The organism is Methanocalculus sp. MC3, assembly GCF_054767395.1.
Map to the genome: position 1 here is coordinate 683,434 of NZ_BAABMP010000002.1, position 115,343 is coordinate 798,776.

Consider the following 115,343-nt stretch of genomic DNA (forward strand, 5'->3'; position numbering starts at 1 on the left):
CGTGTTCCGCTCGTTGTCGAAACCGTCAAGCGGATCACCGGCAAGGAGCCGGACAAGGGTATCAATCCTGACGAGTGTGTTGCACTCGGTGCAGCGATCCAGGGTGCAGTCCTCTCCGGAGAAGCAAAGGATGTCGTCCTCCTTGATGTGACACCGCTCACGCTCGGTATTGAGACGCTCGGCAATATCGCCACCCAGCTCATCGAGAGGAACACGACAATCCCGACACGGAAGAGCCAGATCTTCTCAACCGCAGCAGACGGACAGACGAGTGTCGAGATCCATGTCGTCCAGGGAGAACGCCAGTTTGCACGTGACAACTTCTCTCTCGGCAGGTTCCAGCTGACCGGAATCCCACCGGCACCCCGTGGAATTCCGCAGATCGAGGTGACATTCGATATCGATGCAAACGGTATCGTACATGTCTCTGCAAAGGATCTCGGTTCCGGCAATGAGCAGTCGATTACGATCACCGGGAAGAAAGATCTCGCAGATGATGATATCGACAAGATGGTCAAAGATGCCCAGCTTCATGAAGAGGAAGACAAGAAGAAGCGCGAGGAGATCGAGATCAGAAACAATGCCGACATGGCAGCATACTCTGCCGAGAAGCTGATCAAGGAGAGCGGCGACAAGCTTGACGATGAGGATAAGACCTTAATCGAAGAGGCTGTAGCCGCACTCAAGACAACACTTGAGGGCGAAGACACCGTTGCCATCAAGGAGAAGATGGATGCCCTTCAGGAAGCTGTCTTCAAAGTCACCACAAAACTCTACCAGAAGGCAGGTGAGGCGGCACAGGAAGCAGGTGCAGGCCCTGAAGCAGGAAAACCTGATGACGATACCGTCGTCGATGCCGACTACGAAGTCAAGAAAGAGTGAGCTGAATGGTTGCGGAGAGCTACTATGACACTCTTGGCGTTCCGAGGAACGCACCGGAGAAAGATATAAAGAGAGCCTACCGCAACCTCGCCCGGAAATATCATCCGGATGTCTGCAAAGAGGAGGGTGCTGAGGATCGTTTCAAAAAGATCAACGAGGCCTACAGCATCCTCTCCGATGCCGATAAACGCCGCCAGTACGACCAGCTTGGTCATGAGGCATATACCAATGCCTCGAAGGGAAGCTACAGTGGTGCCGGTAGTGCAAACTACGGTTTCTCTTCAGACTTCTCCGGTTTTGGAGATATATTCGACTCTTTCTTTGGAGGAAGAGGTGCGAGGGGCGGACCACAGCGGGGAGCCGATCTCCTGATGAGAGTATCAGTTTCGCTCCGTGATGCTGTCTTTGGAACAGACCGGGATGTCAGGGTGATGCATGCCGAACCCTGCCCTGATTGTGATGGAACCGGGAGTGCCAACAAGCGCCAGACGACCTGTTCCCGGTGCGGCGGAAGCGGGCAGATGCGATCTGTCAGCCAGTCCCTCTTCGGCCAGTTTGTCAGGATGACAACCTGTACCGAATGTAATGGAAAGGGAAAAGTGCCCGAGCAGACCTGCAAATCCTGTAACGGGAGCGGGCACACCCAGGTCCAGAGGACAATCACCGTCCATATCCCCGCAGGTGTTGAGCCGGGCATGCGGCTCCGGATGGAAGGATATGGCGAGGCCGGGGATTATGGCGCCCCGACAGGGGATCTCTATATTGAAGTCCTGGTGGAGCCCGACAAGCGGTTTGACCGGAAAGGCGACAATCTAGAGACCGCAGTCCAGATCACGCCGGCACAGGCTGTCCTTGGATCAGAGGTAGAGATAGAGACAATTGATGACCGCAAAGTCAGTCTCAAAATACCATCAGGCATCCAGTACGGAACCGCCCTCAGGATCCCCGGCGAAGGGGTACGGAGGCGTGGAAGGCCGGGCGACCTGCATGTGCGGGTGCTTATCATAACGCCAAAGAGCCCTGATGCCGAGGTAAAAGAGCTCTATCAGAAGATCCGGGATCTTGAGATGAAGACAGAACAGAGCGGAGAGGGAACATCAGGGAAGAAAGGCTTCTTTGAGAAGGTAATGGGCAGATAACCCTTTAAACTCTCATTTTTGTATCTTTTTTGAATTCAGCCTGCACAGGTATTTCAGCTCATATTGCCAATATATATACGGATGAATCTGCTTTTTGAACTCTCCGGAGAACACCCGGATCTGCCTGCGGCTGAGATTGGATGTGTCGGGAAGGTGCTTGTAACCGCTCCGCAGGTAGCCATTGCGAGCTGCCCGGTTCCGGAAGATACTCTCCGGCTCTCCCAGACTCATGTAGTGATGGAGTATCTTGGCGAATGTTCTGCAGAGAAAGAGGCATTTGCCTCACTTCTCAGGGATCTCGCTCTGGCCCCGGAAGAGCCGTTCTCCTGCCGAATCAAAAGGATTCATCCTGCTGATCTTCCTGCACCAAAGATGGAGCTGGAGAAGATGATGGGCAATTCCATCGATGGTGCCGTCTCACTGAAGAATCCACGTATCGAATACCGTGCCATCTTCTCAGACGGAACCTGCTATCTTGGGCGGGTGCTTCACCATATCGATAGGGGATCATATGCATACCGGAACCCGATGCGGCGCCCCTTCTTCCATCCCGGTGTTATGATGCCGCTCATGGCACGTGCCATGGTCAATCTTACCGGAGTTCAGCCGGGCGGGATCCTCTATGACCCGTTCTGTGGAACGGGAGGAATCCTGCTTGAAGCAGCATGTATCGGCGCTACAATAGCGGGATCAGATATCGATCCGGCAATGATAGAGGGGGCACGGGTAAATCTGCCTCATTCAGTCTGCTTTTTAGCAGATACCAGCAATCTTCCGATAGCAGACCAATCAGTTGACGCTGTCGCAACAGATCTCCCATACGGGCAATCCACAGCGATAAAAGCTGTGAGCCTTGAAGGGCTCTATACCCAATCATTATCAGAGATCCAGCGCATACTTAAGAGAGAGAGTCGTGCGGTGATCGTAACCCACCAGGATATCTCCGGATTGGCAGGAGAATATTTTGAGATCATCCATTCATTCTCTCAGCGGGTACACAAAAGCCTGACACGTCAGATCTTAGTCCTCGCACAATAGAAAGCAATAACAGGAATACCGGTATCAGTTCTGCCAACATCATCCACTGATCCGGGCATTGAAATTGTATACCAGAAGGCGAACACAGATTGAAGCTTCCGGGATGGGATTTCAGATCAGGAAAAAGCTATGGCATTAATTGCACGTGAAGAAAAGATTACTTCCCTGCTGCCGGGAGGAGTCCGGTGGTATTAGATTGGTTACGAGAGAACTGCTCATCATTTGAGCCGAACCGAGCCCTGGCTATCAGAGCCCTCCGCCACATGAAGAAAGGCGACCATATCAAGCTCTTCTCAGAAGAGATTATGGAGATGCGGACGGTTGAGGGATACTGGTATGAAGCGCTTATCTACGAGCTTCTCCTCGAAACAGCCACCAATACTCCTTCTATCAAGAAGATCGTGAAGAAGGGTGCCGATGCGCCAAGACGCCCTGTCCGGATCGCACTTGGCCAGAACGGCATGTACTATGCAGAGAAAGGCGATATCAGGGTGCGGGGAAATGGACAGGATCTTGCAGAGGTTGATCTCCTCTTAATCGATTCCAATAACCAGGTCTCTTTTGCCGAGATCATCACCTCCCCATCAGACTTAAAGGATCTTGAAGCTGAGATCCATTATAAAAAGAAGCTCTTTGGATATCTTTTCCGGCAGGAAACAGTTGAGTTCTCTCTCTTTTCCGCTGTTGATATCTCAAACACCCAGGTGATCAAACGGCTCTGCCGGGAAGAAGAGAACGCATATGTCGGTACCTTCTCCTGCGAGGAGCTGAAAGCCTCAATCCGGTCACTCCGGCTTGCTTCGCTCTCACGGCAGGCAGTGAATAATCCAAAACTGATCAGCGCCCTTTCACTCAGGACACGCCCGTTCGATTACCTTCAGTTCCACGATCAGACACTTGCACGCCTCCTCTATCATGCAAACAATGGAACAAAACAACCACAGGCGTTAGCAGATCCACAGATCTCACCACTTGTCAAGAAGGTGATCTTTGGAGCTATGCATACGGATGCCAGGAAAGCTCTTGTCAATGATCTGGGACTTCGGGTTAAGAGTACCATCCTTGATTTTGAGACGCTCAGCCGTGATTACTCAAAGGTGGTCTTTGCGATGGATCTCCCCGATCCCTCGCCGGTTGTCTATCTCAAGCCCAAGAAGAAGCGGATGTACTATAAGATGGTCCCTGAGAAGACGGGAGGGTTCAAGTACGAACGCCAGACACCGGGAAGGGTTGGATTTTATCTCTGGCTCGAGTCTGCAAAGCCTGTTGTTTCAAGAGAGATGATGTATTCACTCCTCGATTTCAGCAACAGACAATAATCCGGGATTATTCCCGCTCCTTCTCTCTCTTTTTAAAACAATATTTCAATAAGTCCTACAGTATTGGAGTCCCAGGTATTGCATCCGGCATATTGTATCCGGTAATCGGGATACTGTATCAGGAATCATACATGACTGATATCATGAGAACGAAGAAGAAAGAGACGCAGGCGTCTTGTGTATCGTAATCTGAGAAGAGTTGTTATTTCCATAATAGGGGGATGGTATTGGCAGCGTTGAATAGTTCCCGAGGACTCTCGTACCTCAGTACAATATTCGACGCAGGTGGGCTTAACTGCCGGGTTCGGAATGAGTCCGGGTGTATCCCCACCGCTATGGCCGCCATAACCACAAGCCAAGGCCCAGATTTGAACTGGGGTGTAGCTGATCTGCAGTCAGCCGCGTGGCCGCTCCGCCACCTTGGCGCTGTGTAATCTGTGGAGTATTAGTATGTACTCTGCAGATAGTTAAGGTATTGCATCTGGATTTCGTCTGGGTTCAACATTAGCTTAGTGAAAGTTCCTGGATTTGGGCGTTAGTACCCGCCGGACTGAACACGTCGTTGCCTTCGTGCGTACATCCCGGGCCTATTAACCGGGTCTTTTACCCGTGCCCTATAACGGAGTCTCTTTTCAGGCTGAGTTTCAAGCTTAGATGCTTTCAGCTTTTATCTCTTGCCGCGTAGCTGCTCGGCGCTGCCCTGTCGGACAACCGATACACCAGAGGCGACGAAAGAAAGTTCCTCTCGTACTATTTCTTTCTTGCCCTCAGACTCCGAACACTCCTGATAGATAGTAACCGACCTGTCTCACGACGGTCTAAACCCAGCTCACGATCCCCTTTAATAGGCGAACAACCTCACCCTTGGCTGCTGCTGCACAGCCAGGATGGAAAGAACCGACATCGAGGTAGCAAGCCGCCGGGTCGATATGTGCTCTTGCCGGCGACGACTCTATTATCCCCGGGGTAGCTTTTCTGTAGTCAATAGCCCTCATCAACAGGGCGTATTGGTTCGTTAGACCCGAGTTTCCTCTCGCCATGACTTGCTTTGCGTCATAGCGTCAGGCCAACGTATGCTCTTGACACTCTTCTGTGAGTTTCTGACTCACATGAGTTGACCTTAGGGCACCCTTGATATTTTTTCGAGGGTGTGGCGCCCCACCCAAACTGCCCACCTACCGATGTCCTCTTCATTGAAGAAGAGTGAGTAGTACAGCAGAGCAAGGATGGTGTCTCATTGTTGACTCCCCGTTCCCCGGAAGGAACGGATTAACATCTCCCATCTACTCTGCGCATGCAATACCGTACTACAACGACAGGCTGCAGTAAAGCTCCACGGGGTCTTCACTTCCCATCAGGAGTCCCTAGCCTCTGCACTAGGATAAAAGGTTCAACGGACTTGTGGTAGGGACAGTAGAACTCTCATTGTTCCATTCATGCAAGTCGCCAATTAAGCGACAAGGTACTACGCTACCTTAAGAGGGTCATAGTTACCCCCGCCGTTTACGGGTCCTTCGTCCGATTGAACTCGGTGTTCAGATACCCGCACTGGGCAGGATTCACAGACTATACTAGTCCTTACGGAGTTGCAGTCTGCTGTGTTGTTATTAGACAGTTGGAGTTCCCTGGTCACTGCGACCTGCCTGATCACCAGGCAGGCACCCCTTCTCCCGAAGTTACGGGGCCATTTTGCCGAGTTCCCTTACCACAATTAGCTCCGATACGCCTTGGTCTTTTCAACCAGGGGCACCTGTGTCGGTTCTCAGTACGGACATACACTCCCTTTTTCACGGGCTCCAGGAGTCGACCATGTTACCTCATCACGTCTTCTGCGGTTTCTCACCATGACGGTACTCCACCGCTTTGAACGCTTGAACGAAACGACAATTTCGCATGGTATATCCCGAAGCGTCAGGGTCTTGCGACTACGAATGTATGGTACAGGAATATTAACCTGTTTCCCTGTTGACATGCTCGAGTTACGGCACATCTTAGGACCGACTAACCCTCGGCTGACGAACATTGCCGAGGAAACCTAGCCCTTTCGGCGGAACGGATTCTCACCGTTCTATGCTTCTACTACTGCCAGAATTCTCATTTCTGCACGGTCCACAGGACCTTACGCCCCTGCTTCTGTCCATGCAGAACGCCCCTCTACGCGATCACCGGGTTAACCGGTGCGCCGTGGTCTCTGCAGTAGGCTTTAGCCCCGTCCATTTTCTGCGCCCCAAACCTTGACTGGTAAGCTGTTACGCACTTTTTAAAGGGTAGCTGCTTCTAAGCTCACCTTCCAGTTGTCTTCGGCCTGGGACCTCATTCAGTGTTGACACTTAGCCTACATTGGGGGGCATCAACCACGGTCTGGGTTGTCTCCCTTACGGACTACAAGCTTACCCCGTAGTCCGGACTACCCGTCATCTCAGACGTTGGGGAGTTTGGAGTTTGACAGAAGAGCGAGGGATTTCTCCCCCGGGATCCTCAATCAGTGCTCTACCTCACCAACCATCTCCGACGAGGTCATGCTGCGGCATGTTTCGAGGGGAACCAGCTGATTCCCGGTTCGATGAATCTTTCACTCCTATACGCAGGTCACGCGAATGATTTGCATATCAAAACCGCCTGCGGTCCTCCACGCACCTTTCGGCACGCTTCAACCTGCCCACGCATAGATCACCGGGTTTCGGGTCTTACCCTATAGACTCCACGCACGTTGAATACGTCGTTCCATGCATAAATGCTACGAACTTGTTGCTTTCGCTTCGGCTCCCCTTCCGGGTTAACCTCGCCTATAGAATAAACTCTCTGGCCCGTTCTTCAAAACGTACGTTATGACATCGGCAACTGTCGCCCATACTACCGCCTCGCGACGGGTTCTTTCGCGCAGAAGTTCCTTTCATGCCATAACACACTGTCACCGGTTAGTTTCAGGCGCTTTTCACATCCTTTTTAGGGATACTTTTCAGCTTTCGCTCACGCTACTAGTTCGCTATCGGTTTCGAGAAGTATTTAGTTTTGGAGGTTGATGACCCCCGGATTCATGCGAGAATTCCGACCCGCACTACTCAAGACACTCCCAGGAACAGATATCGGTATACGTACGGGTCTTTCACCCTCTCAGGAGCACCATTCCAGGTGACTTCCGTTTGAGATATCTGCACCAGACGGGAGGCTTACAACACCACATCTCCCCAAAGGGATTCGGTTTGAACTGTGTCGATTTCGATCGCCTCTACTCACGACATCTCGGTTGATTTCTTTTCCTGCCCCTACTAAGATGTTTCAATTCGGGGCGTTCCCCATCCTCAACGGATTGATACCGAAGTATCGGGATGTCCTATTCGGGGATCTCCGGATCACAGGCTCCCTGCACCTTCCCGGAGCATATCGCTGCTTGGCACGCCCTTCATCAGCTCTCGAACCGAGCCATCCACTAACCGGCATATAGACCAGGTTCAGATACTAAGTTTTTTGTTGAACCCATTTAACGTCCAGATGCAATACCTATACACAGCATCGTCAGGTTTTTTTGCGAAAACCTTCAGCCCTTCCCCGGTGACTCGCATCTCCGGGTGCATTGGAACCCTCACGTCTCTGGTAAACAGATGTGAGGGTAGTGGACCCAAGGGGATTTGAACCCCTGGCCTCGGCGTTGCAAACGCCGCGCTCTTCCAACTGAGCTATGAGCCCTAATTCCTGTTGGTATTGGCAATTATACGGTTCATTGAACGACCGCTGATGTTTCGAAAAGTGATCATTAGGAGGTGATCCAGCCGCAGATTCCCCTACGGCTACCTTGTTACGACTTAACCCCCCTTGCGGAACCTAGATTCGACAGCAGCATAAACTGCCGCCTCATCCAGACCCCACTCGGGTGGTTTGACGGGCGGTGTGTGCAAGGAGCAGGGACATATTCACCGCGCCATCGTGAGACGCGATTACTACGGATTCCAGCTTCATGCGGGCGAGTTGCAGCCCGCAATCCGAACTACGGGTGGGGTTAGGAGATTACCTTCACCTTTCGGTGTCGAAACCCATTGTCCCATCCATTGTAGCCCGCGTGTAGCCCGGATAATTCGGGGCATGCTGACCTACCGTTGCCCATTCCTTCCTCCCCTTTAGCAGAGGCGGTCCCAACAGTGTCCCCATCAATCCGGAGATCATGCTGGCAACTGTTGGCGTGGGTCTCGCTCGTTGCCTGACTTAACAGGATGCTTCACAGTACGAACTGACGACGGCCATGCACCTCCTCTCAGCTAGTCAAGCAGAGTCTTCAGCCCGGCTATCATTCCGCTGTCGTATCCGGTGAGTTGTCCGGCGTTGAATCCAATTAAACCGCAGGCTCCACCCGTTGTGGTGCTCCCCCGCCAATTCCTTTAAGTTTCAGCCTTGCGACCGTACTTCCCAGGCGGTGCGTTTCACGGTTTCCCTTCGGCACCTCAGCGACTCGTGGTCACTGACACACCTAACGCACATCGTTTACGGCTGGGACTACCCGGGTATCTAATCCGGTTTGCTCCCCCAGCTTTCGTCCCTCACTGTCGAAGCCGTTCTGGTAAGATGCCTTCGCCATCGGTCGTCCCTCGGGGATTACAAGATTTCACTCCTACCCCCGAAGTACGTCTTACCTCTCCCGGTTCCAAGATCGTCAGTTTCCCTGAGACGCCTTTTGGTTGAGCCAAAAGATTTCCCCAGAGACTTAACGACCAAGCTACGAACGCTTTAAGCCCAGTAAAAGTGGCTATCACTCGAGCAGCCGGTATTACCGCGGCGGCTGGCACCGGTCTTGCCCCGCCCTTTCTCCTGGTGTGTGTTAGACACCAGAACAGCCTGCATTGACAGGCACTCAGGGTTTCCTTATCACGATTGCTCGCATTGTAAAGTTTTCGCGCCTGCTGCGCCCCGTAGGGCCTGGATTCATGTCTCAGAATCCATCTCCGGGCTCTTGCTCCCACAACCCGTACCGATCAAAGGCTTGTTGGGCCGTTACCCCAACAACAACCTAATCGGACGCAGACTCATCCTCAGGCGGCGGACCTTTCGGAGACAGAGCATTCCAGCACCCGTCTCCTATGAGGCATTAGCCCCAGTTTCCCGGGATTATTCCTCACCTGAGGGCAGATTATCCACGTGTTACTGAGCAGTATGCCGAGGTCTTTCACCTCTCGACTCGCATGGCTTAGTCAAACCCTGATAGCAATAGCCTCTGGCAGGATCAACCAGAATGTAATTTATAAGCACACTTTGTCTTTCGACTGACTGTAACTTTTCGGAATCAGCGGTCATTCAATGAATGTCCGCATTGCCAATACCAACGTCAGAACCAACACCGGCAAATCCGGGTGCGTTGGTCCTCCACTGAAAGAATCTTGGAGTTACCATATTCGCAGTGTTCCTATTTATACACTGCGGATTGCGTTCACAGACACCGGGTTTGACCCCGAATCTGTGTCTCGTTGCAAGCTACAATCATTGTCTCTGAAGAGTTATATAGGTTCTCATTCAGCGGCAACAACCCCTGCAACCATCCTCTCTGGGACCCGGCATCAGAGATACCGTGCCCCGGGAACTGCTGCCATATCAAGGCAGCTGTCCCCACACGGGCATGTCACCACCAGACCGGTTTCCCGGCAAGGTGGCCGGGTAAAGCGAATCGTTGGGAGAATTGTTCCCGGATTCGTTGCACCCCGTTGCCCTGCGACCTAATTAGATACGCAGAAGTCCCATTTATACCCTCCCTTTTGATCACCAGAAAACAGGCATTCAGACCGATGCCCGACCCCCGGAATACCACAAACCAGGGAGATAGCTCCCGAACATACCAGTCCGGGAGGGGATCGCGCAGAGAATTCCATCAGATACCAGCCGGATCGCGCGGCGGGTACGAATGATTGCGCAGCCAAAGGAGGGCACACCCCGCTTTCGCCCGCATCTGAAAAAAAGCATTATAGAGGATGAAATAAAAAAGACTGCTCTCTAGTGATCGATCAGGGAGAGGCAGAAGATACCATGACAAACAGCCAGAAGCAGGGTAAGACACAGGCAATCTCGCTGCATATCGTTTCCGAGTGGGAAACAGAGGAGATCGTCAACCTTTATCGTGTCGCCGGATGGTGGGAGAAGAACTCGGATAAGGCAAAGATCCCAGCCCTTATCAGGGGAAGCCACCGCTTTGTCGTGGCAGTCGATGAGATCACAGGTACAGCAGTTGGCATGGGAAGAACCATCTCGGATGGTGTCTCGGATGCATATATACAGGATGTCGTTGTCCGGAAAGAGTACAGGAGATGTTATATCGGCTTCCAGATCATCCGTTTTCTCACAGAACTCTGCGCGGAAGACGGGATAACATGGGTAGGACTCATATCAGAGCCGGGCACAATGCCATTTTATAAAAAAATCGGTTTCCAACCGATGGAACAATATGTACCGATGATCTACAGGAAGATGATATCAGATGCTCTCCCTGAATGATTTTTCTCCGATAACACTCGAAAACAAGGACATCATCGAGAAGTTTTTCCGCCGGTATCCACAGGTGCACAGCGATAACACCATCATCACGATGCTCACCTGGAATCACTATGCGCACTACCACTATGCTATACTGAATAACTCCCTCATCATCATGACGATCGTTGACGGCGACCGAACCTTCAGACCCCCAATAGGAGAAGAGGATGACGCACTCCTCTCAGATCTCCTCTGCCTTGCCTGTGAGGAGGGAGGGAGCACCCCGTTCCAGATGCTGGACGAGGCGGGGCGTAACTGGTTTCTACGCCTCCACCCGGATATCCCCCTCTATGAAGAACCTGAATTTGCAGACTACGTCTACCTCTCAACAGACCTTGCAGGCCTCCCCGGCAAAAAATACCTGACCATCCGCGGCCATCTCAATAAATTCAACAAGACAACGGATTTCACTGTTGAAGCAATCCGATCAGAGTCCATTGCGGAGATCTATGAGTTTCTCGAGAAGTGGTGCGAATGGAAACAGTGTGATGAGTATCCATTCCTTGCCTATGAGAAAGATGCTGTCCTCTATGCCGTCCGCCACTATGATGAACTGAACTGCCATGGCATCCTCATTCGAACCGAACAGGGAATCGGCGCAATTGCGATCTGGGGCCATCAGAACGATGATACCATTGTCGTGCATTACGAAAAGGCACTTCCGGGATATGAGGGGATCTACAAGGCGATCAATATGCAGACAGCAAAAGCCGTCCAGTCAAGGTACAGGTTCATCAACCGTGAGTCTGATATGGGCGAACCGGGCCTCCGTGAGGCAAAGAGGCGATATCACCCCCACCACATGGCACCAGTCTGGTCAGTCCGGAGAGCGGATATGGATGCCCGAAGAGAGCGGTTCTGCAGATAAAATATCCAGATAAGACTGGCCAGGATTATGCAGGAATTCAGTACTATTCCGGCATATGCCACTCTGCCTCACAAGTAGATACACAAAGGAATAAAAATCGCGAAGGTGAGTGGTGCGTTTGACTTGAAACAGAACTTCTGGTTTTATCTGATGGCACTCGAAAAATAGTATGACGTGTTCAGGATCACTATTCGAAAGCAAGCTGAAGATAAGCTGAGAACATTCGATAAGGAAATACAGAGACACTTCGCCCAAAAAATCAGAAAGTTGTCGGAAAACCCGGATATACATGGAAAACCTCTCAGAGGCTCTCTTCATGGATTATGGGAACTCTATTTTGAAAGAAGATTCAGGATACTCTATTGTATTGATCTTGAAAGAAAAGAAGTAGTAATAGAAGCGATATGGCACAAGGATGATTTTTAAATACCCAATTCCTCTGCCAATTCCTCAAAATCCCTGGATGTAGTTTCTTTTCTCATTCCATTATTAATTTGATCCATCAGGTCGGCATTAGAGAGAATCTCTATTGTCCGTTTCATGGATTCGTATTCATCAAGAGAGATTGTTATCCACTCTGATGAATGCGTTCCATGCACAGTTTGTGGACTCATTGTCTGAGATATTTATCAATGTATGATAATAATGATTTGGTTCACTGCTACACTCGCATCTCTTTGTGTAGGCGCGAAAGAAAAAAAATGAGGATTATTTGCTCTCGACTTTTGTCATCTCGACGGTGAAGCCCCGGATCGTCCGGTCCTTCATAATCTCGATGATCTCATGGATCCGGTCTGCCGGAACATCCACGTAGGAGAAACGCTCAAAGATCTCGATTGCACCGATGGATCGTCCGGGAAGCCCGGTCTCACCGGCTATTGCACCGACGATATCCTTTGCCCGGATCTGATTGTCACGGCCGATAGAGATCCGTATCCGTGCCATTCCCGGCTCAATTAAACCGCCCTCATTCTCATAGCTCTTGGTTTCGGTATCCCGGCCACCAAGGTGGATCTTCATAAGGGCTGTTGCGATCTCGATACAGGTGATGCCTTCCTCAAGTGCCTGCTCGATATAGGGGATGTAACGCTCACCAAGACCGGTCGCATTCACTTCTTTAACCTTCTCGATAAGGAGGCGTGCCTGCGACTCCTCCACATCCGAGGTGGACGGGATCGGGATTCTGGTGATCTTTACCTTGGCAAACCGCTGAATCTCCCGGAGCTTGTAGATCTCTTTTGGAGCGACAAAGGAGATGGATGTACCCGCCCTTCCTGCACGGGCAGTCCTTCCAATCCGGTGGATATAGTACTCCACATCCTGCGGAACATCATAATTGAAGACGCAGTCAATCTCGCTGATATCAAGCCCACGTGCTGCAACATCGGTTGCCACCAGGATATCGATTGAACCCTTCCTGAACTTTCCCATGACGCGATCGCGCTGGGTCTGCTTCATATCGCCATGGAGCGCGTCGGCAAAGTAGCCCCGTGCCTGAAGGCGCGAAGTGACGTCATCGACTGCACGCTTGGTGTTGCAGAAGACCATCGCCAGATCCGGGTTATAGATATCAACCAGTTTACAGAGGACATCCAGCTTCTCGCGTTCCTTGACCTCAAGATAACACTGTTCAATCTGGGGAACCGTCATCTCACCGTGAACGACCTTGATGAACTTCGGATCCTTCTGGTATCTCTTCGAGAGATCGAGGATTGCCGGGGGCATCGTCGCAGAGAAGAGGAGTGTCTGCCTCTTTCCGGGAGTCATCTTGAGAATCCGGGCGATATCATCCCTGAAGCCCATGTCGAGCATCTGGTCTGCCTCGTCAAGGACTGCAAACCGTACCTTGTCAAGCGAGAGAGTTTTCCGCTCGAGGTGATCCATAATCCGCCCCGGAGTCCCGATGACAATCTGGGCACCTGCGCGGAGGGCGCGGAACTGCCGCTCTATCGGCTGGCCGCCATAGACGGGGACAATAGCGAGACCCTTTTTGAATTTACCAAAGCGTGAGAACTCTTCTGCAATCTGGATTGCCAACTCGCGGGTAGGTGCAAGAACGAGCACCTGGATATCCCGGCTTCCTGCATCGATCATCTCGATGAGTGGGATTCCAAATGCGGCTGTCTTGCCAGTTCCCGTCTGTGCCTGCCCTGTTATGTCATTTCCTTCAAGAATTGCGGGGATCGCCATCTTCTGGATGGGGGTCGCCTCCTCAAAGCCCATATCCGCTACGGCCTTCAGGAGGTCTTCGGATATTGAAAAATCAGAAAATTTTTGTGATTCAACCATTCTCTAGTATGTTGTTCTCTGAGGACTTAGCATCTTGGGTCAGGACCATGAGAGACGAAGAGAAAACACTGGGTTTTGAGGAGAAAATTCAATAAAAAAGTGACAGGGGAAACCTGTCTTGTTTTAGTCCCGGTTCTTTATCGGATGGAGCAGGAAGAAGGCTATCACCACACCGATCAATGCCAGCACCACGATGTAGGGGAAGACACCGATATATCCGCCGGTAGATGCCCTGATGAAACCGGCAAGCTGGGGGCCTGCGATTGCACCGGCACCATATGCCAGGAAGACCAGGCCATAGCACCGCGGATAATCGCAGGTGCCGAAGTACCGTGCGGTTGCCGTTGGCGCTATTGCCAGCCATCCGCCGAGACATCCCCAGAGTACACAGAACGCCACAATATAGGTGATCTGAGAGGGAATCTGCCAGAGCATCAGCGAGGCAGCGGCAATCAGCAGGAACGAGAGAACCGCTGCATTCCTGGGCCTGAGCAGATCGGTCAGCCAGCCAAAGGCAGGCCTGCCACCCCCATTGAAGATCGCAAATACCCCAACGAGCGCTGTTGCAAGTACCGGCGTAATGCCGACAACCTCAACCCCCACCGGCTGGGCGATGGATATTGCCATTAAGCCTGCAAGGCACCCGATGAAGTAGCAGATCCAGAGACCATAGAAGGTCGGTGTCCTGATCATCCTGGAACGGTCACACTCACAGGTTTCTGATGCTGCCGATGCCGGAGGAGTCCAGCCATGCGGTGTCCATCCCGTTTCAGGGAACTTAAGCGGCATCGAGCAGATCAGGATGATGATCAGGAATGCTGCACCGAAGATCCTGAAGGTACCCATAACCCCGACCATGGGGATGAGGAGGCCTGCAATGTTTGCCGATATGAAGGCCGAGAAGCCAAACCCAAGCAGCGCAAGACCAACAGCAAATCCCCTGCGATCAGGGAACCAGCGGGTGGCAAGGGCTACAGGAACACCATAGGCTATACCGACACCCGCACCACCGATCACCCCGTAGACGAGATAGAGCATCTCCACAGAGGTTGCAGCCGATGCAAGCAGCCAGCCAAGGGCGGTGAGCAGGCCGCCAACGATCGTCGTCTTTCTCGGACCCCACTCATCGATATATCTTCCGGTAAGCGGCATCGCTATTGCGAAGGCGGCCAGGAAGATGGAGAAGGGCAGCAGCACTTCACTGGCAGTAACCGTCTTTCCAAGCTCGCTCGCGAAGTACTCTGTAAGGGGCGTCACAAAGACACTCCAGGCATAGATACTCCCAAGACAGATGTTGATGATCAGGCCGAGCAGTACAAAGATCCAGCGCCCTCTTTCAAGAGGAAGCCCGAATATGTGTGTCTCTTTCATGATGAAACCCGGTGTATCCTTAGATAAAGGAGAGGGAAGGATTACTCTTCCAGGGTGGAGATATCACCCGGGTCGATTCCCATCTCCTGTGCTTTCAAGACACGGCGCATGATCTTTCCGCTCCTCGTCTTTGGCAGAGAGGGGACGAAGTCGATCTCAGAGGGCATTGCGATCGGCCCGATGCTCATCCTCACATGGTAGATCAGCTCGTTCTTCAGCTTCTCGCTTGGCTCATACCCAAGCCTGAGGATGACAAATGCCTTGATCGCCTGCCCTTTCATCGCATCAGGTTTGCCGATGACAGCAGATTCCGCGACCGCCTCATGGGAGACGAGGGCGCTCTCAACTTCAGCGGTTCCGATATTGTGCCCTGCAACGATGATGATGTCGTCAGATCGGCCCAGCACCATGATGTAGCCATCCTTGTCCTTCACGGCGAGATCACCTGCCGTATAGAAGGGCTCAATCGTGGACCAGTACTGGCGGTACCGCTCATCATTCTTATGAACCGTCCTCATCATCGAAGGCCACGGTTCCTTGATGACGAGCAGCCCACCGACATTCGGCGGAGTGGGGTTGCCATCCTTGTCGACGACATCCACTTCAACTCCGGGGATCGGCCGCCCGGCAAACCCGGGTTTCATCGGCTCACCGACGAGGGTTGTGATCATGTGCATCCCGGTCTCGGTCTGCCACCAGGTATCCAGGATCGGGCAGACAGATTTGCCGATGACACGGTGGTACCACTCAAACGCCTCGGGGTTGAGCGGCTCTCCGACCGATCCGATGATCCTGAGCGAGTCCAGGTTTGCCTTGTTCGGCCATTCCTCACCGAACTTCATGAACATCCGAATCGCCGTCGGTGCGGTATAGAAGATTGTAACACCGAACTCTTCGATGATCTTCCACCAGACACTCGGATCAGGATAATCCGGCACAGTCTCCGTGATCAGGATGGTTGCACCTGCTGCAAGCGGTCCGTAGACGATGTAGCTGTGCCCGGTGATCCAGCCCGGATCGGCGGTACACCAGTGGACATCATTCGCTTTTAAATCGAAGATGTACTTTGTGGTGTAATAGGTCCCGACCATGTATCCGCCGGTCGTGTGGACGATACCTTTTGGCTGGCCGGTGGTCCCTGAGGTATAGAGGATGAAGAGCGGATCTTCAGCATCCATGACTTCGGGTTCACATTCCCTGCCAGCCCCATTCAGGAGCTCGTAGTAGTCGATCTCCATCTCGGAGATGAGTTCGACCTGGGGCCTCGTCCGCCTGACGACGACGATCTTCTCGACACTCGGGGCATTGACAACCGCATCCCCGACGATCGATTTCAGGGGGACGTGTTTGCCACGGCGATACCCGACATCGGCGGTGATGACGACCTTTGCCGATGCATCGCGGATACGGGTATTCAGGGCTGCTGCCCCAAAGCCTCCATAGACGATACTGTGTACTGCACCGATCCGGGCACAGGCGAGCATCGCAATGATATGCTCGGGGATGAGGGGCATGTAGATACAGACGGTGTCGCCTTTTTTGATGCCCTGGTTCTTCAGGGCATTTGCACACCGCTGCACCTCCCGGTGGAGCTGGCGGTAGGTGAATATCCTCTCCTGCTCCTCTTCCTCACCACGCCAGATCAGCGCAACCTTGTTTCTGAGCTCGCTGTTGACGTGCCTGTCAAGGCAGTTGAATGTGATATTCGTCTTCGCATTGACAAACCATTTTGCATAGGGGTGTTTCCACTCCTTAACGGCATCCCATGGCTTGAACCAGCTGAGTTCTTTTGCAATACCATCCCAGAAGCCATCGGGATCTTTCAGATAGCGATTGTACGCCGTCTCCCAGTCCCCGATATTCGAATTCTCCCTGTAGGAGGAATCGGGCTTATAGGTCTTAGCTTCGAGTTTTACATCGAAAGATTCGGACATAATCTTCTCCTCCATGCAGAATACTGCATGGAACCACAGAACCCAAAAGGCCCTTATGCAGTGCTTTACATACACAAATTGGATCACACCATAGATAAATCTTATATTTGCTGAACACCTATGCACTGCATAAGCAGAGAGATACCATAAAAGGAGATTATGGAGAATGACAGGGCAATCCGGGGAAATGATCCAGATCAAGGAGTTATTGAAGAGAAATCCACGCGGGATGAGCATAACAGAGATCTCTTCTGCACTGCATCTCCACAGAAATACTGCCGCCAAATACCTTGACACGCTCAAGCTGAGGGGGGATGTCGACAGAAAAGAGATCGGGACTGCAAGGAATTACTTTCTCGTACAGAGAATTCCGGTCTCTTCCCTGCTCGCCTACTGGCCAGCCCCGTTGATCATCTGCGATCTTCGCCTGAACACAGTGATGGTAACAGAGGGGATACTCTCACTCCTTGGGTGCTCACTGGATGTGATGTATGGCGTTTTAATCGATGAGATCCCGATCTCATTGTTTAAAGATCCCCGGATACGGGAGATCTGCCATAATGCCGTCTCTGGGGAGACAGAGACACATACGTTCAGGGCAACCATACGAAAGAAGGAGATGCGCATCCGGATCCAGGGGATTCCAGTCGTCTTTGATACCGGACGGGATGGAGCGGCACTCGCCTTCTTTGATGAAACAGGTCACCAGTCCACCTCAAGGGAACTTGATCTGCTGAAACAGCAGTATGCAGCTCTTAAGACCGGACAGAGAGAATACATCGCCCATCTGGACAACAAGCTCCGTATCACCTACATCAATGACCCATTCGCAGCCCGCACCCAGAGGAGCGGGAAACAGGCAGAGGGCCTCCCCTTCACCTCACTCTTCCCGGCACAGATCCTTCATGAAATAGAGGAGCTCCTTCCTGAGATTACAATAGCCAGTCAATCGGCTTCAGCTGATCTGATGATGATCCGAAACGATGGAACCGTTGGCCACGAACAATGGGATCTCCGGGCCATCTTTGATGAGCAGGGGGGGATCGCCGCATACCATGCAACAGGCAGGGATATCACCGAGCTCTACCGGTGCAGGGAGCAGCTTGAGCAGTACCACAAGAATTTTGAGGAGCTCATCGAGGACAGAACCCGATCCCTCCAGGAGGCAAACAGGATGCTTATGGCAACGATACGCGAGAAAGAGGAGCTTGAACGGGAACTGCTCTTCATCCAGTTTGCCTTCGATCACGCCTCGGATTCGATCCTTATCCTTAATGAGGAAGGCCGGATCATCAGGGCAAACCAGACGGCATCCACACTCCTTGGCTACACAACTGAAGAACTCCAGGCACTTCATGTCGAAACAATCAACCCGTCAATCACGAAGAACATCTGGAAGGAGATGTGGGCAGATGGATATCCTGGCAAAAGGATGCGGACCCGCTCCATACACCGGATGCGGAACGGCAGGATCCTGCATGTCGATGTCTCGCGGACCTTTGTCCGGTTCCTTGATCAGATGTACTTCTGTTCGATTGCCCGGCCGCTGGAGGAGAAGGATGGAAATGGGGATCAGACGATCCCATCACATTCATAAAGCCACGGGATGAGACTAACTGGAAAAAGCGGGATATGAGAGATGTTTGAGAAGACACTGATTCCGGTTGCATATGGAGAGAGGCCGGATGAGCTGAGAAAGATCGGTAATTTACTCAAAAGCCTCGGCTCTGAATCGATCTGCCTCTTCCATGTGAGTGACTCCGACTCATTCTTCGGGGGATCGGATCTCTCATGGCTGATGCTTTTAAAGGAGGCACTCGAGGAGATCGGGCTCTCTGTGGATATTCGGACAGGAAGCGATCATATCGCATCATCTATTGCAGAGGCGGCACTTCTGGAAGGTGCAGATGAGATCTACCTGAAGGCAAAACGTCGCTGGCAGCTCCGCTCAATTCTTCTTGGAAGCGTATCACGGGATCTCCTCAGGCTTGCTGACACCCCCGTCTTCGTCCATAAGATCCGGCCACTTCTGCCGGGAGAGGGAGAGGGGACGATCACCCGTGATGATCTGATCGTTCTCTATGGAACCGACTTTGATGAGGCATCCAACCGGCCACTGCCCTTTGTAATGCAGTTTAATGGAGGATGGTGCCACATCCTGCACGTCAGGGGAAGGCGGGCAGATCCGATATCCGAGGAGAGGAAAAGTTCCAGCATTAAAGAGAAGCTCTCGTCGCTTGAGGAGGAGCTTCGCCCCTATTATGGGCGAGTAACCTCGGAACAGCGGATCGGCAATACCGCTCATGAGGTTCTTTTTGTATCAGATCAGATAAAGGCCGATGTGATCGTCCTTGGCAGAAGCAGGCCGGCATTTCTTTCTTCTCCGATGGGCGATACGGCTGAACGAATCGTCACCGGATCGAAGGCATCCATATTTTTAGTACCATAAAGGTGATTGGATATGAATCGGGCATATTTCAGAAAGGAAACAGTCTTTCTCCTCTCTTCAGGAATTATTCTCCTCTTTATTGCCGCCGGGGCATTGCAGCCGGATCTTCTGGATACAGCAGCGTCCGCCATCCATGCAGGGATTCTCGACAACTTCAGCTGGCTCTACCTGATATCTGCATTCTTCTTCCTAATATTTGTTATTTCCATTGCATTATCGAAGTATGGAACGATCAGGCTCGGCTATGATGCCGAACGGCCGCAGTATACCTTCTTCGGCTGGGTTGCGATGCTCTTTGCAGCCGGGATGGGAATCGGTCTCCTCTTCTGGGGGGTTTCAGAGCCACTTGTGCATTTCCTCACACCCCCTCCGTTTCTTGAACCGCTCTCCCCCGAATCTGCAGCTTTTGCGATGCGGTATGCATTCTTCCACTGGGGCATCCATCCATGGGCGATCTATACCGTCGTCAGCCTCTCGATTGCATACTTCTCATTCCGACGGGGTATGCCTGCCCTGATCAGCTCCTGCTTCTATCCTGTGCTCGGGGATCGGATCTATGGGATGCCGGGAAAGATCGTTGATGTGCTGGCAGTCTTTGCCACTGTCTTTGGAACCGCGACATCGCTTGGATTTGGCGCCCTCCAGATTCATGCCGGGTTCTCGCACCTCTACGGCATCTCGTCTGCGATCCCGGTTACCATCGGGATCATCATAATCGCAACCGCCCTCTTCATGGCTTCAGCCATCCTTGGAGTGGAGAAAGGCGTCCAGGTACTCTCAAAATTCAATATTCTCCTTGCGATCGTTCTTCTCAGCGTCATCCTCATCCTCGGATCAACCCCCTATATCCTGAATATCTTCTCCTCAACGCTCGGCGGATACATCAACAATGTCATCGATCTGAGCCTCCAGGCCTATCCCTTTGAAGGATATCAATGGAGCCGCGACTGGACGGTCTTCTATTGGGCATGGTGGATCTCATGGTCACCGTTTGTCGGGCTCTTCATCGCCCGGATCTCGCGGGGCCGGACGATCAGGGAGTTTGTCCTGACGGTCCTGACGGTGCCGACCCTTTTTACCTTCATCTGGTTCTCGGTCTTTGGGGGATCAGCCCTCTACCTCCAGCTGAACAGGGGCGTCGATCTCGCCTCAGTTGCCGGAGAGGATGTATCGCTTGCACTCTTTGTCTTCTTTGAACACTACCCGCTTGCCGGAGTCCTCTCCCTGATTGCCATTATGCTCCTCTCGATCTTCTTTATCACCTCGGCGGACTCGGCAACGGTTGTCCTCGGCTCCCTCACCACCGGCGGAAGCCTGGCAGTGCCACTCTATAAGAAAGTGATCTGGGGACTCTCGCTCTCTGCGGTTGCGATCACCCTCCTCCTGACAGGGGGACTTGATGCCCTCCAGAAGATGGCGATCACCGCCGCATTCCCCTTCATGATAGTGATGATCATCCTCTGCTACACGCTCTGGATCGGGCTTTCGCAGGAAGAGTCGTTACAAGAAGAGGAGAATTAGAAGAGGCCTTTCTCCACTCATTATTCTTCGCGTTCATTTTCAGGAGAGCCCTTTCTCTTCCCTTCAGTAATTCCGGGAGAGGGAGTTTCTGCCTCGGGAGAAGGTGTGGAGGCATCAGGGGATTCATCCATCTCAAGAGAAGATTCATCCGGAGCGGAGATTCCGGTATCGCGTTCAGGTGACGCCGGACTCAGTGGCTCAGATCCCTCCCCGGCGGATGGAGTATCAAAGAGTTCAAGGGGTTCATCCATCTCAAAGGAGATGTCGTCAACAGAGGGGATGCCATCGTCATCTTCGAAGGGAGTTGTCTCCGGGGTTTCTGTCATGGCATCATCAGGAGATGGCTCAGGTGATTCATCCGCTTCAGTCGGAATATCAGCAGCAGAGATGGACGCTTCCCCAGGCATCTCTTCCGGAGCGATTCCGGGAGTTTCGTCAGATGCATCAGCCGGGATTTCAGGAGTTTCGGCATCAGCATAGCCGGGGGCAGCCTCATCAGATGAACCAGGCTCAGGATATGATTCTTCGAAGACAGGAGCGCCTGACAGGATAGATTCGATTGTTCCTGTTTCTGCAATATCGAAATCTGTCTCTCCGATACCGGCTGGGCCGCCCTCAGTGAGGCGCTTTGACTCGATCTGTTTCTGGATCCTCTGGATGGTTTTATCAAGAGGACCCTTCTCCTCGCCGATTAAGGCATTCAGGGGCTCAAGTGAGAGTTCACCAAGATCAACCAATGCATACTCGGCCTTCTTCCGGACCATGATATGCTCGTCAGAGAGGAGGGGAATAAGTGCACCGACGGCGGCGGAACCGCCAATATGGGAGATCGTCTTGATCGCCTCGATCCGCTCCTCAAGGGTCCCTGATTGAAGCGTATCAACAATCGGCTGGATGGCACATGCACCCATCTTCTCGATATCAAACCAGCGGTTCTCTGAGATGAGGAAACAGACCTCTTCCTCCTCTGTCTCAGGTTTCCAGCCGATTGAGGTGAGGGCACTTGAGATACTCTTGTTCCGGAAACCTCCCGCATCCCTCATCGCACTGACAAGGTGCTCCTGGGGGGTGCCGTCCGGATCTTTCAGGGCAGTGAGTGCTGCCTCGGCGATACGGGTGTCGTTATCGTCAAGAGCGCTCATGAGTGCTTCCACAGCAGAGCTGTCATTGATATATCCAAGGGCACGGGCTGCAACCAGCCTCACCTCCTCGTCACGGTCATGGAGTGCCCGCTTCAGTGTCGGCACCACCTCACCGCTGCCGATGTAGCCGAGAGCCTCGACGATGATCGCCCTGACTTCCGTATCCTGTTCGGTCTCAAAAGCCCTCTGGAGGCTATCAAAACCTTTCTTTGCACCGATACGCCCGAGGTTCCGTGCCGCTATCGCACGGACGACCGAGCTCTCATCATATAATGCATCAAGGAGCGGTTCGACTGCTACCTCGCGCATCTCACCGATCACCTCTTCTGCAAGCGCCCTGATCTCGGGAGATTCGCCCTTGATTGCTTTTAAGAGCTCCTCGATTGCCGGCCTTCCCATGACCGTGAGCTTCATTGCTGCTGCAAACTGGACATTGCGATTGCTGTCTTTCAGCCCCTGGATGAGAGTATGGACATCCTGCTCTCCACCGCTCTGCTCGTACAGCTCTTTATCATCTTTCTTCAGCTTGGGAATGCCTTTTGGCTTTGGCACAGCCCCTCCCAGCTGTTCTGCCCATGCACTCCTCCAGAGAGCAAGTGATTCCCTTTTCCGGATCATCTGGAGTGCAAAGATCCTGATACCCTGATCGGGATCTCCTAGTGCCGGACGGATGGCAGCAGTTGCTTCATCCTCGCTCATCCTGCCGAGTGTATCGAGGGCTGTCAGTTTCTGGAGGCGTGAACCGCCAACGACCATCTCGGCAAGGGGGCGGAGTGCGGGGTACCCGACACGTGCAAGCGCCTTGGCAACGGCAACCCGCATCTCCTCAGAGGGATCCTCAAGGAACTTCATCAGGATTGGGACGACATCCTGATCTTCCATCTTCCCAAGGGTGGCTGCGGCATTGGTGCGTATCCGCATGAAGGTATGATTCAATGCGCCAGCGAGCACCGGGAGAGCCGGATACCGGATCTTTACCAGGGCATCGGAGGCTGCGGTAATGATGCGGTAGTGATCGTGTCCCAGTAGAGTGACGAGCATGCGAATGACGTCATCATCCATGTAGCCACCAAGGGCTGTTACAGCGGCAATCTGGACATCAGGTTCATCATCCCTGATGCAGCCCATCAGGGGTTCTTTGGCTTCGGGATCTGCAATCTCTCCGAGCGATTCGATCGCGGCAACCTTCACCGAGGCAATGGGATCGTGGAGAGCCCGGATGAGCGGGGGAATAGCCCGCTCCCGGTAGAGCCGCAGGGCATAGCAGGCAGAGATACGGATATTGGTATCGCGATCAGAGAGAGAGGCGACAAGCTTATCAAAATTATCCTTCTCTTCGGGCTCTTCCTCCTCTTCTTCCTTCTTTGGAATGGGTAGAGGTTCTGGAGCGGGGTCGGCTTTAACCGAACTCTCTGTCAGGGCGACATCATCCTCGGCCTCCTTCTTCGGTTTGATCTCAACCTCATCACCCATCGGGACGCGGGGGCCGATATCCCCATACATCTTCCTGAGCGCCTCATTGAGGCCTTTGAGGATGATATCATTGACTTCGAGATCCTTTTTGGCCGCTTCCGGAACAGGAGCCGGCTTTTCGGTAACCTGAAACGGCTTCTGCGGAACCTGTTTCCTGAACTCTTCCTGCGCCTTTACCGATGCCGCGAGTTCTTCGGCATACTTTTTCTTTGAGAGATCCGGTGCCGGGGGTTTGATAGCCTCTTCACGCACTGCCGGCTGGGGCTTCCCCGACTGTTTTCGCACCTTGTTGAAGCTTTCACGTGCCTTGAGGGAAGCAGCAAGTTCATCGTTATACTTCCTGCTGTCGACCGGCTTTGCATGTGAATCTGCCATCAACTGCTTGTTCTTCTTCTCAATCTCGGCAAGTGCGTTCCGTGCCACTTTTGCAAGGCCTGGATCAGATGATGCTGCCACCTGGCGGAGTGCATGGATTGCTGTTGGCCCGATATTCCTGAGTGTCTCGGTTGCACCTGCACGAACCGCAGAGTGAGTCTCCCTGAGTGCATTGATCAGTGCCGGAATTGCGTTCTTTCCCATACCAGCAAGCCCGGCCCAGTCCTCCCGGGCGAGGAGAGACATGACCCGCTGTTGATCGTTCTTTGGTTTCCAGCCCATCCGCTGGAGACCCCAGCTCGCTTCCATGCGGATAAGGGGATAGCGGGCATTGAGGCACTTTTCAAGTGTGGTTTCAGCCTCAGGACCGCCAATCTCGGCTATTGCCGCAACAACATCGCCGACGATCAGGGGATCCGGATCGCCGAGATATCGATGGAGGACAAGCAACATCTCGGGATTTTTTGATTTTCCAAGGGCCTTGATGACAGCACGCCTGGTCGGCTGATCTCCATCTTTAAGTGTACGGAGGAGGATTGGTGTGCCTGCCTTCCCGATATGGACCAGTTCATTCCACTTCTTTCTGACATAGAGGTACTGTGCCCTTTCTTTTGGAGTATCAGGAACGAGATCGCGACGTTCAAGAATGGATGCGGATTCGGCTGCCACATCCGTATCCCGGTCAAAGAGCCCGGATAAGATAATATCGAACCCCTCCTTTCCAAGAGTGTCGGCGGTGGCAATAGCCGCCTGCCTGAGATCCGGATCTTTTCTCCTTGAGAGTGAATGGATGGTGAAGAGGTCAGGTTTCCCTTCGGATATGATATATTTCCTCAGTATAGTCCGGATATTTTCCGGGGAGACCAGGATAAACCTGACGATCGCCTCGGGATCGTCTGCAAGCATGAAGTAGACTTCACGCACGAGCTGCGTCTGTTCGGTTGGGGATATGAGTTCCGAGAGGGTGACAGCGAGGTGTTTGTATGCTTCACCTCCAAAGGCTGCGAGTACAGATACTGCTTCAAGTTTTACTTCGGGATCATCCTGATTGATCATTGCGGAGATCCGATCGAATTTTCCCCTTTCCGCGAGGTTCTGAATATTTACTCCAAAAAGGCGGTTGAATACCATATGTGAGCTGCTCCCCGGGATGCCTTCACGGTACAGTTGATCCTCATCATTGATATATACATAGATGCCCGGCAGGGATGGAGAAGAAACTCCCATGATTGCTCCCGGTTCCTGCACGAGGGATGAGGGGAATCCGCCCCAATCCTTACATTTTCAGAGAGATGCCTGATCCAGGCCCCCTGCAGGGACGAGGAAAGATCTATATACACATAATCCCTAAAGAGAAGATGATGGATGAATGGGTATCTGCCTGGCTCAGAAGAGAGCGGGAGAAGGGAGTGAAATGCCTTGAGATCAAGTACATCTCAGGTAAACCCTATGTCTACCATTCAACAAGCAGATATGATCGCACCACCAAATCCCCCCGGAAAGTGAGTAGCTATATCGGGAGACTGACTGAGGAGGAGGGCCTGATCCCAAAAGGTGCGAAGAAGAGGCAGGAGAGGAAGGCAGTTACGTGGATCGTGGAACCTTCAGATGCTCCCATTCAGCACATCCCCTTGGAAGCAGACGAGGGTTACCCGGACGCTACATCTCCGGATGAGCCACTTCGGGAAGAAGAGGCACTTCTTTTAAGCCTGAAAGAAGCGTTCCCGGAATGCGGGCAGGAGATCTATGCAGCACTCATTCCAATAACTGGCCATAAACCCCCGGTTGCGAGCGGAACCGAATCTTCCGGAGAGGGCATCCGGGCATCCCCTGTTCCCATATCCGGCGTACCCTGCCAGGTTCGTTCACTCATCGGCAGTAATACAGGCGGGCAGCAGGCGATCTTTTCTTTTCTCTCAACAGGTGCCCGCCGGATCGCCTATCCATTCACTCTGGCAGGCACCCCCACTGATCCACTCAGGATATATGGAGCCATCCTCATCATCGAGGAAGATTCAGGCATCCCCATTATGGTACAGAGATTGCCGGAACCGCCCTGTGATCTCTCCGTGGTTGCCCTGACAGTGCTTTCAGTGGCGATGCGTGAAGCGGAGCCGCACGAGATAATCCTCCTCATCAATCCGGAGGAGATGATGCAGATGGGCGGTTGTGGGAATGCTGATTGTGATGAGCTCACCCCGTTGCAGGAGAGTGGATTACCATTCATTTATCCCCTGCCCTATGAGAGCAGCAGGTATGACAGCCCCACCTATCTCACCGATCATTTCACATGGGGAGATCGCCTTATCTTATCCGGATCCGACGAGTCCGGCGGTCTGATGACATATCTCTTCAAGGATGTCAGATCTGCGGGCGAGGAGGCTGAAGAGCTCAATTCTTCTGCTGAAATGGGATTGATCGATCGTCCCACCCTGAGATGCCAGTTGAGACGGGCAGGCAGACGGCTGATTTTGAGTTCAATGAGAGTGGATGCGAGGGAGATCTTTGATCTCGCGTCCCGGGTGGATCAGATACACCTCTCAGTCGGGATAATGCGGGAGCTGATGGAGAGGGATCTCCCAATGGCAGCAAGTGGAGAGATGGATGATGATGCAATCACCGGATCGCTCTTTCTCAGCCTGCTTGCAGCGAATCTCTCACAGACGAGCAAGGTTGGGGGCGGGGAGACAGAAAACCGGATTGACGCACCCGAGGATCCTGAATCAGGCCTTCTGTGATATACCCTAATACAAAATACGCCATAGGGAGCATGCCAACCCGGATCTACCCGATCAGGCTTTTCATTGCTTCTCCAAGCCGCCGGATGCCTTCAATTATAGAGTCAGGATCTGCATTTGAGTAATTCAGTCTCAGCGAGCCGGAGCCACCACCATCGGTATAGAAAGGATTCCCCGGAACAAATGCCACCTTCTTCCGGATCGCGAGTTCAAAGAGATCGATCGATGAGATGCCATCCGGCAGGGTTGCCCAAAGGAACATACCGCCGTCCGGGCGGGTGAACGTGACCTCTCGAGGGAAGAACTCCTCCATTGCTTTCACCATGCAATCCCGCTGCTTTCGATATGAGTCCCGGATCAGCCGGAGATGGGATTCGATATCATGGGAGGCCAGAAACTGGTGAATGATCAGCTGGCTTAAGTAATTTGAATGGAGGTCTGAGGCCTGTTTCGCGGTGATGAGCTTTTCATATATCTCCGGCGGTGCAGCAATCCAGCCCATTCGCATCCCCGGAGCGATAATTTTTGAGAATGAACCCAGGATTATACCATTCTCCGGAAGGAACTGGTGTACAAGGGGAAGATCGTCTCCCCTGAACCTGAGTTCTCCATATGCATCATCTTCTATGAAGAGAGTGTCGGTGCCTGAGAGCATCTCCCCGACTTCCCGGCGCTTTTCATCTGAGTATGTGATGCCTGATGGGTTCTGGAAATTGGGAACCCCATAGAAGATCTGTGGCGAGTATCTCCTGACAATCTCCTCGAGGCAGGCGATATCAGGCCCGTCCAATTCGAGCCCGACAGGGTGAAATTGAGGTTCATAGAGTGAAAATGCCTGAATTGCACCGAGGTATCCGGGCTTCTCGATGGCAACAGGGCTTTTTTTGTCGATACAGATCTTTCCTATGAGATCGAGGGATTGCTGGGATCCATTTGTTATAAGGATATTTTCCGGTGGAATGGATAGCCCGGCACGTTTCTGGTATCGTTCTGATATCCATTCCCTGAGGGGAAGATAGCCTTCTGTTGTTGAGTACTGGAGAGCCTCTGTGGGTTTTTCTGTCAGTACATCGATCGCAGCCTCTTTGATGGCATCTACTGGAAAGAGAGCGGGATTTGGAAGTCCGCCCGCAAAGGAGATGATGGATCTGTCTTCCGTTACCCTGAGGATCTCCCTGATGAATGACCGGGGGGTCTTCCCCATCCGGGCCGCAAATCTATACGCCATTGTATGCCTGAATAAGTATTATTCGTGATAGACGATAGATTCATTGTCTATCTTTTAGAAATACCTGAATTGAAACTCCGTTTTCTCATGCATGACTCCACATATTACCTTGATTACCACCCCCACACAGGAAGAATCGGAACACCTTGACAGCCTCCTCTGGGAGGTGCTCTGGAAACCTCTTGGACTTCCACGGACATTCCGCGAATTCGCCAGAACCGGGGGAGGAGAGATTATGGAGAGTGGAGAAATCTGCCATGAATATGAATGTGTTGCCATGAAAGACGGAGTTGTGACCGGCGGTCTTGTCGCCATTTTTGGTTCTTCATCCAAGTGTGAGATCCGCCATATTGCAGTACTCCCGGAAGAGCAGGATAAGGGGTGTGGCACGATGCTCATTGAAGCCCTGGTTGCATATGCGTCCGGTAAAGGGTTCCAGGCTATCCATACAATCGCAAGGAATACCTCGGTGCCATTCTTTCTGAAGGCGGGATTTGCCTGCGGGAAAGGGAATGTGCCCGATCACCCGATCTTTTTGCAGCATGGGATCTCCTTTGTGATGATGGAACGGAGACTCTGAGGCGAATTACTCCGTGAATTACCCCTTTTTTAACGATTAGGAGAGAGAAAAAAAGGATCCTTCAGGATTATACCCCGACGATGACCGGCTCGTCGCTATCCACGTTATCGGGGTGGATCTCATCTTTGCTCAGGATGGCGAGTGCGAGTATTGCAAGCGAGATCAGGAAGATCACCAGGAAGACGAGATCAAAGCCCGTGGAAACGGCATCGATAACCAGATCCTTTGGAGAGGATGTGGTGACATTACGGTATTTCCCGACTGACACGATCGCCTGGATGAAGAGCATGCTGACAAAGGATATCCCAAGGGTCATCGGGCCGAACCGCTCGACATTGAGGAGGCTTGATACCATGCCGTGCCTGTCCCGGGATGCCATGCCCATAATCATGTTTGTGCCCGGAGATACCAGGAATCCAAGCCCAAATCCAAGGACAGCCAGAGAGAGGACAATATACGAGATTGAGATATCGGTTGAGAAGATGATGAACATCAGGTATCCGAGAGAGACGATTAAAGCACCGAGGATACAGAGTCTCCGGTTGCCATACCTGTTGATCAATATCCCCGAGAGGATGCCGCTGACCATCAACGCACCTGAGAGTGCAGTGAGGATGATCCCGCTCCGTGATGGATCGAGGCCGCGGACGATCTCAAGGAAGAACGGAAGGATGTAGTTGACGCCCGCAAAGAGGAAATATGTCAGGGCAAGCATCAGGTTGGCAATGAGGAAGTTGCGTTTGGTGAAGAGCCTGAAATCGATGAGGGGATCTGGTATCCTGAGTTCATGGAAGAGGAGAGATATCAGGGCTATAGCCGAAATAGCTGCTGCACCAAGGATATGCGGATTGGTCCACCCAACCGATGCCCCCTGGCTTACGGCATAGATCAAAAAGCCGATCCCGATAAAGACCAGGACTGCACCGAGGCGATCAAAGGCAGAGAGCGTCTTCAGTGCAGGAGGTGTTGCCGGGATGGAGTACATGCCTAGCAGGATCGCGAGGCATCCTACCGGGAGATTGATATAAAAGATCCAGTTCCAGGAGAGGTACTGGGTCAGCATCCCCCCCATGACAGGACCGACTGCTGCCCCGAGTGCAGCAAACATCGTGATCAGCCCAAGGGCCTTTCCTTTCATCTTCATCGGGAAGAATGCCGCAACAAGAGCCGGCGCAATCGATACGATCATCGCCCCCCCGATTGCCTGGATGATGCGGGATCCGATCAGGATGCCATATGAGTTGAAGAGTTCGGGGAAGAAACCGCAGGCAAAAGAGCCGAGGGTAAAGATGAAAAATCCAGTGATGAAGACGATCTTAAAGCCGATCCGATCTGCGAGTTTTCCAAAGATGAGGACACAGCCCGTCAGGACGAGGAGGTAGATCGTCGCGACCCAGCTCACTGACGTCATCGGGAGAGAGAAGATCTCTGAGATCGTCGGGAGAGCGATATTGACGATGGTGCCGTCAAGAGCCGACATGAACGTTGCAAGGGAGATGGAGATGAGAAGGAGGGTATAATTTGGTACTGATGCATCTTTGGTCCTGATCTGCATACCCATTTCTTGCTATTCACCGGGGATAATCGTTCCGATAGCCCCTGCATCTCCAAAATCCACCTCCAGAGGAGATACATTTGTTTTTATTAATACGTAAACAGCCTTTTGATAAGGGATTGCATAATATTTATAAAGAAGTAAATCCAGTAACACGTATGAGCCAGAGCGGATTACAACAGGATATCTACAGCCGTGAATATGGAAAATCAGGATCTCAATTGAGCTTTCGTGGAACAGGAAAACCCGACATCTATAGCCGTGAGTATGTGAGGGGTGGAGATTTTGGGAAACAGGCTCCTGTGCATGTTTCCTACATGCACACAGCAGATAGACCGGTCACGCAGAGCACCCCAAAAGAGAATGTGGTGCAGAAGAATGAGGCTATAACCCATACCGAACCGCAGCCTTCAATCTTTGACAAAATATCCCGGTTCCTGCACGGTGCCCTCGGACAGAAGTAGCGGGAAGAGATGAACACCTGAGCCGGGTGTTCCTGTGAGGACCAGCCAGATTCCTTCTTTTTCTGTCTGATCGGAATACTTTCGCCCTCCGGGCGTGTACCCTTATTAAATACAAGAGCATTCTGGTATACGAATGCGTGGAAAAGACCATATCGCCATCAGTACAGGGAGTGCTCTCCTTCTTGCAGCTCCGTGGCTGCTCATCCATCCGGTGGCAGTAGCGATCTTCACCGCAGGGGTGATCATCGGATCACTCCTTCCCGATACCGATGCAACAGATTCAAAACTCCACTACATGGATGGTATCGCACGCGTCTTCAGCCTCATCATGCGGCCGATCGTCATCCCGATAACAAAGCTGGTGTACAGGGTTCTCGAAAAACCCTTTAACTCCGCTCACCGTGGCTCGATGCATACGCTGCCGGGAGTGGTTGTGTATACCCTGATCCTCACCCTCCTGATCGGATCCGTCCTCTATCTCATGGGATTCTGGAACATCATCATCGGTTTCTTCTTCCTCGGACTCTTTACCGGAGGGATCTTCCATCTCCTTGAAGACTGCTGCACCCGGAGCGGGCTGATGCCATTCAAGCCATTCAGTGATAAAAAATATGCAGGCAGCATCAATACCGGAAGCAGGATTGATATACGGCCGGGGTTCTATGCAACGGTTTTGATCTTTGTTGCCGCCGGGGTGGTGGTTGCCGGGATCACCTATGCGATCAGCCAGCCTGTACTAATCGCCATCTCCCTCTGCCTCTTTCTGATCATCTGGGTGCTGATCCTGAGGCTCTCACGGGTGTAGGCGGGTGAACGGCAGGGGTGATCCCATCCGTTTCCGGAGAGTGATAAACTCCAATACTGGCTGATTCTGTCATCTTGTTGAATCACCGTTAACTGGTGTATCAAAAGATGGCAAGGAGATATATATACGGAGACAGAATGTAGCCACATGCGAAAGCCGGTCCGATGTAAAGGTTGCATCATCGGCATACTCGGCGGCCTGCTCTGGGCATTATTTTCCTATGGCTTTATCGGATCCGTCGACTGGACAGGAGCAGTGATCTTCGCCATTCTGCTCACCATCGTCAGTGTGATCATTGCACACTGGCATCTCTGCCAGATCCGGTGATCCGGGATCTTCCGGTATCGTTTTGGGCATGGTGATCTGTGTTTCACTTTCACCCTCCACCCCTTTCATTTCTTATGCCTGTTTCACCATCCTTGATCCAGATGGTACCGCACTTCATCCTCTCTGACCAGACCCTCTTTACAAACCCGGAACTCTTTGAGTTTGATTATATGCCGGATCAGGTGCTCTTCAGGGAAAGCCAGCTTGCGGAGCTCGCTTTTTGGATCCGCCAGGGACAGGAGGAGGCGTCTTTGGTACATGTTATCTGCCGGGGACCATCCGGGTGCGGGAAGACAACAAGTGTAAAGCATCTCTTCAGGGAGATTGAGGAGGAGACAGACGGAATCGTGCCGATCTACCTGAACTGCCAGACCGATCAGACACCGTTTGCTATCTATTACGGAATCTATGCCCGGTTGTTCGGGAAGAAGCCACCCAGAACGGGTATTCGGGCAGAAAAGCTTGTGAGTGCGATCGCACAGGCTGTTCCTGACAGAACCAGTATCCTTCTCATCTGTCTTGATGATGTCCAGCACCTCGTGCAGCATGATGCTGTGGGTGAGGTCCTGTCCTCACTTTTCAGGATGCACCTGGACTTCCCGGAGTGCAAAATCACTGTGATCACGACCACGAGCGATATGCAGCTGGACTTCTCGAGGATAGTTGATCTGCCCGTCTCTTCAACTATCTGCTCCGAGGAGATCCCGTTTCCCCCCTACACGGCAGAGGAGATCGGGGAGATCCTCTTCCTCCGGGTGCGGGAGGGGGTTCTGCCCGGCGTGATCTCATCAGGTGTGCTGGATCAGATCGTCAGCAAGACGGAGATGGCAGGCGATCTCAGGATCGGCCTCGATCTCCTGAAAAGGTCGGTTTTGAGAGCTGAACACGAGGGGAGAGGGGCGGTGCTCAGGGAGGATATTCTCCTTGCCTATGGAGATGCCCGGCTGCTGCACCTGAAGAAGAAGGTACAGGGGCTGTCTGAAGAGGAACGTGCCATCCTCCTCCGGGTCCACCTGCTGGAAGAGAGAGGCGGCGGGGGCCTGATCTCAGGTGAGCTGTATGGCAATCTGATCGAAGAAGAGGAGATTGCATATTCGATCTTCATGGATCGTCTTGAAAATCTGGCAGATCTCGGGCTTATCGATCTCAGGGTCAGGCAGGCGAAGGGGAAGACAGACGTGATTGTGCCGAGGTACAGCAGGGAGGAGGTGGAGGGGATCTGCAAATTCTGAGAGCGGGTTGCTCACAGCTTGAAAGCCGGAGCAGAATCAAAGAGCTTCCGGTAGAGCGAGTTGAAGAGCGAGATATACTCTTCTGCCCTGTCTGTCGAGAGGTACCGCCGCTTATCTCCCTCATGTTCCTCGATGATGTAGCTCTTCTCCATGAGAAATGCCAGATACTCCTGTCCGGTCTTTGAGTTCAGGTCACACCGGTTGATGATGCCGGTGAATGACTGCGGCTTTCTGCAGAAGACCAGGATCTCCCAGTAGATCTCGTACGCTGTCCGCCGTCCGGTCATTCTGAGGCCTCCCGGATCATTGTCCATCATTCTCCAGTGTTTGTTTCAGGAGAGCTGCCGAGTGATCGATCTCATCGATCCGCTCGTCCCAGACTTTTGCGAACCGATGGAAGTAGATCGAGGAGATCAGGCTGACAATCGCTATTGCTGTTGTGATGAGGAGGGAAGGCAGGAGCAGGATCCCCGGGCCGATTGTGAAGGTGAGGCTGGTTGAGGTGATCTGGAAGAACTCAAGGCTCGCAAGGGTTCCAAGGAGGAAGATGCTGGCGCTGCCGAGCATGCAGACATAGATCATCCGGTTGATGGTTGCATGGTTATCCCGGTAATGGGAGAGCATCCTGACGATGAGGCGGGTGAGATCCTCATCCGGGATATCGGGTTCCAGAGGTACAGCCCGGAGCTGTGCGTTTGTTTTTCGTTCCTTTCTCTTCTCCTTCTCGAGACCCTTCAGATCATCCTGTATCTCCTCGACACCCTCAAGGATTCTCGCACTTGTAATTATCCATGAGAATCCGATGAGCATCGCAGAGACGGCAACGAAGAGGACAACCGGGGAGTAGATCAGGTACAGATCAGTTGTGAATGTCTCATACATCGAGACCACCTCCATTACAACGACCGTCAGCCCAAAGGCCATCAGGAGTGCTGCGAAGGCGATGTTTAGGACCGATACGCGGAAGAAGTGTCCGACTTCGCTTTTGAATCGTTTGAATGCTGTTTTTTCCATAGTGGCATTCACCAGCTTATTGGTATATGGGCGGCCTTCAAATAAAAGGCATGAAACTAAGATACGTATCAACAGTCAGGTGCAGATGATTAAGCTGGAGATGCTGGTGAAGAGATCCCCCCATCTGTTCCTCCTCCTTAAAAAAAGAGAGGCAGAAAGCTCAATTGATACAGAAGATGAAACCGGCCGAAAGAGACCGGGAAAGAATCTTTCGCAGCCATTTTCTCCATGTCTCCTTTTTGGAGAGGTTTTTATACTAAAGTGATAGTATCAGACATGAACCCCTCCGGGAGGAATTGTGAATGAAGAAGAACCATATCATCCTCGGTATATTAGTCACCATAATCGTTGCAATATTCATCTATGATAGTTTGTTTCCTTCACCGCTATTAGCCCAACTCTTCACCACCCTACTCTGGATCACGGCTATATTCTTCATCCTGAGCATTCTGCTTGACAGTTTGATCAGAAGAAAGATCACTGACTCACGTTCCCGGTATACTGCAACCAAGCTGATATCGTTCATTGAACTTGTCCTGATACTTGCCATAATTGCGTTGATCTGGGTAACCGATATTCAGGCACTCATGGTCTTCTTCGGCATCATTGGTGCAGGTATTGCTATTGCACTTCAGGATTTGTTTAAAAATTTCGCGGGGAGCCTGACGATCCTGCTCACCGGCACATATTCAGTCGGTGATCGGATCGAGATTGATGGAAGATATGGCGATGTCATGGATATAGGGATCATGAACACGACCATGATGGAGATCAGGGAGTGGGTTGCCGGCGATCAGGCAACCGGACGCCTGATCATCATTCCAAACGGGAAGATGTTAACGCAATCTGTTCAGAACTTCACCCGCGATCACAGTTTCCTCTGGGATGAGATACAGATCCCGGTAACAAACGAAAGTGACTGGAAACGGGCAATTACGATCCTCACCAGTATTGCCGAGGAGGAGACAAGCGGGATCTCGCAGATTGCTGAGAAGGAGATCGAGAGGATTGGAGAGAAATTTTACCTCCCAAAGAAGGATATATCTCCTGCTGTTTATATTACCCAGACTGATAACTGGATTCTCCTCTCAGTCCGGTTTGTAACCTATGCCCGGGAACGCCGTGCAGTACGGTCGCGGTTGAACCGCCTCATCATCGAGGCATTTGAAGGGGAGCAGAATATAGAGATTGCATCTGAGACCATGAGTGTTCAATTAACAGATCAGACCTGAGCCTCAGGATAGAGGAGGGGATGAAAGAGTTTCCTCCTGAGAGAAATACTGGCAATCTTCAGCCGTGAGGGTGGATGTTAATCCGTCACTGTTAATCCTTCACCGTAACTCCGCCGAATGCGACAAAACCGGTGATGATGAGATCCGGCTGGCCTGAGGTGCCCTGAAAAGAGCCGCCTGCTGCCCCATCTCTCCCGACACGCGGCCGCCGCCGCTCATCTTCTGCACCGCCGAGGACCGGGAGCACGGTCATCCTGACATTCCAGCCTTCAGGTACCCGGATCTCTGTTCCGCCAAAGAGGGTGAAGACCTGGATCTCGGCAGGCGGATCATGGACCTGTGCATCCCGGAGATCGAGTTCTGCACCACCGAAGATGGCGAGCATTTCTCCGCCCCGGAATGCCTTTGAGGAGTTCCGGCTCTCGACGCCGCCGAGGATTGCCATCATCTCGACCTTGTCTGTGACCCGCTCCCGGATAGACGGGCGCCTGATCCGGTTGAAGATGAAGCCAAGCCCCACAGCGATGATGATCACCGGGAGGATTACATCAGGCGAGGCATGCCCGAGGAGAACGAGCTGGATTGTGCCGAAGATGACAATCAGGATGAGGGGGCCTGATACTGAGCGGAAGCCGCTTTTAATCAGTGCAATAAGTGCGAAGAGGACGATGAGCGAGGGAGCATAGACGAGGAGCTGCCCGGTGTCATAGATGCCGGCTGCCCTGAGGAGGAGGAGCACACCCAGTATGAGGAGGATTGTGCCGATGATGATCTGGTAGGAGATGCGTTTCATGGATATCACCTGAAGTATCTGCTCTGTAGCTATTGAAGAGGATTGTAGGAGCGGGAAGATAAAAAGATGGAGGGTGGGAGGTGCTGGATGTGAGGATTTTCTGTTGGGAGAAAAGAACTCTTTGAATGATTCAGGCTGCACCAATCGACAGTCAACCGGGTTTCAAAGCATTCCTAATCTCAAGTAATTAACCTCGATTTGGATCTACAATTGTTGTTTAATCCCTTTAAAATGTTCCATAAGAACTGGGATGTCTGAATGGGCTGTTTCCCATACAATTACCAGACTTACACCAAAATAATGGTGTATGAGTTTATCCCGCATTCCTGAGATGAAACGCCACGGAATTTCAGGATATTGCTCTTTAATCGATTTTGAAAGGTTTTTCACAGCTTCCCCAACAATTTCCAGATTTCTGATGACGGCATCCTGAGTTTTTAAATCCTGAAGAAAGGACTCATACGTCATATCTCTTGTATAGTCCCTGATTTTCCCGGTTGCCTGTAGAATATCATCACACAATAAATGGATATCCATCTCTTCACGCATACGCAACCTCGGATGTTATCCGGTCACGGATGAGTGGTTTCAGTGCATCCGGCGTCACAAGATCGACAGGAGCTTCCAGATGATCTGACAGGAACTCCTCAAGCTCAAGAAAAGTGAAGAAACCAACAGGTTGTGAGAACTCAACAAGAATGTCGATATCACTTGAATCAATCTGCTCTCCACGTGCGACTGATCCAAAGATTCCAATCCGGATTACATGAAAGCGGCTCCTGATCTCACCTTTGAGCTGTTGAAGGATTGCCAGCGCTTCATCACGGGATCTCATAGGGAATGTTATCCGGGCTTCTAAGTATTAAGGGTATCACAGGGGAGCAGATCCCATTTGCAACAAACACATGAACAAGACCCATCACCTTTCATCCAATATCTAACAGGAATATCAGATAGCCGGGAGGTGAGAAGAATCTCCAGCCGAAGATCGTCTCGTAGAATGCTTTTGCACGCCCCACCCAATCGGCTGCGATATCGATATGGACAATGGTTGGCATAAAAGGTGATCTTTACCTGATCGGAGATGAGGTTCCTGGAGGCTGATCGATGGATGACGTACTATGATGTGGAGGTCCCTCACCACAGGCACTGGAAGAAACTTTAAAATTTTAAGGGTTACCAATAATTATTTATTGCAAACAATCTACACTATATACAAAAGACGGGAGAGGAGGGAGAAATACGATGGAGAGAGTGAAGAAAACCGATACATTGGAAGAGGCTGCCGGGAATACAAATAATAGCCCCCCGATACTCTCACAGGATGAAGAGATGTATCTTGATGAGCCCTATGGCGGCCTTTTTGGAGATACGGCCATCGCAAAGGTAGTCGAAGAGCTGGTTGCCGATCCAACAATGGATTACCGGCCAAAATATCTCGCTGATATCACCGGGAAGTCCGAGGCATCGATCTATCTTATCCTCAAAAAACTGATGAAACTCGGGCTCATCGAGAAGAGTGTCGAGGGGAAGCATCCAGTCTACAGAGTACGGGTGGAGTCGAAGAAGTTTGCCGCACTCTCCTTCCTTGCATATGCAATGCTGGATGATCGGGATGGAACAGGCTGCATGGATATGGCAGTTGCCGATTATTACAACTCAAGGCTCAGGGAAGAGTTCGAGCCAAAGGCGATTGCCACCTCGGATGGGTGGAAAACAGGGCAGGGCATCATCACAGATGATGATTCTGAGGAGAGGAGAAGGAGACATACTCTCATCTCCGTGATTGTATGATAGCCAGGGAGGAAAGCAGATTCGGCAGGAGGAAGAGATGACTGAGAAGAAGAGAAGAGAAGAATTGAGAGGGGAGAGGGTAAACGGGGAGACCCTGAAAGAAGATAAAAGACATACCAGTGATGGCGGAACAACACTCGATCTCAGCAGGCTCTACACATTCAATCAGGAGGATCCGGGTATCGATATCTCATCAACTGCATATTCAAATCTAGCCTATGTTCAGGCCAGCCACAGAGATATCTCAATAGATTTCCTGCAGATGCCCGGAATCAGGGGAGAGGATGGCAGAATGAAGATCAAAGGCACCCGGATCTTTATGTCGCACTCGGCTGCACAGAAACTCGCATCAGCAATCTCGGAGATCCTTGAAAAGCTCCATTCTGAAGGAAGAATGGAGGCATATACTCCTCAGAAGGAACAGAACAGGGAGCATTGAGAGGAGGGAGGAACAAGAGAAATACGAGCCGAATCCATTGCAGAATGGAGATTTTGATCTGGAGAAAGAATCTCCTGAATTTATCCTTCTCTCATCAGAAGAGGGCTTTAGGCAGGTATACCCCCATTGTACTCTTCCTCCCTGCTGTGCCAGCTTCCGGGAACCATCCCCCTTTCATATGCATTGGCACGGGGGGCCATCAGGCAGCATATCGAGGATGTGCATATCAATCCTGATTATACAGCTGCTTTATACCCTCATTCCTTTCAGAATGATTGGGATTCGTCCTCTCCATCCCTCAGGAGCAGCCATCTCCAGAGCGGGATGTACTGAATCATTCCATCAGTCCCCTGCGTATCCTTTGTGAGGAGGAGGCACCGGCTCACCTTCGATCCAAACTCTTCTGCAAACTCACGCAGGGCGTCTGTCTCCCGCCTGTGCAACTGATCGGTGTAGGTTACATTGATCGCCATTAAGCTGGAATCACGCATCTTCAGGATAAAATCCACCTCACCATTTTTCTTCCAGTAATAGGGCGTATACCCGCGCCTCCGCAGTTCGATATAGACAAGATTCTCGGCACAGCGGCCTGTATCTTTTGAGAATGAGAACGAAACTGCATTCCTGAGTCCATTGTCGATACAGTAGATCTTTTTATCATTTCTTGCCTGTACCTTCAGCGAGTAGCTGAAATGAAAAACCTCAAAGAGGATCTGTGCCATCTCTGCATACCGGATGTACTCTTTTATCGTAGCCGTGTCAATTCCGAGCAGATCAACCAGTTTACGGTACGAATATGGGGAGGTAATATTCGCCATCATATACGCAATAAGATCACCCAATGCCCGCTGGTTCCTCACATCGTTCCCTTTGACGATATCACGGTAGACAATACTGTCATAGTATGCACTGAGCTGATCCACCCTTACCGATTCATCCTTCTGGAGGACTGCCTGCGGAAACCCACCTTCGTAGAGATATCGATGGAATAATTCAAGAATCTCATATTTTTTACTGGCGAGTGTGACGGGATCGGCTGTCCCGGTTATTCCATGAAAGTGGAGATACTCTGAGAAATCAAGTGGGTAAATCTGGAGAGAGAGGTATCTGCCGCTGATCAACTGTGAGACCTGTGAGTCGAGAAGATAGGAGGATGATCCCGATATAGCCAACCGGAACTGTTTTCGATCATAGATAGCCTTGATCCATCGCTCCCATCCGGAAATTGTCTGAATCTCATCAAAGACAAGGGTTGCCCCCTCCTGGCTGTATACCTCTTTCCTATAGGTATCCAGCACCATTTCAAGCGGGTTTGCAAGCTGGGCAATTGCAGGCTCATCACAGTTGACAAAGAGTATCGAACGCGGATCTGCCTCCCTCTCATTGATCAGATCCTGGATCATCTGCATGAGAAGGGTGGTCTTGCCCGAACGCCGCACCCCATTGAGAACAACGATCTCGCCGGAGTCGTAATATGCCCGGATCTTTTTGAAGTAGCGGCCACGGCAGACACCTGCCATGGATGAAAAGTCCCGATCATTCCACCAGGGGTTCTGGGCTGCAAGGATATCGAGGAGAGGAGGGAAGTTGGAAGGTAAAGAAGAGCCGGGAGATCCATCATACCCGGAGTTAGTAGAGGAACCGGGGGAGCCAGAGCGTCGGGGAGGGAGAGGCACCATGATATTTTGAATGGTTATACTCATGCATAAAGGTATGTTTTCGATGGATTGTAACCCTGCAAAAAGTACTTATTTTGAATGATTATACTCATGCAAAAGATCGGGTTTTTGCAGGAGTGTAATCATGTAGACTTTGTGGAGGAGTTGGGAAGAGAGAGTAAAATGCGTTTTGCGAAGAGGCATTCATTGAATAGTCGGGGTTTTGAACCAGGGTGTTGAAAGGTATTCGGAAGAGCCCTGCTTCCCTCATCATGTCAGCCCAGACTTGATAGAACCCAAAGAAGAAAGACAGGAGTGCGGTGATGCCCGTGAACGGGAAAAACCGACGAACAGATCACCGGTTTGTTATACACGCCCACACACTGTGTATGTCCTGTCGATGATAGGAGGCAAAACTTTCGAATAAACAGTAAGGATTAGCGTATCACTGTTGGACTCAGGAGGGACTATACCTCATCCTGCCTCAGGGAAAAAAAACGCTCATGATGCCACCAGGGGCAACAGGCATACAAGATGAAAATGAGGGGTGTTCCCATGCATTTTCATATAAAAAAAGAGATTGTGGAGGGATATTCCCTGCCGGGAACGTCCTTCTGCCTGCTCAATCCCGATCCTGGTGGGCAGGATTGGGGTTTGCAGTATACAATCCGCTGATGACAATATACTGATTGGTATCGCTCCCCTCAATCAGTTTGAAGTAGACTGATTTATGATAGATCCCGTTCATCTCCGGGATCATCCATTTATAATCGACCCAGCCGGAACCTTCTGTCAGGGCAATATCGGTGATCTGGTCACGGAAAGGCGTGCCTACAATATCCGTCTTCCCTCTCATATTCTCCCCGACAAGACGTGGGTTGTCGGCTTCAGCAACGATCGTCACATTGGTGTCATAAACAAAGACATAGAGTGCCCTGTTCTCACTGTCCCAGAAGGGATGTTCGCCGGCATTGATCCGGGCGAAGGTGCCGGGAGTGTCCTTCTCTATGGCATCGGCCGTAGAGTCGACAAGTCCGATCACCTCTTCTCGTGTGACAGGTGGATCCGGCAGGTAAGAAACGCCAATATAGCTGTACAGGATACGCTGGTATTCTGTTATTCCGGTCTGATCAGGCTGATACCGGAGGGTGTCAAGGGCATCCTGGAATGCTCCCACAAGATCGTCTGATGTCTCCCTGTTGAAGGCAAAATAGATGTCATCGGTCTCAAATCTGTAAAGTATCCCGAAATTGTCAGCATTGTCTGTTGACTTTTCAATGAAGTACCTGCCGGCAAATTCTCCATAACAGAAGAGATCGATTGTCCCATCCTGGAGGAGAGAGATAAGCTGTGGTACATCATCGGCTTCAATGATCTTTGACTCTGAAACTCCGCTCTCCTTCAGCAAAATTCCTGCATAATCGTCCTTTACGACCCCGATCCGGTACTTCTTCAGGTCATCCGCAGTCGAGATTGTATATTCCTCATGCAGTTCCCCAAAAAGAACATAGGCGACAGATACAAATGGTCCCGCCCATTTGAAGAGCTCGTCTCTCTCCGGGGATCTGATTGTAGTGAGGAGGACGGTATTCTTCTCTAAAAGGGCGGTATCATAGGCGATAGTCCATGGCAGCACCCTGATCTGATCCCGTGCTACCGGGGTTCCCATCTCTTCAAGTGTACCAAGCAGGATATCAACAGAGATCCCTTTGACTACCCCGTCTTCGATATAGTTGAAGGGAGGATACTCTTCGGTTACGAACGTCAGCGCTTCTCCCCCAATGGGAGCAGGAGGTGCGGTCTCTTCAGTGGTTGTGCATCCTGCGGCAAACACGACAAAGAGGGTGATGCAGAGGAAGCATAGATGATGAATCTTTACCATAGATAATCCCATCAAATAGGTTCTTTGGTTTTATAAACTGAACCGGGAGGATCAAGTCAGCTGATCAGTTCTGTCCGAAAGCCATCCCGGATCTATCCCCCTTCACCGGGAGAAGCCCCGGAAGCCATAATCAAAACGGCAACAGAAGCCAGAAGACCGAGGGAATGAAAAGAACAGATCCGATGAAGACCCCGGCAACTGCCTTCTGTTTTTGATCCCGTGCTGTCAGGAAGAGGCCGATGAGGGAGGGGATGAGAAGCCCGAGAAGAAGGCCGCCAAGATGGGCATAGACATTCACCGTCCCGGAAGGCAGCTCGGTGAAGATCTGGCATATGGCGAGGGTGAGCGTTAGAAAGGTTGCAGTGAGGAGAACAAAGACCGACTGGGAGATTTTCTCAGATCGGCTCTCCAGTACGGTTCTGTATACAAGCGAGAGCATCAGGAAGAACAGAAGCCCGAGGAATGCATAGGTTATCCCGGAGAATCCCGAAGACCATTCCTTTCCCATGATACGGCCAGACCAGATCGATATTCCTGAGATTGAGAACGGAAGTACCAGGAGAAATACGAGGAAGGTTGCCGGGAAGAATTTCGGAGGCATCGGAGACCGGAGAGCCGGCAGAATGATGATGCCGACAACAAAGATCGCAATGATCAGAAGGTAGGCTGAAGAGAGGTTATTCATGATATGCGAAGAGTCCAGGGGATTATGCATATAATTGCTGAGAAACATGGATAGAAGGTTTGGATCGGCTACATTCAGGTAGATATGCCGGAGGGTGAACTCAATTGGGATAAACCGGAGTATCGCATACTGGAATCCGGACAGGAGGCCGAATATCCCCGACAGGAAGAGGAAATAGAGGAGATAAATAGATCTGGGAATTGTTCTGGCATAGGAGAGGATGGTGCCATTGGGAGGAGATGGTGCTTTTGTCTGTGTCATTATACTTCAATCGATCGGGGTCTGCATAAGGATTCCCCTTTCAGCCGCCCTTCTGCTATCATGGTACCGGAACATCTCCGGAGTACAGGGATTTCGCCAGGATATCGGAATGATCACTGATTATGAAGTGATAGGAGAGGTGAGAGGAAGAGGAGAGGAGCAGGGATATGCCCCTCTGCTCTGTCAATATCTCAGTTATCAACCTCAGTTGGAAAACCGAGCTTGCAGGCTCATATTGGATAGCCCGGCACAACAGGCTCAGCTCAGGGCTGCCATCTCGTCTGCCCAGTCCTCGACTGCGGCAAGGATCGCCTCATCATCGTAGCCGGTCAGCCTGACTGCCTTTCTGCCAAACGTGAGGGTATAGTTCTCGCCATTTGGATCGCGGCACTTCAGCTGGCAGGAGTAGGAATCCTTGTTCTGGTCACGCTCAGGTGTCCCGCCGACGGCTGCGGTGAGTGCTGCATCTGCAAGGACGGCAGCAGCTGCCGCATTCATCCCGGCGGTTGTCCCGGCGGTGACGGTTGCTGCACCGACCCTTTTGCCGTCTCCATCAAGGTACACGATCCGGGCGGTATACTGCTCACGGCCCCGGACCACGCCCGGGATCGTCTCGCCGCCTGACTCATAGGCTACACAGCCGAAGGGGTTGTTCTCAAGTACATGCGCAACCACAGCCTCAAGGGCCGCGGTATCAACAAGCGGTGCCGGAAGGTCCCTGACCGCTGTCTTGTTGCTCCGTATCTGTTCGAAATCTACTGCCATTAGTGGTGGCTCCTGCCGGGTGGGGGGAGGGAGGGGACGTTTTCCGCAAGGAGGCAGACCGCCCGCCCCTCCTCGCCTGCTCCGGCACATACTATGTCAGAAACAGGGGCAATGGGGATGAGCGGAGTGTACAGGGCGGGAGTGTTTTTTAGGGGAGGGGGCATTGGAGATGGGGATATAGGGAAGATTGTGATTCGTGGAGATCAACTATCGTGAGAAATGAATATCGTGATACGGAATTATAGCTGGGAGGGGAGGGCTATCGCATTTTAGTGATAGCATAATAAAGTTATCAGTGATAATTGGGGTTTGGAGAGGTGCGGGAAGAGGCAGATCACGTTTTCATAATCGGCAATTTTGACACAAGCTGTTGCAGAATTAGAATATAAAATGACACTTATGAAAATAACCCAAATGAAAACACCTCATATCAGTTCTATTTTATATTGATTCAATAGAGAGACGAGGTTATTTTAAAAAGATATCCTATGGTGAGATTTTTGCATTCGTGAGGATATTTAGGTTTTTTTATCCACACATTATTCACATGATTTTTTCATCACATAGAATATATGTGCGGATTTATGTGCGCGCAGATAAATCACAAGTGAACTTATGTGCGCGCAGATATATTTCATACATTGCACAAATAAACAGTCATCAACAATAAGGCCATCATACATTTTCCCATATGTAATACGTGCCTTTCGTCTCACCCACCTTTTTAAAACGCGGATTTTCCTCAGATATGCGTTTAAGAACGCGGGTTGCCTGATATCCATTCAGATCGAGTAAGTCCATCGCATCTGAACGGGTAATCTTCCCATGCTCCTCTACATACGCAATGATCATCTTCTCTTGTTGATTCTTGTCAATATCTTTTGAACGCAGATACTCTGATTTTGCATGAAGTCGCTTGTTGAGTGCTGCCGATAGGTGGTACACGTTTCCACTCCGCTTACGAAGTACCTCCACAAGTCCACGTTCATGAAGTTGTTCAAGTACCCTGCGGCCTTGAGTGGTTCCCTTCTGAATAATACTCCCGGCAGTTGATTCATCAATTGGCCGGTCATAATATAATGTGTTTAAAATTAGGAGTTCATCCAATGAGAAAACCTTTCCATCTCGCTTCTCTTCATAGATAAAGGCAGCAAAGTCCAGTGAAGATTCTCCACCCGATATCTCAACCCGCACAGCTAAACTGTCGCTTCTGGAATAATCCGGAGGTGGTCTTCCATACCTGACCTGCTCCATGTATATCTTGTCAACCCCACGTCCGGTCTGCTCAATTATCCCGATTCTCTTGAATGCCTCTGCAAGCCGGATATTCCTGGGTTTTGGTTCATGAACAAGGATATTCTCCGAGGTTATCCCCTCAGGAAAACCGCCGGGATTTGTTATCAGGATATGATCGTGGTGCCACTGGATATAGACACTCTCCATCCGGCTGTAATCCCGGTGTAGGAGAGCATTATTAACCGCTTCACGGAATCCAACTGGTGAATAATCAGGTATCGGATAGCGAAGGAGTCCGACAATCTTTTCCCGCTCTTCGTTCCGTGCCTTGAACCGGGACTCGATCTCCTCGATAATTTTTACAATCGGTTCATAAAATGCATCATTTACCCTGACATCCCCCTGAATGTCAAGAACCTGAAAGTGTACTGTATGTGTTGGCAAAAACCGCTGGATAGAGGAAAGGTGTCCAAGGAGAAGGATTCCGGCAACATTTGGTACAAGCGTTCCATTACGGGTTTCAACAAGGCGAAGGGCTTTTGCAAGCTCTTCGTTTGGGAGTTCAAGGAGTGTTCTGTCACCCCTGAGATTGGTAATGGCCTGACGAACCCGTTCAAACTCAAGGGGATCGAGATCATCAATAGTTGCACCATCTACGGGAAGTGATGAGAAATCCAGATGTCCAAGATCAACCCGTCTGGAAACCTGATCCCGTGCATAATAGGGAACAGTAGCAGGTTTTCCATCCGAACCAATCACTCGTCTCAGCGTTTTTCCAGATGCGGTTGAACAGATCTCCGGATATGGATCCACCTGGATCACGAGAACATCTCCTTTGGGATCATAAACAACAGAGACTCTCGTATTGATACTGGGGACAGTATTATTGAATATTGCAGATTTCAGCCTATTGACATCAGTTACTGAACCATTGCGTGGACGGCAGCCAGAAATGACTCCATCATCTTCAACTCCGATGAGGAGGATTCCTCCATTTGTGTTCGCCATGGAAACAATCTCATCGTAAATCTCCTTATCTGAAAAACCACGTCGTGAATCCGACTTGAATTCCAGCTCCAAGGATTCCCCCTTTGCAATTAAAGACGCCAATTCTTTGTCATCCATTCATAATTCCTCTGGAAAACATCTACGTATATCCACTCCCATGAAAAGTCTCTCCGTTATCGATCCTCTGCATCCATCACGGCAAAGTCCTCCATCGAACACCCGCACCTGAGTGATTAGTCCCCCAATATTTGAAAACGCTCATGCCCAAACACATCAAGTATCAAATGATTGACTCGACCCCTATTAAAACCCATACGAAACAGAGAGGAGAAGGGTAATTGGCGACCTGTGTCGTCATTTTATTTTGAGAAGAATTGCTATTCATCCCCCAACTGCCTTGTTCGCCTTCGCAAAGAGTGCTGGCGGCATTGGTAATTCCAATTTCCAGATAATACTCATGGGCCGACTTCCCTCATGAGAGATGTAGCGGCCCGGACCTAGGAAGATATACGGCTGAGTTATGCCGCCAACCTTCTTGTATTCCCGAACAAAGAAGAGGACTGTTGTTCCCAATCGTTGATGTTCAATATAACGGCGGCCGGCCCCCGATGATGGAGATGTGGTGCTCTGGGATTGCCAATGGAAGAGGGTGTCAGTCACTGCATAATCATCATACATTGTTGAAGGAGAGTAGGCTTCCTCAGTCTTGTTCAGGGTGATAAAGAAGACATCCGTCTTCTTATCTGGAAGATAAACAACACCCTCACGCATTCCTGCACTCGCTCGTTGTATCAGGGTGTGATGTCCGAGGGCTGCAAAGATCTGATCGCGAGTATAGGTACAATGGAGTTCAAGGGGCGTTTCATACCCAGGATCGAGTGGTTTTGGAATGAAATCGATATGTTCATAGTTGTAGTTTAAGAGATCATCTATTTCATCCCTGATCTCACTGTTTTGAAGAATATCGGCAAAGGCACGTTCCAACCGGCTACCATCTCCTACCATAGCCTGTTCATGTAGTGCTTCATCATAGAGAGAATAATAGAAGAGAGTAATGATCTGCTCCTCCTGCGGGGAAAGTGAACGGGAGGAGAAAGTTCTTGGATCATGCAGGAATGACTGGATGCATTCAATTGCGAAGGGGGAGTCAATGAAAGATAAGCGTTGAGCAGATTTTTTAGAAAAGAGTTTCTCTCTCTGATATTTCTCTGGATAGACACCTGCTTCAGAGGCAAGGTCAGTAAATGTTCCTATCAGATAGACATCAAGTGGTTTCAATGTATGATGATCAAGGAAGTGTTTAAAGGACAGTTGTTTTCCAGTCTCTCTTTCAAATGCCTTTATTCGTTTGATCAGATACTTTTTATTCGTCAGATTTGCCTTGATATTTTCTAAAATATTCTCCCGAGCTACTTTTTCGAGATGGATATGGCATCCCTTCGGGAGTACATAGTCACTCCTCTTAATCTGCTCATAGAGGTTCTTCCCACCCGGTGCAAGGAGAGCCATAAGCTTCTCACCAAATCGATACCGTGTATTATGCCTGCCAACAAAATCAAAGACAGTCAGGCACTCCTTTCCTTCCTGGAGGCGAAGACCACGGCCAAGCTGCTGGAGGAAGACGGTGAGACTCTCAGTTGGCCGGAGGAAGAGAATGGTATTGACTTCTGGGATATCAACACCTTCATTGTACAAATCAACGATGAAAATAAAGTGAATCTCCCGGGATTTCAACCGGCCCTGAACCGTATCTCTCTCTTCCTTTGAGCTGTTTGCATGGAGAGCGGCAGAAGCAATACCAGCTTTATTGAATGATGATGCCATGAACTCCGCATGATCAATAGTGACACAGAACCCAAGGCCAATGATATCGTGAATATCGGTCGTATATTGCTCAATTGCCAGAATGATCTGATCAACTCTCTGTTCCCGTTGGGTTGATTCGATAAAGATCTGTGAGAGCTCCCTTATGTCGTACTTCCCCTGTTTCCACGAGACACCCGATAGATCAATGATATCTGTCACTCCGAAATAGTGAAATGGGGCGAGGAGTTTCCGGTTAATCGCTTCTGGCAATCGAATTTCAGCACTGATCTTCCCATCAAAGTACTCCAGAATATCGAGCTCGTCCATCCGTTCGGGAGTCGCTGTCAGTCCAAGGAGGATCTGTGGCATATAATAGGTGAGGAGCTTCTGGTACGAAGGAGCAGCAGCATGGTGGAATTCATCCACGATGATCATATCATAGTACTCAGGAGTAGTAAGAGCAGGGAGATTGGCACTATTCAGGCTCTGAATGGAGATGAAGAGGTGATCAATCTGTGAGGGTTTATGTCCTCCAACCATAAGATCACCAAAATTTGGATCACGTAAGATCCCCCGGAAAACAGACAGGCTCTGCTTGAGGATCTCTTCCCGATGTGCAACAAAGAGGAGGCGTGGGTACTGCCTTGGTCGGGCAATTAGGCTCTTGTAATCAAATGCGGAAATGATCGTCTTCCCTGTCCCGGTAGCAGCAACAACCAGATTTCGATAATTTTTATGAAGTTGTCGTTCTGCCTGAAGTCTCTCAAGTATCTCCTTCTGAAAAAAGTAGGGCTGGATATCAAAGACAGGAACCAGTTCATCATATTTTGGCCTTTCTTTTGAAAGAGCCCGCCTCAATCGATCCTGATCTTCATGTCGATACAGGATAAATTCTGGATTGTCCCAGTACGAGTCAAATGTGGCCTCAATCTTTCGTATAATATCCAGCGAATCCTGTTCGGTTATTTTAACATTCCATTCAAGGCCGCTCGTCATCGCGGGGTTTGAGATATTGGCAGATCCGATATAAGCAGTTGAAAAGCCAGTATTTCTGTGGAATAAATAGGTCTTCGCATGGAGACGGGTCCGATCGGTATCATAGGAGATCTTCACCTCTGTATTTGGAAGGTTTGTGAGCTCTTCGATGGCTTTGAGATCGGTTGCTCCGGTATATGAGGTTGTGATAATCCTGAGTTTATTCCCCCGGCTCACAAAGTATCTCAAATCATCGATGATTAACCTGATTCCGCTCCATTTTATAAATGAGATGAGGAGATCAATCCTGTCAGATGATAGAATCTCGTGTTTGAATTCACTTGCCAGACTCGGCTCATTTGGTGATCCGGTAAAGAGACTTGTCTGTGCAATCGATGTTCGTGGCCGTTGAACCCTCCAATCTCCAATGGGAGAGATCCCCTCAGAATAAACACCAGTCTGTTCCCTCTCTTTGATAGCAAGGAGGAGCTCTGCATCTCTCGTTATTTTGCAGAGTTCAGCAGGTGCAAAATCCATCTGAGATGAGACAAGCTGGATGATCTCGTTACAGATGAGAATTTGGTTGTCGAGAGATGTATGTTTTTCATCAGCGATCCGGAGCATCTTCAGGATTAATGTATGAAGATACCGGGAGAGGATCACCTGAGGATCATATTTTTCAAGTTTTCCCTTATGGATGTCAATTCGGTCTCTATCGAGGAGATTGAGTTTGGATGAGAGATATTCATGGATGAGCTGCTCATAGATGCCCGGAGGGAGGGAAGAGGGGAGAGCCATATTAGAACATGACTGGAAATAACGAAAAGGTTGTTGGTGTTGGGGGAGGAGCGGAGTGGAGAAGGAATGGGATGTGGAAAAGATTGAAAGCGACATGAACGCCATTCGGAAGACAACTCCTTTCACACCACTCAAAGCCCTTTCACGCAGGGGATGGTAATCTCCGAGATTAAGCTCCTCCTGAGAAAAATTAGCGTGATAATTGCCTGGAGACAATAGAAAGATTAACCGCCATTGACAGGGATTATTCCTCCCAGTATTCCTCTGTCAATGGAACCTCCTTCAGCCCTTCCTTCTGCTGCCGCCATCCCGGCATGAAGCCGTCCATCAGTTCCCTGAATCGTTCATTATGCCGCCGTTCGAGGAGATGCACCATCTCGTGCACGATGATGTACTCAAGACAGAGCGGATGCCTCTTCACAAGTTCGAGGTTCAGCCAGATCCGGCGGGCATCTGCATTGCATGAACCCCAACGGGTCTTCATCCGCTTGACACCCCATTCCAGAAGAGAAACACCTATTATCTCTTCCCACTTGGCGATGAGCGGCGGGATTTGCTCTTTGAGCTGCTTCCGATACCAGCCATAGAGGATCTCCTCACGCCTCTCCCGGCTGGTTTCTGGCCGGATCCGCAACTCCATTGTGGCAGTGCCCCTCAGGCATACCCGTGGAGGCAGATCTGCTTCGATAACATCCAGTCGGTAGCGCCTGCCCCTGAAGAAGTGAGTCTCACCGGTGATCATCTCCCGTTCGGACTGGCGATCCTGTTCGAGAAACTTCTTCTGCTGCTTTTTAATCCACTTCAGGCGGGAGATGATAGCTAGACGTATCGCCTCATCATCAAGGAAGAGCGGTGCGGAGACCCGAACCCGGCCCTCAGGGGGATAGACCCCGAGGTGGAGGTTCTTGATCTTCTTCCTGATGATCTCAACAGGTATCCCCGAAACTTCGATCAGATGCTTCTCAGTAGTCACGCTGATTCTTCACTATCTCAAAGATTCGCTCGATCAGCTGTTCATCGTCACCGAGGACCTGCCGGATGGCACCCAGCACTTCCCGTTCCTTGAACCGGTTCCCTCGCCATCCCGCCTTTTTCGTCTCCCTGATGATTTTATCGAGAGCGAGCGCCGTCTCTGCACGGGGGTTTTCAGCTCTCCGACCACCATATGGCGCAATCTCACTCAAAGCCTGGTTCTCCCCAGTCACCAGATTATCATACAGAGCCCTGAGCGCCGGAGTGGTGATTGCGGAGGGGTATACATTCTGTCTCTCCGGCTGGCTCACATTCCGTGCCAGCTGGACTATTCTTTCCAAGTATGCCCTGTAGTCCATCGCATGATGTTTCCGCTCGCGGATAAGAGAATCCAGAAGCTCGGACATCTTCTCATAGTACTTTGGATTGACCGGCATCTCATCGAGGATGATCTTCCTGACATTATTCTCGATCGTCTCTGCGACCGCCTCATGATCCTTCCTGATATCTTCTGGAAGCGTCTCGATCGCCCCTTCTCCTCGGATAGTGATCAGCTGCACAAGCGTCATATCATCGAATGTTGATACAACCTCGCTCTCCTCCGCCCTGATATAGGCATCAAGAAGATGGCGCATCGCCGGTTCATACCGTTTCAGGTCGATATAATCGCCGCTTGCCCGCATGATCTCCTCACGGACTTTCTCGTAATGGGCAACTTCGCTCCTGATCGTCCGTGCCTCCTGATCGCTATATCCTGCCTGGCGCATTTCACCGGCAAGATCCGCATATCTCCTCACAAATGTTCCAACCCGCTTATAGAGATCCACACGCAGCGGCTCGGTTCGTTTTAGGGCAAGGGGATCTTCACTTGAACCGCAGAAATACCTGATATAGTCCCTGCTCGCCTTTGGGGGCTCAACCGGTTCGCAGAGTGCCTTGATCGCCTCACGGATCTCTTCCAATTTTTCACGCCCTTTCTCCAGGCGGTCTTTTAAAAGGCCAGAAACATCCTCCTTATCGAAATCCTCGAATGCTCCGCCGGTGTAGTCTTTGATCGACCGTTCAAGGGACATGAAGAGATCTTTATAGTCGATGATATGGCCGTACTCCTTATCCTCCCCATCCAGCCGGTTCACCCGGCAGATCGCCTGGAAGAGCCCGTGATCACGCATCTGCTTGTCGATGTAGAGGTACGTTGCAGGGGGTGCATCAAAGCCGGTCAGCAGTTTGTCGACTACGATTAAGAGCTTCATCTGCCCCGGCTCTTCGATGAACCGCTTCTTCACCTCTTTCTCAAAGGTCTCGACTTTATACATCGCCGTATCTTCAGGCTCATCAAAGAAATCGGCAAGCATCCTACGATAGATATCATATTGCAGCAATTTCTCGGTGAGCCCTTCGCCTGTTTCTTCGCCCTTGATATCCGCAGGGGATGGTTTGTACGACGTGATGATCGCACATTTCCCTTTGAGGTCGGTCTTCTGGAACATCTCGTAGAACCGGCAGGCCGAGTAGATGCTCCCCGAAACAAGCATCGCGTTCCCATGGCCGCTTCTCAACCGGTCTCTCGTCTCCATATCAAGGAGAATGTCAGCTACGATCTTTTCGAGCCGATCCTGCGAGCTGAGGACCTTCTTCATCGTGCCCCAGCGTTTTTTGAGTTCTGCCCGTGCAAAATCGGTGAGACCTGCTGTTTTTACCTCAAACCACCGGTCGATCTTCTCCTCCGAGGTTATGTTCTGGTCGATATCCCGTGCCTCATACCGGAGATCGAGGACAACGCCATCATGTACCGCCTCGTCATACTTGTAGGTATGAATATACGTGCCGAAGATCTCAATGCTCTTCTTCTTATCCTTCTTTAAAAGGGGCGTTCCGGTGAACCCGATCATCATCGCGTTCGGGAGGAGGGTTTTCACCGCCTCATGGAGCACACCCGACTGCGTCCGGTGACATTCATCGATGAAGACAAAGATCTCGCCTTTTGCACGGAAGTTCTGCGGGAGGTTTGCATTTATATTCCGGATATACTCATCGACATCCTGTTGTGTGAGATCCTCGCCCCGTCCGAACTTATGGATCAGCGAGCATATCAGCCATTCTTCGTTCGTATTGAGGAGATTGACGAGATCTGATCCGCTCTTTGCCCGGTAGATCGCCTCGCTGACCCCGTTAAAGACACCCTCGATCTGTTCATCCAGTTCAATTCTGTCTGTGACAAGGAGGACGCGGGCATTTTCAATATGTTCACGAATCCACTTCGCAAGCCAGACCATCGTCAGGCTCTTCCCGCTCCCCTGCGTATGCCAGATGATCCCGCCTTCACGCTGCCTCACCCGCTCCTGTGCAGCTCTTACCCCGAAGTACTGGTTGTGGCGGCAGGTCTTCTTGGTTCCTGCATCAAAGACGATGAAATCGTGGATAACCTCAAGAAGACGCTCCTTGTTGCAGAGCTGGCCGAGTTCCCGGAGGAGAGAATTATCGGCGGCAATGGGGTGTGTATCAGCTTCTTTCCACCGGAGATAGTACTTTTCCGGCGTTTCGATGGTGCCATACCGCATTCCTTCGGTCTCATTGCCTGCCATCAATAGCTGAATCGTTGCATAAAACGGCCGGATGAACGTTTTCTTCTGGTTATCGAGGTTCTGCCGGATGCCTTCTGTCACCGAGACGGTGGAGCGTTTCAGTTCCAGCACGCAAAGGGCGATTCCATTGACATAGAGGACGATATCCGGGCGCTTGGTATGCTCCCCGGCTATGGTGACCTCTTCTGCAATGGCAAAGTCGTTCTTTTCAAGGTTCTTCCAGTCGATTGGCCATACGGTAATATGTTGTTCCCCGATTGAGGGGCTTACCTTCACGCCATACCTGAGAAGGCTGTAGAATTCACGGTTGGCATCATAGAGGGAGCGAACACCCCCGACAGTCGTTGCTTTCCCAAGTTCGAAGAGGACTTTTTCAATGATCCGATCATCATAGCCCTGCCCGAGCAGCCAGTCTTTGAGCAGGTTCTCTTCGATGTTGCTGTTCTCAGTTCTATCCTTCCAGTTGCCGAGGTAGGCATAGCCAAGTGCTTCTGAAAAGAAGCTGATCACCCGCCCCTGTGTCAGTATCTCACGCTCGCCGACGTCAGCCATTTTCCTCTCCTATGATCTCCCAGTGGCCGCCTTTGGTCGGCCCGATGCGTTGGACAATCCCATCCTCTTTCATCCTCTCAATCAGGTATTTAACGCTGTTTTCTGAGAGATCTCCAAGCAACTCTGCGATCTCCCTCCGGCTCACTGTGGGCTTATCCCGTATTATAGCAAGTATTTTCTGGGTACTTTTCTGGGTACTTTTCTGGGTACTTTTCTGGGTACTTTTCTGGATAGTTATGGGGATAGTATCCGGGGTACCCGTATCAATACTCATCCTATACGGAAACTCCACCCAGAGACCAGTGGGTTCATGCCGAAACGAAGGAATAGGTGATTTGTTTGCCCTGCATGCTGCCATGATCCGCTGAATTCCCCTGCCCCAGGATTCGATCATGCCTGCACGGAAGAATGCGTTTGCGATATCTGGGTTATAGGGCTGGGACTGGTGCGTCCCGGTGAGATGCTCAATACTCCATCCCTCAGGGAGCGGTCCATTGTTCCAGATGCGGATTCTATCTTCAAATACGCTGATCTGAATCGGAATTCCACTCCCGTAGTCTTTGTGCGTGATGGCATTCAGCACTGCTTCACGGAGTGCTTCAGGCGGTATTGGATACGTCTCCACCCGCTGTATCCCCTCGTAGGAGATCATCGCCTTCAGGTACTTTGTCAGGAGGAGATCCATCGTACGGTCTACCTGGGTGAAGAGATCGCCATGGATCTCATCCTGGTAGAGAAGATTGGCTTCCTCTTCAAAGTACCCTATCTTGACATATGCCCCGGTCACATATTTTTCGGGATCAGGATGAAAGAGGAGGACAGCTGCACGTTTCAGATATCTGCCTTCCGTCAGGTGGAGCTTCTCGATAAGGGCGGCATCCGGTTCTTTGAGGACGTCATCAGATAAACGCCTGCTCATGAGCGCTTTCTTCCGAAATGCTGTAAGCAGACGTGGATCGAATTCATCCAGAGTAACATAGGGAACCGGAACACCATCCCAGTGGCGGCCCTGTTTCATCAGGAGAAAACGGTCAAGGGCCGCCCCCCTGAGGATCTGCTTGGTGCTTCCGCTCCGGAAATGATATTCTCCCTTGTAGCTGATGGGGTTTGGATAGGGATCAACTGCAATCTCCAGGTACTCACGATCACAATCACCGTCAGTTCTGAGATTCACATCCACGATGATACCAAGCTGTGACTGCACCTTGTTTGGGATCTCTTCAAGGAGCCGCCTGGCATCCGGAACGCCAACCACCCGACCGGTATCATCCATCCCGATGTAGAGCCTGCCCCCCTGTGCATTGGCAAAGCCGCAGATCCATTTGAGGTATTCGTCCCGCCAGGACTGCTTGTATTCGATGGATTCAGTCTCGGTCATGGTTGTACCTCTGCCTCTTCTTTATTCAAACGTTGAATCGCATTCCATAAAGTGTTGATAACAAGCTTTAATCCAAACCACCAAGCATAGATGGCATAAGTGGATCTGCATTTGGTGTCATCCAATAATCCATGTGCAACCCCATTTCGAAGGTTTTGTCCATATGGATCACAGAATAATGATTTGAGCTCAAATGAAAGATCCTCACCAAATAGTGTTTCCACCTCAGGAATTTCCATTAGTTTGCTTAAGCCTATTTCCGTCTCAATACCATTACTATCAAGTGTTGTAGTTTTCACTCCAGCAATTTTGAGATGATGGCGCACCACATTCTCAATTTGTGGAACAATAAGATGCAGGGCTGTCATGTAATCACGATCATAACCCGCAAATAACGCTTTTCCAAATAATTGTTCTCTTCCCTCAGGCACTATTGGGGATATTTTAGCCAGAGCAATGAAATCTACTTCCCTCAATCGATGCTCACACAATAAAATATTCTGTGCTGGTAAAATGTTCGCTTTCACAGTATAGTCAATTTGAATATTATAGTATTCGATCATTCCTACTTGAATGACTCTCTCATCGTCTTCAGAGAGGGCATCGCCAAAGCTAAAACCAGGCCGCCGGGCAATTACACGCCCATCTGAACTCATAACTGTAGCAGGAAAGTGTGCATGAAGAGGATTATTTTTAATAATATTGAGTGCATTCTCTCGAATACCCTTCTTACTTACGTAAGGTTGAAGGTTTGCAAATATCCGTATCGCCTCACTATAGTCCTTTCCACGGACTGCATCACAAGCCTTTTTGATATCCAAACTTATGTCAATAGGCGAGGAGCTTATCTTACGTAATTCATTAACTGACTCCTCCCCCGACTGCTTGAATAACACATAGATTTCTGCGATTCTTTCATCAACCTTGTATTTTTCTCTAAAAGAGCCGGGAATCGTACGATATATCTTGATAGCATCCCCATAATTAATATTGGCTATAATTGCTTTTGGTTGATCTGAGGAGAGTATTGCCTCTGCCTCCTTAGCAAAGCATTCTGCTAAGGAAATGGTCATCTGGACCCACATATCATCATTATCAGCTATTTTGAACCACTTTGCAGAAGCATCGTAGAAATCACGAGCTTTTCGAAAATCACCAATACAATCAAATGAAGAGGCCATTTGTTCGAGCTTGCTCGCGATGGAAGGAGCATGGGCATAAGCAAGCTTATTATTGAGTAGTAAGTCGGCAAGCCAAAGTGAAAAATAGCCACTTGCCTTAGGAGCTTCTTCAAATGTTTGTATAATTAGCTCTTCCATCTCTTTCAAACGGCTTCCTGCACCCTTATTGAGACTCAGAGCAAGCTTAATTGCTCTATCCCAACAATCACATCCTCCATCCAGCCAAGTTTCTTGGTCTAGTGAAATACTTCGGTAACTGTCAATCGCATGTAAAGCAAACTGAAATTTACGAGGACGTTGTTTAAGCCAGACTAGATCGGACAGGCGGGATTTTAACCATGGATCACCTATTAGCTCAACTATATTCGCGAAAAAGGTTATATCATCCTTAGAAAAATCATCTGGTATAACTGAACGCTGCCCGTTAATTACATAAAATGGTTTAAATGGCTCATTAAAACTAGAAGGAGACAACATCATCGAACATGCATCCGCGAGCAACCAGAGTACTTTACCATGGGATTGATTCCCACTCTCTATGGCTCGTTTTGCGGCATCAGAGAAGGTAGTCCACATAGTTGAGTAGTTCTTTTGAGAAGCCGCAGATAGCACATCTTGCCATCCACAGGCTCTAAAATCATCAACTGTTACTATAAGATCAGTTGGGTAGCGCTCGCTATGCATTTGCAACCTCTTTGCCGATTATTGGTAGCCGCACCTTCCCAGTCAGAAGCTGCTGCATCATCCCCTGCTTTATCTCCTTCGCCTTGTCACGGCGGCGTTCGAGGGCAGCGATCTCGGCGTCCATGTCGGAGAGGACGGTGGCGATGGCGGTTTGTTCGGAGAGAGTTGGAGGACAAGGGATTTCTATCAATTTTACATCTCGGCTATTGATTGCAGGGTAGTTCGATCCTGCAATTATCTTCTCAACTTGATTATTGACAACATAACTAAAAAGGTGATTATATAAAAAACCAGGTTCTGAGAGTCCTTTCCTCGCTCGAATTACTGCAAAACCAGTAGAACACACTGCATTATTCACTTGATTAACATAGAGTAAGTGTGACATAAGATTTGGACGAACTGTTGACATTAGAACATCCCCCTTCTTTAATTTTCGTCGGGCTCTTGAGGGGGATGAGCGAAATACCTCTTCCGAATACCCAATCAGACGACCATTATCAACTTGTTCAAGCGAGATATAATTAAAACAATAATCTAAATTAGTGGAGTTAGAAAGATTCTCGGGATCAATCTCTGCCAAATCCCCCAACCGCTTCTCCTCCCACTCACCCTCAAACCCCGGCAGCCTCGTCCTCCCGGTCAGAAGCTGCTGCATGGCGGCCTGCTTCATATCCCGCTTCTTGGAGATGAGGGCATCCAGCGCCCCGATCAGTCCATCAACATCGGAGAGGGCGGCGGCGATGGCGTGTTGTTCGGGGGGTGGGGGAAGAGGTAAGTAATATGTTGATAAAGAAATACCTGTTAGTTGAGGGACTCCGGTATTTTCTTCAAAAATTTTTAAACTAAAGTTTATTTGATAAACAAGATAATTTGAATATACAGTACCGTAGGGAAAAAGGACAATCAATCTACCAATTGCACCAAATCTACCATTTCTTTTAAATGCAGTACCAACACCAACACCCCTCCCAACTACAGTTAAACCATCACCATCATATTCAAATACCTTATAATAACCATAAAGTCCTTCATTATCCACTGTATTTGAAAAAACAGGATATTGGTACTTCTCATTCTGAATTGTGGAGTAATGATTTTCCATTATATCCTTACCCACGTATATTGAGGTTATCTCCCCAATTTGTTTAACCTCCCAATCCTCCGGGATCACCCCGACCTCCGTCCGCTTATACCCAGGAGGCACAGCACCCTGCTCAGTCATACGCATCCCCTTTCGACAGGAATAGATTGGTTGATTAACGGATGTGCCATATCACCAATCCCTCACAGTTGTGCCAACTCGGGGGAGCACTTCGCTTCGTTCCCTCTGTTTGTTGATCATGCCACCCATACCCTCAGGCCCCTTCATATGGCTGTCGAACCGTCCTATACCCCTGAAGTGGATGATGCCGGACATTCTTGTACTTCGCTTCAATCCTGCCATCTTCCAGCATTGGATTGATATAGTGATTTCGGAGCGAGTCCTTGCTACGTTTCAACAGAACTGCTAGCTCTTCAAGTGTCAGATATCGATCATCGCAGAGTTGGATAATAGTCGCCTCAACAACCTCTTTCGACATTTTTCGCTTAGAACTAACTTTTTCAGCGACCTCACGCAATGGATCTCCCTGTATTGATTCGGATGTCAAATGTTCGGAGCTCGAAGCCAAATGTTCGGAGCTCCCCGTTAAATGTTCGAACCTCCCTGTCAAATGTTCGGAGCTCACCCTCGAACAAACTTCATCAGCCCCAAACATTTCATTTCCCATTGGATGGTACCCGGGTCGATAATAGAAGGTGTTTCTCCCCTTTCCTTCGCTCAAAAGGAGTCCTTTTTCGACAAGCCCATGGAAGGCAATAGTGATGTCATGAGAATGCTCTTTAGTTAGCTGTTTTAGCCTTCCATGATTCACACATTCCTCACAGTGGGCAGTCACAAGAGCAAGCTTTTCAATCTCCCTTAAATCATTGAATGCAACTCCAATTTCATCTTTAAGAACATCAATAGCCTCTTCTGGAACCAAACTGATCATCTTCAGAATTAATACTGTTTGATTGCTCTCGAATCGTTCTTCGAGCACCGGTTCACGCCACTGTTGTAGTTTCCAGTTACGGTAAATCTTTGGAAATCCTGAGCCTGCCTGTTCACCAAGTCCGATGAGTTGAAACATCTTTTGCAGATTCCTATTCCTGCAATCGCTCACGCCACCCCGAATCGCTTCAAGCTTTGGGATTCTCATCAAGCCTGGATTCCTGAATCCATATAGATCCGGGCGTTTCACGACAAGAATCGAACAACTTCCTGAATAATCAGCATGGATGAGAGTATTTACGAGGGCTTCCCGGAGGGCTTCCATGACCGGCGTCTCCTCAACTCTCTCATCCCCTGCAAGTTTGAAGGGCACTTTCAGATCTGTTGAGAGTTTTTTCATGACAAACCTGTAGAAATCATACAAACACCCAGACCATGTTCCATCAAGTGTAATTCGATCAATCCACCGGGTTTCTGTACCTTCCCGTTCCTGATAATCTACAATGTAATTGGGAACAGCATCAAGAATTGAACGGAACCTCCCAAACATGAGCAATCCTGCAAGAGTGAGCCCCTCCTTTTCAGTATGCCGATCACGTGCCCATCCACCGATATGGTGCAAGAATTCCAAATCGTCATATTCATTGAATGGATGATCAGGTTTACGATTCGAAAACTGTTGGCGGTATATTCGAAAAGATTCTTTATCAATATCATTAAACCCGAAATGTTCGAGAATAACAGCGTCTTTTGTATCATTTGTTTGTTCACCGAGCATTCGTTTAACAAGTTCCGGTGGACATTTGAAATCACCTTCATTATGTCTTTGATATGTACCGTTGAGTGGATTTGTCCCAATATATACCGGACGCTGTTTTCTGAATGCCTGTGGTATATGAACAAGAATACAGGTTTTTCCTTGAATTTCAATTGGTTGTATATCCTTATTGTGGAGCAGATTTACACTGACTTTATTTGAGTTATTTAGAGAGTTCCAGATATCCTGAATTACTTGTTTATATTCTGGCAAATCATGAATTGCTACAATTTTTTCATTTTCTTTGCTCTCTTTTTCTTCAGCACCAAGGAGAATATATCCTCCTTCAGTATTTGCCATTGCAGAATATGTCTCCCAGAATGAATCCGGAACCTGCCCCTTCTTATTCCTCCCTAATGCTGTTTTAAATTCAACATCATAACTCTCTTGGAGAGATTCCAAATCGAAAAAATCCTCAGGTACAGTATTCAAGATCGGCACCTCCGACAATGATAAAATCTGGTTCTGAAAAAACAATCCTCATCCCCACGCAACCCCCATCCTCTTCAGATGCTCCTCGACCTTCGCCGCGTACTCCTCCACCTCACGCTCAAGCTTCGGCATTGGAGCGGCATACCGCTCATCCAGCTCCTTCACGCGGGTGGCGAGCCGCTGGGTTGCCTGCTGGACTTCGCCCTCGATTGCCAAGCAGATGGAGGCGAACCATTTGTCTTCGATGACGAGGGTCTTGATCTCATCCTCTTTGAGTTTTGGGTACCTGGCGAGCACCGCTGCATCAAGGGTTGCCTGGGCCGTCTTGACCGCCTTTGCCGCTTCTGATTCTACATCCATCAGAGCAAGGCAGCGTTTCAGGGCGTCCCGCTCATCGGCATACTCGGGATCGCGGCCAATCTCCCTGAGCCTCTTGCTGAGATCGCCTTTTGTGATCTTCCCGGCATCACTCTTTGCATCCTCAAGCAGCCCCTCTTCGCCAGAGTTCTCCTCAATGAACTCCTCAAGCTCACGGGCAGCATTCTCCTGTTCCATCCGGAGATTGTCGATTGCCTCCTGCTCGTCTGCATAGTACCGGGAGATGATGAGAGAGGGGGGAACGAGATCCATCTTGTACTTCTTCCGGTTGACGACCAGATCCGGCGTCTCCTTGATCTTCCGCTCCTTATCCTCGATGATCCCACGGGGCCGGGCCGCCTCAACCCATCCATCAGCGATGATCATCCCAACATCATCCTGCATCACCTCGGCCCAGTAATCCATCAGCCGCTGATAGACATCGTACCTGCTCAGGAGCGGGAGGTTGGCATACCGCTTCAGGAGATCTTCAGAGAGGACATGGATCACTTCTTTGGTCTTATGTTCAGATGAAAGGCCATTCAGCAGTGGCTCATGGGCGGAACGCCATTCTCGGAAGATTTCTGCAATCCGGCTTGCATATGCTTTAAACTCGGGATGGGCGAGGATCACCCCCCTGACCTCGCGGGCTTCAATCCTCGGCTCCGAGTACCCGACCCTCCCGTTGCCCTTGAAGAGCTCATTCCGGAGCGTCGGGAAGACCGCCCAGTACTCTTCCAGGGCATCGATATCACGGTTTGGGATGCCACCGTTCATATGGGCATTGAGATCATGGAGATCCTCCGGATCACTGGAATCGATATACCGGGGGATATTCAGGTTGTAGTCATTTGCCGGATCGGCAATCTCTGCTACCGGCACCATCCGGGAGTAGCCGGGAAGCTCGATCTGATGGTTGAAGAGATCCACGATCTTATGGATATCCTGTGAGCGGAGCCGGTTCTTGTTCCCGTCCTTTGCAAATCCCTTTGAGGCATCGATCATGAAGATGCCGGTTCTTGCATGGGCATTCTCCTTGTCGATGACGATAATACAGGCAGGGATACCGGTTCCATAGAAGAGGTTGGCAGGCAGGCCGATGATCCCTTTGATGTACCCCCGTTTGATGAGGTTTCTCCGGATATCACCCTCCTTGTTCCCCCGGAAGAGGACGCCATGTGGGAGGATGATCGCCCCTTTCCCGGTGCTTTTCAAGGACTTGATCAGGTGGAGGAGGAAGGCATAATCACCGTTCTTTGAAGGTGGCACACCGAGATCGAAGCGGCCGAATGGATCATGGTCGGGGTCAAGGCCGCTCGTCCATGCCTTTGACGAGAAGGGGGGATTGGCGACGGCAAAGTCGAAGGTCATCAGGCCGCCGTCGTCGTTTTTGAAGTGCGGGGAGGAGAGGGTGTTCCCCCGCCAGATAACATGGGTCGGGTAATTGTGGAGGAACATATTCATCCGGGCAAGCGACCAGGTGGCATTGTCCATCTCCTGCCCATAGATCGAGATGCCACGGGGTGCTTCTTCTGCCGCCTTCAGGAGCAGGGAGCCGGAGCCGCAGGTGGGATCATAGATCGTCTGATCCTGGCGGGTGTTGTGACCGATCCCGACCACCTTCGCAATAATGCGTGAGACCTCGGCAGGGGTATAGAACTGCCCTTTGCTCTTGCCGGACTCGGTTGCGAAGTTTCGCATCAGGTATTCATAGGCATCGCCGAGGAGATCGTCTCCTTCGGCACCATTGGCACTGAAATCGAGCGAGTCAAAGATGGCGATCAGTTTTGAGAGCCGATCCTGCATCTCTTTGCCTGTGCCGAGTCTGGATTCGTCATTAAAGTCGGCGAGATCGATGACACCCTTGAGATCGTTTGCTTCTGCAAGCTTGCTGATGATCTTATTGATCCGATCCCCGATCTCCTTGTCCCCTTTCAGCCGGACCATATCAGAAAAGCCGCCGCCTTCAGGAACCTCGATAACCGAACTCCGGTCGCGCTCGCTCTTATCAGAGACATATTTCATGAAGAGGAGAGTCAGGATGTAATCCTTGTACTGCGAGGCATCCATCCCGCCACGGAGTTCATCGCAGCTCTGCCAGAGTGAGCTATAGAGTTGGGTCTTTTTGAGTGCCATGGTGAGACCGTCGTAATCAGTGGATAGGTGATCTCTTCTTTTAAGGGAGGATTAAAGCTTCGGAATTGATGCGGTGATTCAAAAGGAGAGGGAGGAATTGAAAGAGTATCTGCACCTTATTTGGTCTATTTTGCCTAATGATCGGAGATGTGGGGGGGATGGAGCTGATAACCCCCCCCTCACCTCCCCTCACAGATCCTCTTCACATCAGCTGCCGGGTACCGGAGCGTGATCTCGCTCGTCCTCCCCTTCGCCTGCCGGACCGAGATCCGGATGAGGGCATAGGTGGCGAGCGACCTGAGCTGCTCGTAGAAGGAGGTATAGGAGATGGTGGGTGCGGGGAGCTGGGGCTCATCCTCCCTCCGGCCATCCTTTCCGGCGGGGCCCTTGTCAGCGGAGTATCCCGGCTCGGGCTCGGCACATGCCATTGGCTCTCCGGCTTGCTGCTCAACGGCTCGCTGCTCCATCGCTCGCCGCTGCTTCTCCGATTGCTCGGCTGCCAGCACCTCCTGGAGGCGGGAGAAGATCCGCCCGGATGTCGGGGGCACCGGCTCCCCACACTCTCCATGCCCCCCATACTCCTTCCTCTCAAACTCCTTCCTGCCAGCCTCTTCTCCCTCCTCGACCATCCCGGCAATCACCGAGAGGAGCCTCCGCTCCTTTTCGGTGAGGACCGAGACGAGGCCCCGGAGGTGGGTGAGGCGGGCATCCCCAAAGGCGGCGGCAACATCCTCTTCGGTGACAGACGACCGCCCGGTTCGCTCTGCCCTGAGGATGGAGCTTTTCAGGAGATCGATGCCGACCCGGAGATCACCCGTCACTGTTGATGCCGTCATATCAGTGATCAGGTCGAGGATCTCAGGTGAGATCACCGCTGGATAGACCGCCTGCCGTGCTCTCTCCCTCAGGATGCCCCGGATCTGGGCGGCTGAATAGGGAGCGAAGAAGACCTCTTCCATGCAGAGGCTGGAGAAGACCGATCGATCCAGCCTGCGGGATATATCGAGTGCGAGATCGCTCTCAACAAGCATGACCGAGGCACGGCATCCAGGATAGTCGAGATAGATCCTGAGAAGTAAGGAGAGGATCTGGGTATCGGTTCCTTCATGGATCAGGTGGTGGATATCGTCAAGGCAGACCAGGAGAACGGTTCTCTCGGACTGTCTCCTGGATTGAAGCGCCTTTGCGATGGCATCCATCAGCCGCCTGAGCGGAATGCCGGAGATATAGTGTAGTCCCCCAATTTGTTTATAAAATCCATACCTGGTTTCTCTTCGTTAGCCGCGCCTGATACAAATGATACGTAGCAGAACGGGATTTATGCAGCAATCGCAATCTGTTTTAACATAAAATCACTCTCCTGATTTCTATGATAAATCTGTTGGAAAAAGACGATATTTAGGTTTTATGTCCAAACCGTCAAACTGAAAGTGTTCAGTTGCATGATCTGGACATAATCTATATATCATGCAAAACGGAAAGTCATCCATGTAGCATCGAAAAGATGTTGCAGGGGGTCTGTGCCCGACGATCAGGAACAGCCAGACCCCTGCATGCCCGGGGGCATAATGTAGTTGGGTTCAAAAAATACTTGAAACCTTTGATAATCCGGTCTCCAGGGGCATGAAAAATGGAGACGAAAAGATGAAAATGAAAAAAGGAACGCGGGCGTTAAGCCTGCTTATGGTTTTGGCACTTGCCGCAGTGATGTTCGTTTCCGCGGTCGGTGCGGAAGAACAGAATGGCAGTACACAAGTACAGGATGACTCTCAGGCAATTTTCGAAATAATCGGTTATACCGATGAATTTCAGACACAGGTGTTATCCAGCAGCAAAACTGCCGATTTATTAGCAGAGGAATATGGAAAGCTAAACATTCCCTCAACCATTGAAAGATACGATATCGTACAATTCAATGAAGTTCCTATGAGGACAGATCAAAAAAATTCGTTAAAAGTGACAATTTACGGTAAAGAATATTCAATGGATCTTGAAAGAATGAATTTTGAAAATATTGACGATGGAATCGATTCATATTCCGGAAGTGTAGAAGGATTAGATGATTCAGTTGCGATATTTACATTTAACAAAAACATTCTTTATGGTACTATTCAGCTTCAGGATGAAATTATCTTTATCGAACCTGTACAGAACAGGGAATATGCCATGAAGACAGCAATGCCTCTGCATATCATATATTCTTCAAAGGATATGGAACAAGTGGATATATCCATGATCGATAAATATGAAGAGAAAGGCCCGGATTTTATCATACAAACCACCAGTAATTCAGAAGATGTTACAAAATCAACCAAGAGTTGGGAATCGGTATACGTACTCGTTGTAACGGACAATGAATTCTATGCTCTTGAATCAGACTGGGTGTCTGCCGCACAGGGCTATATGGCTCAGGCAGCATATCAGTACCAGAGACCGGACATAGAAGTTTTTCTGAATGTTGCAGCTTATGACGCATCCAATAAAATGACTTTTTCCTCTGATGGCAGAAAGACGACTGATCCATTTAACCTTCTACGTGAGATCTGCCCGGAATCTTATTTAAATAGCAAATCTGCAGATATTGTCATATATTTAGGCGGGAATGATAAAGAAGGTCCAGAACAGGGCCTTGCCTACCAGCCCGGAAGATATGCATGGTCTCAGATGGTTGATGATGCTGATACTATTGACTTATATGATGGCTCTTATCATGCAAGAGTATGGTGCATAATTCATGAAATCGGCCATAATTTTAATGCAGGGCACCAGAATAACGGAGGATATAATCAGGCCTATCAATGGTGGGAGAGTGTAGTCGTGCCAAAATACACCGTTATGTGGAGTAGTTATTTCGGAAGCAGTTTTTCAACGTGGAAATATTCATCACTACAGTATGATGGAGATTCGACGCATGATAATGCGAGAGCTCTGCGTATACAAAAATCTACTACTGCGGGTTATGCATAGAGGTTTATACTAATCCCATTTTTTCTTACAAGGAGAAGTAATGAACACGAATGGTAAAAAAATTATAATCGGAATCTTCATTGCTCTAATAATAATATTTGCAGTATATCTGATTATCCTGTTAAGTCAGCCCAATTGTTTTATTTATGCTGATATAACTGACAAAGATCAAATCGATTTTGGAACAGATGTAATAATTCATCTTTCAGAAGAAGATTTCAATAAACATCCTGTATTAAGGGAGATTATTACCGGAGATAAACCGTTATCAAGGATTTTAATACGAGATCCACGGGGAGTCAGCTGTAAGGAACAGAAAATAATTAAAGAAGAATATTGCCAAGAAGATCCTTTTTCAAGTGATTATAAGAAGCTTGTCGAATGGAATGGCAGTTATTATGAACTTTCGTGTGTGATATCATAATATTGTGAAGTCAGTTCCTGTTTATCATATGACAATCCCAAAAGTCTGGGCACGAATTTTGCTTTTTACAATGATCAATCTGCCGTTTTTCTTTTCCTTTCACTCGTCATATTCTGTATTGCTGTCTTGTTACTGTCGATTATCCCCTACAAACATTCTCAAACACCCTCACGGCGATCTACAACGCTGCTTCCACACCAGATACTACACATCCCACAAAAACAATCCCACCAATCATCCCCCACCGGAAACGCCATCTCTTGTAAATCCCGCCTCTGAATAGCAGCATTCCGGTGATAGCGCACCACCTCATCATCAGGATCAATCGCAAGCGCCCTATCAAAAGCTTCGATTGCCTCGTCATACCTCCGGGCCAGGCACAAGAAAAAGAATGATGGTTGATGGAGTTGAAGGTTTGGAAATCCAACTATTTGTTTTCCTTCAGACAATTCTCACTCCCTCTAAATCCCCCCCTCACCTCCCCTCACACATCTTCCTCACATCAGCTGCCGGGTACCGGAGCGTGATCTCACTCGTCCGCCCTTTCGCCTGCCGGACCGAGATCCGGATCAGGGCATAGGTGGCAAGCGATCTGAGCTGCTCGTAGAAGGAGGTATAGGAGATGGTGGGTGCGGGGAGCTGGTGAGCGGGGAGCTGGGGCCCATCCTCCCTCCGCCCATCCTTCTTCCGGCCACCCTTTCCGCCGGAGCCCTTGTCAGCGGAGTATCCCGGTGCGGGCTCGGCACATGCCGCCGGTTCCCCAACCCGGTGCTCTATCGCTCCCTGCTCCATGACTATCCGCTCCTTCTCCGATTGCTCGGCTGCCATCACCTCCAGGAGCCGGGAATAGAGCCTTCCCGAGGTCGGGGGCACCGGCTCCCCACACTCTCCATGCCTCTCAGACTCCTTCCTGCCAGCCTCTTCTCCCTCTTCCACCATCCCGGCAATCACCGAGAGGAGCCTCCGCTCCTTCTCAGTGAGGACCGAGGCGAGGCCCCGGAGGTGGGTGAGGCGGGCATCCCCAAAGGCGGCGGCAACATCCTCTTCGGTGACGGACGGCCGCCCGGTTCGCTCTGCCCTGAGGATGGAGCTTTTCAGGAGATCGATGCCGACCCTGAGATCGCCCGTCACTGTTGATGCCGTCATGTCGGTGATCAGGTCGAGGATTTCAGGTGAGATCACCGCCGGATAGACCGCCTGCCGTGCCCTCTCCCTCAAAATGCCCCGGATCTGGGCGGCTGAATAGGGAGCGAAGAAGACCTCTTCCATGCAGAGGCTGGAGAGAACGGATCGATCCAGCCTGCGGGAGATATCGAGTGCGAGATCGCTCTCGACCAGGATGACCGAGGCCCGGCATCCGGGATAGTCGAGGTAGATCCTGAGAAGCGAGGAGAGGATCTGGGTATCGGTTCCTTCATGGATCAGGTGGTGGATATCGTCAAGGCAGACCAGGAGAACAGATCTCTCGGATTGCCTCCTGGATTGAAGCGCCTTTGCGATGGCATCCATCAGCCGCCTGAGCGGAATGCCGGAGCTCGGGGGTGCATGACCGACCAGTTCCCGGTAGATTATTGAGAAGACTGCAAATGCTGATCTGTTCTGCTGGCAGTTCACGTACACCGGGATCAAGGTATTTGATACCTCCCTGAGTTCGGCAAAGAGATGGTGGATACAGGTCGTCTTCCCGGTGGCGGGCAGCCCCCGGCAGAGGATGTTCGCCGGACGCTGCCCCCGGAGCCCCGGCCTGATCAAAAATGCCATCTCTTCGAGCTCGGAATCGCGGAAGAGCACCTGGTCGGGGATGTGATCGCACTCAAGGATATCGGCGTCCTTAAAGAGCGGTTTATCGGAAAAGGTGAAGTTACGTGAGACTATCTGCGAACTGCTTTCTGATTTCATACCATAAAGAACGCAGTCCAGGTAATAATGGATGAACCGTGCGGGGTGAAAGTGTTTTTTGGGAGGGGGGAGGGAGGGACATATATCGTCATTTCACTTTCACCATCCCATAAGTCCAAGTTAAATATTCACCTATCCTAGTACAAATTCAAATGATTAATAGGAGAAGATTACTTAGCCGGTAGTGAGTATCCAACAATACCCAAGGCATCTAATCCCAAAATAACCATTTAAAACCATTCAATATCGAGAAAGACTATGGCTGAAATAAAAACACGACCGTTCCTCAAATGGGCAGGAGGCAAAACCCAATTACGAGAGGAATTTGTCAAAAGAGTCCCTAAAGAACTTAAAAATGGCGACATATCCACATTTATTGAGCCATTCATTGGTGGAGGGGCAGTTTATTTTTGCTTTAATGAAATGTTTTCATTCGAAGAATGCCACATCTTTGATATTAATGAAGAGTTGATTCTCGCATATAACGTGGTTAAACGGAATGTTGACGATCTAATTGATTATCTCTGTGGAATCACCGAAGAATTCCTATCAAAAGATGATGAGGGAAGAAAAGAGTATTATTATTCGGTTCGGACTGAATTTAACAGAGCTAAACCCGAATTGAATTATAAAAACTATAGCGAATCATGGATTCCAAGAGCAGGCGATTTAATTTTTTTAAATAAAACCTGTTTCAATGGCTTATTCAGAGTGAATGCAAAAGGAGGATTTAATGTTCCATATGGCAGCCATAAAAATCCGAAGATTGTTAACCCCGACATTTTAAGAGCTGATTCTGAGATTCTGCAAAATACTAGGATTCATCTTGGCGATTTTACAAAGTCAGCCAGATATATCACCCAGGATTCATTTGTGTATTTTGATCCTCCGTATCGGCCTCTGAGTACTACTGCATCATTTACCAACTATTCCAAGGATGGGTTTGATGATTCTGAGCAGAAGCGGCTAGCAGAATTCTTTGCAAGCTGCGATAAAAAGAACGCTAAACTGATGCTAAGCAACTCAGACCCAAAAAATATTAATCCTGAGGATAATTTTTTTGATGAGCTCTATGCTCAGTATACCATAGAGCGAGTACCAGCCAAGAGGATGATCAACTCCGATGCAAGTAAGCGAGGAGCAATCAACGAAATAATCGTAATGAACTATTGATCGATTTTTATGACCACTAAAATGAATGAGGCATGGAATCAGGTCTTTCAAACCCTAAATTTACTTCATACGATTGAAACAAAAGGATACGTTGAGATTTCTGCAACTACCCTGAAAGAGATTGGGGAAAGAGAGCCTCGTCTACTCGCTAAACAGGACACAATTCAATCACGGCCAGATATTTTTAAAAAGCACCATTTATGTATCCTTCCCATTAAAAACGGAGAATATGTCATTTATCGAGATGGGGAAACAAAATCTTATTTCCAATATAAAGACATCTTTGATGAAGTACCCTGGGAATTATATGATCCATCTCCTGAATCGGATACCATTGAAACCCTACAAATTGGTTCAATATCCAGCGAATTCCAGGCTATTGACTATGCAAATATTGCATCCCTTCTGAAAACCTTCACTAATGAGTCACAATTACATCTTACAATAAGGGGAAGGCTTCATTCAGGGAATTTCTCATTACATTTACCTGAAAGCAACAATCAAATCGTTGTTGATGGAGTGCAAATCGAAGTTGATTCCGGGTATGAAGGACAGAATGGGATCTATCTCATTGAGGCAAAGATAGGAAAAAGGGATGATTTCCATATTCGGCAACTCTATTATCCTTGGAAAGAATGGTCAGAAAAAGCAAAGAAACCAATAATTCCAATATTCTTTGTCTATTCAAATGGAATCTTTTATCTCTCAAAATTTAAGTTTGGGGAGCGTTTTGGCGAACTTGAGATCACAGAACTGCGATCATTCTCAATTAATGAGGACCCGAAATTAGACGTTAACCTTGAGGATTTATTAAGTTCAGTTCCAGTTGATGCATTTGAACCTGAATCAATACCTTTTCCTCAGGCAAATGATGTTGATAAGATCATTGACATCATCACATTGTTTGGTGAAGATCTGAAAACCAAGGATCAAATATCTGAATTTTTTGAGTTTGATGAGCGACAGGGCGACTATTATGCAAATGCTGCAGCATACCTTGACTTTCTCCAAAGAGATCTAAATAATACAAGTTCTTTCCTTCTAACGGATTACGGAAAGGAAATAAGGCGTTGTTCAAATCGTAGATGCCGTAATCGTTTATTCATCATTCAACTATTAAAGCGACCATCATTTCGATCTGCAATTCAATTATTACGCGAATCAGGCTTCAATCCAAAGGATATAGATTCCGCCGATCTTGCACGGATTATCAAAGAGAATAATCCAAGATATAATCTTGTTACATCCAGAAGAAGGGCCTCAACAGTAAAAGCCTGGATGAAATGGATTTCCGTGAATGTTAATTTTATCTAATGGGGTTCGGGGTGAGGAATTCTCAGCAGTCTATTCTGGAGCAGACTTTTTCAGGGAGGTTGATGGGAAAGATAGGGGAGATAGTGCAAAGAGTTTAAGTGACAAATCTAAATCCATTTTAAGACAAAAATTATCAATAGGTTATATAACCTAAAAAAAAAAATTAGTTTTGTGTTCTGGCATGCGAAAACCGAAAATTGAAAATTGGAGCTCAGATCCGAGCCTAGACAATATGCTCTTCTTTGCTCAACTAATGGAAGAGATGCTATTTGATTATACTATTGATTCATATAAAGCCCCTGTTTTTAATACTCATTCTCTATGTGACGAGTTGCTAGATGTACTATCTGAAGTTGAAAAAGGATTTCTCCATTTGAAAGCTGCAAGTCCAATCCTAGAGGAGTTATTATGGAATTTACACGAAGACCTTGTAGTTAAAGAATTATTAGGAATACGGTATTCAAAGGTATCTCACCGGCTAAAGGATTACATTATTGTAAAAGAAGTTGGATCTCAAGCATCCCAAACAAATACATTTAGTGAGGATGAGAACTCAAAAAGGAAGATATCAATCAAAAAATTATACTCTGAAGTTGAGACCCTCAAGCAAATATTTGATGTTTATTATTTAGATGCTGTTAAGACAAACCTTTTTTCACGCATAGTGGAAGGTAATAAAAAGAAAGATATTATATTTTTAGTCCGTACATTAATTGCAGAATTGCGATACCTTGGGTACTCACAACAACACATATATTATGAAACTATGCATTTCTTTTTCTTAAATACATCAATTGAAACCGTAGATCAGATTAACGAATTTTTAGGTAAATTTTCTGGAGAACAAAAGACCTGGGTAGTTATATTTAAGATAGATAAACAAATTACCAAATTAAATGAAACCAAATTAGCTACTAAATCTGAAATTATTGATGAAATTCCTATTGAAAAACATATGGCACAACATGAGTTAAAATTTATAAGAAATAAGAATATAAATCAAATTTTTATTAAATTTGAGGAAATTTCTGCTCTCGATCCATTTCAAGCAAGGTTATTTGCAGAACAACATTTAGTTCTAATCAGCAATCTGGTCACTTATAAGACTCACAAAGAAAAATTATCATGGGATGTTCACGCTTTAGTGTATTCAGAAGATAAGCGTGCCATTTCAGTGACACCAGCCATATCACCAATGTTAAAAATTAGGGATATTGAATTAAAGGAACTTCAGAATACAATAGATGAGATGATAGCACTCATTCGGAATACAAATGTAGACACATTTTACTTATTATTTAACTCCTTAAATTTACATGCCTGCGCACTACAGTCGAAAACTCCTGAAAACCAACTAATGAATATGTGGACTGCCTTAGAGACCTTGATGCCTCCTCCAACCGATCAAAGACAAAGAATTTTACAATTTACAGATGCATTTGAACCATTCCTTGGCCGTAAATACATTCAAAAGCTTGTTAATGATCTCCTTCGCTCACTAAACCTAAATTTATCAGATAGCGATTTAAATGAGGTTTTTTCTAAGATACCTTCGCAGTATTCAAAATTCGAGAAATGTGCCCTTTTGGTGGCTCTGAAGGATGAGAATGAGGATTTTCGTGATGAATTATACAATAAACTTGGGCGTAACCCTCTACTAACACACCGAATTTTTTCTTTAATGCAAATGCTTCATTCATCAAATCATATTAGTAACACCATTATTCAACATAATCAAAGAGTTCGGTGGCAATTGCAACGTATATATCGTGCAAGGAATCTTATCACTCATAAAGGTGAGCAAATACAATATGTATCACCGCTATTGGAGAACGCACACTCATATTACCATACAGTTATCGATCTAGTGAAAGAAATTCGTGAAAAGCATGAATACACATTTAACTCCTTAAATGCGGTTTTTAACTGGGTAAAGATTGAACATGAGGCACACCTTGAGCTTCTGAAGAAAGATGAAAAATGCTCTCAAGAAAATTTCAAAGAGTTTTTATTTGGAGTATAATTATCTCTGAAATATATCAAAAATGTTGTCATTAAGGTCAAATTATCCTTTGACCATTATACAAAGGGATTCAAAGGCAGATTTCGAATGAGTAATGGATTTTATATCAGAGCCTTAATTATACAATACCCAATCCCTCCAAGAAAAACAAGCCAGCTGATCGCACCAATTATACCAATATCAACCTTTGCAAGGTATGATACAATTGATATGATGGCACAAAAACCCCACACACCGAGTTCAAAAGGTATCTTCGCATTGTATGTATTTTTTATCATACTATATTCCACCTTAAGTGAACAATACATTAATATAAACACCTATATTAATTGGTGGGAATGCGGTGAAAGTATACTATGATATATAACTCAATGTCGAATAGTAATTTGAATATTTATTATTTACATATTATTTTAGTAAAATATACTTTAAAAAATGGACCGAGCGGGAATTGAACCCGCGGCCTCTACCATGCCAAGGTAGCGATCTACCCCTGATCTATCGGCCCAGCAACAATAGCGTCCTGAGATGATTGTATCCAGCGGCAATAACGCCCACTGACCTTATACTATTCGCAGGAGTCGCATAAATAGATTGTTTATTGGATACCACGGGGCCCCCGGCACTCCCCCATCCTTCGCACCTCTTTCGTCCTTCGCATCCCTTCCATCCTTCACATCTCCCCTGTCCATCACTTCTCTTCCGTCGCTCCTATCTCTTCCCCGCTTCACATCCCTTCCCTGCTCCGCATCTCCTCTGCCGCCCGCCGCCGGGATTCCTCTGTGCTGACGGTGGCAACCGGGCGGCCGGCCCGGATGAGCTCCACGAGGAGGGGGGCCGCCCAGGCGGGTGGTGTCTGGGTGTGGAGGAGGACGCGGCGGCCGGTGTGGGGGTTGCCCCAGCGACTTCCGCCCTGGCTGCTTTCTCCTACGCCCTTCCCGCCGGCCTGATCTGGTTCATCACCGGGAGCATCGTCCCGGCTATCGAGCCGCCAGACCTGCTTCCTTCCGCTGCGGCGGCCGCGTTTGGCGATTGGGGTTCCGTCCTTTTCAACGATGTCGGCCGAGAAGTCGATGACGGACGCATTGGCAATAGCGCCGCCGACCCCGAAGGAATCGACGATATCGCGGAGGGCGGCGACGTCGGCTGCGGTGACGCCGCCTGAGAGGAAGATCTTCACATCCTTGTATCCATGGGTGTCAAGCTCCCACCGGACCTCTCCGATGATGGAGCGGATATCGCCCCGCCGTGACCGGGGGGTGTCGAGCCGGACCGCCGAGCAGCCGATTCTGGCGGCGGCAAGGGCCTCGGCCTTTTCATCCGAGAGGGTATCGCAGAGCATGATCCGGGGCACATCAGGGTCCGCATGCTCCGCATATGCCGCCCACGCCGACTCCGGGGAATCAAAGGAGAGGACATAGGCGTGGGGCATCGTCCCGGCGAGCGGAATCCCGGCGGGGGCGGCCGTATTGCTTACACCTGCAACCCCGCCGATCCAGGCAGCCCGCTCGATCATGGGGGCGATCGCCGGGTGCTGCCGCCGGGAGCCGAACGAGAAGATGGGCCGCCCGGCTGCGACGGAGACGATATGGGCGGCGGCAGTTGCGATCCCTGAGGCATGGCAGAGGAAGCCGAGAAGAGCGGTCTCGAACCGTGCGATATCCCGATATTTGCCCTCGATCACCATCACCGGCTCGCCTTCATAGAAGATCGATCCCTCGGGAAGAGAGTGGATCGTAACCGGCTTCCCGGAGAAGAGCTCCACCACCGAGTCAAGCCCCGCCAGGATACCAAACCCAAGCGGAAGCGACGCAACCGAGACCTCCATCACAACGAACGGGTTCACCCCTGCCTTCTCAAGCACCGCCTCGCAGCGGGGGAAGTAGATGTCGGTGCAGCCACCGCTCTGTATCAGATCAGGATCAAGACTCCCAAACCGGCTCATAGTACATGATCAACAGTACAGGGATAGAAAGATTCCGAAGGGTGATGGGGGGGAGGGGAGAGGGAGAAGGGGAAAGGAATTCGCCTTCATCTTCAACGAGGAGAGCGAGCTTTAAATATCTCCGGGCGTCTGCCTTCCGATAGGAGTTCGATCAAAATCACGGTCTTGACATCCTTAGCATGCTCTTGATCAAGAAGTAATTCAAGCCAAATATTTGTATCCAGAAGATACATCATTCACTTCGCCAGGATAACGACTGCTCCTGAAGCTCAAGAGCAGTATACGTAGTTCGATATCTCCTGAGAGCTCCAGCCCATGAAAGGCGAAGTGGCTTACCCTCTCCGGTTTTCTGTTTTCGAAGGAGCAAGGTAATAAAATCCTTTACCTCTTTCCGATTATCCGGCGAGAGTTCCTGTATAAGATCTTCAATTTCGGTCATATGGAGTTCAATTCCTGAATATTTTTTATATGAAGTCACTTGTCATTCCAAATGACGTCCTTCTGAATTGTATGTATTGGTTATTATCACAAGAATTTTTCCCTTATCCCTATGTATTCTATCCGATCATAACCACCCAACTACCAATAACTACTAATTACTACAAAATTAGTAGTTAACTACCCTCACCCAAACCAAGAGAGCCTTCGCAAATACCAATAAAGAGAGACAGTTACCCCGACCGCTTCTTCACGGCTCAGTCTTCAGAGAATGGGGCTCCAGATCCTTTGCCATCAGGCTGATACCCCCTTCAAGCCCCTGAAAGACACAGGCACCCTCGTAGAAAAACGCATCATAGGCAAGATACCCTCTCTCGGAAAAACCGCACCTCTCAAATGCCCGGCGTGACCGTGCACTTGTGCAGTCCGTTACAACCTGCCGGTACCCCAGCTCCCTGGCGTGGGAAAGTATCTGCCGAATCAGGGCGGTGGCGATCCCCCTTCCCCGGTACGGGCTGCCGACACCTATCTGGTAGATATGAAGGACAGACCCCCGTGCGACTCCTGATCTCTCCATGAACATATCTTCAAGTTCATCGATCATCGAGATCGCCTCAGGAAAATGGCGTGCTAACTCAGCCATCGGTGCACCTTCGGATGTTGGATCGTCAAGGAGGTCAAAACAGAAGATGAATCCGGTGATTCCTCCTGTTTCACTGTCCCTTCCAATGAAGCTCAGGCCATTCTCGGCAAGCGCCAGAACATACGCAAGTGCATCCTGATAGACAGCGGTTTTTTCCGGCGCGATAGCACGGGATGTCGGCTCATCATCAAGAAAGACATCAATATAGAGCTTTGTGACCTCATCTATCTCCAAACTGGTAAGAAGAGAGAAGATCTCCAAAGGAAGGGGGGCCTCTGCCTCGAATGTTTCTTTCGTCAACGAACCTTGAATTCCTTGATCCATCGCTCTTCCTCCGGGTATTGATCAATATGAATGGTACTTCCATAAGAAGAATGCAAGACATCTATCCAACAAAAAAAACCTGTTTAACCATATCAGATCATGATTTGTGGAGTGAAAACAAAACAGGGGAAAAAGCCCGCCCCGCCAGATGGTGAAGGTGACCAAAACCATCGGCCGCACAGAGCACTGGAGCAAAAAGCCTCCCCTAAATGGTAATTATCTTTCCCGGAATAAGAAACTATGCATCACCTTCATAAATACAAAATGATACACAGAGAACAGTTGGATGGATGAATCCCACACTCTATGGCTGCTGCCTGTCAGGAGAGCCAGTCAAAAATCCGCTTTCCTGATAGTCAGAAAACCTTAACATCTGGAAGACAAGAGATTCATCTGCCTCACCAGAGAGGCGGGAGGAGAGAATATAATGGCAGGTTTTACAGATTGGATGGATGACCGGGTTCAGAAGCTCGGCTGGATCGATATGGGGCTGGTGAAGCTCAGCGTCTTTGCCTTTGCGCTCATGGTGGCAAAGCTCTGGGAGCCGATCCTGAGCCTTGAGTGGTACTGGTATGGAATCATCTTCGTTCTGGCAGCAATTCCGCCGATGATCAGGATCTTCAGGCAGGGATAGCCCCGTTTAAAAGAAAAGCCCGGCAGGACCGGGAAGAAGTCCGGTGCAGGAGGCAGCCTGAACCTCAAAAAACGAGTGGGCACCAGTAATCAGCAGTACTCAGCAGTACTGAGCAGTCCTCTCAACCGTCGAGAACCTTCTGCATCAGGTGGACATCCAGCTCGCAATGTGGTAACGGACGCCGTCCGTTTATGGTATAATTACTTACAGAGATACTGTTAATGCTGTGGAATCCGGCTTTCTCATGCAGCTTCCGGGATGCCGGGCTGGTGCATTCAGAAAAAGCATACTTAAATCCCCGGGCTTTGGCTTCCTGAAGGGCAGCCTGCAACAGCCGGAATGCCATTCCCCGGCCCTTATATTCATGGAGAACGCCGATTGCAGCCACATGCAGGCATATACCCTCCCCCTGCCCGAAGAACTCCTGCATGGGGCGGCTGACCTCTTCCAAAAGCCCCGTTATTACCGAGATCTTCTCCATGTCTTCGCCGTCCATACCCAGAGGCATCTCCAGTTCACCTGTGGCAACCGGATCATCACAGGCGATGATCCCAACGGAACGGCTCTCCCGGCTGGAATCCCGGGCAATCCAGCAGAGTGCCTGGGAGAGGAGGTTCTTCTCCCCGCAATAGAGGGTCCGGGTGATAAAATCCATATGCTCCCGGCTTAAGCCGACGCACTCTGCCAATGGCTCATGCTCATAAAAAATATCAATATAGAATGGTACGAAAGGATCGAAATCGATACCTGAAAAACGGTCTATGACGATCTCCCCGCCTATCGGATTGGCCTCTCTCTTCATGGAATAGTGCTCCTGGATCTGCTCGTTGAAGATACAGATCTCACCTGTGAAGGTAGATTTTCACGAGAGAGGAGATAAAGCCCTCATCCCATGATAAACGTCCCGTTTTGGTATTCTGTGAGAGCCTGCCTGACCTCATCCTGTGTATTCATCACAATCGGCCGCCACCGCCAAAGACATCCGCCGCTGCCATATACCCATCCTTAACGGCATGGGAGAAGAGAGCCCTTGGCTTGTGGCATCAGATCAAGGTACTCCGGATCCGACAACACCACTCTGGAGAGTATACAAAAACCATCTCATTCAATAATCCTGAAGTGAAACACTACTTCAGATGGCAGGATACCAGGGGAAGGAGCAGAGACCATGCTCGGAATAATCGGTGGAACAAGCCTCCTCTTTGCGGATCTCCCCCCGCTTGAAGAGAAGGTGATTGCAACACCGTATGGGAAAGCAACCGTCCATTGCGGGGAGATCTGCATGGTGCCACGCCACCAGAACACCCTTCCGCCCCACAAGATCAATCACCGGGCACATCTGGCGGCACTGAAGATCATGGGGGTCGACCGGATCGTGGCATTCGGTTCAGTCGGATCCCTGAAACTGAAGTATCCCCCCGGCACAATCGTCATCCCAAAAGACTTCATCAGCTGGGGCGGCATCCCGACATTCCATGACACCACCATCACCCACGTGATGCCCGGTTTCGATCATGACCTGATCGTCGGCCTCAGCACCTTACACCCGGACATAAAAATCGGCGGCACCTATATCCAGACGATCGGGCCCCGGTTCGAGACGGAGGCGGAGGTGAGGGCAATCGCAAAGATCGCGGATATCGTCGGGATGACGGTTGCAAGCGAAGCAACCCTCGCAGCAGAGCTTGGCATGAAGATCGCCGCTGTCTGCACCGTTGACAACTATGGAAACGGGATCGGCGACGAAGCAATCAGCTATGAGACCATCGTCGCTGCGGCAAAAGAAGGGGGCAGGAGAACAAGCATCATCCTTGAGAGGATTGTTAAGGAGTTTGGATAAGCATGATACCATTTAACAAGCAGACATCGATTCTGATCAAAGGAGCCACTCACAACTGCAGAAAGACCGACATCTTCATCGATGAGGGGAAGATTCAGGCAGTTGGAGAGGGGATCCGATCAGAGTACAAAGGCACAGCCGCATTTGAGATCGATGCCGGAGGCGATGTCCTCCTGCCGGGTCTTGTGAACACCCACACCCACGCGGCAATGAGCCTCCTCCGGGGATATGCAGACGACATGGTCCTCTTTGAATGGCTCTCACAGAAGATCTGGCCTCTTGAGGCACACCTCAATGGCGATGATGTCTACTGGGGAACACGGCTCGCCTGCCTTGAGATGATCAAAACCGGAACCATCGCCTTCAATGACATGTACTTCTTCATGGACCGGGCAGCAGATGCCGTCGAAGAATCCGGGATGCGGGCATGCCTCTCGCATGGATTCATCGATCTCTTCACAGAAGAGAAGCGTGAGGCAGAGATCAAGGCAACCATCAATCTCCACAACCATATCAAATCCAGAAACAACCCAAAGATCACCTTTGCCACCGGCCCCCATGCCCTCTATACCGTCTCGCCTGAGGGGCTTACCTGGTGTGCCGAGTACGCAAACGAACATGATGCCGGAATCCACATCCACCTCTCAGAGACAAAACAGGAGGTAGACGACTGCATCAAAAACAACGGCGTCTCACCAGCCGCCCACCTCGACAAATACGGCATCCTGACAGAGAGAACCGTCGCCGCCCACTGCTGTTATCTCGATGAGGCTGAAACCGAACTGCTTGGGAAGAGAAAGACCGCAGCATCCCACAATCCCGCAAGCAACATGAAGCTCGCAGGCGGAAGAGCAATCCCCTACCAGGCACTGAAAGGTGCTGGCGCCCCGGTGACGCTTGGAACCGACGGATGCGCCTCGAACAACAACCTCGATCTCTTTGAGGAGATGAAGATCGCAGCCCTCCTCCAGAAGTTCGCAACTGGCGATCCAATGATCCTCCCCGCAGAAGAAGCGATTCATATCGCATCCCATGCCGGTGCAGAGGCACTGAGAACGGGCGGCGGTACCATCGCACCCGGATATGCCGCCGACATCATTCTGGTGGACAGGAACGCAATCTGCAATACCCCCTTCCATAATCCAATCTCAAATATCGTCTATGCCTGCGGTGGCAACTCCGTCAGATCTGTCATCTGCGACGGCGCCATCCTGATGCATGACCGCGAGATCCCGGGAGAAGACGCAATCCTCGCCGGAGCAGAAGCAGCAGCGACGGCACTGGTGGCCCGGAGAGAAGACGAGCTGAAGAATCAGTCCTGAAAAACCACTTTTTTTAAATTTCTTATCCGCCGCCAGCCGGGGGGAAGAGGACGACGAGATCGCCATTGTTGAGTCTGGTATCAAGGCCATCAAGAAAGCTGATATTCCGGCCATTTATCAGGATATTCACAAAATCCTTCAGCTCCCGCGTACCATCATGAAAGATCTCATCAGACAGCCCGGGGTATTTCTCCATAAGAATAGTAAGGAGATCGGAGATGGCTGAATTCTCCGGTATCTCCTCTGTACACTTTGAATCCATGATATTCCTGAGCGTGGCAAATGCCTTGACAGTTACCTGCATACTGAATCCATCTCCCTGTATTATCTATATGTCCCTCTTTCCAAAACCAGGCGATCCGTCAGAGGGGGGTCCAGCCCCGGTTCAGCTCCAGACAGGGAACCGGGCAGATACCGGATGATTATGCAAGACCAAGTTCACGCAGCTTCTCCTCTGTTGGTACACCGTCTGCATCCCAGCCCCGGACACTATAGTACTCGCTGAGGAGCGGTTCACGCTCCCACACACGCCCCTTTGGAGCGCCTTCCTTCAGCGGTTCTGTGAGCAGCCGTTTTGGGAGAGTGTCATCTGCCTTTGTGTAGCCAACCTTGATATTGAAGAGCTTCTGGAGATTCCAGATCCGCTCTCCGATCTTGATGAAACCAGCAGCATCGAGATCAATTCCCATTGTGGCGGCGGTCAGATCCGCATAGTCGGTGGCATCAAGGGCAAAGGAGCTGAAGAGACACATGCCGGATGCATCAATTGCTGCCGAGAGATCCTGGAAGACCTGCACCCATGCGGCTTTGCCGTCACTGGTATAGGGATCGAGTTTTTCAGGTGCACCGAGCACCTCGGGAGAGACCATATATCCATAGACATGATCCCCACCACGGTTTGATGTCGCATAGGAGAGGCCATGCCCCTGCAGCCCGCGGGGATCATATGCCGGCAGATCCTGCTTCTTCACACTCATTGAGAGTTCGGGATGGCCGTGCCGTTCGGCAAACCGGTATGAGCCATCAGTCAGTTCAGCGCCAAAGCCTTCCCGGAGACCAATCTGCCTGACCAGGTCGACAATACCAGCAGCATCTCCAAATTTCGGCCCCTCATTGATATAGCCCTTCTCCCGCATCTCCATGGCACAGGCAATTGAGGTCGGGGTGCCGATCGCATCAAGGCCGAGCTTGTTGCATTCCCATGCCGCCTTAATGATAGTATTGAGATCGTCAATCCCGAGATTTGCCCCAAATGCCCACATTGGTTCATATTCGGGCCCTTCATTGACAACACCGTCAACTTCACAGACACGGGAACACTTCACAATACATGCATAACATCCGGCATTCTTCTTCAGGACAGTCTCTGCCATCCGTTCACCGGAGATATTCTCTGCTTTATCGAAATGAGCGCTCTGGAAATTCTTCGTCGGGAGGATATAATTTTCATTGATAATATTGACGAGAACGGCAGTCCCATAGGTGGTGAGTGCCTGGCAGATGCCATTTTCCTGAAGTTTTGTTCTGATACGCTCTTTTACGGCATTTAACCGGTCTTTATCGGCCTCGTCGATCCGGAGATCGCCTGTCGCAACCACGGCCTTGACATTCTTCGATCCAAGAACCGCTCCCGCACCGCTCCGGCCTGCTGCACGATCATGATCGTTGATCACACAGGCAAGGAGACTCTTCTTCTCTCCTGCCGGGCCGATACAGGCGATCTTTGCCTTCTTATCACTGAGATCCGAGAGGAATGCATCGGTTGTCGCATGAACATCCATGCCCCAGTAGGAGGAGGCATCCCGGAGTTCAGCGGCGCCTTCGTTTAGGTAGAGATACACCGGCTTTTGTGATCTTCCTTCAAAGACAACAGCATCAAATCCGGCTTTCTTCATCTTCCATCCAAATGTTCCGCCACTGTTTGCCGACATCAGTGTATTATTGAGCGGAGATTTTGTGCTCACCTCGTACCGGCTTCCAAGAGGAATGCCGGTTCCGGTCGTCGGACCGGATGCAAAGACGAAGATATTCTCAGGCGAGAGCGGATCAACAAGGGGATCCATTCTGTCCGAGATGATCTTTGTTCCAAATCCACGTCCGCCGAGATAATCTCTCTTGAGATCTGTGGGCGTCTCCCGTATATCGATCGTCCCTTTCGTCAGATCGACCCAGGCAATTTTTCCTGCATATCCATCCATCTGTGTCATATTCATTACCTCCTGTACGAAGGATGGGAATGTTGACTCGATTTGTATGCCCACCCCTCAGGGTACCCCGTGTGCACCGTCGTTTGGGAGTTAAGTTAATCAACTTAATATATTCTTTGGTTACGGCAGACAGCGAAAAAGGGAAATTAACCCCTTAGTAAACAAAAAGAGCCTGATTGTAAGATAAAAAATCAAAACTATTCTCTTAAGAGAGGCAGATGAACACGGCAGAGAGATCTGGCCGGGAACCTGGTTTTTGGACACGCTCACACCTGGCTCTTCCCCCTCATGAGAATCGTCCCACCCCAGTAGAGGAAGATTCGATAGAACAGAAAAGGAGAGAGGAGAATCGCGGCGATTGCAAGAAGAAGACGATAGGCCATTCCAATCACCCCTGTCCGATCAGCCAACGGTATGAGAAGAAGAACAGCACAGCTCCCGTTGCAAGCGAGACAAAGGCCGCCCGGTCGATTGAGAGAGAATGGAAGACCCGGATGCCACAGAATGTCAGGATGACGAATGTGATGATCAGAAGAGCCGTAAAAGCGATATTCGGGATGAGAAGAGCCGCCCATGCCAGCGGGATTGCAACCACAAGAGCATAGACAGCGGTTTTCATTGTCATCTCAAAGCTTTTTCTGACATCAACAAAGAGCAGGAAGAAGTGCTCGATAAGGCTCGTTCCAAGCAGGAGAACTGCCCCGGTGAGAAGCCCCCCTGCTATTACAATGATGAAGGGAAGAAGAAAGAGGAAGCCACCGGCATCCCCTTCATGAAGCATCATCAAAAATGATGCGCAGTAGACGAGGATCACAATCCCAAAGTACAGGAGGAGATCATCCCGCAGGGGTTTCTGTTCAATCTGCTGAAATGAACGGAGTATGGTGTTGAATATGGTTTTTGATGACATCGAGTGCTCCAAAAATATGCTCAGGACTTCAGGTTCGATTCAAGCTTCATTGCCATGTACATGCCAGCCATGCCAAACAGGACACCCACATAAAAAAACATCCCCGCAAATCCCCGCTTTGCACCTTCCTCCCAAATCCCAATGAAAAAATGAATTATTACCAGGATCAACAGGAAGGCCAGGATTTTGAGAAACATGATCAGACGCTTACGATCCATGGAACACCCAGGATATACCTGCCTGCATGCGAAAGACCCCCATCATTCTTTCCTCTCCTGTGAATCCTTTAATCTCCAGAGTCCGTATATGCTGAAGATCAGGATAAAACCGACAATGTTTGGAATTACGCCCTCCATCAGCCAGCCAAAATCCAGCTGGAGAAGAAACGTTCCTGCCAGGAAGACAGACCAGATGAGATAGCCGTAAAAACTGCTCTTCAGGAGTGTTTCATTATAGACCGGGCGGCCAAAGATATCCTCCCGCCTCATATTAAGAATGCCGAAGAACCCGACAATAAACGGAATAGTACCTAATAAAAGCCATTGGACAAACGATCCGGGCGAGAGTACCGCGTAAGGACCATGAAAAGTAAAGATCGTATTGAAGAGGATCAGAACCAGCACCAGAAATCCAACGAGGAAACCTCCATAAAGGAGAGCAACCCTCCTCTCCGAATTCTGTGTTTCCTCTCTTCCATCAACGGGAGCCGCCTGATTGGAATCAGGCATCTGCATCCCTCGTAGAGATCATATACTAAAGCCTTGATTTGATCTCTATTATACGTACTGTCCCAATCATCAAACTGTATATTTTCCTTCGATAATCTCCTCCAGCACCGCGAGGGTCTCAGCAGGCGTTCCCTTCCTCCCGACCAGCAGCACCTCCACACGTTCGAGGAGCTGCCGGTAGTACTGCTGCCGGAGCTGTGCCTTGTACCCGCTCTTTACCAGCAGGTGGGGGTTGAAATAAGAGTTCGTCTCCAGCAGAAAGAGCGCTTCTTCGGTAGAAAGCCGCCTGACACCCTCGGCATCTGGTGTCAGCACCAGGATACGACGGAGTGTTGTCAGTGGAAAGATCCGACCCTTCCCAATCGCCCACCGGAGATCCACAACCGCCCGGCCCTCAGCATCATAGTCGGACCGTTCCAGGAGCGGGGCAAACTCGGGCCAGGCAGCGGCGAGATCGGATCGGATATAGAAGTTCTTCTCACTCGAGTACGCAAGCGCCTCATCGCCGAAGATCCTGAAGAAGAACCAGTCATCGGCAATCGCCCGGATCGCCGGGTCAAGGAGGAACCCATACGTCTGGGTCGTCTTCCCGGCACCGGATGTTCCGACAATCGCAAACCCTTCACCCCGTCGATCAAGGCAGGCGCCATGGCAGGAGGCGATCCCGTGGCCGTCCTCCAGGATATCCCCTGCCAGTGCAAGAGCTATTGACTTGATCCACCCGTAATAGGTCATGTTGAAGAGGAACGCAGTCTTTGAGGCGGGATCGTACCGCACCGCGTTTTCGGGAAATGCCGCATTATGCAGGACAAAGAGCCTCCCATGCGATCGGATCGACTGCGATGCAAAGAAGAAGTTCTCTGAAAACCGAAGCCTTACCGCATTGGAATCGGTGAGCAGCTTGATACAGCAGCCATAGATCTCAGACCGGACTTCATAGAGCTTTGAGTGGTTCAAAGCAGCTAACAAAGAATCCTTCTCAGCCGAATCAATCAGAACAATATCATACCCCATGATGAGGTAATTGAGCACTCAATTGATATGAATCTCCCCCCACCAAGGGAACAGACACTATTCACTAACATTACCAGTTATTCATCCCCTAAAAAACAAGACACAGAATGAAGGGGAGAGACCCAGGAATACCAGGAGTGAGAGGGCGGGAGAGGATACACCCTATCCGGGATATTAACAGATGTTAAAGGCAGAAAAACATGAAAGAGCCTTTAAGAGCAGAATATTTTAGGGAATATACAATCTAAATAGAGAGGTGGGAGGGGAGACGAAGAGATCAGCCTCAGGCCGTCTCGACCTTCTCGGCATCCTGGAGGCCGAGTTCCTCAACAGCCTGCTGCCGCATCTTGAACTTCTGGATCTTGCCTGAGATCGTCATCGGGAAGCTGTCGACGAACTTGTAGTACCTCGGCACTTTGTAATGGGCAATTTTGCCTTTGCAGAACGCCCGGATATCCTCCTCAGTGAGAGTATCCCCGTTCTCGACCTTCACCCAGGCCATCAATTCCTCACCGTATTTGATATCAGGAACACCGATGATGTAGGCATCGGCAATCTTTGGATGGTGGTGGAGGAACTCCTCGATCTCGCGGGGATAGATATTCTCTCCGCCCCGGATCACCATCTCCTTCAGGCGGCCGACGATCCGGATGTACCCTTCCTCATCCATAACGCCGAGATCCCCGGTATGGTTCCAGCCATTCGGATCGATGGTGGAGTGGGTGGCGCTTGGATTATTGTAATAGCACTTCATCACCATGTAGCCGCGTGCACAGATCTCCCCCGGCTCACCGCGGGGCACAAGCCGCCGTGTCTGCGGATCGACGATCTTCAGCTCGGTATGGGGCATCACCCTGCCAACAGTCGAGACCCGCCTGACAAGCGGATCATCGACGGTGGACATCGTCACACCGGGAGAGGTCTCGGTCTGGCCATAGACGATGACGATCTCGGACATATTCATCCGGGTATTCACCTCCTTCATCACCTCGATCGGGCAGGGCGAACCGGCCATGATCCCGGTACGGAGAGAATCAAGCCTGTACGAATCAAAGTCAGGGAGTGAGAGTTCCGCGATGAACATCGTCGGGACACCATGGAGAGCGGTGCACCGCTCATCCTGGACAGCCTTCAGCACCGCCTCGGCATTGAAGACCGGGGCCGGGAGCACCATCGTCGAGCCATGGGTAACGCAGGCGAGGTTTGAGAGGACCATCCCAAAGCAGTGGTAGAACGGCACCGGGATACAGAGCCGATCCTTCTCGGAAAACCGCATCCCCTCCCCGATCACAAACCCGTTATTTAAGATGCTGTGATGGGAGAGGACAACCCCCTTCGGGTACCCGGTTGTTCCTGAAGTGTACTGGATATTGATCGGATCATCAAACTCTAAGATCTCTTCCCGCTCCTTCAGCTCTCCGGGTGAGATATCCTCTGCCATCTCATGAATCTCCTTCCAGAGGAACATCCCATCCTTTGGCTCATCTCCAAGGAAGATCACATTCTTCAGGTACGGGAAAGTATCCGAGTTGATCCGGCCCGGCCGCGATGATGCCGCCTCAGGGCATGCCTCATAGAACATCCCGATATAATCCGAGGTCTTGAACTGCCCCTGGATGATCAGGGTCTGCACCTCGGACTGTTTCAGGGCATACTCAAGCTCATAGGTCCGGTATGCCGGGTTGATGTTCACCATGATTGCGCCGATCTTGGCGGTTGCGAACTGGACAACCACCCATTCCGCATAATTGAGCGACCAGATCGCCACACGGTTCCCGCGCTCCACCCCAAGGGCCATCAGGCCGCGGGCAACGACCTCAACCTCTTCGAGGAATTCCCTGTACGTGTACCTGATCCCCTGATGAACCGAGACGAGAGCTTCGGTATCCGGGAATTTTGCCGCGATCTGATTGAGCATTGCGCCAATCGTCTCTCCTCGCAGGGGTATCTCAGACACCCCGCATGTATAGCTGCCTTCCACCATTCCTTTAGACGTACCGGCTCAAGAGGAAAAAAGATATCGAAATATGAGTTCGTAACTTATAAATTACGACACAGCCATTATTACAAGACAGGATCGGGGTCGTGGCCTAGTCCGGTATGGCGACGGGCTCCAGCGGTCTTGGCGTATGATGAACAATCGGGTCTGCTGATTGATGAATTGAGATGATGACCCGTTGGAGCGCTGATGCTGATGTATCCGCTCATACGCTTGTCGGAGAGACCCGTCGATCGTGAGTTCAAATCTCACCGACCCCACCTTTCATTCTTCTGAAAAACGCTCTTTATTTTATAGATCTTCGATCCATAGTTAAGAACAAGGCAGGAACTTTTGTATGTATGCAATAGGTGAAGCATTGGTTGGCGATGGGCCGGAACTGGCACACATCGACCTGTTAGTAGGAGACAAGAACGGGCCGGTGGGATCCGCATTTGCAAATGCACTCTCCCAGCTCTCGGCAGGACACACCCCGCTGCTCGCAGTGATCAGGCCAAACCTCCTGACAAAGCCGGCAACCGTCATCATCCCGAAGGTCACCCTGAAGAAGGGCGAGCAGGTGAAGGAGATGTTTGGGCCGGTTCAGGCAGCAGTGGCAAAAGCCGTTGCAGACTGCCTCGAAGAGGGGCTCTTCAATGGCATCAATATCGATGACATCGTCATCATTGCCAGTGTCTATCTCGCACCTGATGCGGAAGACTACAACCGGATCTACCGGTACAACTACGGGGCCATGAAACTCTCACTCTCACGGGCATTCGAATCCTTCCCTGACGAGAAGACGATCCTCCACGAGAAGGACCGTGCAGCACACGGCGTCATGGGCTTCAAGGTCCAGCGGCTCTGGAACCCCCCATACCTCCAGGTTGCCATGGATCTCGTCGACATGAAGCAGGTCGAGAAGGTTCTGACAGAACTTCCGCAGAACGATCACCTCATCATCGAGGCAGGCACCCCGCTGATCAAGCAGTTCGGCCTCTCCGTCATCGGCGAAATCAGGAAGATGAGGCCAAACGCCTTCATCATCGCGGACTTAAAGACCCTCGACACCGGCAACCTCGAGACCCGGATGTGCGCAAATGCATCAGCTGACGCAGTAGTCATCTCCGGCCTTGCCCCGATCTCAACCATCGAGAAGGCAGTCCTTGAAGCACGGAAGACCGGCATCTATGCAGTCGTCGATATGCTCAATGTCGAATCTCCGTTAAACCTTGTAAAGGCGCTTGCCAAGATCAATGCACTCCCGCATGTCGTTGAGATGCACCGTGCAATCGATGCAGAAGGAAGCGACTATGCCTGGGGCGACATCCCCGCCATCAAGAAGGCAGCAGGCGGAAAGATCCTTGTGGCAACCGCAGGCGGCATCCGGGTGAATGTGGCAAAGAAGGCACTCACATCCGGAGCGGACATCCTCGTCGTCGGCCGTGCCATCACCGCAAGCAAGAATATCCAGCATGCGGCAGAAGAGTTCCTCGAAGAGATTAATTCAGAAGAGATCGACCAGTTCCGTATCATGACAGACTTCTAAATCTCTTTTTTTCCATTTCCCAAAATATCCTTTTTTCAAGAATTAGCGCCTTAAACGTGAGGCGTAAAGAGTTTTGGATAATAAACAAATGAGTAAAAAAATAGCAGGAAATATATTCCCTAAAAATGAGGATAGCTCCTCACTTCACTCTTTAATCTCAACGAGCGTTATTTCAAAGACGAGCGTCTTTCCGGCGAGGGGGTGGTTTGCATCAAGCATCACCGCATCATCGGTGATCTCGGTAATCTCCACCTCGATGATCTGGTCTTCGCCGACCTGCACCTGGAAACGGTCTCCGACACCCGGAGTGATATCCGGCGGGAACTGGTCCTTTGGCACCGGGAAGACCATCTCTTCATTCCGCTCGCCATAGGCCTCTGCTGCCGGGATCTCAATCCGCCGGGACTCGCCGGCAACCATTCCCAGAACACCCTGGTCAAAGCCGGGGATTACCTGTCCTGCGCCAACTTCAAACTCCAGCGGTTCACGTTCAAGTGACGAGTCAAAGACCTCGCCGTCTTCGAGCGTGCCGGTGTAGTGGACTGAAACTACGTCACCAATTGCTGCTGCTGTCATACCTGAAGGCGTAAGGGTTGAGGATATAAGTAAGAATCGGTTTTTCTACCCAGACCACGGAAGAGAGAATACATATTACATAACTGCAATTCTCTCAGTATGGAGAAGAACCCCCTGCTGGTGCAGCATACAACCGCCCATGACTACCGGGAGAAACCCTTCGACCTTGCAATACTCCCGCTCGGATCGCTTGAGAGCCACGGCGGCCATCTCCCCTTCGCAACCGACGCCTACACTGCCGCCATCCTGGCAGAAGAAGTAGCAAAGCAGATACCGGGGACCGCCGTCCTCCCGGTTGTGCCCTACGGCGTATCAGAACACTACCGGGACTTCCCCTTCACCATCTCGCTCAGGTTCGGGACAGAGATTGCCATCATAGAGGATATCCTTGAATCCCTCCACAGGGAAGGAATCAGGCACGTCTTCATCCTAAACGGCCATGACGGCAACATCGCACCGATCGAGATCGCATCGAGAAAGGTGAAAGTCGCCCACCCGGAGATGAAGATCGCCTCGCTCGGTGCATGGTGGGAATCGATCGCCCCCCTCCTCCCCGAAGGATTCTTCGAAGTCTGGGGGGGGCTTGGGCATGGAGGCGAAGGAGAAACATCCTTCAGCCTCGCCCTCTTCGAAGAGCTCTGCCAGATGGAGCATGCAGCAGGACGGGTACCGGATCTCCCGGAGTTTGGCGAGATCAAATGGCTCTTTTCGGAGATAACCGATTGCGGCGCAACCGGCGACCCGACGAAAGGAAGCAGGGAAAAGGGACTTGTTATGAAGAAGGCGCTTGTTGACGCGATCGTCCAGATGCTGAAAGAACTCAATGCAACAGGCTGGAACTACGGATACAAACCCTGAGATCAGATCGGGATCCTGGGGTTCAGGAGCACCTCATCCCCGCACCCGTGGAGTGAAACGGCAGCCAGCGCACCGATCACACCGCGGCCGCCGGCGATCCTGATCCCCGATGCCTCTGCAAGTGACTTCGCCTCGTCAATATCGATACGATCAGATCTCGCTTTTGCCCCATAGGCAAGGAGCCCCTCAGGGCGGGAGAGGCCGACCTTCACCGCAATTCCCCAGTGCGGGGATGAAGACTCTCCGGCAATAAAGGAGGTTGCCTGATCGATAATCCCCGGAATCTGGTGCTCTTCTGCTGCAAACTCGATCAGGCTGCATGAGTTGCCTGCCGTCTTCTCGGCAATCGCAGGCGAGAGCATCGCGACATGATGGGCAATCATCATCACGCCGTCCATCCTGCCGATATGCTGGAGAAGGGCATAGGCGAGGGCAAATGTCGCACCGCTCCCTTCCGAATCGGTATCATCGATCCCGATCGCAACCAGCCGGAGCGCCTTTGTATAGACATCCCCCTCGACAATATTGCCGTTCCTGCGGGTATGCACCGCCAGCACACCACGCGCACGTGACATCATCTCGGTCAGGGAGTATGAAGGGCCGCCAAACGACCGGATCGTCTGGATGATCTGATCCCCTTCCTTCCGGATCGCAACAACACTGACAGCCGGGAGGGGGGAGAGGCCGACATCCGCAGAAGCATCCCCAAAACGGCCCCGTTCACGGAGGAGGGTCCCATCCCTCCGGACAGTGGAGAGGGCGCCGCCTGCACGCCCATGATGGTGGCGGCAGAAGGCGGCGCAGCCAGAACTCATACACTCATGGTAGATCTCGACAGAATCCTCATCACAGGTTGTAAAGATCCGTTTGCAGAGTGTCCGGGGAAGAGCGGTCCGGGCAATATAGCGTGCAGGCTCCCTTCCCCTTCCCGGAGCATCGAGGAGAATACATTCTTCCGAAACAAGACGGTTCGTCCAGTCCTGTGCTGTCGTCCTCGGGATACCGATCCGGCGGGCGATCTCTGCCACAGTAAAAGAGCCTTCATCCAGCGTAATACGACGCATCAGGGAGAGGATTTTATTCCTCTTCTCAAGCACCCCGGTCATATGCATCCCTGATGAAGTTGAGATCGGAGAGTATCGCACTGGCGGTCGGGTAGGGGCCGGCACCTTTTCCAATGAAGGTCACCGGTCCCGCCAGATCGCAGCAGACTGAGATCGCATTCAGCGTCCCGTCCACAACAAGCGGGTGGTCAAGCGAGATGACACGGGGTGAGACCCGGACCTGGTTCTTCCCGGGCAGGATCTCGCCAATAAGCCGGATCGTCGCGCCTTCTGCCTCGGCAAGGCTGAGCGCTTCGGGTGTAATCGAGTCGATCCCGGTGATCGCAACATCAGATAACCTGATATCCATCCCAAGAAGCGTATTTGCCAGGATCACGAGCTTGATGGCAGCATCGATGCCTTTCACATCATAGGTCGGATCCGCCTCGGCATACCCGAGATCACGGGCCTCCTGAAGCGCCTGCGGATAGGTGAGCCCCTCGTCCCGCATCCGGGTGAGGATATAGTTGCAGGTCCCGTTCAGGATGCCGTGGAGCGAACTGATCGTATTGCCGGCAAGCCCCTGCCTGAGCCCGGAGACGATCGGCACCGCTCCTGCAACGGTCGCCTCGTATCCAAGCTTCACCCCTTTCTGGTCAGCAAGCGCTTTGAGCTCATGGTAGGCACAGGCGATCGGTCCCTTATTCGAGGTGACGACATGTTTTCCCATGGCAAGTGCTGATCTGATCGTTGAGAGGGCAGGCTCCCCGGTATCTGCGTTCGTGGGCGAGACCTCGACAAGGATATCAAATACACCTGAAGAGAGGATAGCAGCACTCCCAATCCCTGTATCCCCGCAGAGCCCTGTTTCCTCCTTCCGGGCAAGAATATCCGGGATATTAAGGCCGTCTGCATCAATGGCGGCAGAGCGGGAATCTGCAACAGCGGTGATGGTAAAGCCCGTATCAGCAAGCGCCCGTGCAAGCCCCTGCCCGACTGCACCGAACCCGATGATCGCGACCTTCATTCGACACCCTCCAGCGGTTCGAGGATGAGAATATCCTTCTGTGCTGCAACCTCGCGGAGGATCCGAACAGCATGAAGCATATCTTCGGGAGAGACCGCACGGAGCGTAATCTTGGCAGTCGACGGCTCGTCGATTGCGGGCATCACCATATGCAGCTCCGAGACCTCTGCAAACCCTGTCTGATCGATACGGTCAACGGTATCGGTGAGATCGGTATGCATCAGGTGTCCGATCATAATCAGCGACTGTTTCTGGAGGAGCCGCTGTTTGCCGATCCTGACGACCCCGCACCCCCGTTCACGGAGGGCTTCGATCAGGGCATCAAGCTTCTTTTCAGCGAGTTCAAGGACGATATCCACCGTCAGGGTGTTCTCGGCAGTCGTCTGGTCGCGCTGGTGGATGATCGTTATGATATTCCCGCCGATATCCGAGATCGGTTTCAATGCTCCAAGCAGCTGGCCCGGAGTATCCTTCAACTCAAGCTTCATCGAGATCTGCAACGCCCATTCCACCTTATAGTTGTACTAGTCGTCTGCTGGTGATAAGAAGGATTCGGAGATCAAAAAGGGGGTTATTTCTTTGAGCCTGGTGCGCCGACGACGATCGGGATTGAATCCGCAATCTCCGCAAGCAGCTCACCGGGAAGGCCCATCACCATCTCGCCATCGGCAATGCCCGAGAACTTCCGTGACCCGTCACAGCCTAGCGAGATATTCGGTTTTCCGCTCATATAGACCGTGGCAGTCGCATCAGAACAGACTGACTGGATCCCTGACATCTCCGAATAGATCCTGCCACCCATCCGGTACAGGATGCCCTGTGCCAGCTTCAGCATCGAACGCGGCTCGGCAATGATCAGCACCACATGCGGCGAGAAGGTGGCTGATTCAAGAGGCGCATAGAGGGTGGCATAGGTATCCCCGGATGGCAGGTGTGGGACATTCTGAATTGTCCGGCGGCAGGCTGCCCAGCTCTCGTACTTGCCGAGGGCAAAATAGAACTCCCCGGATTTGAGGGACGGAGTGAGTTCCCGGAGTCCGAGCGCCCAGGCGCCTCCCATGCAGTTATGCTTCTCAGCGGTTGCATAGAAACTCTTCCCCTCATTCCGGGCAAGCGAGACCATCTGGCAGTGCCTCATCTGCCCGGTTACCTCTTCCATCCCCTCAGGTATCTGCTTCTCTGATCCTGCCAGCTTGATGGCAACCGGGGAGCCTTTCAGGCCGAGTTGTTCTTTCAGCAGTTTTGATATCGCAGCATAATCCGGATCGGTTCGCATCTCATCCATATCGTTCACACTCCATTATTCTCTACAAGACCCTATTTATCCATCAAACGATAAACCTGATGATCAGAGACGCCGCAGTTTCTGCTCGACCTTCTCAAAGAAGGTCCGTTCGCTTTTTACAAAGAGGGCCGGATCTGCCGATCTCGTTACCCGGATCGAGCCGGAGAGGCCAAGCGGTTCCACCTCCACCCCGTCGATGACAAGGTTTGCGGGTTTTGTAGTCTCGAGGCGGATCTCGATCTTCCGGTCTGTCGAGATGATATGGGGCCGGGATGAGAGCATATACGGTGCAAGCGGGACGATCAAAACCCCATCGATCCGGGGATCGACGATCGGACCCCCCCCACTCATCGCATATGCGGTTGAGCCTGTCGGTGTGCTGAGGATGATCCCATCGGCCCGGAATGTCTCGGCCACATCGCCATCGATGACAATCGAGAACCTGAGCATCTTCGCAGGGCGTGAAGTGACGATCAATGCCTCATTGAGTGCATCGCCGATCGGGCCATGATCACTCTCAAAGGCAAGCCGCATCCTCTTCTCCACAGAAAAGCCGGGTTTGAGGGCGGTAAGGAACTCAAGTGCATGGCCCCGTTCGAGATCCGCGAGGAACCCGACCTCACCCCAGTTGATACCGATCACCGGGAGCTGCGGCTGCATCTTTGCAACAGCCCTGAGGACGGTTCCGTCCCCCCCGACCGCAACAACCAGATCTGCACGGCCCGGAAGCTCTTCAAAGGAGAGTCCGCCATCCATCTTCAGGGTATCGGCAGTATCGTGTTCAAAGAGCACCGTGTGCCCGGCCATCCGGAGGTCTTCTGCAAGCATCCTTGCAAACGCAAGCGCCTCTTCGCGATCAATCCGTGAGACGATGAAATACCGCATTCTTCACCTGAGATATTCGATCACTTTCCGGTGGATCACCGCATTCGTCGCTACCATACACCGCCCGAGAGAGACATCGTCGGGGAAACTCACCAGACCGCCATCCGGTGCCGATACTACTCCTCCGGCTTCTGTGCAGATGAGCATTCCGGCGGCGGCATCGGTGATCCTGAGGGTATTCCTGAGATCGACAAATCCGTCTATCCGGCCGCAGGCAACATAACAGAGTTCAAGTGCTGAGGCGCCAAAAAGCCGCCATCTCCGAATCTCGCTGCCAAGCCGGATGATACTGGCGGGGTCGAACTTCTTCCCGTACAGGCTCATCGCACAGGTATGCAAAGATGAGACATCCGATACAGAGACTTCCATTCCATCCAGAAACGCACCGCCGCCCCGGACTGCATAGAACTCCTCACCGGATGCAAGATCCATCACATACCCCTCTCTCATCTGCCCGTCAACTGCATATCCGAGGGATATCGCATAGAAGGGGATACCGGCAACGGCATTATAGGTACCGTCGATCGGATCGAGGTAGATCGTCCCCTCCCCACCGGGAAGATCCACAACACCCGCCTCTTCGCTGATCACGAGCCTGCCAACGCCCGCCTCCCTGAGATGATCGAGCACAAGAGACTCGGCAACATCATCGATCACCTCGGTCGGGGTCTGATCCGCACCCATCCCGATCTCCGCTCCACCCTGCTCGGTACCGACGAGATCGCGGATTTCTGCACGGAGCCGGATGGAGAGCTGCTGGCATGCGGCAAGGAAGGGCGTTTCATTCATCACTGCGTTGTCTTTATGTTCTTTAGATTCAATAAATTACTCCTGCGAGAAATCATCATGAAAGAACAAACAGAAGTTGGGAAACTGAAAGAAGGCCGCTACATGGTCATAGATGACGAACCATGCAAAATTATGACCATCGCCACCTCAAAGCCCGGGAAGCACGGTGCCGCAAAGGCACGGATCATGGCTGTCGGCATCTTTGATGGAGTGAAACGGGATTATACATCACCTGTTGGAGCCAAGATCTATGCCCCGATCGTTGAGCGGAAGAGCGCCCAGGTCATCTCGATCGCTGCAAATACCGTCTCCTTCATGGATATGAAAGATTACACAAACTTCGAGCTGAATGTCACAGACGACCAGCTGGAACTTATCGAGCCCGGCAAGGAGATTCCCTACATCGAATCTCTCGGCAAACGCAAGCTTGACATCTGAATATGCAATCCTTTTCAAACTCTCTTTTTGCCGATGCCGAAGCCTCATATGAGGATGCACGGTATGTGATATTCGGGGTCCCCTATGACGGGACGACCTCATACAAGCCGGGCACCCGTGCCGCACCCGCTGCGATCAGGGCAATCTCGTATAATTTCGAGCCATACATGCCTGAGTACGGGTTTGAGCTTACCGATATCCCCTTCACCGATCTCGGGGATCTCTACCCGGAGGCAGATCCGGAGACGGTCGCAGCCCAGGTTGAGGATACCGTCTCGATGATCCTCTCTGACGGGAAAGTGCCGGTGATGCTCGGCGGCGAGCATTCGATCACCATCGGTGCAGTGCGCGCTGCCATGCCGAAATGGTATGTCGTCTGTGATGCACATCTGGATTTCCAGGACGAATACCGGGGATCCCGCTACAACCATGATTGTGTCTCGGCACGGGTCCGCGATCTCGGCATAGATAATATCATCATCATCGGTGCGCGGAGCGGATCCCGGGAGGAGTTTGAGGCGGCGGCACACCACCGGATCTATACCGCAGATGAGGTGCATGACCGGGGGATCAACGCCATCATCGGCGAGGTGAAAGCTGCCATCGGCGGAGACGCAATCTACCTCTCAATAGATGCGGATGCCATCGACTCATGCCTGACACCGGGGCTCGGGACACCGGATCCCTTCGGGATCACCCACTGGGATCTCCGATCTGTGATCCGGGCGCTTGCAGGTCAGGCTGTGGCATTCGACTATGTCGAGGTGCTCCCAAATGATTCTGAACAGACTGCCGCGGTTGCCGCAAAGATGATCCGTGAATTCATCGGCAGCCGCGAGCATGCGGCAAAACAGGAGAGATGAAGAAGAGATGAGACGAACCCGGATGAAGAACAGATCAGGCATTCCGGAAATGATCGGAACAGTTGTGAACGGGTTCGAATCAAGACCTTTTTATTCTTAAGATTCCTTGTAAGAGTGGTGTCTTGTGAGTTTACGAGACTGGATTATTCCAAATGATCATGTCTTCTATGATATCTTCGAGCAGCTCGCGGATACTACAACAGAGGCTGCACGCCTGCTTGTTGATCTTATTGATGACTATACCAATATCGAGCAGAAGGTCAAAGCGATCAAGAAATTCGAACACCAGGGTGATGCCCTTGCCCACCGGGCATATGCCGAGCTGAATCGGAGCTTCATCACCCCGCTTGAGCCCGAGGAGATATCACGGCTGACAACAGCACTGGATGACATGCTCGATTTTGTCGATGGTACCGCCAGGAAGATGCTCACCTACGGGATTGAGGAGACAGACCCCTACATGAGGGAATTTGCCAAGATCATCTATCTTCAGGCGAGTGAGGTGGCAGTGGCAGTCCGTGAGGTTCGGAATCTCAAAAACCCCGAAACTCTTGAGAACAAATGCATCGAGATCAACAGGCTCGAGAACCTTGCCGATGATGTCCTTGCCCACGCCATAACCGATCTCTTCGAAAGTAATGATGCAATCAGGATCATCAAGCTCAAAGGGATCTACGAGAGCCTTGAAGAGGCAACAGATAAGAGCGAAGACGCAGCAAATGTCCTTGCAGATATAGCAATCCGCCATTCGTGAGTTTTTATGGAGTTTCTTATCATTGCGGGGATCGGACTTGCCCTCCTCTTTAACTTTGTAAACGGCTTAAACGATGCCGCAAACTCCATCGCCACCGTCATCGCCACCAAGGTGCTCACCCCGCTCCAGGCAGTCGGGCTTGCCGCATTTTTTAATCTCGTCGGCCCGTTCCTCTTCTCAACCGCCATTGCAAAGACAATAGGAAAAGGGATCGTCGATCCCGCAATACTCACTCCTTTTGTCCTTGTCACCGGCCTTGTCGGGTCGGTCTTCTGGGTCTTCTTTTGTTCTCATTTTGGCATACCGGTTTCAAGCAGCCATTCTCTTGTCGGAGGGATCATGGGTGCCGGTATCGGGGCGGCAGGCTTCTTTGCGGTAATCTGGCCGGACTGGAATACGATCATACTGATGCTCGAGATCGCTCTCTTTGGCGCAGGTGCGGGAGCGCTGCTGTTTGGGGCACTTGCGTACTATGCGGGAGATAAAAAACCGATCTATTTTGGCCTTGGAGCTATCATCGGCATCGCGATCATCATACCGATCTCCATGTTCCTCGATATCATCGAGATCAAGGGTATCCTTGCCATCGTCTTATTCATCGTCGTCTCCCCGACCCTCGGGTTCATCGCCGCCTATGCGTTTGCCGCCTTTATCATGCGGTACCTGAGCAGAGCCAGCACGCCGCAGCGTATGAACTATATCTTCAGGAAACTCCAGATCGTCTCGGCATCCTTCCACGCCATCGGGCATGGAAGCAATGATGCGCAGAACGCAATGGGTATCATCACCGCCATACTCTTTGCCGGAGGCTTGATAACGGTCTTTGAGGTGCCGCTCTGGGTAATATTTGCCTCCTGTGCCGCAATATCGCTTGGCACGCTGCTTGGCGGTTGGCGTGTCATCGACAAGCTGGCAAACAGGATCACCCGGATCACCCCCTACCAGGGCTTCTCGGCATCCACATCCGGCGGTCTTGTCCTCTCGGCGATGACTATGCTCGGCATCCCGGTATCGACAACCCATGCAATGAGCGGGGCGATCATGGGTGTCGGCACCACACAGGGGTCTGCTGCCGTCCGGTGGGGAGTGGTGCGGGAGATTATCATCGCCTGGATCATCACGATACCGGCAGCGGCTCTCGTCTCCTTCTGCTTCTTTGCAATCGTCTCACCCTTCTTCTTCTAAAGAGGCAAAACGGCAGAGGTCACGGAGAACGCAGGTTTTACACTGCGGCTTTCTGGCAGGGCAGACCTCCCTCCCATGCCGGATCAGCAGGTACGTGATCCCGCCCCAATGGGAACAGGGATAGATCGCTATCAGATCCTGCTCGATTTTATCGGGGTTTGCCGAGTCTGAGAAACCGATCCGCTGTGCAAGACGGCGGACATGCGTATCAACAGCGACTCCCTCATCGATCCCAAAGGAATGGTTGAGGACAATATTAGCCGTCTTTCTCCCGACACCGGGAATCGTCAGGAGCTCATCCATCGTAGCCGGCACTCTGCCCGAAAACCGCTCCACAAGTGCCCTTGAAGCACCGATGATATGCCGGGCCTTTGCATGGTAAAACCCGGTTCTGTGGATGATTCTCTCAACCTCCTCGAGATCCGCAGAGGCAAGCGATTCCGGTGTCGGGAACCGTGCAAAGAGAGACGGCGCAACCAGATTCACGGTGGCATCGGTCGTCTGGGCAGAGAGGATCGTCAGGATCAGGCACTGGAAGGGATCTTCAAAATCAAGAAAATGGGTCTCCGTATGAGGATAGCGATCATTCAGGCGTGAATAGATCAGAAAAGCGGTGTCTGAGTCCATCTCAAAATGGGGTAGCGCAGATTCGAACTGCGGTCAAAGCGTCCCAAACGCTCTAGGATGGACCAGGCTACCCTACTACCCCGTGACCTTACTAAATTGAGGGTCTATCTAAAAAAGGGTATCGTTTTGTCCGCATCTCAGAGGGGGAGAACGGAATCCGGCTTCTCTGCAACAAGAGTGCCGTTGAATGTCCCCTCTTTGAGCGCTGTTACGATATCGCCGGGTTTTCTCCCATCCATCACGATGAAGGGGATGCCGCTCCGCTCAACGATCTTGGCTGCCACCAGATCGACGATCATGTTCGATCCCGCGCCCATCCGCTCCTTCATGATGATCCTGATCAGATCTGTCGGGGTGATCTGTGTGAACCGCTCGGCAGAGGCGTCCTTCCTCGGATCAGCCGAGTAGATTGCATCCACTGCCGTTGCATTCACCAGCAGATCTGCTCCGATCTCCTCTGCAAGGACGGCTGAGACCGCATCTGTCGTCTGGCCGGGTGTCACCCCTCCCATGACGACGATCCTCCCGTGGAGCGCTGCCTGCTTCGCCTCACGGTAGGTTGCCGGAACGGTTGGATAGGCGGCATCCCCGAGTGCGGAGATCAGAAGGAACGCATTGATCCGCGTCACCATGATGCCGAGTTCGTCTGCGGTTCCCTCATCAATTCCGAGGCTCCGGCAGACCGATATATACCGGCGTGCCTCACCTCCTCCTCCACAGACGCAGAAGACGGAATAGTCCTGTTGAATCTCCCGGAGCACTGCTACCCATGCACTGAGATTATTCGACTCAAGTGTGGGTACAAGAACCGACCCGCCGACCGAGATAACTACCTTCTTCATGGTACCTTAAACATTTCATCATGGATCACATATAATGCCGTGTTCCACAGAGTGGAGAGAGATCAAAACGGGGTGAATGGGGAGAGATGAAAGAAGCACGGATCTGGATGAGAGAGGATGATGGGATACGATGCGGACTCTGCCCGCACGGTTGCCTGATCCGGGAGGGGAAAGAGGGGATCTGCGGCGTTCGCGGGAACCGGGACGGGAAGCTCTATGCGCTGACCTATGGGAAGGTTGTATCAGCAGCACTCGATCCGATCGAGAAGAAGCCGCTCTTCCATTTTCTCCCCGGCACCACCACCTATTCGCTTGGGGGAATCGGATGCACCTTCCGATGCAGGCACTGCCAGAACTGGGAGATATCGCAGGCAACGATCGATTCCCTCCCGCTCCGGCAGATCGAACCGGAAGAGGGGGTGCGGCAGGCGATGCGATCCGGTGCTGCGAGCATCACCTGGACCTATAATGAGCCGACGATCTGGCATGAGTATGCCCTTGATATGGGAGAGATTGCTCGGGAACACGATCTGAAGACGATTTATGTCACGAACGGCTACATCACCGAAGAGGCATTGAACGAACTTTCCCCGATGCTCTCTGCCTTCCGGGTGGATCTGAAGGCATTCAATGATGATTTCTACAAAAAGGTCTGCGGGGGGCGCCTCCAGCCGGTGCTCGATGCAACAATCCGGGCACATGAACTCGGCATGCATATCGAGACGGTAACACTGGTGATCCCCGGCATGAATGATGATCCGGGTGAGATCGATTCCCTGATCCGCTGGGTGATCGAGCACCTGGGCCCCGACACCCCGATGCATTTCACCCGGTACCATCCCGATTACCGGATGAGCGATCCCCCTGCAACTCCCATTTCAACCCTCGAGCGGATCTACCATCGGGCGCGGGAACTCGGCCTTGAATACCCCTACCTTGGCAATATTCCCGGATCATCGGACGAAGATACCCGGTGCCCCTCCTGCGGGGCGGATCTGATCCTGAGGAGAGGATTTTCTGCTGAGATTGTGGGGCTTAGCGGAGACCAGTGTAAAAACTGCGGCAACCGGATACCGGTCGTGCTCAGATGACGCCTGAACCCCGGTTCCTTGTGGACCGGATGCTCGGCCCCCTCACCCGTTACCTCCGGCTCCTCGGCTATGATACAGAGAGTGCGGATTGCCTCCCATCCGGCAACCCAAAGGAAGATACAGAACTCCTCCAGTGGGCCGAACGGGAGGGCAGGATCCTCCTCACCCGCGACCGTGAACTTGCAGGCCGCGCCGGAGAACAGGGGATCTATATCGGGGAGAAGGAGATCCTCGATCAGCTCGCACTCCTGAAAGAACTGGGCCGAATCGACCTCCCGGTCAGGCTGATCCGCTGTTCGATCTGCAACAGCCTCCTCGAAGATGCGCCCGAAGAGGAGATCCGGGGAGCAGATTATGCGCCGGCAGAAGAGGGAGGGCGCATCTTCCGTTGGTGCCCTTCATGCAGGCGGCTCTACTGGATGGGATCCCATACCGATGATATTATCGGCAGGATGGAGACACTTAATCACCGATCCGAAAAAGCGCCCTGATTCTCCCAGTATTCGTACTCGGACTTCCAGACATCCTTGTTGAAGCGGACAAGCTCGATCATATGTTCCCGCCTGATCCGGTGCTCCTCTTCCTGTTCGGGATATCGCCGCTCTTCCCGGATGGCTGCGGTGAGATCGGCCCCGAGTGCTTTTGCAGCCGGGATCTTCGCAGCTACTGCACCGGGATCTCCCATGATATTCACGCCAACCGAACCGACGGTAGTGCCGCCGAGCATCCGGATCACGCCGTTCTGGTACTCCGCCACCTCTTCGGCAAGCGCTCCCCCGGCGGTTGAGAGGCTGCACCCGTATCTCCCGGTGAGCCTCTGGCAATGCACGGCATCAGCAAGGCGGTCGAAGAAGGTCTTCAGCTGTGCAGTCACCGAGTTGATGTAGACGGGAGAGGAGAAGATGATCCCGTCTGCATTGAGGAACTGGTAATAGACAGATTCAAAATCATCGTCAAGAACACAGGAGCCGGTATTATAGCAGCTCCCACACGCATTGCAGTACCCGATATCCAGCTCACAGATATCAACCACCGTGGTGCTGGCACCTGCCTCTTCCGCACCCTCACATGCGGCGAGGAGGAGTTGTCTTGTCGAGCTCGAGGAAACCCTCGGGCTCCCGTTGAATGCAAGAATCTTCATGAAAGAGAGATTCCGGTTCAGTGAATATAGACCTTTGCATTAGTTAATTATTTAAAAAGAAGGGTGGAAGTACACTACCAATATGAGTTGTACCCATCTGCCTTCTTTCGGAGATGCACTTGAAGATGCCATTCTGATTGCCAATGGAGATACGATCACCTATATAAACGACGCATTCAGGCGGCTTGCCGGGGAGGGAATCAGCGATGCTCCCGATCCGCTTGACCTCTTTCTCTCCATACTCAGAGAGAACGGGATTTCGGATCAGGCGGTTATTGCAGAGGTGAAGGATGCCCTCGCCTCGAAGACTCCGCTCAGGGGAAAAGAGCTCGTGCTCCAATCACCATCCGGTGAGCGGCAGTGGTACGAACTCTCGATCAGGGAGATCGAGGGGGATAACACACTCTGGTTCTTCCGCCAGATCACCCGCTGGAAGGAGGCGGAGGCGATGCTCAGGGAGAACGAGGAGAAGTACCGCCTCCTCTTCCATGGAGGGAATGACGGGATCGTCGTCTATACCATCAGCAGAAAAGGTGAACCGGAGGCATTCATCGAAGTGAATGATATCGCCTGCCGGCGGCTTGGGTACACGAGGGATGAGCTCCTCTCCAGATCCCCGCTCGATATTGTACCTGCCGGGCGTGTCGGGGAGATCCTGAGAGAGGTGAAGAAGCTGCTCGTCTCGGATCAGATCCTCTTTGAGACCGAACAGGCGAGAGCTGATGGATCGCTCTGCCCGGTTGAGATCAATGCCCACGGGATGATGCTCGGCGGCAGGAGGGTGATCGTCTCCATCTCACGGGATATAACCGAGCGGCGGCGGGACTTTGGGATCAAGCAGACGGCATACCGCCAGATCGAGGAGAATATCGAACAGTTTGCCGTTCTGGGAGATCATATCAGAAACCCGCTCACCGTCATCCTCGGGTATGCGGGATGCGGGGATGAGGAGATTGGAGAAGAGATCCGGATGCAGGTGGAGATTATCAGGGGCTATCTTGACCAGCTGGATCAGGGGTGGATCGAGTCGGAGAAGGTGAGATCATTCCTGAGACGCCACTACCGTTGACAGCATCTCTATACCTATTACCATCCATGATCAACAGGTACAATCACTGATGAAAGACTTAATTGTTCGTGGAGCCCGTGAGCATAACCTGAAGGATATCACCGTTATCCTCCCCCGTGACCAGCTGATCGTCATCACCGGCGTCTCGGGTTCAGGGAAGTCCACGCTTGCCTTTGATACCATCTATGCCGAAGGGCAGCGGCGCTATGTCGAATCCCTCTCGGCATATGCCCGCCAGTTCCTCGGCCAGATGAATAAGCCCGATGTCGATGCGATCGAAGGGCTCTCCCCTGCAATATCGATAGAACAGAAGACGACCTCGAAGAACCCGAGGAGCACTGTCGGGACGGTCACCGAGATCTATGATTATCTCAGGCTCCTCTTCGCAAGGGTCGGAATACCGCACTGCCCCGAACATGGCATTGCGATTGAATCCAGATCACCCCAGCAGATCGCAGATGCCATCGCAGCACACGGAACCGGGATGGTCACCATACTGGCGCCGGTTGTCAGGCAGAAGAAGGGAACCTATGCGAAGATCATAAAAGATCTCGATTCTGAAGGTTTCTCCCGGGTCAGGGTGGATGGGATCATCCACAGGACCGACGAGGATATCCCACTCGAACGTTATGTGAAGCATGATATCGAGATCGTCATCGACCGGCTCGATCCGGCCGAGACCTCCCGTCTTGCCGAGGCATGCGAGACCGCCGTGAAGCGTTCAGGGGGGCTTGTTATCGCTGCTTTTGAGGACGGTTCAGAAGAGACCTACTCTGCCACGATGGCATGCCCGATCTGCGGCTTCTCTGTTGAGGAGCTCCAGCCCCGGTTCTTCTCATTCAACAGCCCCTTTGGGGCATGCGAGACCTGTAACGGTTTGGGGTTCCAGATGAGGTTTGATCCCGACCTGATCATCCCGGATAAGGATCAGAGTATCGCAGACGGTGCGGTGGCATTATACCGGAACTTCCTTGACGGGTACCGTATGCAGTATCTCGGATCTGTTGCCGAACATGCCGGGTACACGATCCATACCCCGATCCGTGACCTGAATGAACCGCAGCTCCATTCGCTGCTGTACGGATCAGACGATCAGATCAGATTCTCGATGAAGATGAAGCAGGGGGATGCCGAATGGTCCCACAAGGGAGTTTGGGAAGGGCTGATCCCCCAGTCCGAACGGCTGTACAGGGAGACGAAATCCGAGTACAGGAGGGAGGAGCTTGAGAAGTTTATGCGGGTCACCCCCTGCCCCTCCTGCGGGGGATTGCGGCTGAAGAAGGAGGTGCTCGCGGTGAAAATCCACGGGTACTCGATTGCGGACGTTACCGACCTCTCGGTTGGAAAAGCACTCGCCTTCTTCACCGATCTCCCCCTCACGCCGAAGGAGGAGGAGATTGCACGGCAGGTGAAGAAAGAGATCCGATCCCGCCTCCTCTTCCTTGAACGGGTGGGCCTGTCATACCTTACCCTCTCACGAAACGCTGGCACCCTCTCGGGCGGCGAAGCGCAGCGGATCCGGCTTGCCACCCAGATCGGATCAAACCTGATGGGCGTCCTCTATGTGCTGGACGAGCCTTCAATCGGCCTCCACCAGCGGGATAACCACCGCCTGATCGAGACCTTAAAACACCTCCGCGATCTCGGCAACACCGTCCTCGTCGTCGAGCATGATGAGGATACAATCCGGCATGCAGACTGTATCGTGGATATGGGGCCGGGAGCGGGGATCCACGGCGGCGATATCATCGCTCTTGGATCCCTTGATGATATCATCAACGCAGAAGACTCCCTCACTGGCCAGTACCTCTCCGGCAGGATCACGATCCCGGTTCCAAAAGAACGCCGGCTGAAAGGACCCTGTATCAGGCTCACCGGCTGCACCGAGCATAACCTGAAGGATATCAGCTGCGAGATCCCGCTCGGACTCTTCACCGTCATCACCGGGGTCTCTGGATCCGGAAAATCAACCCTCATCTACGAGACCCTGTACCCGGCCCTGATGAACACCATCCATGGCTCCCGGAAGGATACCGGCGCCTTCACCTCGCTCACGGCAGACGAGGAGATTGACAAGGTGATTGTCATCGACCAGAGCCCGATCGGGCGGACTCCCCGATCGAATCCCGCCACCTACACAAAGGTCTTTGATGAGATCAGGAAGATCTTTGCCGAGACAAAAGAGGCGAAGGTTCGGGGATACAAGCCCGGGCGGTTCTCCTTCAATGTGAAAGGGGGGCGGTGCGAGGCATGCCAGGGTGACGGCACCATCAAGATCGAGATGCACTTCCTCCCCGATGTCTTCGTCGAGTGCGAGGAGTGCAAAGGGGAGCGGTACAACCGCGAGACACTTGAAGTCCGGTACCGGGGAAAGACGATCGCGGATGTCCTCGCGATGAGTGTCGAGGAGGCACGGAGCATCTTCGAGAATATCCCCGCAATCAGCCAGAAGCTTGAGACACTCTGCCGGGTGGGGCTTGGCTACATCAAGCTCGGGCAGAGTGCCACCACCCTCTCAGGCGGGGAAGCGCAGCGGATCAAGATCACCCGTGAACTCGCAAAACGGGCAACCGGCAGGACCCTCTATCTCCTTGATGAGCCGACAACCGGCCTTCATTTCCATGATGTCAGCAAGCTCATCTCGGTGCTCGACGATCTTGTGGAGAAGGGGAATACGGTCGTTGTGATCGAGCATAACCTCGATGTGATCAAGTCCGCAGACCATATCATCGATCTCGGCCCCGAAGGCGGTGATGGCGGCGGGGAGATCATCGCGGCAGGGACTCCAGAGGAGATCGCAGGTGTACCTGAGAGCCATACAGGCCGGTTCCTCAGGCCCCTCCTTGAGCCATGATCGATACCACCCATATTCCCGAAGAGCCGGGTTCATATCTTTTTCTGGATGAATCCGGCACCGTCATCTATGTCGGCAAGGCAAAGAACCTCAGGAAGCGGGTGCAGAGCTATTTTACGAAGAAGGGGCTGGATCCAAAGACCGCTGTGCTGGTTGATGCGATCAGATCTGTTGATTTCATCGCAACAGCAAACGAGACAGAAGCCTTCATTTTAGAGAATACGCTGATCAAACGGCACCAGCCAAAATACAATATCGACCTGAAGGATGCAAAGAGCTTCGCCTTCATCCACATCTCCGGCGATCCATTCCCAAGGATCGGGATTGCCCGGAAGGCAGGGGCAGAAGGGAGGTACTTCGGCCCCTTCGTCTCTGCCCGTGAGCGGGATCGGCTGCTTGCGATGGTGAAGAAGATCTTCGGCCTCCGTTCATGCAGGCGGCTCCCAAAACGTGCCTGCCTCCGCTACCATATCAACACCTGCCCGGCACCCTGCATCGGGGAGATCTCCAAAGAGGCATATGCAGAACGGGTGCGGCAGGCAGAGGAGGTCCTGAAAGGCAGGACAAGGGAGCTGATTTTTGATCTGAAAGCCCGGATGGAACAGCTATCCCGGAGCTGCGAATTTGAGTCTGCAATCACGATCAGGGAGACGATCACAGCTCTCGAACATCTCTCCGGGAGGCGGATGGCTGCCCGGAGAACAGCCAGCGAAGGGGATGTGATCCAGTACCGGATCACCGGCGGCGAGGTCTTCCTCCTCCTCTTCCACCAGAGGAACGGGACGCTGGTCGAAAAAGAGGAGTTCCGGTTCGATGAAACACCCGGATTCCTCTCAGAATTCCTTGTCCAGTACTACAGCGACCATGAGGTGCCGGGCGAGGTGATCCTCCCTGAGACGGTGGACGATGCCATCTCCGGGTACCTGGCTGAGATCCGGGGGAAGAGCGTCACCATCACCGTCCCGAAGCAGGGGGCAAAGCGTGAACTCCTTGATCTTGCTGCAAAGAATGTCGATCTCACCTGGTTCTCGGGGAGTGAGCGGGTGAAGGCGCTTGGGCGGGCACTCCGGCTGGCAGCTGATCCCGAGGTGATCGAGTGTTTTGATATCTCGCATCTCTCTGGCACCGCCGCTGTCGGGGGGATGGTCAGGTTCGTCGGCGGAAAGCCTGATAAGCGGGGATACCGGCGGTTTTCCCTGAAGAGTGCCGTCGGGGGGGATGATCCCGGATCGATCCGGGAGGTGGTTTCGCGGCGGTACTCGCGGCTGGTTGCAGAAGACGGGGAGATGCCGGACTTAATCGTCATCGATGGCGGAAAAGCACAGCTCTCGGCCGCATATGCCGAGCTGAATAAGCTCGATCTCGATATCCCCGTCATTGCGCTTGTAAAACGGGAGGAGGAGATCTATCTCCCGAAACTCCCCTATCCCCTCCCGGTGCCTTCAGACGATCCCGCCTCCCTCCTCATCCAGGAGATCAGGGACGAGGCGCACCGGTTCGCCGTCAGCTATAACAGGATCAAGCGAAGAAAGAAGGTTATTCCATGAACTTCACCCTACACGCGGACTTCAAACCGGCAGGCTCCCAGCCTGATGCCATCAAAGGTTTAACCAGCGGTTTTTCCGGGGGGATGGGGAAACAGACCCTCCTCGGGGTGACGGGATCAGGGAAGACCTTCACGATCGCAAACTTAATCACAGAACTCCAGATGCCCACCCTCGTCCTTGCCCATAACAAGACCCTTGCGGCACAGCTCTATAATGAATTTCAGGACTTCTTCCCTGAGAACCGGATCGAGTACTTCGTCTCTTATTATGACTACTACCAGCCGGAATCCTATCTTCCGAGAAAAGACCAGTATATCGAGAAAGATGCGGATATCAACCCGAAGATCGAGCAGATGCGCCTCTCCGCAACCGCCTCGCTCCTCTCACGGAACGATACCATCATCATCTCCTCGGTCTCCTGCATCTACGGCCTCGGCAACCCCGAACATTTCCGGAACCTCGGGTTTGAGCTCCGGTGCGGTGAGAAGGCAAAGCAGCGGGAGATCATCGAGCGGCTGGTTGAGATCCAGTTCGAGCGCAACGACACCGAACTGATGCCGGGAAGGTTCCGGGTGCGTGGAGATACCATCGAGATCATCCCCGGATACTTCAATGATATCATCAGGATCGAGCTCTTCGGCGACACGGTCGATCGGATCTCGGAGATCGAGAAGACGAGCGGGCGGCGGCTCTCCACGATGGAATATTTCCATGTCTATCCCGCCCGCCATTTCGTCACCCCGGAAGACGAGCGGAAGCGGGCGGTTGAGTCAATCCGGGCCGAACTGGACGAGGTGCTCCCGACGCTCGGGATGATCGAGGCGCACCGGCTGCGCCAGCGTACCCTCTTTGATATCGAGATGATCGAGGAGACCGGGAGCTGCAAGGGGATCGAGAACTATTCACGCCATTTTGACGGGAGATCCGCAGGCGAGAAGCCGTACTGCCTCCTCGACTATTTCCCCGGCGATTTTCTCCTGATCATAGACGAGAGCCACCAGACCCTGCCGCAGGTGCGGGGGATGTTCAATGGCGATTATGCACGGAAGAAGAACCTGGTCGAGTACGGGTTCCGCCTCCCAAGCGCTTTTGATAACCGCCCCCTGAAGTTCCATGAGTTTGAGGGGTACATGAAGCAGGTCGTCTTCGTCTCGGCAACCCCCGGAAGCTATGAGGCAGAACATGCCGAACAGGTGGTAGAGCAGATCATCAGGCCGACCGGCCTCGTCGATCCGGTGGTGGAGGTGAGGCCGATCGACGGGCAGACCCAGGATCTGGAGAGGGAGATCCTCCGCACCATTGAGCAGGGGGACCGGGTGCTCGTGACCACCCTCACAAAGAAGCTTGCCGAGGAGTTCACAGACTACCTGATCGGGCGGGGGATCAAGACACGGTACCTTCATTCCGAGATCATCACGCTTGAACGGACCGAGATCATCAGGCAGCTCAGGCTCGGCACCTTCGATGTGCTGGTCGGGATCAACCTGCTCCGGGAAGGGCTGGATATTCCCGAGGTCGGGTTCGTCGGCATTCTGGATGCAGACAAGGAAGGGTTCCTGAGAAACGAGAAGAGCCTGATCCAGACGATCGGCAGGGCTGCGAGGAACGCGAACTCCCGTGTCGTCCTCTATGCTGACAAAATGACAGACTCGATAAAGCGGGCCCTTGCCGAGACGGAACGGAGGCGGAAGCTCCAGATCGCCTTCAATGAAGAGCACGGGATTGTGCCGGAGACGATCAGAAAACCGATTCGGGAGAAGGAGGTCGAGGGGGTTGAGCTTGCAGAGATCCCGCAGGACGAGATTCCGAACCTGATCATCCAGCTCGAGTCAGAGATGCGTTCCGCTGCCGAGTCGCTTGATTTTGAGCATGCAATCGAGCTCAGGGAGCAGATCCGGCAGGCAAAAGAGAAGATGGGATAATCCGGCTATTCGCCGGTATAGAGATCGCTCTTCTTTTCGCCATCCTCTTCGGGGATGATGATCAGGGCGAGGATATAGAGGATAATGCCCGGAAAAGCCGGGATGAAGGAGAGGACGATCCAGCCTATCCTGACGAGCGAGGGATCCCATCCATAGTATTCTGCAATCCCTCCGCATACGCCGGCCAGGAGCCGGTTTGTCTTTGACCGTGTCAGACGCTTCTCTTCAGCCATTTGTATGTATGTGGTTGTTCCTCTCTCTTGTAGCTTTTCTCCCCGCTGAGATCTTCAAGCCGGATCTGATCTGATTGATCCAGAACATTCACCGGAGGGGGTAGATCCCCTCTTCCCGTGCATACCCGATATCAATCAGCCGGTACTCATGGGCATCGGGGTTCTCAAAGTCATTGAACAAATCCCAGTCTTTTCTGAGCTGTTCATCGGCATAGGCAACTGCCTCCCCGAATGAAAAGTCCCCGATCATCGTCGTCTCAAGTGCGGTGAGATCGTCGGGGGTGAGGAGCGGGAGGCCACCCGGATTATCATATCCGGGTGCAATGGCCGGGCTCGGATCATGTTTCCATGCCATATAGGAATGGGTGGGAGTCAGGACAATGTAGGAGTGGATCCCCATTGCCTCAAGGGCTGAGGCAAAGAGGACGGAGCCGTCCACACAGTTTGCGGATGTGGAACGGAGCGACTCTTCAGGCGTATTCACCCGCTGGACATACCCCAGTGACCCGAAGCTTGCCGTCATATCGAGATACCTGACATCATAGGTATATTTGAGGGCATTATAGACGGCTTTCGCATGAAGGCCGGTATGAATATACCATGCCTCCTCAGGAAGGTCGCCAAACTGGTACCCGGCAAGGGTCCGGGAGAGGCCGAGGGTTTCGTACATCGGATCATAGGCGGGATCCACATACTCCTTTGATGCAACCAGCAGTTCGCGAACAGCCGGTGCCTGTGGCGTGACAAAGACAGCGATATAATCGGTCGTATCGATTTTGCCACCCTCACCATCCGAGATCTCCCAAACCATTGTATCCATCGGATAGACCTCGATCGGGGCGGTTCCTTCCTCTATGATGACAAAGCTATCCCCATCCCATTCCTCGACAACCCATGCGAGGTTGAAGAGGGTGGTGGTCGTGAGGGCACGGACTTTCTCTTCGTTCAGGACGATCATCACATCGAGTTCGATCGTCTCATCCGGAGGGATCTCAACCGTTGTGATGGTCTTTGAGCTGAACTCGTCATACCAGGCAGATGCCCGTATGAACCGGTCATCTGTGCCGGAGTTATGGAGGATGAAGGTGATATCGGAGATCCCCTGCGAGTAAAAACTCGTATGGAAAGCGAGCGGATAGGGTTCGCGGATAGCGATCTGATCCCCGGCTTCTTCTCCAAAGTCGCCGATGGCAGTGCAGCCCAGAGTGAGCGCAAAGAGAGCGATCAGGGCAAGGGAAAGGATGCGATGCATAATCACTGTTGCACAATGGCAGTAATAGCATTGACGATACCTAATCACGGTCTTCCTATGGATCGAAGAGATGAAAAAGAGGGAAATGAGGATTTTAGGGAGAATAAGGCAGAATGCTTACCCGACCATTACCTCAAGGGTGAATGTGTCGGCTGGCTCGCCATCCGCTTCCCAGGACCGGATGTACTTGCCATCAACCACGTATTCGCCGGGTTCATCACCCTGGATAAGCCAGACATGCGTGCCGGGAGCACCCATCAATTCGGTATCTGGGGCGATGAACTCATCGGAAACAAGGGTGAGCCCTTCAGGGATGGTCATATCCCAGGAGTACCCGGTTGTCGGGTTCTCGACAAGCGTGATTCTGAACTGCATTCCTGTATCAAAGCCGATCATGCCGCCATTGTTTGTCTCATCAACCTCAAGTACCCGTGAAGTGGGTTCCGTGGCTGCCTCAACAATGATCGTCAGGGTGAATGTTTCGGCAGGCTCGGCATCTGCTTCCCAGGGCCGGAGATACTTTCCTTCAACGATGTAAGTGCCGGGAGCGCCAGCCTCAAACTCCCAGACATGCGTGCCAGGGGCTCCTGCGAGTTCGGTATCCGGGGCGATGAATTCATCCCTCTTCAGGGTGAGCCCTGCGGGAACGGCCATATCCCAGGAGTACCCGGTCGTCGGGTTCTCGGCGAGCGTGATCCGGATTATCTCACCGGGCTCGAAGGTATAGCTCCCTCCATCATTGGTTGCATCAAACATATGCAGCGACACTGGCGGTGCCGGGGTTTGCGGCGGTGCATCTGGCTGTTCACTGACACAGCCCGCTGCGAAGAGCAGGGCTGTTGCTATCAACAGAATAAAAAGACCTTTTCGGATCATCGGTTCACACCATAACAAAAAATGTCATGGGATGGTATAACCTTGCTGGTCAAAACGGGTTATTTTTCGGGAACTGGAAGTATCTCAAAGGTGCAGCAGGGATCCCCGGCAGCATAACACTCCCGCTCAAATGCATTCATGAGGGAGCCGGTTTGCCGGGAGAAGAGGAGAGAGAGGAGGCCGGAATCAAACGAACATGCGGGTTTGCCGAGCTGCGGGAGATCGACACATTCGAAGCAGTCATAGACTGAGAATCTGATCGGATCCTGCGAGAGGATCTCCATTCTCCCGAGACGGTGCTGATCCCAGAAGTTTGCCAGATTCTGGCAGAATTCCTCCATATCCTCTCCTGCAACCGCAGGATAGACCGCTTCACCGACTTTTTCACCTGATCTTCTCAGAAGCGGATCCAGAGATATTCCTTCTGTGAGGAGAGAGACACGGAAGGTGCGGTAGATGAGCTTATAGAGATGGAACGGATCGACTGCCCCCTCCCGGTACTCAAAAGCATAATTACTGATCTCATCTGCGATCCGATCTCCGGGTTGGAGTTCACCGATGAAATGGGATGTTAAGAAGAAGTATTTCTTCCGCTCATCCTCCATACCGGGACGGGAGCCCACGATCCCTTCATCGGAAAGCGAGGAGAGATGGGCGGAGACGGTTGATTTTGCCCGGCCTGATGAGGATACGATTGCGTCAAAGCTCATCTCCCCGCCTTCGAGCAGCTGGAGGATATGCCTCCGCACAGGGTTCCTGACTGCCTGCACCCCGGCAGCAGTACCATACAAAGAAAAGTCGGATCGATCTCTGGCCCTCATGAATATACCTGATGTATAGATGAACCCGATCGATAATATATTGTTCGCTCGATTGTGAATGATCGATCATCTCAAATACCGGCGGATCCATCTCTCCTCTATGGTTCAGATCTTTTCGGTTCGGGATGGCGGGCTCATCGATATGGAGCCGGTGGAGAAGACAGAAAATGAATGGAAGAGCGTTCTCGATCCCCTCACCTTTGACGTGGCACGGAGGAAGGGGACAGAAGCGCCATTCTCCGGCAGATACCATGACTGCCATACAGAGGGGGTGTATGCCTGTGCCTGCTGCGGAACAGATCTCTTCTTCTCGGACGACAAGTTCGATTCAGGCACCGGCTGGCCGAGTTTCAGAAGAGCCGTATCTGAACATAATATCAGGATCCAGGTTGACAGAACGGCAGGCATGATCAGGGACGAAGTACTCTGCGCCCTCTGCGGAGCACACCTCGGCCACGTCTTCAATGATGGGCCTCCCCCGGACGGCCGCCGGTTCTGCATGAACTCCGCCGCACTCAGTCTCAGAACGAAATAGGCTTGATATATATAGGAGAAAATGATAACAATAAGTGGATACCTCATGTCTGCTCTACCAGGATACAGGGAACTGGCTCTTGCATTCGTAGCAGACAACTTCTTTTTCTTCTTTAGATAGGGAGACCGCCTTATTTTTCGGTCTCCCGTGCAGTTGCTGAGGTACCGGAGGTTATCATCATGTTTGGTATTCCTGATCCCTACATCTGGATTGCATATCTGCTTGCGATTGGGTTCGCAGGCTTGTGTGTACTGTATGGTCTGTTGAACTGGAACAATGGAGACGCAGAACATGGCAGTTGATGTCCTGACACTCTCGATAGTGGTCGCCATCTACCTGCTGATGATCGTCGGCATCGGGTACTATGGGTACCGGAAGACGAAGGTCGCGGAGGACTACATGGTCGCCGGGAGAAACACCCATCCGGTTGTTATCGCGCTCTCCTATGGAGCGACCTTCATCTCGACATCCGCGATCGTCGGGTTCGGCGGTGTTGCAGCCAACCTCGGTATGGGGCTGATCTGGCTGACTGTCCTGAATATCGGGGTCGGTATCTTCATCGCCTTCGTCTTCTTCGGCAAGAAGATCCGCGAGGCCGGAAAACGGCTCTCCGCATACACATTCCCTGACCTGATGGGAAAGAGCTACAAATCCCCGTTCCTCCAGTATGTGAGTGGGATCATCATCATCCTCTCGATGCCGATCTATACTGCGGCCATCCTGATCGGCGGGGCACGGTTCATCGAGGTCACGCTCTCAATCCCGTACGAAACAGCACTCCTTGGATTTGCCCTGATCGTCGGTGCATATGTCGTCTTCGGCGGGCTCATCGCCGTGATGCACACCGATGCCCTGCAGGGTGCCATCATGCTGATCGGCATGAGCGCACTATTGCTCCTGACCTATATTCATCTCGGAGGGGTTGTGGAGGCAAATACCGCACTCACCAATATGGCACACCTTGTGCCTGAAGGGCTTGCCGCAGCCGGGCATAACGGGTGGACTGCAATGCCGACGTTTGGATCCCCGATCTGGATGACGCTTATCACCACGATGGTGCTCGGTGTCGGTATCGGAGTTCTGGCCCAGCCACAGCTGATCGTCCGGTTCATGACCGCAAAGGATGACAAATCACTGCACCGGGCAACCCTGATCGGCGGCCCCTTCATCCTGATGATGACCGGCGTCGCATTCACCGTCGGCGCACTGACAAACGTCTACTTCTACCAGCAGAGTGGGGAACTCGCGATCACTGCTGCTGGCGGGAATATCGATTCGATCATTCCGCTCTTCATTACACAGTCAATGCCGGATGTCTTCGTCATCATCTTCATGCTGACGCTCCTCTGTGCCGCTATGTCAACCCTGAGCTCACTCTACCACACAATGGGAACAGCACTTGCCTGTGATGTCTGGGGACGCGGACGGGAGTGTGCACTCTCGCTTTCTGTCAACAGGCGGGGCATCATAATCATGATGGTCATCTCCATCCTTGTTGCCTTCCTGCTTCCCGGCAGTATCATCGCACGGGCAACCGTCATCTTCATGGGGCTCTGTGCATCAGCATTCCTGCCTGCATTCGTAAACGGGATCACCTCGAAATCCCCCTGCATCATCGGTGCAAAGGCATCGCTTCTGGCAGGAGCGCTCGTCTGGTTCCTCTGGACGGTCTTTGTCCATGCAGCCGAATCAAGCGTTCTTGGATTATCCCAGTTCATCTTCGGCGTGCCATCCTTACTCGGACAGCCCTGGAGTGCCTGCAATCCGCTGGTGATTGCCCTTCCGGTATCGCTCATCGTGATGGTTCTCTTCCAGATCCGCCACAACCGCAGGATGGCCTGACCATCCCCCTATTTTACCTGTGGTACGGCTCTCCCCTGATGATCCGAAATCCCCGGTAGATCTGTTCGAGGAGAAGAAGGCGGGCCATCGTATGGGTAAACGTCATCTGTGAGAGCGAGAGGAGGAGATCGGCACGGTCACGCACCTCATCCGAGAGGCCGTCTGCGCCCCCGATACAGAAGGCGATATCGCCTCTCCCGGAGATCTCGTGGTTTCGGAGGAGATCGGCAAATGCCTCGCTCGGCATGCCTTTTCCTGCGGGATCGAGCCCGATAAAAAGAGCGGGATCTTTTGCTGCTGCAAGGAGAGCGGCACCCTCTTTCCTGATGGCAGAAGGCTGTTCGCCGGCTGAAGAGTATTTCTGGTCAGGCACCTCGGTGACGGTGATGGTGGCATAGGGGGAGAGGCGGCGGATGAGATCCGCGATCCCCTCCTTCTGCCAGTTCTCTTTCACCTTCCCAACAGCAATGATCCTGATCAGCATAGCTCAGAGATCGGGATCGATATCAAGGGCGCGTGAGAGGCAGCTCAGTGCCTCCTTCCGCTCACCGATGCTGTCATAGATCCGTGATTTCTGGTACCAGGCGAGTGCATGCTCAGGATCTTCCTCGGTAACCTGGTCAAGGCACGACATCGCCTGTTCCTTCTTCCCTACATAATTTAAGACGAGGCCTTTGCAGTACCACGCATTGATCTCGTTCTGGGAGAGATCGATCGCACGGTCATAGGATTTCAGCGCATCATTGTACCTGCCGAGGGCAACCATGATCGAGCCCCGTGCACTCCAGAGCGGACCGTTCTTCGAGTCGATGGAGAGGGCTTTCTCGTACCAGTCGACCGCTTCGCCGAACTGCCCGAGCCGCTCGGCAATGGATCCCCTGCGGATGAGTGCTGCAACATCATCGGGGTGATCGTCCAGGATCACATCGTACTGGCGGGCGGCCT

At 51.5% G+C, this 115,343-nt stretch carries 101 protein-coding genes, 5 tRNA genes, 3 rRNA genes and 1 pseudogene (2 of these 110 only partly in view); 44 read left to right on the forward strand and 66 right to left on the reverse strand.

Annotated features, from left to right (window positions below; translation table 11 throughout):
* The 4 genes from dnaK to ACYUBO_RS07080 form a co-directional block, all read left to right on the forward strand.
* Positions 1 to 882: the 3' portion of a molecular chaperone DnaK gene (dnaK, locus tag ACYUBO_RS07065; RefSeq protein WP_460373279.1), read on the forward strand. Its footprint begins 948 nt before the window's first position; only the last 882 of its 1,830 coding nucleotides appear in the window; its start codon lies beyond the left edge, outside the window; it ends in the stop codon at positions 880 to 882.
* A 5-nt stretch (positions 883 to 887) separates the two neighbouring features.
* Positions 888 to 2,021 carry a molecular chaperone DnaJ gene (gene dnaJ, locus ACYUBO_RS07070; protein ID WP_460373280.1) on the forward strand — a complete coding sequence of 378 codons (1,134 nt, stop codon included), beginning with the start codon at positions 888 to 890 and terminating at the stop codon, positions 2,019 to 2,021.
* 81 nt (positions 2,022 to 2,102) lie between these two features.
* The gene (locus ACYUBO_RS07075) at positions 2,103 to 3,059 is read left to right on the forward strand and encodes a methyltransferase domain-containing protein (RefSeq protein WP_460373281.1); all 957 of its coding nucleotides are present in this window, start codon (positions 2,103 to 2,105) and stop codon (positions 3,057 to 3,059) included.
* A gap of 185 nt (positions 3,060 to 3,244) precedes the next feature.
* The gene (locus ACYUBO_RS07080; RefSeq protein ID WP_300334239.1) at positions 3,245 to 4,378 is read left to right on the forward strand and encodes a hypothetical protein; all 1,134 of its coding nucleotides are present in this window, start codon (positions 3,245 to 3,247) and stop codon (positions 4,376 to 4,378) included.
* A 225-nt stretch (positions 4,379 to 4,603) separates the two neighbouring features.
* On the opposite strand, the gene rrf is transcribed toward ACYUBO_RS07080, so the two are convergent.
* The 5 genes from rrf to ACYUBO_RS07105 all read right to left on the reverse strand — a co-directional run bounded on the left by rrf (position 4,604) and on the right by ACYUBO_RS07105 (position 9,601).
* A 5S ribosomal RNA gene (gene rrf / locus ACYUBO_RS07085) occupies positions 4,604 to 4,725 on the reverse strand.
* A 6-nt stretch (positions 4,726 to 4,731) separates the two neighbouring features.
* Positions 4,732 to 4,803: transfer RNA gene (locus ACYUBO_RS07090), tRNA-Cys, on the reverse strand.
* Between the two features lie 91 nt (positions 4,804 to 4,894).
* A 23S ribosomal RNA gene (locus tag ACYUBO_RS07095) occupies positions 4,895 to 7,834 on the reverse strand.
* Positions 7,835 to 7,992: 158 nt separating this feature from the next.
* Positions 7,993 to 8,065 (reverse strand) — tRNA-Ala (locus ACYUBO_RS07100).
* A 69-nt stretch (positions 8,066 to 8,134) separates the two neighbouring features.
* Positions 8,135 to 9,601: ribosomal RNA gene (locus ACYUBO_RS07105) — 16S ribosomal RNA — on the reverse strand.
* The 16S, 23S and 5S rRNA genes sit together here with 2 tRNA genes alongside, the layout of an rRNA operon.
* A gap of 783 nt (positions 9,602 to 10,384) precedes the next feature.
* Between ACYUBO_RS07105 and ACYUBO_RS07110 the strand changes: the two genes are divergently transcribed.
* From ACYUBO_RS07110 to ACYUBO_RS07120, 3 genes are all read left to right on the forward strand, one after another.
* A complete protein-coding gene (locus ACYUBO_RS07110; RefSeq protein WP_460373282.1) occupies positions 10,385 to 10,849 on the forward strand; it encodes a GNAT family N-acetyltransferase in 465 nt (154 codons plus the stop codon).
* Positions 10,833 to 11,756: a DUF2156 domain-containing protein gene (locus tag ACYUBO_RS07115; protein ID WP_460373283.1), complete on the forward strand. Its 924-nt coding sequence runs from the start codon at positions 10,833 to 10,835 to the stop codon at positions 11,754 to 11,756. The genes ACYUBO_RS07110 and ACYUBO_RS07115 overlap by 17 nt, the downstream gene beginning before the upstream one ends.
* 174 nt (positions 11,757 to 11,930) lie before the next feature.
* Positions 11,931 to 12,182: a type II toxin-antitoxin system RelE family toxin gene (locus ACYUBO_RS07120; RefSeq protein ID WP_300331732.1), complete on the forward strand. Its 252-nt coding sequence runs from the start codon at positions 11,931 to 11,933 to the stop codon at positions 12,180 to 12,182.
* Here the strand turns inward: ACYUBO_RS07120 and ACYUBO_RS07125 are convergent.
* The 4 genes from ACYUBO_RS07125 to acs form a co-directional block, all read right to left on the reverse strand.
* Positions 12,179 to 12,370 carry a type II toxin-antitoxin system Phd/YefM family antitoxin gene (locus ACYUBO_RS07125; protein ID WP_300331729.1) on the reverse strand — a complete coding sequence of 64 codons (192 nt, stop codon included), beginning with the start codon at positions 12,368 to 12,370 and terminating at the stop codon, positions 12,179 to 12,181. The two genes, ACYUBO_RS07120 and ACYUBO_RS07125, sit on opposite strands and share 4 nt — an antisense overlap.
* A 94-nt stretch (positions 12,371 to 12,464) precedes the next feature.
* Positions 12,465 to 14,045 (reverse strand): DEAD/DEAH box helicase, encoded by a 1,581-nt coding sequence (locus ACYUBO_RS07130; RefSeq protein WP_300331725.1) that lies wholly within the window; start codon positions 14,043 to 14,045, stop codon positions 12,465 to 12,467.
* 123 nt (positions 14,046 to 14,168) lie between these two features.
* Positions 14,169 to 15,416 (reverse strand): L-lactate MFS transporter, encoded by a 1,248-nt coding sequence (locus ACYUBO_RS07135; RefSeq protein ID WP_460373284.1) that lies wholly within the window; start codon positions 15,414 to 15,416, stop codon positions 14,169 to 14,171.
* A gap of 41 nt (positions 15,417 to 15,457) precedes the next feature.
* Positions 15,458 to 17,350: an acetate--CoA ligase gene (gene acs, locus ACYUBO_RS07140; RefSeq protein ID WP_460373285.1), complete on the reverse strand. Its 1,893-nt coding sequence runs from the start codon at positions 17,348 to 17,350 to the stop codon at positions 15,458 to 15,460.
* A 166-nt stretch (positions 17,351 to 17,516) separates the two neighbouring features.
* On the opposite strand from acs, the gene ACYUBO_RS07145 reads away from it, so the two are divergent.
* The 3 genes from ACYUBO_RS07145 to ACYUBO_RS07155 are packed head-to-tail and all read left to right on the forward strand — an operon-like array spanning position 17,517 to position 21,320.
* A complete protein-coding gene (locus ACYUBO_RS07145) occupies positions 17,517 to 18,947 on the forward strand; it encodes a PAS domain-containing protein (RefSeq protein WP_460373286.1) in 1,431 nt (476 codons plus the stop codon).
* Positions 18,948 to 18,989: 42 nt separating this feature from the next.
* Positions 18,990 to 19,799: a universal stress protein gene (locus ACYUBO_RS07150; RefSeq protein WP_460373287.1), complete on the forward strand. Its 810-nt coding sequence runs from the start codon at positions 18,990 to 18,992 to the stop codon at positions 19,797 to 19,799.
* A 12-nt stretch (positions 19,800 to 19,811) separates the two neighbouring features.
* Entirely contained in the window at positions 19,812 to 21,320 is a 1,509-nt protein-coding gene (locus tag ACYUBO_RS07155; protein WP_460373288.1) for a BCCT family transporter, read from the forward strand.
* Between the two features lie 20 nt (positions 21,321 to 21,340).
* On the opposite strand, the gene ACYUBO_RS07160 is transcribed toward ACYUBO_RS07155, so the two are convergent.
* The gene (locus ACYUBO_RS07160; protein WP_460373289.1) at positions 21,341 to 25,537 is read right to left on the reverse strand and encodes a HEAT repeat domain-containing protein; all 4,197 of its coding nucleotides are present in this window, start codon (positions 25,535 to 25,537) and stop codon (positions 21,341 to 21,343) included.
* A 131-nt stretch (positions 25,538 to 25,668) separates the two neighbouring features.
* On the opposite strand from ACYUBO_RS07160, the gene ACYUBO_RS07165 reads away from it, so the two are divergent.
* Positions 25,669 to 27,048 carry a hypothetical protein gene (locus ACYUBO_RS07165; protein ID WP_460373290.1) on the forward strand — a complete coding sequence of 460 codons (1,380 nt, stop codon included), beginning with the start codon at positions 25,669 to 25,671 and terminating at the stop codon, positions 27,046 to 27,048.
* 46 nt (positions 27,049 to 27,094) lie between these two features.
* Here ACYUBO_RS07165 and ACYUBO_RS07170 read toward each other — a convergent pair whose 3' ends face one another.
* Entirely contained in the window at positions 27,095 to 28,276 is a 1,182-nt protein-coding gene (locus tag ACYUBO_RS07170) for an aminotransferase-like domain-containing protein (protein WP_460373291.1), read from the reverse strand.
* A 109-nt stretch (positions 28,277 to 28,385) separates the two neighbouring features.
* Here ACYUBO_RS07170 and ACYUBO_RS07175 point away from each other — a divergent pair, with 109 nt between their 5' ends.
* Positions 28,386 to 28,856, forward strand: a complete 471-nt coding sequence (locus ACYUBO_RS07175) for a GNAT family N-acetyltransferase (protein WP_460373292.1) — start codon at positions 28,386 to 28,388, stop codon at positions 28,854 to 28,856.
* 67 nt (positions 28,857 to 28,923) lie between these two features.
* On the opposite strand, the gene ACYUBO_RS07180 is transcribed toward ACYUBO_RS07175, so the two are convergent.
* A complete protein-coding gene (locus ACYUBO_RS07180; RefSeq protein ID WP_300328538.1) occupies positions 28,924 to 30,411 on the reverse strand; it encodes an MFS transporter in 1,488 nt (495 codons plus the stop codon).
* 158 nt (positions 30,412 to 30,569) lie between these two features.
* Here ACYUBO_RS07180 and ACYUBO_RS07185 point away from each other — a divergent pair, with 158 nt between their 5' ends.
* The 4 genes from ACYUBO_RS07185 (at position 30,570) to ACYUBO_RS07200 (ending at position 33,239) form a co-directional block, all read left to right on the forward strand.
* Positions 30,570 to 30,875: a hypothetical protein gene (locus ACYUBO_RS07185; protein WP_460373293.1), complete on the forward strand. Its 306-nt coding sequence runs from the start codon at positions 30,570 to 30,572 to the stop codon at positions 30,873 to 30,875.
* A gap of 133 nt (positions 30,876 to 31,008) precedes the next feature.
* Positions 31,009 to 31,680, forward strand: a complete 672-nt coding sequence (locus tag ACYUBO_RS07190; RefSeq protein ID WP_460373294.1) for a metal-dependent hydrolase — start codon at positions 31,009 to 31,011, stop codon at positions 31,678 to 31,680.
* Between the two features lie 147 nt (positions 31,681 to 31,827).
* Positions 31,828 to 32,007, forward strand: coding sequence for a hypothetical protein (locus tag ACYUBO_RS07195; protein ID WP_460373295.1), 180 nt, complete (start codon positions 31,828 to 31,830; stop codon positions 32,005 to 32,007).
* 101 nt (positions 32,008 to 32,108) lie between these two features.
* Complete coding sequence (locus ACYUBO_RS07200; protein WP_460373296.1) at positions 32,109 to 33,239, forward strand: AAA family ATPase; 1,131 nt, start codon at positions 32,109 to 32,111, stop codon at positions 33,237 to 33,239.
* 11 nt (positions 33,240 to 33,250) lie between these two features.
* Here ACYUBO_RS07200 and ACYUBO_RS07205 read toward each other — a convergent pair whose 3' ends face one another.
* Entirely contained in the window at positions 33,251 to 33,526 is a 276-nt protein-coding gene (locus tag ACYUBO_RS07205; protein ID WP_300328525.1) for a winged helix-turn-helix domain-containing protein, read from the reverse strand.
* Between the two features lie 16 nt (positions 33,527 to 33,542).
* On the reverse strand, positions 33,543 to 34,253 hold the full coding sequence (locus tag ACYUBO_RS07210; protein ID WP_460373297.1) for a hypothetical protein: 711 nt from the start codon (positions 34,251 to 34,253) through the stop codon (positions 33,543 to 33,545).
* A gap of 85 nt (positions 34,254 to 34,338) precedes the next feature.
* On the opposite strand from ACYUBO_RS07210, the gene ACYUBO_RS07215 reads away from it, so the two are divergent.
* A complete protein-coding gene (locus ACYUBO_RS07215) occupies positions 34,339 to 34,518 on the forward strand; it encodes a hypothetical protein (protein ID WP_460373298.1) in 180 nt (59 codons plus the stop codon).
* A gap of 37 nt (positions 34,519 to 34,555) precedes the next feature.
* On the forward strand, positions 34,556 to 35,485 hold the full coding sequence (locus tag ACYUBO_RS07220) for a mechanosensitive ion channel family protein (RefSeq protein WP_300330851.1): 930 nt from the start codon (positions 34,556 to 34,558) through the stop codon (positions 35,483 to 35,485).
* A gap of 91 nt (positions 35,486 to 35,576) precedes the next feature.
* Here the strand turns inward: ACYUBO_RS07220 and ACYUBO_RS07225 are convergent, their stop codons facing one another.
* The 4 genes from ACYUBO_RS07225 to ACYUBO_RS07240 all read right to left on the reverse strand — a co-directional run bounded on the left by ACYUBO_RS07225 (position 35,577) and on the right by ACYUBO_RS07240 (position 37,336).
* Entirely contained in the window at positions 35,577 to 36,278 is a 702-nt protein-coding gene (locus ACYUBO_RS07225) for a LiaF transmembrane domain-containing protein (protein ID WP_460373299.1), read from the reverse strand.
* Between the two features lie 204 nt (positions 36,279 to 36,482).
* Positions 36,483 to 36,827 carry a HepT-like ribonuclease domain-containing protein gene (locus ACYUBO_RS07230; protein ID WP_460373300.1) on the reverse strand — a complete coding sequence of 115 codons (345 nt, stop codon included), beginning with the start codon at positions 36,825 to 36,827 and terminating at the stop codon, positions 36,483 to 36,485.
* Positions 36,820 to 37,113, reverse strand: a complete 294-nt coding sequence (locus ACYUBO_RS07235) for a nucleotidyltransferase family protein (RefSeq protein ID WP_300330841.1) — start codon at positions 37,111 to 37,113, stop codon at positions 36,820 to 36,822. The genes ACYUBO_RS07230 and ACYUBO_RS07235 overlap by 8 nt, the downstream gene beginning before the upstream one ends.
* Positions 37,114 to 37,204: 91 nt before the next feature.
* Positions 37,205 to 37,336: a VOC family protein gene (locus ACYUBO_RS07240; RefSeq protein ID WP_300330837.1), complete on the reverse strand. Its 132-nt coding sequence runs from the start codon at positions 37,334 to 37,336 to the stop codon at positions 37,205 to 37,207.
* Between the two features lie 187 nt (positions 37,337 to 37,523).
* On the opposite strand from ACYUBO_RS07240, the gene ACYUBO_RS07245 reads away from it, so the two are divergent.
* Together ACYUBO_RS07245 and ACYUBO_RS07250 are read left to right on the forward strand one after the other, a co-directional pair.
* Positions 37,524 to 38,072 carry a helix-turn-helix domain-containing protein gene (locus ACYUBO_RS07245; RefSeq protein ID WP_460373301.1) on the forward strand — a complete coding sequence of 183 codons (549 nt, stop codon included), beginning with the start codon at positions 37,524 to 37,526 and terminating at the stop codon, positions 38,070 to 38,072.
* A gap of 37 nt (positions 38,073 to 38,109) precedes the next feature.
* On the forward strand, positions 38,110 to 38,511 hold the full coding sequence (locus ACYUBO_RS07250) for a DUF3467 domain-containing protein (RefSeq protein ID WP_460373302.1): 402 nt from the start codon (positions 38,110 to 38,112) through the stop codon (positions 38,509 to 38,511).
* 266 nt (positions 38,512 to 38,777) lie between these two features.
* Here the strand turns inward: ACYUBO_RS07250 and ACYUBO_RS07255 are convergent, their stop codons facing one another.
* From ACYUBO_RS07255 to ACYUBO_RS07325, 15 genes are all read right to left on the reverse strand, one after another.
* Positions 38,778 to 40,190 carry an ATP-binding protein gene (locus ACYUBO_RS07255; protein WP_460373303.1) on the reverse strand — a complete coding sequence of 471 codons (1,413 nt, stop codon included), beginning with the start codon at positions 40,188 to 40,190 and terminating at the stop codon, positions 38,778 to 38,780.
* 601 nt (positions 40,191 to 40,791) lie between these two features.
* Entirely contained in the window at positions 40,792 to 42,051 is a 1,260-nt protein-coding gene (locus ACYUBO_RS07260) for a cache domain-containing protein (RefSeq protein ID WP_460373304.1), read from the reverse strand.
* 130 nt (positions 42,052 to 42,181) lie between these two features.
* Positions 42,182 to 42,997, reverse strand: coding sequence for a hypothetical protein (locus ACYUBO_RS07265; RefSeq protein ID WP_460373305.1), 816 nt, complete (start codon positions 42,995 to 42,997; stop codon positions 42,182 to 42,184).
* Between the two features lie 258 nt (positions 42,998 to 43,255).
* Entirely contained in the window at positions 43,256 to 43,762 is a 507-nt protein-coding gene (locus ACYUBO_RS07270; protein WP_460373306.1) for a hypothetical protein, read from the reverse strand.
* The gene (locus ACYUBO_RS07275) at positions 43,762 to 43,926 is read right to left on the reverse strand and encodes a hypothetical protein (protein WP_460373307.1); all 165 of its coding nucleotides are present in this window, start codon (positions 43,924 to 43,926) and stop codon (positions 43,762 to 43,764) included. The genes ACYUBO_RS07270 and ACYUBO_RS07275 overlap by 1 nt, the downstream gene beginning before the upstream one ends.
* Before the next feature lie 511 nt (positions 43,927 to 44,437).
* A complete protein-coding gene (locus ACYUBO_RS07280) occupies positions 44,438 to 46,123 on the reverse strand; it encodes an RNA-binding domain-containing protein (protein WP_460373308.1) in 1,686 nt (561 codons plus the stop codon).
* Between the two features lie 264 nt (positions 46,124 to 46,387).
* Positions 46,388 to 49,585: a DEAD/DEAH box helicase gene (locus ACYUBO_RS07285; protein WP_460373309.1), complete on the reverse strand. Its 3,198-nt coding sequence runs from the start codon at positions 49,583 to 49,585 to the stop codon at positions 46,388 to 46,390.
* A gap of 244 nt (positions 49,586 to 49,829) precedes the next feature.
* Positions 49,830 to 50,558, reverse strand: coding sequence for a M48 family metallopeptidase (locus ACYUBO_RS07290; protein WP_460373310.1), 729 nt, complete (start codon positions 50,556 to 50,558; stop codon positions 49,830 to 49,832).
* On the reverse strand, positions 50,548 to 53,694 hold the full coding sequence (locus ACYUBO_RS07295) for a type I restriction endonuclease subunit R (RefSeq protein WP_460373311.1): 3,147 nt from the start codon (positions 53,692 to 53,694) through the stop codon (positions 50,548 to 50,550). Before ACYUBO_RS07295 ends, ACYUBO_RS07290 begins: the two co-directional genes overlap by 11 nt.
* The gene (locus ACYUBO_RS07300; protein ID WP_460373312.1) at positions 53,687 to 55,072 is read right to left on the reverse strand and encodes an ATP-binding protein; all 1,386 of its coding nucleotides are present in this window, start codon (positions 55,070 to 55,072) and stop codon (positions 53,687 to 53,689) included. The genes ACYUBO_RS07295 and ACYUBO_RS07300 overlap by 8 nt, the downstream gene beginning before the upstream one ends.
* Complete coding sequence (locus tag ACYUBO_RS07305) at positions 55,069 to 56,937, reverse strand: DUF4209 domain-containing protein (RefSeq protein ID WP_460373313.1); 1,869 nt, start codon at positions 56,935 to 56,937, stop codon at positions 55,069 to 55,071. Before ACYUBO_RS07305 ends, ACYUBO_RS07300 begins: the two co-directional genes overlap by 4 nt.
* Entirely contained in the window at positions 56,930 to 58,159 is a 1,230-nt protein-coding gene (locus tag ACYUBO_RS07310) for a restriction endonuclease subunit S (RefSeq protein ID WP_460373314.1), read from the reverse strand. The genes ACYUBO_RS07305 and ACYUBO_RS07310 overlap by 8 nt, the downstream gene beginning before the upstream one ends.
* A gap of 133 nt (positions 58,160 to 58,292) precedes the next feature.
* Positions 58,293 to 60,227 (reverse strand): RNA/DNA-binding domain-containing protein, encoded by a 1,935-nt coding sequence (locus ACYUBO_RS07315; RefSeq protein ID WP_460373315.1) that lies wholly within the window; start codon positions 60,225 to 60,227, stop codon positions 58,293 to 58,295.
* Between the two features lie 39 nt (positions 60,228 to 60,266).
* Complete coding sequence (locus ACYUBO_RS07320; protein WP_460373316.1) at positions 60,267 to 62,711, reverse strand: type I restriction-modification system subunit M; 2,445 nt, start codon at positions 62,709 to 62,711, stop codon at positions 60,267 to 60,269.
* Positions 62,712 to 62,890: 179 nt separating this feature from the next.
* Positions 62,891 to 63,910 carry a Cdc6/Cdc18 family protein gene (locus tag ACYUBO_RS07325; protein WP_460373317.1) on the reverse strand — a complete coding sequence of 340 codons (1,020 nt, stop codon included), beginning with the start codon at positions 63,908 to 63,910 and terminating at the stop codon, positions 62,891 to 62,893.
* 424 nt (positions 63,911 to 64,334) lie between these two features.
* On the opposite strand from ACYUBO_RS07325, the gene ACYUBO_RS07330 reads away from it, so the two are divergent.
* Together ACYUBO_RS07330 and ACYUBO_RS07335 are read left to right on the forward strand one after the other, a co-directional pair.
* A complete protein-coding gene (locus ACYUBO_RS07330) occupies positions 64,335 to 65,678 on the forward strand; it encodes a M12 family metallo-peptidase (RefSeq protein ID WP_460373318.1) in 1,344 nt (447 codons plus the stop codon).
* Between the two features lie 40 nt (positions 65,679 to 65,718).
* The gene (locus ACYUBO_RS07335; RefSeq protein WP_292733754.1) at positions 65,719 to 66,102 is read left to right on the forward strand and encodes a hypothetical protein; all 384 of its coding nucleotides are present in this window, start codon (positions 65,719 to 65,721) and stop codon (positions 66,100 to 66,102) included.
* Positions 66,103 to 66,260: 158 nt separating this feature from the next.
* Here ACYUBO_RS07335 and ACYUBO_RS07340 read toward each other — a convergent pair whose 3' ends face one another.
* Entirely contained in the window at positions 66,261 to 66,551 is a 291-nt protein-coding gene (locus ACYUBO_RS07340) for a hypothetical protein (RefSeq protein WP_460373319.1), read from the reverse strand.
* 25 nt (positions 66,552 to 66,576) lie between these two features.
* Positions 66,577 to 68,001 (reverse strand): AAA family ATPase, encoded by a 1,425-nt coding sequence (locus ACYUBO_RS07345; RefSeq protein WP_460373320.1) that lies wholly within the window; start codon positions 67,999 to 68,001, stop codon positions 66,577 to 66,579.
* A 258-nt stretch (positions 68,002 to 68,259) separates the two neighbouring features.
* Between ACYUBO_RS07345 and ACYUBO_RS07350 the strand changes: the two genes are divergently transcribed.
* The 3 genes from ACYUBO_RS07350 to ACYUBO_RS07360 all read left to right on the forward strand — a co-directional run bounded on the left by ACYUBO_RS07350 (position 68,260) and on the right by ACYUBO_RS07360 (position 72,511).
* The gene (locus tag ACYUBO_RS07350; RefSeq protein WP_460373321.1) at positions 68,260 to 69,174 is read left to right on the forward strand and encodes a DNA adenine methylase; all 915 of its coding nucleotides are present in this window, start codon (positions 68,260 to 68,262) and stop codon (positions 69,172 to 69,174) included.
* Positions 69,175 to 69,183: 9 nt separating this feature from the next.
* On the forward strand, positions 69,184 to 70,488 hold the full coding sequence (locus tag ACYUBO_RS07355) for a type II restriction enzyme (RefSeq protein ID WP_460373322.1): 1,305 nt from the start codon (positions 69,184 to 69,186) through the stop codon (positions 70,486 to 70,488).
* Between the two features lie 181 nt (positions 70,489 to 70,669).
* Positions 70,670 to 72,511, forward strand: coding sequence for a hypothetical protein (locus ACYUBO_RS07360; RefSeq protein WP_460373323.1), 1,842 nt, complete (start codon positions 70,670 to 70,672; stop codon positions 72,509 to 72,511).
* A gap of 101 nt (positions 72,512 to 72,612) precedes the next feature.
* On the opposite strand, the gene ACYUBO_RS07365 is transcribed toward ACYUBO_RS07360, so the two are convergent.
* The 5 genes from ACYUBO_RS07365 to ACYUBO_RS07385 form a co-directional block, all read right to left on the reverse strand.
* Positions 72,613 to 72,789 carry a hypothetical protein gene (locus ACYUBO_RS07365; protein WP_460373324.1) on the reverse strand — a complete coding sequence of 59 codons (177 nt, stop codon included), beginning with the start codon at positions 72,787 to 72,789 and terminating at the stop codon, positions 72,613 to 72,615.
* A 158-nt stretch (positions 72,790 to 72,947) separates the two neighbouring features.
* Positions 72,948 to 73,019 (reverse strand) — tRNA-Ala (locus tag ACYUBO_RS07370).
* Positions 73,020 to 73,238: 219 nt separating this feature from the next.
* Positions 73,239 to 74,456 carry a nicotinate phosphoribosyltransferase gene (locus ACYUBO_RS07375; RefSeq protein WP_460373325.1) on the reverse strand — a complete coding sequence of 406 codons (1,218 nt, stop codon included), beginning with the start codon at positions 74,454 to 74,456 and terminating at the stop codon, positions 73,239 to 73,241.
* A 232-nt stretch (positions 74,457 to 74,688) separates the two neighbouring features.
* Entirely contained in the window at positions 74,689 to 74,895 is a 207-nt protein-coding gene (locus ACYUBO_RS07380; protein ID WP_300329068.1) for a DUF2281 domain-containing protein, read from the reverse strand.
* Between the two features lie 249 nt (positions 74,896 to 75,144).
* Positions 75,145 to 75,837 carry a GNAT family N-acetyltransferase gene (locus ACYUBO_RS07385; RefSeq protein ID WP_460373326.1) on the reverse strand — a complete coding sequence of 231 codons (693 nt, stop codon included), beginning with the start codon at positions 75,835 to 75,837 and terminating at the stop codon, positions 75,145 to 75,147.
* Between the two features lie 451 nt (positions 75,838 to 76,288).
* Between ACYUBO_RS07385 and ACYUBO_RS07390 the strand changes: the two genes are divergently transcribed.
* On the forward strand, positions 76,289 to 76,495 hold the full coding sequence (locus ACYUBO_RS07390) for a hypothetical protein (protein WP_300329062.1): 207 nt from the start codon (positions 76,289 to 76,291) through the stop codon (positions 76,493 to 76,495).
* A gap of 121 nt (positions 76,496 to 76,616) precedes the next feature.
* On the opposite strand, the gene ACYUBO_RS07395 is transcribed toward ACYUBO_RS07390, so the two are convergent.
* Positions 76,617 to 77,297, reverse strand: a complete 681-nt coding sequence (locus ACYUBO_RS07395; protein ID WP_460373327.1) for a GNAT family N-acetyltransferase — start codon at positions 77,295 to 77,297, stop codon at positions 76,617 to 76,619.
* 83 nt (positions 77,298 to 77,380) lie between these two features.
* Positions 77,381 to 77,458, reverse strand: a pseudogene (locus ACYUBO_RS07400) (pirin-like C-terminal cupin domain-containing protein); the annotation flags it as partial.
* Positions 77,459 to 77,663: 205 nt separating this feature from the next.
* Between ACYUBO_RS07400 and ACYUBO_RS07405 the strand changes: the two are divergent.
* Positions 77,664 to 78,335: an MTAP family purine nucleoside phosphorylase gene (locus ACYUBO_RS07405; RefSeq protein WP_460373328.1), complete on the forward strand. Its 672-nt coding sequence runs from the start codon at positions 77,664 to 77,666 to the stop codon at positions 78,333 to 78,335.
* 2 nt (positions 78,336 to 78,337) lie between these two features.
* Positions 78,338 to 79,657, forward strand: a complete 1,320-nt coding sequence (locus ACYUBO_RS07410; protein WP_460373329.1) for an amidohydrolase — start codon at positions 78,338 to 78,340, stop codon at positions 79,655 to 79,657.
* Positions 79,658 to 79,679: 22 nt separating this feature from the next.
* Here ACYUBO_RS07410 and ACYUBO_RS07415 read toward each other — a convergent pair whose 3' ends face one another.
* The 7 genes from ACYUBO_RS07415 to ACYUBO_RS07445 form a co-directional block, all read right to left on the reverse strand.
* A complete protein-coding gene (locus tag ACYUBO_RS07415) occupies positions 79,680 to 79,961 on the reverse strand; it encodes a ubiquitin-like small modifier protein 1 (RefSeq protein ID WP_460373330.1) in 282 nt (93 codons plus the stop codon).
* Between the two features lie 118 nt (positions 79,962 to 80,079).
* Positions 80,080 to 81,864, reverse strand: coding sequence for an aldehyde ferredoxin oxidoreductase family protein (locus ACYUBO_RS07420; protein WP_460373331.1), 1,785 nt, complete (start codon positions 81,862 to 81,864; stop codon positions 80,080 to 80,082).
* Positions 81,865 to 82,252: 388 nt separating this feature from the next.
* Positions 82,253 to 82,774: a YIP1 family protein gene (locus ACYUBO_RS07425; RefSeq protein WP_300332523.1), complete on the reverse strand. Its 522-nt coding sequence runs from the start codon at positions 82,772 to 82,774 to the stop codon at positions 82,253 to 82,255.
* 20 nt (positions 82,775 to 82,794) lie between these two features.
* Entirely contained in the window at positions 82,795 to 82,992 is a 198-nt protein-coding gene (locus ACYUBO_RS07430; protein ID WP_460373332.1) for a hypothetical protein, read from the reverse strand.
* 42 nt (positions 82,993 to 83,034) lie between these two features.
* Positions 83,035 to 83,502 (reverse strand): hypothetical protein, encoded by a 468-nt coding sequence (locus tag ACYUBO_RS07435; protein WP_460373333.1) that lies wholly within the window; start codon positions 83,500 to 83,502, stop codon positions 83,035 to 83,037.
* A 69-nt stretch (positions 83,503 to 83,571) separates the two neighbouring features.
* Entirely contained in the window at positions 83,572 to 84,516 is a 945-nt protein-coding gene (locus tag ACYUBO_RS07440; protein ID WP_460373334.1) for an aldolase, read from the reverse strand.
* A 283-nt stretch (positions 84,517 to 84,799) separates the two neighbouring features.
* Positions 84,800 to 86,500: an AMP-binding protein gene (locus ACYUBO_RS07445; RefSeq protein ID WP_460373335.1), complete on the reverse strand. Its 1,701-nt coding sequence runs from the start codon at positions 86,498 to 86,500 to the stop codon at positions 84,800 to 84,802.
* Positions 86,501 to 86,595: 95 nt separating this feature from the next.
* On the opposite strand from ACYUBO_RS07445, the gene ACYUBO_RS07450 reads away from it, so the two are divergent.
* Positions 86,596 to 86,775: transfer RNA gene (locus tag ACYUBO_RS07450), tRNA-Trp, on the forward strand.
* Between the two features lie 77 nt (positions 86,776 to 86,852).
* The gene (locus ACYUBO_RS07455; RefSeq protein WP_460373336.1) at positions 86,853 to 88,043 is read left to right on the forward strand and encodes a bifunctional 5,6,7,8-tetrahydromethanopterin hydro-lyase/3-hexulose-6-phosphate synthase; all 1,191 of its coding nucleotides are present in this window, start codon (positions 86,853 to 86,855) and stop codon (positions 88,041 to 88,043) included.
* 144 nt (positions 88,044 to 88,187) lie between these two features.
* Here ACYUBO_RS07455 and ACYUBO_RS07460 read toward each other — a convergent pair whose 3' ends face one another.
* Positions 88,188 to 88,619 carry an FKBP-type peptidyl-prolyl cis-trans isomerase gene (locus tag ACYUBO_RS07460; RefSeq protein WP_460373337.1) on the reverse strand — a complete coding sequence of 144 codons (432 nt, stop codon included), beginning with the start codon at positions 88,617 to 88,619 and terminating at the stop codon, positions 88,188 to 88,190.
* Positions 88,620 to 88,718: 99 nt separating this feature from the next.
* Between ACYUBO_RS07460 and ACYUBO_RS07465 the strand changes: the two genes are divergently transcribed.
* Positions 88,719 to 89,477: a creatininase family protein gene (locus ACYUBO_RS07465; protein WP_460373338.1), complete on the forward strand. Its 759-nt coding sequence runs from the start codon at positions 88,719 to 88,721 to the stop codon at positions 89,475 to 89,477.
* 2 nt (positions 89,478 to 89,479) lie between these two features.
* Here the strand turns inward: ACYUBO_RS07465 and ACYUBO_RS07470 are convergent, their stop codons facing one another.
* The 6 genes from ACYUBO_RS07470 to ACYUBO_RS07495 all read right to left on the reverse strand — a co-directional run bounded on the left by ACYUBO_RS07470 (position 89,480) and on the right by ACYUBO_RS07495 (position 94,506).
* Complete coding sequence (locus ACYUBO_RS07470) at positions 89,480 to 90,583, reverse strand: sugar-specific transcriptional regulator TrmB (RefSeq protein WP_460373339.1); 1,104 nt, start codon at positions 90,581 to 90,583, stop codon at positions 89,480 to 89,482.
* Positions 90,567 to 91,547, reverse strand: coding sequence for a homoserine dehydrogenase (locus ACYUBO_RS07475; protein WP_460373340.1), 981 nt, complete (start codon positions 91,545 to 91,547; stop codon positions 90,567 to 90,569). Before ACYUBO_RS07475 ends, ACYUBO_RS07470 begins: the two co-directional genes overlap by 17 nt.
* Positions 91,544 to 92,035, reverse strand: a complete 492-nt coding sequence (locus tag ACYUBO_RS07480) for an amino acid-binding protein (protein WP_300329585.1) — start codon at positions 92,033 to 92,035, stop codon at positions 91,544 to 91,546. The genes ACYUBO_RS07475 and ACYUBO_RS07480 overlap by 4 nt, the downstream gene beginning before the upstream one ends.
* A gap of 83 nt (positions 92,036 to 92,118) precedes the next feature.
* Positions 92,119 to 92,832: a DUF169 domain-containing protein gene (locus tag ACYUBO_RS07485; RefSeq protein ID WP_460373341.1), complete on the reverse strand. Its 714-nt coding sequence runs from the start codon at positions 92,830 to 92,832 to the stop codon at positions 92,119 to 92,121.
* 63 nt (positions 92,833 to 92,895) lie between these two features.
* Entirely contained in the window at positions 92,896 to 93,717 is an 822-nt protein-coding gene (locus tag ACYUBO_RS07490; protein ID WP_460373342.1) for an NAD(+)/NADH kinase, read from the reverse strand.
* 3 nt (positions 93,718 to 93,720) lie between these two features.
* Positions 93,721 to 94,506: a bifunctional fructose-bisphosphatase/inositol-phosphate phosphatase gene (locus tag ACYUBO_RS07495; protein ID WP_300329589.1), complete on the reverse strand. Its 786-nt coding sequence runs from the start codon at positions 94,504 to 94,506 to the stop codon at positions 93,721 to 93,723.
* A gap of 57 nt (positions 94,507 to 94,563) precedes the next feature.
* On the opposite strand from ACYUBO_RS07495, the gene ACYUBO_RS07500 reads away from it, so the two are divergent.
* The 4 genes from ACYUBO_RS07500 to ACYUBO_RS07515 all read left to right on the forward strand — a co-directional run bounded on the left by ACYUBO_RS07500 (position 94,564) and on the right by ACYUBO_RS07515 (position 97,746).
* Complete coding sequence (locus ACYUBO_RS07500; RefSeq protein WP_300329576.1) at positions 94,564 to 94,944, forward strand: translation initiation factor IF-5A; 381 nt, start codon at positions 94,564 to 94,566, stop codon at positions 94,942 to 94,944.
* Between the two features lie 2 nt (positions 94,945 to 94,946).
* Positions 94,947 to 95,807, forward strand: a complete 861-nt coding sequence (gene speB / locus ACYUBO_RS07505) for an agmatinase (protein ID WP_460373343.1) — start codon at positions 94,947 to 94,949, stop codon at positions 95,805 to 95,807.
* Between the two features lie 124 nt (positions 95,808 to 95,931).
* On the forward strand, positions 95,932 to 96,561 hold the full coding sequence (locus ACYUBO_RS07510) for a DUF47 domain-containing protein (RefSeq protein WP_460373344.1): 630 nt from the start codon (positions 95,932 to 95,934) through the stop codon (positions 96,559 to 96,561).
* Positions 96,562 to 96,567: 6 nt separating this feature from the next.
* Positions 96,568 to 97,746, forward strand: coding sequence for an inorganic phosphate transporter (locus ACYUBO_RS07515; RefSeq protein WP_300333479.1), 1,179 nt, complete (start codon positions 96,568 to 96,570; stop codon positions 97,744 to 97,746).
* Here ACYUBO_RS07515 and nth read toward each other — a convergent pair.
* From nth to pyrH, 3 genes are all read right to left on the reverse strand, one after another.
* Positions 97,729 to 98,373, reverse strand: coding sequence for an endonuclease III (gene nth, locus ACYUBO_RS07520; protein WP_460373345.1), 645 nt, complete (start codon positions 98,371 to 98,373; stop codon positions 97,729 to 97,731). The genes ACYUBO_RS07515 and nth overlap by 18 nt on opposite strands.
* A gap of 7 nt (positions 98,374 to 98,380) precedes the next feature.
* A tRNA-Pro gene (locus tag ACYUBO_RS07525) sits at positions 98,381 to 98,455 on the reverse strand.
* Between the two features lie 55 nt (positions 98,456 to 98,510).
* Positions 98,511 to 99,215: a UMP kinase gene (gene pyrH / locus ACYUBO_RS07530; RefSeq protein WP_300333484.1), complete on the reverse strand. Its 705-nt coding sequence runs from the start codon at positions 99,213 to 99,215 to the stop codon at positions 98,511 to 98,513.
* 86 nt (positions 99,216 to 99,301) lie between these two features.
* Between pyrH and amrS the strand changes: the two genes are divergently transcribed.
* The gene (amrS, locus tag ACYUBO_RS07535) at positions 99,302 to 100,306 is read left to right on the forward strand and encodes an AmmeMemoRadiSam system radical SAM enzyme (RefSeq protein WP_460373346.1); all 1,005 of its coding nucleotides are present in this window, start codon (positions 99,302 to 99,304) and stop codon (positions 100,304 to 100,306) included.
* Positions 100,303 to 100,797 (forward strand): Mut7-C RNAse domain-containing protein, encoded by a 495-nt coding sequence (locus ACYUBO_RS07540; protein WP_460373347.1) that lies wholly within the window; start codon positions 100,303 to 100,305, stop codon positions 100,795 to 100,797. The genes amrS and ACYUBO_RS07540 overlap by 4 nt, the downstream gene beginning before the upstream one ends.
* Here ACYUBO_RS07540 and ACYUBO_RS07545 read toward each other — a convergent pair.
* Positions 100,773 to 101,447 (reverse strand): flavodoxin family protein, encoded by a 675-nt coding sequence (locus tag ACYUBO_RS07545; RefSeq protein WP_460373348.1) that lies wholly within the window; start codon positions 101,445 to 101,447, stop codon positions 100,773 to 100,775. The genes ACYUBO_RS07540 and ACYUBO_RS07545 overlap by 25 nt on opposite strands.
* A gap of 82 nt (positions 101,448 to 101,529) precedes the next feature.
* Here ACYUBO_RS07545 and ACYUBO_RS07550 point away from each other — a divergent pair, with 82 nt between their 5' ends.
* From ACYUBO_RS07550 to uvrB, 4 genes are read left to right on the forward strand one after another with little or no spacing between them, the layout of a single operon-like run.
* Positions 101,530 to 102,516 carry a PAS domain S-box protein gene (locus ACYUBO_RS07550; RefSeq protein WP_460373349.1) on the forward strand — a complete coding sequence of 329 codons (987 nt, stop codon included), beginning with the start codon at positions 101,530 to 101,532 and terminating at the stop codon, positions 102,514 to 102,516.
* A 49-nt stretch (positions 102,517 to 102,565) separates the two neighbouring features.
* Entirely contained in the window at positions 102,566 to 105,370 is a 2,805-nt protein-coding gene (uvrA, locus tag ACYUBO_RS07555; RefSeq protein ID WP_460373350.1) for an excinuclease ABC subunit UvrA, read from the forward strand.
* Positions 105,367 to 106,917, forward strand: a complete 1,551-nt coding sequence (uvrC, locus tag ACYUBO_RS07560; protein ID WP_460373351.1) for an excinuclease ABC subunit UvrC — start codon at positions 105,367 to 105,369, stop codon at positions 106,915 to 106,917. The genes uvrA and uvrC overlap by 4 nt, the downstream gene beginning before the upstream one ends.
* A complete protein-coding gene (uvrB, locus tag ACYUBO_RS07565) occupies positions 106,914 to 108,839 on the forward strand; it encodes an excinuclease ABC subunit UvrB (RefSeq protein ID WP_460373352.1) in 1,926 nt (641 codons plus the stop codon). The genes uvrC and uvrB overlap by 4 nt, the downstream gene beginning before the upstream one ends.
* A gap of 5 nt (positions 108,840 to 108,844) precedes the next feature.
* Here the strand turns inward: uvrB and ACYUBO_RS07570 are convergent, their stop codons facing one another.
* From ACYUBO_RS07570 to msvR, 4 genes are all read right to left on the reverse strand, one after another.
* Complete coding sequence (locus ACYUBO_RS07570) at positions 108,845 to 109,072, reverse strand: PspC domain-containing protein (RefSeq protein WP_460373353.1); 228 nt, start codon at positions 109,070 to 109,072, stop codon at positions 108,845 to 108,847.
* 88 nt (positions 109,073 to 109,160) lie between these two features.
* Positions 109,161 to 110,324 (reverse strand): hypothetical protein, encoded by a 1,164-nt coding sequence (locus tag ACYUBO_RS07575; RefSeq protein ID WP_460373354.1) that lies wholly within the window; start codon positions 110,322 to 110,324, stop codon positions 109,161 to 109,163.
* Between the two features lie 117 nt (positions 110,325 to 110,441).
* Positions 110,442 to 111,200: a protease inhibitor I42 family protein gene (locus ACYUBO_RS07580; protein WP_460373355.1), complete on the reverse strand. Its 759-nt coding sequence runs from the start codon at positions 111,198 to 111,200 to the stop codon at positions 110,442 to 110,444.
* Between the two features lie 59 nt (positions 111,201 to 111,259).
* Positions 111,260 to 112,021 (reverse strand): transcriptional factor MsvR, encoded by a 762-nt coding sequence (gene msvR, locus ACYUBO_RS07585; RefSeq protein ID WP_460373356.1) that lies wholly within the window; start codon positions 112,019 to 112,021, stop codon positions 111,260 to 111,262.
* 100 nt (positions 112,022 to 112,121) lie between these two features.
* On the opposite strand from msvR, the gene msrB reads away from it, so the two are divergent.
* The 3 genes from msrB to ACYUBO_RS07600 all read left to right on the forward strand — a co-directional run bounded on the left by msrB (position 112,122) and on the right by ACYUBO_RS07600 (position 114,398).
* Positions 112,122 to 112,556, forward strand: a complete 435-nt coding sequence (gene msrB, locus ACYUBO_RS07590) for a peptide-methionine (R)-S-oxide reductase MsrB (protein WP_460373357.1) — start codon at positions 112,122 to 112,124, stop codon at positions 112,554 to 112,556.
* A 179-nt stretch (positions 112,557 to 112,735) separates the two neighbouring features.
* Complete coding sequence (locus ACYUBO_RS07595) at positions 112,736 to 112,858, forward strand: symporter small accessory protein (RefSeq protein WP_255331701.1); 123 nt, start codon at positions 112,736 to 112,738, stop codon at positions 112,856 to 112,858.
* The gene (locus ACYUBO_RS07600) at positions 112,848 to 114,398 is read left to right on the forward strand and encodes a sodium:solute symporter family protein (protein WP_460373607.1); all 1,551 of its coding nucleotides are present in this window, start codon (positions 112,848 to 112,850) and stop codon (positions 114,396 to 114,398) included. Before ACYUBO_RS07595 ends, ACYUBO_RS07600 begins: the two co-directional genes overlap by 11 nt.
* Positions 114,399 to 114,411: 13 nt before the next feature.
* On the opposite strand, the gene ACYUBO_RS07605 is transcribed toward ACYUBO_RS07600, so the two are convergent.
* Positions 114,412 to 114,882: a 23S rRNA (pseudouridine(1915)-N(3))-methyltransferase RlmH gene (locus ACYUBO_RS07605; RefSeq protein WP_460373358.1), complete on the reverse strand. Its 471-nt coding sequence runs from the start codon at positions 114,880 to 114,882 to the stop codon at positions 114,412 to 114,414.
* Positions 114,883 to 114,885: 3 nt separating this feature from the next.
* A protein-coding gene (locus tag ACYUBO_RS07610; protein ID WP_460373359.1) for a tetratricopeptide repeat protein crosses the window boundary here: on the reverse strand, positions 114,886 to 115,343 show its 3' end. The gene runs 3,544 nt beyond the window's last position; 458 of the gene's 4,002 nt are visible here — the last part of the coding sequence; its start codon lies beyond the right edge, outside the window — the gene reads right to left on this strand; its stop codon occupies positions 114,886 to 114,888.

What these genes read in the sequence shown, in the direction of transcription:
- dnaJ (WP_460373280.1), top strand. Translation starts at nt 888, where the DNA reads ATGGTTGCGGAGAGCTACTATGACACTCTTGGCGTTCCGAGGAACGCA.
- ACYUBO_RS07075 (WP_460373281.1), top strand. Translation starts at nt 2,103, where the DNA reads ATGAATCTGCTTTTTGAACTCTCCGGAGAACACCCGGATCTGCCTGCG.
- ACYUBO_RS07110 (WP_460373282.1), top strand. Translation starts at nt 10,385, where the DNA reads ATGACAAACAGCCAGAAGCAGGGTAAGACACAGGCAATCTCGCTGCAT.
- ACYUBO_RS07115 (WP_460373283.1), top strand. Translation starts at nt 10,833, where the DNA reads ATGCTCTCCCTGAATGATTTTTCTCCGATAACACTCGAAAACAAGGAC.
- ACYUBO_RS07125 (WP_300331729.1), bottom strand. Translation starts at nt 12,370, where the DNA reads ATGAGTCCACAAACTGTGCATGGAACGCATTCATCAGAGTGGATAACA.
- ACYUBO_RS07130 (WP_300331725.1), bottom strand. Translation starts at nt 14,045, where the DNA reads ATGGTTGAATCACAAAAATTTTCTGATTTTTCAATATCCGAAGACCTC.
- ACYUBO_RS07135 (WP_460373284.1), bottom strand. Translation starts at nt 15,416, where the DNA reads ATGAAAGAGACACACATATTCGGGCTTCCTCTTGAAAGAGGGCGCTGG.
- acs (WP_460373285.1), bottom strand. Translation starts at nt 17,350, where the DNA reads ATGTCCGAATCTTTCGATGTAAAACTCGAAGCTAAGACCTATAAGCCC.
- ACYUBO_RS07145 (WP_460373286.1), top strand. Translation starts at nt 17,517, where the DNA reads ATGACAGGGCAATCCGGGGAAATGATCCAGATCAAGGAGTTATTGAAG.
- ACYUBO_RS07150 (WP_460373287.1), top strand. Translation starts at nt 18,990, where the DNA reads ATGTTTGAGAAGACACTGATTCCGGTTGCATATGGAGAGAGGCCGGAT.
- ACYUBO_RS07155 (WP_460373288.1), top strand. Translation starts at nt 19,812, where the DNA reads ATGAATCGGGCATATTTCAGAAAGGAAACAGTCTTTCTCCTCTCTTCA.
- ACYUBO_RS07160 (WP_460373289.1), bottom strand. Translation starts at nt 25,537, where the DNA reads ATGGGAGTTTCTTCTCCATCCCTGCCGGGCATCTATGTATATATCAAT.
- ACYUBO_RS07165 (WP_460373290.1), top strand. Translation starts at nt 25,669, where the DNA reads ATGATGGATGAATGGGTATCTGCCTGGCTCAGAAGAGAGCGGGAGAAG.
- ACYUBO_RS07170 (WP_460373291.1), bottom strand. Translation starts at nt 28,276, where the DNA reads ATGGCGTATAGATTTGCGGCCCGGATGGGGAAGACCCCCCGGTCATTC.
- ACYUBO_RS07180 (WP_300328538.1), bottom strand. Translation starts at nt 30,411, where the DNA reads ATGCAGATCAGGACCAAAGATGCATCAGTACCAAATTATACCCTCCTT.
- ACYUBO_RS07185 (WP_460373293.1), top strand. Translation starts at nt 30,570, where the DNA reads ATGAGCCAGAGCGGATTACAACAGGATATCTACAGCCGTGAATATGGA.
- ACYUBO_RS07190 (WP_460373294.1), top strand. Translation starts at nt 31,009, where the DNA reads ATGCGTGGAAAAGACCATATCGCCATCAGTACAGGGAGTGCTCTCCTT.
- ACYUBO_RS07195 (WP_460373295.1), top strand. Translation starts at nt 31,828, where the DNA reads ATGCGAAAGCCGGTCCGATGTAAAGGTTGCATCATCGGCATACTCGGC.
- ACYUBO_RS07200 (WP_460373296.1), top strand. Translation starts at nt 32,109, where the DNA reads ATGGTACCGCACTTCATCCTCTCTGACCAGACCCTCTTTACAAACCCG.
- ACYUBO_RS07205 (WP_300328525.1), bottom strand. Translation starts at nt 33,526, where the DNA reads ATGACCGGACGGCGGACAGCGTACGAGATCTACTGGGAGATCCTGGTC.
- ACYUBO_RS07210 (WP_460373297.1), bottom strand. Translation starts at nt 34,253, where the DNA reads ATGGAAAAAACAGCATTCAAACGATTCAAAAGCGAAGTCGGACACTTC.
- ACYUBO_RS07215 (WP_460373298.1), top strand. Translation starts at nt 34,339, where the DNA reads ATGATTAAGCTGGAGATGCTGGTGAAGAGATCCCCCCATCTGTTCCTC.
- ACYUBO_RS07220 (WP_300330851.1), top strand. Translation starts at nt 34,556, where the DNA reads ATGAAGAAGAACCATATCATCCTCGGTATATTAGTCACCATAATCGTT.
- ACYUBO_RS07225 (WP_460373299.1), bottom strand. Translation starts at nt 36,278, where the DNA reads ATGAAACGCATCTCCTACCAGATCATCATCGGCACAATCCTCCTCATA.
- ACYUBO_RS07230 (WP_460373300.1), bottom strand. Translation starts at nt 36,827, where the DNA reads ATGCGTGAAGAGATGGATATCCATTTATTGTGTGATGATATTCTACAG.
- ACYUBO_RS07235 (WP_300330841.1), bottom strand. Translation starts at nt 37,113, where the DNA reads ATGAGATCCCGTGATGAAGCGCTGGCAATCCTTCAACAGCTCAAAGGT.
- ACYUBO_RS07240 (WP_300330837.1), bottom strand. Translation starts at nt 37,336, where the DNA reads ATGCCAACCATTGTCCATATCGATATCGCAGCCGATTGGGTGGGGCGT.
- ACYUBO_RS07245 (WP_460373301.1), top strand. Translation starts at nt 37,524, where the DNA reads ATGGAGAGAGTGAAGAAAACCGATACATTGGAAGAGGCTGCCGGGAAT.
- ACYUBO_RS07250 (WP_460373302.1), top strand. Translation starts at nt 38,110, where the DNA reads ATGACTGAGAAGAAGAGAAGAGAAGAATTGAGAGGGGAGAGGGTAAAC.
- ACYUBO_RS07255 (WP_460373303.1), bottom strand. Translation starts at nt 40,190, where the DNA reads ATGGTGCCTCTCCCTCCCCGACGCTCTGGCTCCCCCGGTTCCTCTACT.
- ACYUBO_RS07260 (WP_460373304.1), bottom strand. Translation starts at nt 42,051, where the DNA reads ATGGTAAAGATTCATCATCTATGCTTCCTCTGCATCACCCTCTTTGTC.
- ACYUBO_RS07265 (WP_460373305.1), bottom strand. Translation starts at nt 42,997, where the DNA reads ATGACACAGACAAAAGCACCATCTCCTCCCAATGGCACCATCCTCTCC.
- ACYUBO_RS07270 (WP_460373306.1), bottom strand. Translation starts at nt 43,762, where the DNA reads ATGGCAGTAGATTTCGAACAGATACGGAGCAACAAGACAGCGGTCAGG.
- ACYUBO_RS07275 (WP_460373307.1), bottom strand. Translation starts at nt 43,926, where the DNA reads ATGCCCCCTCCCCTAAAAAACACTCCCGCCCTGTACACTCCGCTCATC.
- ACYUBO_RS07280 (WP_460373308.1), bottom strand. Translation starts at nt 46,123, where the DNA reads ATGGATGACAAAGAATTGGCGTCTTTAATTGCAAAGGGGGAATCCTTG.
- ACYUBO_RS07285 (WP_460373309.1), bottom strand. Translation starts at nt 49,585, where the DNA reads ATGGCTCTCCCCTCTTCCCTCCCTCCGGGCATCTATGAGCAGCTCATC.
- ACYUBO_RS07295 (WP_460373311.1), bottom strand. Translation starts at nt 53,694, where the DNA reads ATGGCTGACGTCGGCGAGCGTGAGATACTGACACAGGGGCGGGTGATC.
- ACYUBO_RS07300 (WP_460373312.1), bottom strand. Translation starts at nt 55,072, where the DNA reads ATGACCGAGACTGAATCCATCGAATACAAGCAGTCCTGGCGGGACGAA.
- ACYUBO_RS07305 (WP_460373313.1), bottom strand. Translation starts at nt 56,937, where the DNA reads ATGCATAGCGAGCGCTACCCAACTGATCTTATAGTAACAGTTGATGAT.
- ACYUBO_RS07310 (WP_460373314.1), bottom strand. Translation starts at nt 58,159, where the DNA reads ATGACTGAGCAGGGTGCTGTGCCTCCTGGGTATAAGCGGACGGAGGTC.
- ACYUBO_RS07320 (WP_460373316.1), bottom strand. Translation starts at nt 62,711, where the DNA reads ATGGCACTCAAAAAGACCCAACTCTATAGCTCACTCTGGCAGAGCTGC.
- ACYUBO_RS07325 (WP_460373317.1), bottom strand. Translation starts at nt 63,910, where the DNA reads ATGGATGCCATCGCAAAGGCGCTTCAATCCAGGAGACAGTCCGAGAGA.
- ACYUBO_RS07330 (WP_460373318.1), top strand. Translation starts at nt 64,335, where the DNA reads ATGAAAAATGGAGACGAAAAGATGAAAATGAAAAAAGGAACGCGGGCG.
- ACYUBO_RS07335 (WP_292733754.1), top strand. Translation starts at nt 65,719, where the DNA reads ATGAACACGAATGGTAAAAAAATTATAATCGGAATCTTCATTGCTCTA.
- ACYUBO_RS07345 (WP_460373320.1), bottom strand. Translation starts at nt 68,001, where the DNA reads ATGAAATCAGAAAGCAGTTCGCAGATAGTCTCACGTAACTTCACCTTT.
- ACYUBO_RS07350 (WP_460373321.1), top strand. Translation starts at nt 68,260, where the DNA reads ATGGCTGAAATAAAAACACGACCGTTCCTCAAATGGGCAGGAGGCAAA.
- ACYUBO_RS07355 (WP_460373322.1), top strand. Translation starts at nt 69,184, where the DNA reads ATGACCACTAAAATGAATGAGGCATGGAATCAGGTCTTTCAAACCCTA.
- ACYUBO_RS07360 (WP_460373323.1), top strand. Translation starts at nt 70,670, where the DNA reads ATGCGAAAACCGAAAATTGAAAATTGGAGCTCAGATCCGAGCCTAGAC.
- ACYUBO_RS07365 (WP_460373324.1), bottom strand. Translation starts at nt 72,789, where the DNA reads ATGATAAAAAATACATACAATGCGAAGATACCTTTTGAACTCGGTGTG.
- ACYUBO_RS07375 (WP_460373325.1), bottom strand. Translation starts at nt 74,456, where the DNA reads ATGAGCCGGTTTGGGAGTCTTGATCCTGATCTGATACAGAGCGGTGGC.
- ACYUBO_RS07380 (WP_300329068.1), bottom strand. Translation starts at nt 74,895, where the DNA reads ATGACCGAAATTGAAGATCTTATACAGGAACTCTCGCCGGATAATCGG.
- ACYUBO_RS07390 (WP_300329062.1), top strand. Translation starts at nt 76,289, where the DNA reads ATGGCAGGTTTTACAGATTGGATGGATGACCGGGTTCAGAAGCTCGGC.
- ACYUBO_RS07395 (WP_460373327.1), bottom strand. Translation starts at nt 77,297, where the DNA reads ATGAAGAGAGAGGCCAATCCGATAGGCGGGGAGATCGTCATAGACCGT.
- ACYUBO_RS07405 (WP_460373328.1), top strand. Translation starts at nt 77,664, where the DNA reads ATGCTCGGAATAATCGGTGGAACAAGCCTCCTCTTTGCGGATCTCCCC.
- ACYUBO_RS07410 (WP_460373329.1), top strand. Translation starts at nt 78,338, where the DNA reads ATGATACCATTTAACAAGCAGACATCGATTCTGATCAAAGGAGCCACT.
- ACYUBO_RS07415 (WP_460373330.1), bottom strand. Translation starts at nt 79,961, where the DNA reads ATGCAGGTAACTGTCAAGGCATTTGCCACGCTCAGGAATATCATGGAT.
- ACYUBO_RS07420 (WP_460373331.1), bottom strand. Translation starts at nt 81,864, where the DNA reads ATGACACAGATGGATGGATATGCAGGAAAAATTGCCTGGGTCGATCTG.
- ACYUBO_RS07425 (WP_300332523.1), bottom strand. Translation starts at nt 82,774, where the DNA reads ATGTCATCAAAAACCATATTCAACACCATACTCCGTTCATTTCAGCAG.
- ACYUBO_RS07430 (WP_460373332.1), bottom strand. Translation starts at nt 82,992, where the DNA reads ATGGATCGTAAGCGTCTGATCATGTTTCTCAAAATCCTGGCCTTCCTG.
- ACYUBO_RS07435 (WP_460373333.1), bottom strand. Translation starts at nt 83,502, where the DNA reads ATGCCTGATTCCAATCAGGCGGCTCCCGTTGATGGAAGAGAGGAAACA.
- ACYUBO_RS07440 (WP_460373334.1), bottom strand. Translation starts at nt 84,516, where the DNA reads ATGGGGTATGATATTGTTCTGATTGATTCGGCTGAGAAGGATTCTTTG.
- ACYUBO_RS07445 (WP_460373335.1), bottom strand. Translation starts at nt 86,500, where the DNA reads ATGGTGGAAGGCAGCTATACATGCGGGGTGTCTGAGATACCCCTGCGA.
- ACYUBO_RS07455 (WP_460373336.1), top strand. Translation starts at nt 86,853, where the DNA reads ATGTATGCAATAGGTGAAGCATTGGTTGGCGATGGGCCGGAACTGGCA.
- ACYUBO_RS07460 (WP_460373337.1), bottom strand. Translation starts at nt 88,619, where the DNA reads ATGACAGCAGCAGCAATTGGTGACGTAGTTTCAGTCCACTACACCGGC.
- ACYUBO_RS07465 (WP_460373338.1), top strand. Translation starts at nt 88,719, where the DNA reads ATGGAGAAGAACCCCCTGCTGGTGCAGCATACAACCGCCCATGACTAC.
- ACYUBO_RS07470 (WP_460373339.1), bottom strand. Translation starts at nt 90,583, where the DNA reads ATGACCGGGGTGCTTGAGAAGAGGAATAAAATCCTCTCCCTGATGCGT.
- ACYUBO_RS07475 (WP_460373340.1), bottom strand. Translation starts at nt 91,547, where the DNA reads ATGAAGGTCGCGATCATCGGGTTCGGTGCAGTCGGGCAGGGGCTTGCA.
- ACYUBO_RS07480 (WP_300329585.1), bottom strand. Translation starts at nt 92,035, where the DNA reads ATGAAGCTTGAGTTGAAGGATACTCCGGGCCAGCTGCTTGGAGCATTG.
- ACYUBO_RS07485 (WP_460373341.1), bottom strand. Translation starts at nt 92,832, where the DNA reads ATGGATGAGATGCGAACCGATCCGGATTATGCTGCGATATCAAAACTG.
- ACYUBO_RS07490 (WP_460373342.1), bottom strand. Translation starts at nt 93,717, where the DNA reads ATGCGGTATTTCATCGTCTCACGGATTGATCGCGAAGAGGCGCTTGCG.
- ACYUBO_RS07495 (WP_300329589.1), bottom strand. Translation starts at nt 94,506, where the DNA reads ATGAATGAAACGCCCTTCCTTGCCGCATGCCAGCAGCTCTCCATCCGG.
- ACYUBO_RS07500 (WP_300329576.1), top strand. Translation starts at nt 94,564, where the DNA reads ATGAAAGAACAAACAGAAGTTGGGAAACTGAAAGAAGGCCGCTACATG.
- speB (WP_460373343.1), top strand. Translation starts at nt 94,947, where the DNA reads ATGCAATCCTTTTCAAACTCTCTTTTTGCCGATGCCGAAGCCTCATAT.
- ACYUBO_RS07515 (WP_300333479.1), top strand. Translation starts at nt 96,568, where the DNA reads ATGGAGTTTCTTATCATTGCGGGGATCGGACTTGCCCTCCTCTTTAAC.
- nth (WP_460373345.1), bottom strand. Translation starts at nt 98,373, where the DNA reads ATGGACTCAGACACCGCTTTTCTGATCTATTCACGCCTGAATGATCGC.
- pyrH (WP_300333484.1), bottom strand. Translation starts at nt 99,215, where the DNA reads ATGAAGAAGGTAGTTATCTCGGTCGGCGGGTCGGTTCTTGTACCCACA.
- amrS (WP_460373346.1), top strand. Translation starts at nt 99,302, where the DNA reads ATGAAAGAAGCACGGATCTGGATGAGAGAGGATGATGGGATACGATGC.
- ACYUBO_RS07540 (WP_460373347.1), top strand. Translation starts at nt 100,303, where the DNA reads ATGACGCCTGAACCCCGGTTCCTTGTGGACCGGATGCTCGGCCCCCTC.
- ACYUBO_RS07545 (WP_460373348.1), bottom strand. Translation starts at nt 101,447, where the DNA reads ATGAAGATTCTTGCATTCAACGGGAGCCCGAGGGTTTCCTCGAGCTCG.
- ACYUBO_RS07550 (WP_460373349.1), top strand. Translation starts at nt 101,530, where the DNA reads ATGAGTTGTACCCATCTGCCTTCTTTCGGAGATGCACTTGAAGATGCC.
- uvrA (WP_460373350.1), top strand. Translation starts at nt 102,566, where the DNA reads ATGAAAGACTTAATTGTTCGTGGAGCCCGTGAGCATAACCTGAAGGAT.
- uvrC (WP_460373351.1), top strand. Translation starts at nt 105,367, where the DNA reads ATGATCGATACCACCCATATTCCCGAAGAGCCGGGTTCATATCTTTTT.
- uvrB (WP_460373352.1), top strand. Translation starts at nt 106,914, where the DNA reads ATGAACTTCACCCTACACGCGGACTTCAAACCGGCAGGCTCCCAGCCT.
- ACYUBO_RS07570 (WP_460373353.1), bottom strand. Translation starts at nt 109,072, where the DNA reads ATGGCTGAAGAGAAGCGTCTGACACGGTCAAAGACAAACCGGCTCCTG.
- ACYUBO_RS07575 (WP_460373354.1), bottom strand. Translation starts at nt 110,324, where the DNA reads ATGCATCGCATCCTTTCCCTTGCCCTGATCGCTCTCTTTGCGCTCACT.
- ACYUBO_RS07580 (WP_460373355.1), bottom strand. Translation starts at nt 111,200, where the DNA reads ATGATCCGAAAAGGTCTTTTTATTCTGTTGATAGCAACAGCCCTGCTC.
- msvR (WP_460373356.1), bottom strand. Translation starts at nt 112,021, where the DNA reads ATGAGGGCCAGAGATCGATCCGACTTTTCTTTGTATGGTACTGCTGCC.
- msrB (WP_460373357.1), top strand. Translation starts at nt 112,122, where the DNA reads ATGGTTCAGATCTTTTCGGTTCGGGATGGCGGGCTCATCGATATGGAG.
- ACYUBO_RS07595 (WP_255331701.1), top strand. Translation starts at nt 112,736, where the DNA reads ATGTTTGGTATTCCTGATCCCTACATCTGGATTGCATATCTGCTTGCG.
- ACYUBO_RS07600 (WP_460373607.1), top strand. Translation starts at nt 112,848, where the DNA reads ATGGCAGTTGATGTCCTGACACTCTCGATAGTGGTCGCCATCTACCTG.
- ACYUBO_RS07605 (WP_460373358.1), bottom strand. Translation starts at nt 114,882, where the DNA reads ATGCTGATCAGGATCATTGCTGTTGGGAAGGTGAAAGAGAACTGGCAG.